The sequence below is a fragment of the Streptomyces sp. NPDC107454 genome, assembly GCF_055582885.1.
This window is the reverse complement of record NZ_JBVJPA010000007.1, coordinates 402,024-515,378: the sequence shown is the minus strand read 5'-3', so window position 1 is coordinate 515,378 and position 113,355 is coordinate 402,024. Positions and strand designations below refer to the sequence as shown.

Genomic DNA, 113,355 nt, shown 5'->3' with positions numbered 1-113,355 from the left:
TCATCGGCGCCCCGATCCTTCAATTCCATTGATCGGCTCGGGCTTCTGTTTTATGCCACTTTTGAATTCGTTCACCGAATCCTGGGGTGAAATTCTCCAGCCGCTCACCGAGCGTCAGCGGGTGGATCATGGCGGACCGGAGCCGTTCAGCCAGAACGCTCCGTAGAGCGCGGAGACCAGCGCCACGCCACCGAGAATCAGCGCTGACCTGGACGTACGCAGTCGGGCGAGGGCCAGCGCGAGGGGGAGCAAGAGGGGGAAAGCGGGCAGCAGGAGGCGCGGTTTCGAGCCGAAGTAACTCGACGCGCACAGGGCGAGCGCGAGAACGATCCCCGCGTACACCAGCAGCGCCGCCGGCTGGCCCTGTCGTACACACGTCACGTACAGCCAGACGATCAGGGCGACTCCGACGATCAGTCCGACGCCGGCCAGAGCGGACGGGAATGACGTGAACTTGTCGCCCACGAAGCGGGCGAACGCGTACCCGCCGTCGAATCCGTTGCGCCACCCCGCCTGGACGTCGAGATAGCCGAGCGGCCCCTTGCCCGTGCGGTGGCCGACCCAGAGCACATATCCGGCGGCGCCGAGCGGCGCGAGGAGCATGCCGAGGGCGCGTCGGAGCACGGGCGCGCCGTGCGCGGGGTGCGCGCTCCGATCCCGCACGAACGAGGTGATGGCCGCCACCCACAGGGCCGCGACCACCGCGGCCCCCACCGGGCGGGTCAGGCCGGCGAAGGCGGCGAGCAGACCGGCCGTCACCCAGCGGCCGGTCAGTACCGCGTAGAGCGACCAGGCGGCGAGCGCCGTGAACAGGGACTCGCTGTACGCCATCGACTGCACGATGCCGACCGGCAGCACCGCCCAGACCAGCACCGCGCAGACGCCCACGCGGGGGCCGTACACGTGGTCCGCGACGGCGAAGATCCCCCAGGCCGCGGCGAGCGAGGCCAGCGTGCTGACCAGCAGCCCGGCATCCGCGTACGACAGAGGGGTGAGCGCCGAGACGAGCCGCTCCAGCCAGGGCAGCAGCGGGAAGAACGCGAGGTTCGAGTGCACGTCACCGTCTGGCAGCCGCACCTCGTAGCCGTAGCCGAGATCGGCGACGCGGGTGTACCAGAGCGAATCCCAGCGGGCCGTCAGCAGTTTGTGGGCGCTCTTGCCGTTCGCCGCGCTCCACAGGGCGAGCGTGAGGACGCCCAGGGCCCGTACCGCGGCGTACCCGAGGAGGGCGGGCGCGGCCCGGCGTGGCGCGCTCGCGCCGGGCGGCGTCGCGAGGGGCGTCTCAAGATCGGTCACGGGCTCGATTATCGACGGCGGGCGGAACCGGGCGGCCGCCCGGGGCGTGGTGCCCCAGGGGGAGCGTGGCGTACGCCACATGCTCGGCAAGGAGAACGTGAGAGGTCCGCCACGTGTATGAGACGGGAACTCGCGTACGCTGGCCGCTCACTCGCCTTTGATGCGTGCGTCCGGAACCCCGCTCCTCCTGGACCGCAGCCGCAGGGAGTCCCCACCCAGCGGATCGCCGAACGCGAGGGAACATCTGGGAGGTACGTACATGTCCGGGACGACCACGGCCACCGCGCGTCGTCGTCGGGAGGCCGGGGCCGGTGCCAACCGCTGGGTCGTCCTCGTGGTGCTGTGCGTCAGCCTGCTCCTCGTGGCCCTCGATGCCACCGTGCTGCACGTCGCGGTGCCCGCCGTCACCGAGGACCTCAAGCCCGGCGCGATAGAACTGCTCTGGATCGTCGACATCTACCCGCTCGTCTGCGCCGCGCTGCTGATCCTCTTCGGCACGCTGGGTGACCGGGTGGGCCGCAGACGTGTGCTCCTCCTCGGATACGGACTCTTCGGCATCGCCTCCGGGATCGCCGCGCTCGCCGACAGCGCCCAGGTCCTCATCGGCGCGCGCGCCCTGCTCGGCGTCGGCGGCGCGATGATCATGCCCGCGACCCTGTCGATCCTGCGCCAGGTCTTTCCCGACCGACGGGAGCGGGCGCTCGCGATCGGCATCTGGAGCGCGGTCGCCGCGGTGGGCGCGGCGGTCGGGCCGCTGCTCGGCGGGTTCCTTCTCGAACACTTCTGGTGGGGATCGGTCTTCCTCGTCAACATCCCGCTGATGCTGATCAGCCTGCCGATCGGACGGCTGCTGCTGCCCGAGTCCTACGGCGACCGCGACGGTCCCTGGGACGTGGTGGGGGCCCTGATGGCCGCCGCCGGGCTCTTCGGGCTCGTGCTCGGAGTCAAGCGGCTCGGCGGCGGTGAAGCGCCGTTCGGTCCGTTCACGCTGGCGCCGCTGCTCGTGGGCGGCGCGCTGATGTTCGCCTTCGTACGGCGTCAACGACGCCGTACGCATCCGCTGGTGGACCTGCGGATGTTCTCGCGGCCCGCGTTCAGTACGTCCGTGTGCTGCATCGTCCTCGCCATGCTCGCGCTGGTCGGGCTTGAGCTGATCGCCGCGCAGTACCTGCAACTGGTCCTCGGGCTCTCGCCCCTGCAGACCGGGCTGCGCCTGCTGCCGCTCACCTTCGCGGCGATGGCCGCGGGGCTCGCGGGGGCGCGGCTGCTGCGGCGGTTCGGGCCACGCGTGATGGTCTGTTTCGGGTTCTGTGTCACGGCGGTGGCCGTGGTCACGCTCACCGCGATGGGCGGGAACGACAACACCGGGCTGCTGCTGTTCGGGTTCGTGCTGCTCGGGTTCGGGCTGGAGACGACGCTCTTCGGGGCGTACGAGTCGATGCTGAGCGAGGCGCCGCCGGCACAGGCGGGTGGAGCGGCGGCGATCGGCGAGACCTCGTACCAGCTGGGGGCGGGGATCGGGATCGCGCTTCTGGGGAGTGTGATGAACGCGTCGTACGCGCCCGGACTGTCGTCCGTACCGGGGGTCTCACCGGGGGACTCCGCTGCGGCGGGGCACTCGTTGGGAGAGGCGTACGACGTCGCCGCGCGGCTGGGCGGGGTGCGGGGGGCGGCCCTGCGTCATGCGGCTCGGGACTCCTTCGTGCACGGGCTGCATGTGACGTTGCTCGTCAGCGCGGGGTTGTTGTTGCTGGGGGCGGGGATGGCGTTGCGGCTGCCTCGGGTCATGGAGTGCGGGGTGCCTGCGGCGGGCTCGGCGGAGATTCCGGCGCCTCGGGGGGTTGCGGAGTCGCGCGTCTCGGCGTAGCCCGGGTTTTCTCCCACCCACGCACCACCCGTTTCCAGCACGTCGACACGTGGGGGTTGCCCGTCCGTCGGCGGCTGCGCCTTCCCGACGGCCACCGAGCGTCCCGGTCGAACGGGAAGTCACCGATGGCGCTTCACCCCCGTGGGGGACCCGTACTTGTCAGCGTGGTGGAAACGGGTGGTGCGCGGGTGGGAGAGGTACTGGACGTGCGGGACGCTGGGTCGTACCGTCGGGGCGAGACCGTAACTAGCGGTGCTAGTTTTAGCGTGCCGGAGGCTGCCCCCATGTCCGCGTCCCCGAAGCTCCCGCCCTTCGACCCCACCGACCCCCTCGGCCTCGACGACCTTCTGGACCCGGAGGACCTGGCGATCCGGGACACCGTACGGACCTGGGCCGCGGACCGCGTGCTGCCGTACGTCGCCGAGTGGTACGAGAAGGGCGAGCTGCCCGGGATCCGGGAGCTGGCGCGCGAGCTGGGCGGGATCGGGGCGCTCGGGATGTCGTTGGAGGGGTACGGATGCGCGGGCGCGACCGCCGTGCAGTACGGGCTCGCCTGTCTGGAGCTGGAGGCCGCCGACTCGGGCATCCGGTCCCTCGTCTCCGTACAGGGCTCCCTCGCCATGTACGCCATTCATCGGTTCGGGAGCGAGGAGCAGAAGCAGCGGTGGCTGCCGGGCATGGCCGCCGGTGAGGTCATCGGGTGCTTCGGGCTGACCGAGCCCGACCACGGGTCCGACCCGGGCGCCATGCGGACGTACGCGAAGCGCGACGGCGGCGACTGGGTGCTCAACGGGCGCAAGATGTGGATCACGAACGGGTCCGTGGCCGGGGTCGCGGTCGTCTGGGCGCAGAGCGAGGACGGGATCCGGGGGTTCGTCGTGCCCACCGACGTCCCCGGATTCTCCGCTCCCGAGATCAAGCACAAGTGGTCCCTGCGGGCGAGCGTGACCAGTGAGCTCGTACTCGACGACGTACGGCTGCCCGCCGACGCCGTACTGCCGGACGTGACCGGCCTCAAGGGGCCGCTCAGCTGTCTGTCGCACGCGCGGTACGGGATCGTGTGGGGCTCGATGGGCGCCGCGCGGGCCAGCTTCGAGGCCGCCGTCGAGTACGCGAAGACGCGCGAGCAGTTCGGACGGCCCATCGGCGGTTTCCAGCTCACCCAGGCCAAGCTCGCCGACATGGCGGTGGAACTGCACAAGGGGATTCTGCTCGCCCACCATCTGGGGCGGCGCATGGACGCGGGACGGCTCCGTCCCGAGCAGATCAGCTTCGGCAAGCTCAACAACGTACGGGAGGCGATCGAGATCTGCCGGACCGCCCGCACCATCCTCGGCGCCAACGGGATCTCGCTCGAATACCCCGTGATGCGGCACGCGACCAACCTCGAATCGGTGCTCACCTACGAGGGCACCGTCGAGATGCATCAACTCGTGCTGGGCAAGGCGCTCACCGGACTCGACGCCTTTCGGTGAGTCGAGCACCGGAGAGCAGGGCCGGTGAGCGGCCCTGCCTCAGCTCTGGTTGAAGAAGCCGTCCGTCGGGCGTCCCGGGGCCTCGCCGCTGACGATCTCGGTGTTGGCAGGGGTCAGCAGGAAGACCCGGGTGGCGACCCGCTCGATGGTGCCGCGCAGGCCGAAGGTCAGGCCGGCCGCGAAGTCCACCACGCGCTTGGCGTCGGCGGGCTCCATGGCCGTGAGGTTGATGATGACCGGGACGCCGTCCCGGAAGAGTTCGCCGATGCCGCGTGCGTCCCGGAAGCTGTCCGGGGTGACCGTGCCGATCCGGCGGCCTGTCTCTTCCGCCGTCTCGGACGCGACCTTCACGCGCGGGTCCGTGACCCAGGCATCGCCGGAGTCCTGTCCTTCGGCGTAGTTGTCGTCGTCGTAGTAACGCTCGTCATCGTTGTCGTCGACGAGGCCAAGCCAGGCACTCGCCTTGCGCACCGATCCCATGGACGCCTCCTCTCACAGCGGTCTTTCTTGCTTTCCGCATCCCCATGGTCGTCCATGATGCGGATGTCGCGCCAAGTGGATAGACGCCGCGCGGGGGTTTCGTGACGGTACTGGTGCACAGCGAATTCGTCGAGAGCCCGCGTGCCCCAAGGGTCCTGGCGTGTACGGCTGCTGACTGTGAGTGAAATATGATTCTCGACGGCGTTCGGGTGATGAGTAGGGCGTACGGGTGAACGAAGGGGTCGATACGATGCCGCAGCTCAACGTCGTACGAGGCACGGGGGAGTGTCATGTTCGGAATCGTGAGGCCCTGCAGCCACCGCCTCGGTGAGGGGCTCAAAGCACAGTGGATGGCGCACCTGTGCGGACTCTGTCTCGCGTTGCGCGGCGACCACGGACAGCTCGCTCGGGTTGTCACCAATTACGACGGGCTGCTGATATCGGTTTTGACGGAGGCTCAGGCCGAGCGCACCACCGGGTGGCGGCGTACGGCGGGGCCGTGCCCGTTGCGCGGGATGCGGACCGCGTCCGTCGCTCAGGGTGAGGGAGCCCGCCTCGCCGCCGCCGTCTCGCTGGTGCTGGCCTCGGCCAAGGTGCGCGACCACGTGGCGGACGGGGACGGGCTGTTGGCGCGCAGGCCGGTGGCGCTCGCCGCCCGCCGGGTCGCCGCGAGCTGGGGGCGCGCCGGGGCCCGCACCGGATCCGACGTGGGCTTCGACACCGCCGTACTCGTCGACGCCGTCGACCGGCAGGTCGGCATCGAGGCGCTGGCCGGCCTCGGGACGCCGTTGCTGACCGTAACCGAGCCCACCGAGACCGCGACCGCCGCCGCCTTCGCGCACACGGCCGTCCTGGCCGGGCGGCCGGGCAACGCCGGGCCGCTCGCCGAGGCCGGCCGGCTCTTCGGGCGGCTCGCGCATCTGCTGGACGCCGTGGAGGACCGGGAGTCTGACGCCGCGTCGGGAGCGTGGAACCCGCTCACGGCCACCGGCACCTCGCTCGTGGAGGCGCGTCGGCTCGCCGATGACGCACTGCACGGGATACGGCTCGCGCTGCGCGAGGTGGCCTGGGGGGCCGGGGTCGCCCCGGGAAAGCACGGTACGGACGGCAAGCTGGCGCATCTGCTGCTCGTGCACGAGCTGGGGCGGTCGGTGGACCGCGCGTTCGGGACCTCGGGGTGCGGGCATCAGGACCACGCGGACGGTGCGCGGGGGGCTTTCGGGCCGCCGCAGCACGGTGGGCCGTACAACCCGCAGAGCCCCCAGAGCCCGTACGACGGGCAGAATCCCTACGGCGGTGGCGGCAACCCCTTCGGTGGCGCTCCCTCCTTCCCGCCGCCCGGGCCCGGCAGGCGAGGCTTCTGGGCCGGGTGCGCGGCCGCGATCGGGGTGTGCTGCACCTGCAAGGTGTGCTGTGCCGACGAGTTCGAGGGGCCGTGGTCGCGAAGGAGGCGCGAGGGCTGCCTCGGCAACTGCGACTGCAGCTGCTGCGAGGCCTGTGAGATCTGCGAGTGCTGTGAATGCTGTTCGTGCTGTGACTGCGGACTGTGACAAAACCCGTATACGGCGGCGCGCGGCACCGGGCATGTGCCCGGCGGCCGCGTCCGTGGCGGGAAAGGCTTTAGTTCTTCAGTTCCGGCGGCGAGATCTGCGACTTCTCTATCGCGGAACCCGTCGTCCCCCACTTCTTGAGGATCCTGTCGTATGTGCCGTCCGCGATCAGCTTGTTCACCGCTGCCTGGAAGGCCGGTGCCAGCTTCGTTTCCTTCTTGAAAGCGAAGCCGACGTCAAGGCGGTGGTACTCGTTGAGGAACTTGACGCCCTGTTGGTGGGCGACGGCGTAGCGCAGGCCGTTGATGGTGCTCATCACGAGGTCGCTGCGGCCCTGTTGGAGTGAGGACCAGATCGCGCCCTGTTCGCTGTAGGTCTGCACCTTGTACGCCTTCTTTCCGGCGTCGGTGCAGACCTTCTTGTTCTCCTCCAGCGTCGCCTCGAAGGTGGTGCCCGCTCCGGTCGCGACGTTCAGGCCGCACAGCTGCCCGAGGTCGGTGATCTTGGCCAGCTTGCTGTCGGAGCGCGTGGCGAAGCCCTGGCCGTCGTTGATGTAGGTGACGAAGTCGATCGTCTTGCGCCGCTCGTCGGTGACGCCGAAGTTGCTGGCCCCGAAGTCGTACTTGCCGCTGTCCAGGGCCGGCAGGATCGCCTCGAAGCCGGCCTGCTCCGTCTTGAGTTCGATGCCGAGCACTTTGGCCACGGCGTCCGCGAAGTCGACGTCCTGGCCCGTCAGCGTCTTGCCGTCGTCCAGATACGTCGTGCCGGGTGGCGTACCGCCGACGGCGACCGCCACGGTGAGACGGGTGACGCCGGACGGGAGCAGCTTGGCGGCGGCCTCGTCCTTCGGGATGTCCGAGACGACGTCCGTGGTGGGGATCTTGTCGGCCTTGGCCGCCGCGTTCGCCGCGGTGCCGGTCGTGTCGTCCGAGCCGGAGCCGCATGCCGTGAGGAGCAGGGCCGCCGAGGTGATGATGACAAAGGGCGCAAAATGCCGATAGCGGGTACGCGTGGACGTACGCATGGTGTGCGGTCTCCTGAGAGCAAGAGTGAGCAGAACCCGAGGGGAGGGTGCGCGTGTGAAGGCGAAAGGGAGGGAGAACGCGAAGGGCGCCCGGTCGGCCGAGGGATCAGGCGATCGGATTGATCGAGGGATCAAGCGATCGGGGCGCGCAGTGGGTCAGCTCAACAGGAAGAGGACCACACGCGACCGAAGTCGATGTGGGAGCGCTTGACCAGCCACTGCTGTGGATGCATGGGCCAAGTGGAACAGGCATTCGGTGGTGCGTCAACCGACTTGAGACGTACGGCTCACAGTATGGACAGCCTTGACAGCGGGGGGAAACGGGCCCGTACTCTCGGTGGACGGCCCTGCTGAGGGGCTCGGCCGTACTGCGCCGCGAGGCGCTTCGTGTGAAGGCATCCACCCGTGTTCGACTACGTCACGGAGTCTTCGCATGTCTTCCGGCACCCTCGCCACAACATCCGCCGCACCGGACATACCGGAGCAGGCCGACTCCCTGCGGATCGTTCCGCAGCGCCGCCTGGGCCAGTGGACGGCCGCCGTCGCCGTACTCGTCCTGCTCGGGCTCGCCGTCACCTCCGTCGTCCGCAACAAGGCGTTCCAATGGGGGGTGGTCGGTGACTACTTCACCTCGGACTCCGTGCTGCGCGGCCTGTGGCTCACCCTGTGGCTGACGGCGGTGGTGATGGTGCTCGGCTTCGCGCTGGGGACACTGCTCGCGGCGGCCCGGTTGTCCGCCAATCCCGTGCTGCGCAGCGTCAGTTGGGGCTATGTGTGGCTGTTCCGGTCGATTCCGATCCTGGTGCAGTTGCTGCTGTGGTTCAACATCGGGGCGCTGTATCCAGAGCTCCTCGGCGTGAAGACGGTCAATCTGTTCACCCCGATCGCGGTCGCGATCATCGGGCTCACCCTGCACGAGGCCGCGTACGCCGCCGAGGTGGTGCGCGGCGGCATCCTCTCCGTCGACCGCGGGCAGATCGAGGCCGCGCAGGCGCTCGGTCTGAGCCGGTGGCGCCGCTGGTGGCGGATCGTGCTGCCGCAAGCGATGCGCTCCATCGTGCCGCCCGCCGGGAACATGCTGATCGGCACCCTCAAGGGCACCTCGATCATCAGCGTCATCGCCGTGCAGGACCTGCTCTTCTCGGTACAGCTGGTCTATCACCGCACCTACCAGGTCATCCCACTGCTGATGGTCGCCACCCTCTGGTACACCGTCGTCACCTCGGTCCTCGGCCTCGGCCAGTACTACGTCGAGAAGCACTACGCGCGCGGCTCGGAGCGCACCCGGTGAAGCCCACTCTCGTGATCGTCGGGGCCGGGCCGCGGGGGACCGGTCTCATCGAGCGCATCGCCGCCAACGCGCCCGAGCTGTACACCGGTTCGGGACTCGACATCCATCTCGTCGACCCCCATCCGCCGGGCGCCGGACGCATCTGGCGCGAGGCGCAGTCGCCGCTGCTGTGGATGAACTCGCACGCCGAGGACGTCACCATGTTCACCGACGAGACGGTGGTCATGGACGGGCCCGTGCGTCCCGGTCCCACGCTGCACGAATGGGCGGCCGTCGACGGCCGTACCTTCGCCGACCGACAGCTGCAAGGGGCTTACCTGAGCTGGGTGCACGAGCAGGCCGTGGCCGCCCTGCCGCCGGACGTCACCGTCCACCATCACCCGTGCAGGGCCCTGCGTGTCAGCGGCCCGCGCGAGGGGCGCCAGCAGGTGTGGCTGGAGGGCCGTCCGCGTCCCCTCCTCGCCGACCTCGTCGTTCTCGCGCTCGGCCATCTCGACGCCGAACTGGACCAGGAGCAGCGCGAGTTGGCGACGTACGCCCAGGCACACGACCTGGTCCATCTGCCGCCCGACTTCACCGCCGACAGTGACCTGTCCTCGCTCGCGCCCGGCGAACCCGTCCTCGTGCGGGGCTTCGGGCTCGCCTTCGTCGACCTGATGGTGCTGCTCACGGAAGGGCGGGGCGGACGGTACGACGGTGACACCTACCTTCCGTCGGGGCGGGAACCGGTGCTGCATGTCGGGTCGCGGCGCGGAGTGCCGTACCACTCGAAGATCGGTTACGACTGGACCGGTGAACGGCCGCCGCTGCCACGGTTCTTCGGACCCGCCGAGGTCGACGCGCTGCTGGCGCGGCCGGAGGGCTTCGACTTCCGGCGGGACGTGTGGCCGTCGATCGAGAAGGAGCTGGGGTTCGCGCACTACCACCGGCTGTTCACCGTCCACCCCGAGCGGACGGTGATCACCTGGAGCGACTTCGAGGAGAAGTACGCGGCCGGGGAGGCGGCGGAGCGCGAGTCCCTCGTGGCATCCGCCGTGCCCGACCCCGCCGACCGGCTCGACCTCGCGGCGCTCGACCGTCCGCTGGACGGGGTGCGATACGCGTCGCACGAGGAGTTCCAGGAGGGTCTCCGAGCGTACGTCGAGGAAGATCTGAATCGCCGTCATGATCCCGGAAACAGCCCTGACCTCGCCGTCTTTCTCGGACTCCTCTCTGTCTACGGGCAGTTGATCCGGCTCGGAGACGTCGGAGCCTGGTGGCACGGCTTCTTCAGCTACCTCGCCTCAGGGCCGCCCGGACCCCGGCTGCGACAGCTGCTCGCACTGTCCCGGGCCGGTGTCGTGAAGTTCATGGGCGCGGACATGGCCGTGGTCGCCGAGGACGGGGTGTTCCGGGCGTCGAGCGCGACCGTGCCGGGCGAGACGGTCGAGGCGCGGGCGCTCGTCGAGGCGCGGCTGCCCGAGCCCACCGTCGGGCGCGCCCTCGACCCGCTGCTGCGTGAACTGCACGCCGACGGGGCCGTCGAGACCCCGGAGGGGCTGCTGCGGGTGGACCGCTCCGACGGGCGGATCCTCGACCGGGCAGGCCGGCCGCATCCGCGGCGCTTCGCGCTGGGGCCCTACACCGACGTACGTACCCCGGGCGCCTTCACCAGGCCGCGCACCGGCGGGCCCGCGTTCCGGCAGAACGACGCCACCGCGCGAGCCGCGCTGGCGTTCCTGCGCGATCTTGCGTATCGGGCCGCCGCGTAACCCCCGACCGTCAACTCCACTGCCAGTACAAGGGATTCACACGATGAGCTTCATGGTCGACATCAGGTCCGTCCACAAGAGCTTCGGCCCACTGGAAGTGCTCAAGGGCATCGACCTCGCGGTGCGCACCGGCGAGGTCACCGTGATCCTCGGCCCGTCCGGCTCCGGCAAGTCCACGCTGCTGCGCACCATCAACCACCTGGAGAAGGCGGACCGGGGCCGCGTCAGCGTCGACGGCTCGCTGGTCGGCTACCGGCGCTCCGGCGACAAGCTGTACGAGCTGCGCGAGCGCGAGATCCTGAGGCAGCGCACCCGCATCGGGTTCGTCTTCCAGAACTTCAACCTCTTCCCGCACCTCACCGTGCTGGACAACATCGTCGAGGCCCCGGTCTCCGCGCTGAAGCGCCCGCGCAAGGACGCCGTCGAGGCGGCGCGGGCGCTGCTCGACCGGGTGGGGCTCGCGGACAAGGCCGACTCCTACCCGAAACAGCTCTCCGGCGGCCAGCAGCAACGCGTCGCCATCGCCCGCGCGCTCGCCCTGGAGCCGAAGCTGCTGCTCTTCGACGAGCCGACCTCGGCGCTCGACCCCGAGCTGGTCGGCGAAGTCCTCGACGTCATCAAGGACCTGGCCCACCAGGGCACCACGATGATCGTCGTCACGCACGAGATGGGGTTCGCCCGGGAGGTCGCCGACACCGTCGTCTTCATGGACGACGGGCGGATCGTCGAACAGGGCGCCCCCGGCGACGTACTCGACCGGCCGCGGCACGAACGGACGCGGTCGTTCCTGTCCAAGGTTCTTTGATCCCTCTCCAGGGGGCTCTGGCCGGATGACCGAAGAAAGGTTTCACCCGATATGACCGCACCGCACGGCCGGGGGCTGCTGCACCTGGCCGCCGCCCTCGATCAACAGGCGGCCTTCGACGCCGCCTCGTACGTCGGGCCGGCGCAGCTCGCGGAGCGTGGCGGGCTCGACTTCGTGACGCTCGGCGACACCTTCGCGCGCCCAGGGCCCGACGCGCTCGCCGTACTCTCCCGTGTCGCGCCCGCCACCCGCCGGATCGGCCTGGTGCCGACCGTGACCACCACCCACACCGAGCCCTTCCACGTCCAGGCGGCGGTGGCGACCCTCGACTGGGTCAGCCGCGGCCGGGCCGGCTGGCGGCTCGAGGTGTCGACGACCGAGGGCGAGGCCCGCCTCTTCGGCCGCAGACACGCGGCACCCGCCGACGCGTTGTGGCGGGAGGCCGGCGAGGTCGCCGAGGTGGCCGCGCGGCTCTGGGACAGCTGGGAGGACGACGCCGAGATACGCGACGAGGCCACCGGCCGTTTCGTCGACCGGGACAAACTGCACCACGTCGACTTCCGGGGTGCCACCTTCTTCGTGAAGGGCCCCTCGATCGTGCCGCGGCCCCCGCAGGGCCACCCCGTCCGGGTCGTCGACGCCACCGAGGGGCCCGCCCGACGGGTCGCCGCCCGGTACGCCGACGTGGCGCTCGTCCGGGTCGTGGGACCCGCGCAGGCCCGGGCCGTACGGGCCGAACTCCGGTACGCGGCGGCGGAGTTCGGCCGCGACCCCGACACCCTGCGGGTCCTCGGCTCACTCGTCGTCGACCTCGGCGACGGGGAGCACGCGGCGGAGCGGGGCCATGGGGGTGGCGGTCCCCGGCAGACCGTGCAGGGGCCGCTGTACCGGGGCGGCCCGGTCGACCTGGCCGAGCTGATCGCCGCCTGGCACGCGTCCGAGGCCGTCGACGGCTTCCACCTCACCCCGGTCGAGCCGCGCCGTGACCTGGAGCGGCTCGTGAACGGAACGGTGGCGCTGCTCCAGCACCGCGGTCTGTTCCGCACCTTCTATCCGGGCAGCACGCTCAGGGAGCACCTGGGGCTGGCCAGGCCCGCCAACCAGTACGCCGTGACAGGGGGAGCGTCATGACTGTACGCAAACGCATGCATCTGGCGGCGCACTTCCCGGGCGTCAACAGCACCACCGTCTGGACCGACCCGCGCTCGAAGTCCCAGATCGACTTCGCCTCCTTCGAACATCTCGCGCGCACCGCCGAACGCGGCCTGTTCGACTTCTTCTTCCTCGCCGAGGGGCTGCGGCTGCGCGAGCACAAGGGACGCGTCCACGACCTGGACGTCGTGGGGCGACCGGAGTCGATCACCGTCCTGGGCGCGCTCGCCGCCGTCACCGCACGGCTCGGGCTCGCCGCCACGGTCAACGCCACCTTCAACGAGCCCTACGAACTCGCCCGCGGACTGGCCACGCTGGACCACCTCAGCGGGGGCCGGGCCGCCTGGAACGTGGTCACCTCCTCCGACGCCTTCACCGGGGAGAACTTCCGCCGCGGCGGCTTCCTCGACCGCGCCGACCGGTATGCGCGCGCCGCCGAATTCGTCGCCACCGCACGAGAGCTGTGGGACTCCTGGACCCCGGAAGGCGTGGCGCGCCCCTTCGCCCACCAGGGGCAGCACTTCGACATCGCGGGGGAGTTCGGGCTGCCGCGCTCACCGCAGGGGCAGCCCGTCGTCATCCAGGCCGGGGACTCCGGCGAGGGCCGGGAGTTCGCCGCGGCCACCGCGGACGTGGTCTTCACCCGGCACGGGACCCTGGAGGCCGGCCGGGAGTTCTACGCCGATGTGAAGGGGCGGCTCGCGGCGTACGGGCGGTCGCCCGAGGACCTGAAGATCATGCCCGGTGTCACCGTCGTGCTCGGTGACACCGCCGCCGACGCGCGGGAGCGGGCCGCCGAGATCCGCCGCCGGCAGGTCTCCCCGCAGAACGCGCTCCTCGCGCTGGAGCGGATCTGGGGCGTCGACCTCTCCTCGTACGACCCCGACGGGCCCCTGCCCGACATCGATCCGGAGCCGGAGCCGGCCCTCGCGCAGGGGCGGGTGCGTGTCGCCGACCCCCTCGCGGTGGCGGAGAAGTGGCGGGCCCTGTCGCGGGCGAAGGGGCTGTCCATCCGGCAGACCGTGATCGAGGCGTCCGGGCGGCAGTCCTTCGTCGGCACGCCGGAGACGGTCGCCGCCGAACTCGACGAGTTCGTGACGGCCGGCGCCGCCGACGGCTTCATCCTCGTCCCCCATCTGACCCCGGGCGGACTCGACGAGTTCGTGGACCGGGTGGTCCCGCTGCTCCAGGAGCGGGGCGCCTTCCGCACGGAATACACGGGCACGACGCTGCGCTCACACCTCGGGTTGCCGGAACCCATATGGAAGGGTTGATCACATGACGAAAGACGCATCCGAGGAATGGGAGCGGTGGCACGAGCGCCGCGTCGAGACGGTGTCCGCCCCCTACGGCCCGTTGGCGCTCACCGGCACGCACTGGCTGGAGGACTATCCGGACGGACGACTTCCGGACATCCCCGGGCTGTGGACCGACCAGGAGGACGGGGTCCTGCTGACGGCCGCCGCCGAGGACGGTCTGAGCCTGGACGGGAAGCCCTTCACCGGTGAGGTCCGGCTCGACGCCGACCCCGGGCCCGCGGCCGAGTCCCGGGTCGGGCTCGGCGAGCGCCGGTTCGTCGTCCTGGTGCGCGAAGGGATCTGGGGCGTACGCGACTTCGACCCCGCCTCCGAGGCGCGCGCGGCCTTCAAGGGCGTCGAGGCGACACCGTACGACCCGCGCTGGTCGGCGGCGGGGCACTTCACGCCGTACGGCGAGAGCCGGACCGTCCATGTGGAGAACGCGGACGGAGTCGCCCGCGGTCTGGGGCTCGGCGGCATCCTCGCCTTCACCCTGGACGGCGAGGACCTCACGCTCCAGGTGTCGGTGGAGAGCGACGGCTCGCTGTGGGCCGTGTTCGCCGACACCACCAGCGGGGACAGCAGCTACCGCTTCCGGTTCCTGCGCCCCGCGGCACCCGACGCCGAGGGGCGTACGACGGTGGACTTCAACCGGGCCGTGCTTCCGCCGTGCGCGTTCGCCGACCACTTCATCTGCCCCTTCCCGCCGCCCGGGAACACCCTGGTCGTGGCCGTCCCGGCGGGGGAGCGCACGCTGCTCTGACGGTTCACTCCTCCGCGCCCTCCACGCCCTCCGCGCACTCCTCCGAGCTGTCCTGGCGCTTCGAGTGCCCCGACGATCCACACGCAATCCGCACACCCGAGTCTGGGAAGATCAACTACCGCTGGTGGTACGTCAGTTGAACGCTGCACGGCCGAAAGGCGCCCTTGCGCCCGTCGGCCGTGCGGCCGAATACTCCCCCACAGCGCTTGTCAGGAGCACGGCTTGTCCGGAATCCGGTCGGGCGGCTCCCGGCTGCGCCTCACGGGCCCCGACCCCACGCGGGCCCCCTACTTCCCTCGGGAGGAACGACAAGTGAGGATCAAGCGCACCACCCCCCGCAGCGGTATAGCGAGACGGACCCGGCTGATCGCCGTGACCACCGGACTCCTGGCCGCCGCAGCGTTCTCCGTCCCCACCGCGAACGCATCCGACGTCCATACGTTCAGCGCCACCCAGCTGAGCACGGTGAACAAGTCGGTACTCAAGTCCGACATCGCGGGAACCGCCTGGGCGGTCGACGCCAAGACGAACCGCGTCGTCGTCACCGTCGACAGCACGGTCTCCAAGGCCGAGATCGCGAAGATCAAGAAGGACGCGGGCGGCAACGCCGCGGCCCTGACGATCAAGCACACCCCGGGCAAGTTCAAGAAGCTGATCACCGGCGGCGACGCCATCTACGGCGGTGCCTACCGCTGCTCGCTCGGCTTCAACGTGCACAGCGGGAGCACCTACTACTTCCTGACCGCCGGTCACTGCGGTCAGGTCGCCTCCACCTGGTACTCCAACTCGGGTCACACCACCACGCTGGGCACGAACGTCAGCTACAGCTTCCCGACGAACGACTTCGCGCTGGTGCGCTACACCAACAGCTCGATCGCGCACCCGAGCGCGGTCGGCAGCCAGACCATCAGCAGCGCCGCCACGCCCAGCGTGGGCACGACCGTCTACCGTCGCGGCTCGACCACCGGCACGCACAGCGGCCGGGTCACCGCGCTGAACGCCACGGTCAACTACGGCAGCGGCGACGTGGTCTACCAGATGATCCAGACCACGGTCTGCGCCGAGGGCGGCGACAGCGGCGGTCCGCTCTACGGGGGTTCCGTCGCCTACGGTCTGACCTCCGGCGGCAGTGGTGACTGCACCTCCGGCGGTACGACCTTCTTCCAGCCGGTCACCGAGGCGCTGAGCTACTACGGCGTGAGCGTCGGCTGACCGACGGTACCCCGTAACACCCGCACGACCGGACCTGCAGCCAGCAGCAGGCGAGCCCCCGTACGCAACTGTCGTGCGGGGGCTCGCCCTTGCTCGGGTGACGGAGTTACCGTCGAAGTACACGCCGGGTACGCGCCTGATGCGGTACTTGCCCGATGCGCCCACTTCGGACCCTGGGGGGCCGTGATGGTCGAGGAACTGGTGGCGGCGGGAGTCTCCGTCGCATCCGTGGGGATCGTCTACGCGATGGCCGGGGCCCGTGTCGTCAAACAGTACGAACGCGGTGTGGTGTTGCGCCTGGGCCGGTTGCGCTCGGACGTGCGCGGGCCCGGGTTCACCATGGTGGTGCCCTTCGTCGACAAGCTGCGCAAGGTCAACATGCAGATCGTGACGATGCCCGTCCCGGCGCAGGAGGGCATCACGCGGGACAACGTCACGGTCCGGGTCGACGCGGTCGTCTACTTCAAGGTGGTCGACGCGGCCGACGCGGTCATCCAGGTCGAGGACTACCAGTTCGCGGTCTCGCAGATGGCGCAGACCTCGCTGCGCTCGATCATCGGCAAGAGCGACCTGGACGATCTGCTGTCCAACCGGGAGAAGCTCAACCAGGGTCTGGAGCTGATGATCGACAGTCCGGCCATGGGCTGGGGTGTGCAGATCGACCGGGTCGAGATCAAGGACGTGTCGCTGCCGGAGACGATGAAACGGTCGATGGCCCGGCAGGCCGAGGCCGACCGTGAGCGGCGCGCGCGGGTCATCAACGCGGACGCCGAGCTCCAGGCGTCGAAGAAGCTGGCGGAGGCCGCCGGGGTGATGTCCGAACAGCCCGCCGCGCTCCAACTGCGGCTGCTGCAGACCGTGGTGGCGGTCGCCGCCGAGAAGAACTCCACCCTCGTGCTCCCCTTCCCGGTGGAACTGCTGCGGTTCCTGGAACGGGCACAGCAGCCGGCCGCCCCGGCGCCCGAGCAGGCGGGGCCGTCGACCGCGCAGCCGGTGCGGGAACCGGTGGAGCCGCCGGTGCGGGAATCGGTGGAGCAACCGGTGCAGGAGCAACCGTCTTCCCTCGCACCCCCGTTGGGATCGGACCCTGAAGGATCGAAAACCAGACAGGACTAGACCTCACGGGCTGCACATGGGTCACTCGCACGCGGTGTTTGCACTGCGAACGCACGGGGTGCGATCACACAGGGTCAAGGCGCCGGGGGCGTACACCCGTTGCTGCATGTGCGTCCTGAAGTCGACCTTGTGAGCCACCTGTGGGTCTCGGAATAGTGGGCGCCCGTACGCCTTTCGATTCCGCACGCCTTCCGGCCCCGGAGGTCCCCACGACCTCCCGGGCCGCCCCCCACAGGAGGACGCGAAGTGAAGCACCGACGTATATCCGGGCGGCGCGCAGCCGTGGCAGGCGCGAGTGTCGCCGCCCTGATCGCCGCGGGAGTCACCTTCCAGACTGCGAACGCGAGCGAGACGCAGAAGAGCGCGGCGCCCCGGCCGCTCTCGATCACGGCGGCCGGAAAGCTCGCCTCGACGCTCGGCAAGGACCTGGGTCCCGATGCGGCGGGAACGTATTACGACGCGAAGGCCGGGCACCTCGTCGTCAACGTGCTCGACCGGGCCGCGGCGAGTGTCGTCGAGGCGGCCGGCGCCCAGGCCAGAATCGTCGAGAACTCCCTCGCCGAGCTGACGAGCGCCCGTACCACCCTCAAGAAGGACGCGACCATCCCCGGCACGTCCTGGGCGACCGACCCGGGGACCAACAAGGTCGTCGTCACCGCCGACCGCACGGTCGGGGGCGCGGCCCTCGCCCGACTGACCAAGGTCGTCGACGGTCTCGGCGCCAAGGCCGAACTCCAGCGTACGAAGGGGGAGTTCAAGCCCTTCATCGCGGGCGGCGACGCGATCACCGGCTCCGGCGGGCGCTGCTCGCTCGGCTTCAACGTGGTCAAGGGCGGCCAGCCGTACTTCATCACCGCCGGGCACTGCACCCGGGCGATCTCCACCTGGTCGGACTCCAGCGGCAAGGAGATCGGCACGAACGAGCAGTCCAGCTTCCCCGGCAACGACTTCGGTCTGGTCAAGTACACCTCGACGGTCGACCACCCGAGCGAGGTCGATCTCTACAACGGCTCCGCGCAGCCCATCACCCAGGCGGGTGCGGCGACCGTCGGGCAGTCGGTGACGCGCAGCGGTTCGACGACCCAGGTGCACAGCGGCACGGTCACCGGCCTGGACGCCACCGTGAACTACGGCAACGGCGACATCGTCGACGGACTCATCCAGACCGATGTCTGCGCCGAGCCCGGTGACAGCGGCGGCTCGCTCTTCTCGGGCTCCACGGCCATCGGCCTCACCTCGGGCGGCAGTGGCAACTGCACCTCGGGCGGCGAGACCTTCTTCCAGCCGGTCACCGAGGCGCTCTCGGCCTTCGGCGCCCAGATCGGCTGACGTGCTCCCGTCCTGCCTGGTCAGGGCCGGGTGGACCGGTGTTTGCGCAGGTGGGACGGGCCCGAACGGATGTCGCACACATGTTCGGAAATTGGTCTATGGTGGGGGTGAGGTCATTGGGAACGAATGTTCGAGAGCCGGGTGAGAGGGCCCTCGGACACGAACGGATACGGACGGGTACGGGAGGTGCGTGTGCCGGGGTTCACGCATCTGCACACCGTCTCCGGGTTCTCCCTGCGCTACGGCGCCTCGCACCCGGAGCGGCTGGCTGAGCGTGCCTCGGAGCGGGGCATGGACGCCCTCGCGCTCACCGACCGGGACAGCCTCGCGGGCGCGGTCCGGTTCGCCAAGGCCTGTGCGAAGGCGGGTGTCCGTCCGCTGTTCGGGGCGGAGCTCGCGGTCGAGGCTCCCGCCCGGGAGACGAGGGCTTCCGCCCGGACGGCGGGGTCCTTCGCCCGGCCGTCCGGGGCCTCCGCGCCGACGGGCCCGGCTTCCGCCCGAGCGGCCGGGGAGCCCGCGCGAGGAACCGGGGAGCAGCCCGTACGAGGGGAGCGGCGCCGCGCCCCGGTCCGTGGCGGTGCCTTCATCGACGAGTCGACTCCCCGGGTGACCTTCCTCGCCCGGGACGGCGCGGCCGGCTGGGCCGACCTCTGCAGAATCGTCACGGCGGCACATGCGGGCGGCGGTCCCGACAGCGGCCCGGGGCGGCAGCCCCTGCTGCTCCGGCCGGACAACCACGCCGAAGGGCTGACCGTACTGCTCGGCCCCGCCTCCGACGTCGGCCGCGCACTCGCCGCGGGGCGCCCCGACCGCGCCGCGAAGCTGCTCGCGCCCTGGCGGGAGATCTACGGCGACGCCCTGCGCCTCGAAGCCGTCTGGCACGGCCGCGAGGGCACCGGGCCCGGGTCTCTGCGGCTCGCCGCCCGCACCGTCGGCTTCGCCGCCGAACAGCGGGTGCGCCCGGTGCTCAGCAACGCGGTCCGGTACGCCGACCCGGGCCTCGGTCCGGTCGCCGACGTCCTGGACGCCGCCCGCCGCCTCGTCCCCGTCGACCCCCGGCGCGAGCTGGACTCCGGCGAGGCCTGGCTCAAGGGTGAGGCCGCCATGCTGGGCGCCGCCGAACGGATCGTCGAGGCCGCGGGCTACCGCCGTGACACCGCGTACCGTCTGCTCGAACAGACCCAGGCCACCGCCGCCGAGTGCCTCGTCGATCCCGAGGACGACCTCGGCATCGGCACCGTCCACTTCCCCGAACCGCATCTCGTCGGCGCGGGCCGGCGCACCGCCCAGCGCGTCCTGGCCTCCCGGGCGGCAGCGGGCATGGTGCTGCGCGGCTACGACCGCAGGCGGGACTACTGGGAACGCATGCACCGCGAGCTGGACATCATCGCCCACCACGACTTCGCCTCCTACTTCCTGACGGTCGCCCAGGTCGTGGACGACGTACGGCGGATGGGCATCCGGGTCGCCGCGCGCGGCTCCGGCGCGGGCTCCCTCGTCAACCATCTCCTCGGCATCGCGCACGCCGACCCGGTCGAGCACGGGCTGCTGATGGAGCGCTTCCTGTCCAAGCGCCGCTCGGTGCTGCCCGACATCGACATCGACGTGGAGTCCGCGCGCCGGCTGGAGGTCTACCGCGCGATCATCGACCGGTTCGGCACCGAGCGGGTCGCGACCGTCTCGATGCCCGAGACCTACCGGGTCCGGCACGCCGTCCGCGATGTGGGCGCCGCCCTCTCCATGGACCCGGCCGACATCGACCGGATCGCCAAGTCCTTCCCGCACATCCGCGCCCGCGACGCCCGCGCGGCGATGGACGAGCTGCCCGAACTGCGGGAGCTGGCACGGGAGTTCGAGCGGAAAGGGGAGAAGTACGGACGGCTGTGGGAGCTGGTCGAGTCCCTCGACGCCCTCCCGCGCGGCATCGCCATGCACCCGTGCGGGGTGCTCCTCTCCGACGCCTCCCTGCTCGCCCGTACGCCGGTCGTGCCGACCAGCGGTGAGGGCTTCCCCATGTCGCAGTTCGACAAGGAGGACGTCGAGGACCTCGGGCTGCTCAAGCTCGATGTGCTGGGCGTGCGGATGCAGTCCGCGATGGCGCACGCGGTGGCCGAGGTGCAGCGGGCCACGGGGGACCGGCCGGACATCGACGCGGTGGCGCCGGGCGACCCGGCGACCTATCGGCTCATCCAGTCCGCCGAGACGCTGGGCTGCTTCCAGATCGAGTCGCCCGGACAGCGCGACCTGGTCGGACGGCTGCAGCCCGAGACCTTCCACGACCTCGTCGTCGACATCTCGCTCTTCCGGCCGGGACCGGTGGCCGCCGACATGGTGCGGCCGTTCATCGAGGCGCGGCACGGGCGGGCGCCGATCCGCTATCCGCACCCGGACCTGGAGGGACCGCTGAAGGAGACATACGGTGTCGTGGTCTTCCACGAGCAGATCATCGACATCGTCGACATCATGACCGGCTGCGGACGCGACGAGGCGGACCGGGTGCGGCGCGGGCTGTCCGACCCTGAGGCGCAGGGGCGGATCCGGTTCTGGTTCGCACAGAACGCGGCGGCCAGGGGGTACGACGCCGAGACCATCGCGCGGACCTGGGAGATCGTCGAGGCCTTCGGATCGTACGGCTTCTGCAAGGCGCACGCGGTCGCCTTCGCCGTACCGACGTACCAGTCGGCGTGGCTGAAGGCCCATCACCCGGCCGCTTTCTACGCCGGGTTGCTCACGCACGACCCCGGGATGTATCCGAAGCGGCTGCTGCTGGCGGACGCGCGGCGGCGGGGAGTGCCGATCCTGGCGTTGGACGTGAACCGGTCGGCGGTCGCCCACCGTATCGAACTGGTGTCCGAATCTGCTGGCTCGGTCGGCCGCTGGGGTGTCCGCCTCGCCCTCCGCGACGTGCACGGCATCAGTGAGGCCGAGGCGGCGCGGATCGCGGACGGACAGCCGTACGCCTCCCTGCTCGACTTCTGGGAGCGGGCCCGGCCGAGCAGGCCGCTCGCACAGCGGCTCGCGCAGGTCGGCGCGCTGGACGCGTTCGGCGCCAACCGGCGTGACCTGCAACTGCACCTGACCGAACTGCACCGGGGCTCCCGGGGTGCGGGCGGCGGCCAACTCCCGCTTTCCGGCGGGCGGCAGACCGCCTCCGCCGGGCTGCCCGACCTCTCCTCGGCGGAGCGGCTCAGCGCCGAACTGGGCGTGTTGTCGATGGACGCCTCGCGCAATCTGATGGACGACCACCGGGATTTCCTGGGGGAGCTCGGCGTGGTGACGGCACGTCGGCTGCGGGAGGCGCGGCACGGAGAGACGGTCCTGGTCGCGGGCGCCAAGGCGGCCACCCAGACCCCGCCGATCCGCTCCGGCAAACGCGTCATCTTCACCACCCTGGACGACGGCACCGGCCTGGTCGACCTCGCCTTCTTCGACGACTCGCACGATGCCTGCGCCCACACCGTCTTCCACTCCTGGCTGCTGCTGGTGCGCGGAGTGGTGCAGCGCCGGGGCCCGCGCAGCCTCAGCGTGGTGGGCGCGGCGGCCTGGAACCTCGCCGAACTGGTCGAGCTGCGCGCCGAGGGCGGCCTCGACGTGGTGGCGGCGCGGCTGGCGGAGCCCGCGGCGGAGCCCCTGCCGGAGGGGGAGGGCGCGAAGGAGAGCCGGAAGATCCGGATGCCCACGGGGTACGAGATGCACCCCTGGGCCGACCTGCGTCCCGCGGGCGAAGGGCCCGCGGGAGGAAAGAAGTTGTGGCACCAGAGTCCGGGGAGTGCGGGATGACCATCCTCTGCGTACGTTTCCAGCTGCCTCCGATGTACGAGGCCGCCCTGCCGGGGCTCCTCGGGCTGTTGGAGGAGTTCACCCCCGTCATCGAGGCGCTGCCGCCCGACCGCGTGCTGGTCGATCTGCGGGGCGCCGAACGGTACTTCGGACGGACCGCCGTGGAGTTCGCCTCGCTGATCCGGGTGCGGGCACTCGCCCGGTACGGGATCGACTGCGCGATCGGCGCCGGGCCCGGGCCGATGCTCGCGCGGATGGCACTGCGGGAGGCCGTGCCCGGAGTGACCCGGGTGGTGCCCGGGGAGCCGGACGCCGTCGCGGAGTTCCTCGCCGAGCGGCCCGTCGGCGCGCTGCCCGGGGTCGGCGGCGCCACCGCCCGCACCCTGTGCGAGTACGGCCTCGACACCATCGGCAAGGTCGCCGCCGCGCCCCTGTCCACACTCCAGCGCCTGACCAGTGTCCGGACCGGCCGCGAACTGCACGAGAAGGCGTCCGGCATCGACCGCGGCCGGGTCGTCCCGAACGCCACCTCGCGCTCTCTCGCCACCGAACGCCCCTTCTCCCGCGACGAGCTGGACCCGGCCCTGCACCGGCGCGCGCTGCTCTCCGGCACCGAGGAACTGGGCACCCGGCTCCGCGCCCTGGAGAAGGTCTGCCGCACCCTGACCCTCACCGTCCGCTACGCCGACCGCTCCTCGACCACCCGCAGCCGCACCCTCAAGGAGCCGACCGCCCACTCCTCGGCGCTCACCGCCACCGCGTACGCCCTGTACGAGGCGCTCGGCCTCCAGCGCGCCCGGGTCCGCGCGATCGGCCTGCGCGCCGAGGGCCTCACCCCCGCCGAACAGTCCTCCCACCAGCTGACCTTCGACCCCGTGGACGAGAAGGTCCGCCGCATCGAGGAGGTCGCGGACCGCGCGCGAGCGAAGTTCGGCCCGCATGCGGTGATGCCGGGCACGCTGGCGGCGTAGATCCGGTACGGGGGATCAGTTCGCCCACGGAGGAGTGAGGACCGAGCCGTCGGCCAGTTCCGCCCGGAGGCCGATGGACGTGGTGACCCAGGCGGTGGCGGTCTCCTGGGTCGGGTTCTCGATGTCCAGGGTCGCGCCGGGGTTGATGATCACCGTGTCGCCCGCGGTGATCCGCTCGGTGCGGCCGTCGAGGGTGATCAGCAGTTCGCCGGTGAGGAGGTGGAAGATCTCCTCGCGGTTGACGGTGTGCACGGGGGCCTTGTGCCCCGCGGGTATCTCGCCGCGCCAGGCGCACAGCTCCTTGCTCCCGCTGAGGGGAGTGGCGTACGAGACGAAACGGGCGCCGTGGATCTCGTGGACGACGGCTTCGGACAGGCGGACGACGGGCATGGGTGCCTCCGGAGCAGATGGTCAAGTTGCTTGACTAAGCGGCTGGGTCTCATGGTCAAGCCGCTTGACCGATTCGTCAAGGGTGTTTCAATGCGTGCGTGCACAACTCCGAGGCCATAGCCCTGTCCGCCGCCCTGCTCGCCGCCGCCGGTGAGCTGACGCAACGTATTCACGAGGGCGTCGTCGCCCGGGGGTTCGAGGGGGTGCGGCCCGCCCACGGTTTCGCGTTCGCACGGCTTGCCCCGGGTGGCGCGACGGTCACCGACCTCGCCGCGCATCTGGGGGTCACCAAGCAGGCCGCGAGCCAGCTTGTCGACGAGCTGGTGCGCAAGGGGTACGTGGAGCGGCGGCCGCATCCCGTCGACGCGCGCGCTCGGCTGATCGTGCTGACCGAACTCGGCTGGGCCTGTACGCGCGCGGCGGAGGAGGCGGCCGCCGACGCGGTGCGGGCCTGGGGTGAGCTGCTCGGTGAGAGTGAAATGCGCGCGTTGCGCGACCGTTTGCTGCGCATCGCGCCCTATGGTCCCATCAGGCCCACCTGGTGAGGGTTCGTCAAGTGTTGGGTGGCGGCCGAGACCGCCGCTGTTTTCCGCCGGAAGTTTTTTACTGACGCGTAACTTCACACTTGAGCTACTCACCCGTAACTTGACGAGTGAACAGCATCCTCGTGATCCGGATCACAGGGCGTACGTCGTCGCAACTCCCTTGAGCCGCAAGGAGATCACCCGATGCTGCCCTGGAAGCGCCTGCTCAGACCCCTCACCGCACTGCTGTTGACCGCGGTGGTCGCCGTGGTCCCCGCCGCCACCGCCCACGCCGCCGCGCCGAGCTGGGGGTCCCCCCTGCTCGAGCGAAGCCGAGAGCTTGGGGGAGGCTGGAACGACTACTCCTGCAAGCCCTCCGCCACCCATCCCCACCCCGTCGTCCTCGTCCACGGCACCTTCGCGAACTCGACCGACAACTGGCTGGCCTTCGCGCCCTACCTGGTGGACCGCGGGTACTGCGTCTTCTCCCTCGACTACGGGCAACTGCCCGGCGTCCCCCTCTTCAACGCCCTCGGCCCCATCGACAAGTCGGCCGAACAGCTTCAGGCGTTCGTCGACAAGGTGCTCGCCGCGACCGGCGCGGCCAAGGCCGACCTCGTCGGCCACTCGCAGGGCGGCCTGATGCCCCGCTACTACCTCAAGTTCCTCGGCGGAGCCGCCAAGGTGAACACCTTCGTCGGCATCGCGCCCGACAACCACGGCACCACCCTCGACGGCCTCACCAACCTGCTGCCGTACTTCCCGGGCGCCGAGGACCTGCTGTCGGCGGCCACCCCCGCGCTCGCCGACCAGATCGTCGGTTCCGCCTTCCTGACCAAGCTCAACGCCGGCGGCGACACCGTCCCGGGCGTGCACTACACGGTGATCGCCACCAAGTACGACGAGGTGGTCACGCCGTACCGCTCACAGTTCCTCACCGGATCCGACGTCCACAACGTGCTGCTGCAGGACCTGTGCTCGGTCGACCTCTCCGAGCACGCCGCGATCGGCCTCCTCGACCGGATCGCCTTCCACGAGGCGGCCAACGCCCTCGACCCGGCACACGCCACCCCCACGAACTGCGCCTCCGTGTTCAGCTGACCGCCCCGGCCGGGGCCTGTCCGACCTGAGCCGCCGGACAGGCCCCGGAGTGCACCGGGAACTAGCGGCCGCGCCGGCCGTCGCTCTTCGCGCGGCGGCGCACCGAGGAGAACAGCGCCGCAGCGCCCAGCGCCAGGGCGCTCGCCCCGCCGATCGCGAGAGAGGAGCTCGAGGAGTCACCGCCGGTCTCGGCGAGGTGCCGCTCCGGGACACCCGCGGCCTCGGACCGGTCGGCGGAGCCGCCGGGAGTGGCGTCGGAGGTGTTCGTGTCGCCTGCCGCAGTGGCCGTGCCGTCGTGGTGGTCGTGCCGCACCGTCGACTTGTCGGCACCGTCGGCTATCTGCTGCTCGGAGGGCGCGGAGGCGGTGGGTGCCGGGGTCGTCGGCGCGGGGGTGGTACCGCTTCCGCTGCTGCCCGTACTGCCGCCACCGGCACCGGCGTTGCCTGAACCCCCGCCCCCGAAGGTCACGTCCGAGCAGGAGTAGAACGCCTCCGGACTGTCCGAACGCTGCCAGATCGCGTAGAGGAGCTGTCTGCCCGAGCGCTGCGGCAGGGTGCCGGAGAAGGTGTAGTAGCCGTTCGTCGCGGTCGGGTCGGTCTTCGTGGCGACCGGGTGAGCCAGGTCCAGGTCGGCCCAGGCCAACGGCTTGGACGGGTCGTAGCCCGCCTTGGTGAGGTAGACGTCGAAGGTGCCCTTGTGCGGGGCCGTCACCCGGTACCTGAAGGTGTACGAGCCGCCGCTCACGTGCGTCGTCGGCCAGTCGGTGCGGGCCAGGTCCAGGCCCTTGAACTCGTCGTTGCCCGCGCTGCACAGCTTCCCGTCGGGGATGAGCCGCTGGTGTCCGCCGTTCGCGTCGCCGATCCGGATGCCGTTCCAGTCGTACAGCGCCTGGGTGCCGCCGGCCGCGACGGCCGCCTCGCAGGCGCCGGACTTCGGGCTCTCGGGATTCTCCGCGTAGCACTGGAAGACCCGGCTGACCGGGTCGCCCATCGTGCCGTGCGCGACGGCGGGCCCCGCGGCGAGCGCGGTCAGGGCCACCGGGGCGACACCGACGGCGACTGCGACGGCCTTGCGGCGAGCGGGCATGGGGGAACTCCTTGAGGCGGACCTTCGGGCGTACGGCGGACCCCGTGGGGGGTGATCAGCAAGCTAGCCCGAAGAAACCGTGAAATCGCCTGTCGGAGTCGGGTGAGGGAGATCCTTATGGTCGGCTTAAGGGAGTGCTGAGCCTGCGCTCAGGTAGGTACCGTTCCGGCCATGACAGATGCCCCGGACGAACCGGAGATCCGCCCGGCCGTCGCCGCCGACGTGGCCGCCGTGAAGACGGTGACCGACGCCGCCTACCACCACTACATCGAGCGCATCGGAGTGGTGCCGGGGCCCATGGAGGCGGATCACGCGGCGAACGTGGCCGCGGGGCGGGTGTTCGTCACGGGAGAGCCCGTGACGGGCCTCGTGGTCATCGAGGCGTACGAGGACCATCTCTTTCTCGACAGCATCGCCGTCCACCCCGACGCCCATGGCGAGGGCGTGGGGCGAGGGCTGCTGGCGTTCGTGGACGCACACGCGCGTGTGCTCGGGCTGTCCGAGGTCAGGCTCTACACGAACGCGATGATGTGGGAGAACCAGAAGATCTACCCGAAGTACGGGTACGAGGTCGTGGAACGCCGCGTGGACGGCCGGTACGACCGGATCCACTACCGCAAGCGGCTCGACTGACGGTTTCCGCGCCGGGGCGTGTCCCAGGGCCGGGGCGCGCGGCCCGGGCCGCTCACTCGTCCGGCCACCACGTGCGGTGGATGTCCTTGCGGACCTCCGGACGCTCGGCCGGGCGCTCGTCGGCCTTGTCCCGCACTCGGCGGGACTCCGACTTCCTCAGGGGCTTCTGCACGGTCACACGGCGCATGGCTGCCTCCTTGTGCCTACCGGGATCCGCGGTTGTACGGAGGTAGACCCTTTCCGGGAGAGTTGCTCATCAGTCGGGATCTGTCTGTGGCGGCTGTCACGATTCGACTGTCAGTGGCGGGTGTCACCCTGGGGCACATGACGGGTTACAACGAAATGAATCCAGGTCAGAACCGTGTCAAACCTTGTCCGAGCGAGGTGAGGCCGGAGCCCGGCGGCGCGGGCGGGGGCGCGGAGGCGGTGGCCGACGCGGACCGGGTGGACTGGGACGCCGAGGCCGACACCTTCGACGACGAGCCGGACCACGGGCTGCGCGACGCCGTCGTGCGGGAGGCCTGGGCGGAGCGGCTGCGCGCCTGGCTGCCCGAGACCCCGTCCGACGTGCTCGACCTCGGCTGCGGCACCGGCAGCCTGGCGCTCCTCACGGCCGAGCGGGGCCACCACGTCACCGGGATCGACCGCGCGCCGCGCATGGTCGAGCTGGCCCGCGCCAAGCTCGCCGGACGTGACGCGGTGTTCCTCCACGGTGACGCGACGGCACCGCCCGTCGGTGAGCAGCGGTTCGACGTCGTGCTCGTGCGGCACGTCCTGTGGGCGCTGCCCGACCCCGGGCGCGTCCTGCGGCACTGGCGCGGGCTGCTGCGCCCCGGAGGGCGGCTCGTCCTGGTCGAGGGGGTGTGGGGAACGCTGAGCCCCGCCGGCATTCCCGCGGACCGGCTGGCCGCCCTGCTGGAACCCCTGACCTCGGACCTCCGGGTGGAGCGGCTGTCCGACGACGCGCGGCTGTGGGGACGCGAGGTGGCGGACGAGCGGTACGCGGTGGTGGCCCACATCTGACCACCGGACACGCGACGGTCGCCGAGCGGGCATCCGCCAGGTACCGGCCCTAGCCGAGCAGCGCCTCGAAGTCGTCCTCGCGGGCCAGGAGTTCGAGTGTGTCGAGGGCGTTCCGCGCGGCGGTCGCGGCCCGCGGATCGGTTGTCGCGAGGCCGCTCGCGGCGAACTCGTCCTCGTCCAGGCGCCGTACGTCCGTGCCGTCCGCGGAGCGCCACAGGTCCAGGTCGAGGTCCTCGACGACCAGTTCGCCGCCGGAGAGGGCGGCCGGGCGGGTGATGTCGCAGTACCAGCCCTTCCGTACGCCCTCGGCGTCCCGGACCTCCTTGACCGCGTACCAGCGGTTCCGCCAGTAGTACTCGGTGAAGACATCACCCGGCTCGAACCGTACGAAGCCGAAGTCGCGGACGCCCTCGCCCGCCCACGGCGCGCGCACGGTGACGCGGGTGCCGTCGTCGGCGAGGAGTTCGGCGGGGTAACGGATCTTCGTGCGGCCGGACTTGACGAGGACGACCTCCACGGTGCGAGGTGCGTCAGGAGAGTTCGCGGACATACCGCACCTCCGTCCCGCAGATCTCGTAGCCGAACCACTTGTTGATCGCGATCATCGGTTCGTTGCCGGCGTCGTTGCCCGTGAACGCCTCCGTGTACCCGGCGGCGCGGGCACGGTGCAGCGAGTCGTTCTTGGCGAGCTTGGCGAGGCCGCGACCGCGGAACGCGGCGGCGGTGCCCGTCATCACGGTGCCGTAGCGGGTGCCGCCGTCCGTGCGGGCCGCGCTGAAAGCCGCCGGGCGGCCGTCGACGAGCGCGACCGTGGTCAGCTCGGCGCTGAACAGGGGGTGGTGCCAGGTCTCCTGGAGCCAGGCCTGGTAGTCCGTGAACTCGTGGGGGATGTCGCTGGGTTCGTCCGCCATCGTCTCCGCGTCCAGGGTGAACAGGGGGCGCGGGTCGTCGGCGAAGTCCGAGCCCTTGCGCAGTTCGACGCCCGGCGGCGGGCCCTGGAGCGGCGGCAGGGTGCCGCCCGCCAGGTCGAGGCGGAGGAAGTGGGCGGAGCGGCTCGCGCGGTAGCCGTGCTTCTCGGCGAACGCGCGGTTGCCCGGCTCGTCCAGGACCCAGGCGAAGAGCTTGGTCGCGCCCAGGGCCGCCAGGTGCTCCTCGGCGGCGCGCACCAGGAGCGAACCCGCGCCCCGGCGCGCGCGGCCGGGGTCGACGTACACGTTGAGATAGCCCTGATTCGGCTCCGCGCTGTCGTGTGCGATGCCGACCTGGGCCGTGCCGATCGGTTCGCCGTCCTGCTCCGCGAGCAGCGGGCGGTAGTGGGCGTCGGGGTGCGCGTGCGTGACGTCGTACGCGATGGATTCGGGGGTGTACAGCACGAAGGGGAGGGCGCGGTTGCGGATGTGGGCGAAGCCCTCGGTGTGCCGCCGGTCGTCCGGGCGGACATCGCTGATGATCACAGTCATGGAGTCGAAAGCTACGCGCGAGGTGCGTCCGAGTGCCTCTCATTTTCCGTTCCGTACGGGACAATCGCTGCGTGACGTTGAAGATCCACATCGATGAGGGGGCCGCGCCCTACGAACAGGTGCGCGCCCAGATCTCCGAGCAGGCGCGGTCCGGCGCGCTGCCGGTCGGCTACAAGCTGCCCACCGTGCGGGGGCTGGCCGAGGAGCTCGGCCTCGCCGCCAACACGGTCGCCAAGGCCTACCGGGCGCTGGAGTCGGACGGGGTGATCGAGACACGCGGCCGCAACGGGACGTTCGTCGCCGCCGCGGGCTCGGCGGCGGAGCGTGAAGCGGCGGCGGCCGCACAGGCGTACGCCGAGCGCGTGCACCGCCTCGGCCTCTCCGAGTCCGCCGCGCTGGACGCCGTACGGGATGCCCTGCGGGCGGCCTACGGGGACTGAGGGCTGTCCGGCGTGCGGGTCACCGTCAGGCCCGTCGTCCTTGCCGCGTGGGCGAAGGTCACCGAGTCGTGGATCGCCGCCGCGTTCGGGTCGTTGTTGAAGTATGCGTACACGTCGTGGTCGTCGGACCAGGTGTCCGTGACGCGCCGTACCCAGGTCGTCAGGGACTGCCGGCCGTAGCGCGGCCATGGCTGGGCGCGGCCCTCGTGGAAGCGGACGTAGCCCCAGTCGGCGGTCCGCCACAGAGGTGTCACGGGGCGGGCCAGCACATCGGCCCAGCACAGGGCGGCGCCCCGTGACTCGAGCACCTTGCGCACCTCCGGTGTCCACCAGGAGTCGTGGCGCGGTTCGACCGCGACCCGGACGTCGGCGGGGAAGCGGCCCAGGCACTCGTCGAGAAGGGCGGGGTCGGCGTGCAGCGTGGGCGGGAGCTGGAGCAGGACCGGGCCCAGGCGGTCGCCGAGCCCGGCGGCGTGGCCCAGCAGCCGGTCGACCGGCTCCGCCGGGTCACGCAGCCGTTTGATGTGTGTCAGATAGCGGCTCGCCTTGAGGGCGACGACGAAGTCGGGCGGGGTGCGCTCCCGCCAGCTATCGAAGGTCTCCCGCGACGGCAGCCGGTAGAACGCGTTGTTGATCTCGACCGTGGCGAACCGTGCCGCGTACTCCTCCAGCCACAGCCGCATCGGCACCCCGTCCGGGTACAGGACGCCGCGCCAGTCCTTGTACTGCCACCCCGACGTGCCGACGAACAGGGTCATACGACCATCAAAGCACCGCACGCGGTGCCGGGCAGCTACAGATACAGCCCCGCGTCCGCGCCCTCCCGCTGGTCCGGCACCGACGTCGGCGTCGTGCCCCGGCGCAGCGCGTACAGCTCGGCCAGGGTCGCGCCGTCGCGGCCGACACCCTCCTCCGTGCCCAGCCAGCTCACCGCCTCCGGGCGGGTCAGCGCGCCGACCTCGATCCGGGCGAGGCAGCGGCCGGGACGGACCACGGCGGGGTGGAGGCGCTCGAGGTCCTCGTTGGTCGTGACGCCCACGAGTACGTTGCGGCCCTGCCCGAGGAGGCCGTCGGTGAGGTTGAGCAGCCGCGAGAGCGCCTGGCCCGCGGTGTGCTTGGCCTCGCCGCGGATCAGCTCGTCGCAGTCCTCCAGCAGGAGCAGCCGCCAGCGGCCCTTGCCCGTGCCGTCCTCCTCGCCGATCGCGATGTCCATCAGATAGCCGACGTCGGAGAAGAGCCGCTCCGGGTCGAGGACGCAGTCCACCTGGCACCAGTCGCGCCAGGAACGGGCCAGGGTGCGCAGGGCCGAGGTCTTGCCCGTGCCGGGCGGGCCGTGCAGCAGCAACAGCCGGCCCGCGATGTCCTCGGGCGTCGTCTTCATCAGCCGGTCCATGGCGTCCGCCACCGGCCCGGTGTAGTTCGACCGCACCTCCTCCCACGTGCCCGCGGAGATCTGCCGGGTGGTGCGGTGCGGGCCGCGGCGCGGGGAGACGTACCAGAACCCCATCGTCACGTTCTCCGGCTGGGGTTCGGGTTCGTCCGCCGCGCCGTCCGTGGCCTGGTCGAGGATCTTGGCGGCCAGTTCGGTGCTGGTCGCGGTGACCGTGACATCGGCGCCGCGGTTCCAGCGGGACACCAGCAGTGTCCAGCCGTCGCCCTCGGCGAGCGTGGCGCTGCGGTCGTCGTCGCGGGCCGAGCGCAGCACGCGGGCGCCCGGCGGGAGGAGCGTCGCCCCGGACCGTACGCGGTCGATGTTCGCCGCGTGCGAGTGCGGCTGCTCGCCCGTCGCGAAGCGGCCGAGGAACAGCGCGTCGACGACGTCCGACGGCGAGTCGCTGTCGTCGACGTTGAGCCGGATCGGCAGTGCGTCGTGTGGGTTGGCAGACATGCCGCCATGATCCGTCACGCGGGCGCCCCGTGCACCCGGTTTCCGCGGTGCGTCCTGTGTGTCGGCTGTGTCTGCCCGTATCCCCTCCGTCCTGTTACACGGCTGTGGTCTTACAAGCCCTGTCCCACGGCCGATCCCCGCCGTTACTGTTGCCCTTGATGGGACGTCATGGGTGGAATTCGGGGGCACGGCGGTGGCGGCTCACCGCGCTGCTCGGCGTGGGAGTGGCCGCTCTGGCCCTGGTGGTGACCTTGCTCAACACCCTGCCCGGAGGCGGCGCGAGCACCGCGGGCACCACCCGCGACGGGGACAAGGTGCACGGCACCCCCGTCACCCCGCCCGAAACGCCGCAACCCGAGGTGGGCTGGGGCTTCACCCACACCCAGTACAGCGCCGACCAGAGCAGTGACACGGCCACCCGGCGCGTCGAGGGGCTGCTGCAGAAACAGTCGCTGCCGCAGATCCAGCACATCATGGGCTGGGGGGCGGGCAACCCCGAACCCTCCAAGGGGCGCTACGACTTCTCCGAGATGGACCGCCGTATCGACTTCATGCGGAAGTCCGGCGGGACCCCGGTCGTCACCCTGTGCTGCTCCCCGGACTGGATGAAGGGCGGCAAGGCCGGGGCCGACAACACGAACTGGAGCCAGGCCGCCCTGGAGACCGCCCCGGACCGCGCCCACTACGCGGACTTCGCCGCGCTCGCCGCGACCGTCGCCAAGCGCTATCCCGACGTCCGTCACTTCATCGTCTGGAACGAGTTCAAGGGCTTCTGGAACGACGGCAAGGCCCGCTGGGACTACGAGGGCTACACCGAGCTCTACAACCTCGTCTACAAGGCGCTGAAGAAGGTCAACAAGGACATCCTGGTCGGCGGGCCCTACCTCGTCATGGACAGCGTCGACCCGCGCCAGACGGAGAACGCGTCGACGACCCTGAAGGGCACCTGGGGCACCATGGACCAGCGGGTCCTCGACGCCTTCGACTACTGGAACAAGAACAAGGTGGGCGCCGACTTCGTCGTCGTCGACGGCTCCAGCTACACCAAGGACGACGACCTGCTCCCGAACGAGTTCGCGGCCACCGACAAGTTCACCGCCGTCAGCCGGTGGGTGCGCGAGCAGACCCACGGACTGCCTCTGTGGTGGGCCGAGTACTACGTCGAGCCCGCCGACGGCAACGACGAGCGCACGGGCTGGTCCGAGGCCCACCGCGTCGCCGTCCAGGCCGCCGGCCTGATCGCGATGGCCCGCGGCGGCGCCACCTCCGGCTTCTACTGGAACCCGGAGACGGAGAAGGGCACCGACTGCGCGGGCTGCCTGTGGACGCCGACCGACCGTGCCGGCGGGGGCTCCGCCCTGCCCATGCTCGACCTCGTCTCCCGCTTCAGCCGGGCGTTCGCCCCCGGCTCCACGTACGCGACGGTGTCCGTGGCCCCCGACGACGTGCCTAACGTCCGCGTCCTCGCCACCGACAAGGCCGTCCTGGTCGTGAACACCCTGAACCGGTCCATCAACGCGCAGGTGGACGGCAAGCGGTTCGACATGAAGGCCTACGAAGTGAAGTGGCTCACCCGCTGAACCCGTGATCCCGGGTCGGGGTGAGCCACTCCGCCCGGCTGGGCGTCGTCCTGCCGTCCTACTTCATGGTCAGGAACCGCTGTACGAGCGAGGCCAGCAGCACCGCCAGCAGTGGCAGCGAGAACCAGAAGCTGCTCTGCAGCCACCGCAGCTGCCGCACACTCGGCCGCACCGCGACCCGTACGACCTCCCGCGCCGCCAGCATGATGATGAGCGCCACCGCCGCCAGCGCGCCGATGACCGACCACGGTGTCCAGGTGACCAGGGGACCGATCGGCCCCGGACTGGGCTCGAGCACCTTGCCCGCGGGCTGCCCCCGCAGCGCGTACATCGTCACGTCGTCGTTGACGAGGACCTTCTTCAGGTCCTGCCGGTCGTCGAGGTTGCGGATGAGCCGCGACTCCCAGGTCGCCGAGTAGCCCACGTCCATCTGGAGGTAGACCACCTGGCTGCGGTTGATCATGAGGTACGAGTTCGGGCCGGCGTCCCTGAGCGACTTGACCAGCCCGGACACCAGGACCGGGTCGCTCGGCGCCAGCGTCGGCACGTACTGCACCTTCTCCATGTCCCGGGTGCCCCACGGCATCGCGGGCGTCACGTTGTTGACCGTGTCGTTGCTCAGCCACAGCAGCCGTACCGTCGGCTTGTCGTGGGCGTACACGTAGTTCATGGCCGTGACCTCGCCCGGCCGGATCCGCTCGAAGGACTCGTTGCCCCAACGGGCGACCAGGAAGCCGCCCATGAGCAGCAGACCCGCCATGAGCGCGGCCAGCGGGGCGAGGCTCACCCGGTCCTTCTCCCGTTCCTTCGCGGTGACGCCGGTGCGCGGGAAGAGGGCGAGGCCGGCCAGCAGCGCCGCCCCCGGCAGGGCGAACATGAAGACCCGCAGGGCCATCTCGCCGCCGTACGACTGCATGCCGAAGCCCAGGAACGGGACGAAGGTCAGGACGAGCAGCGACCGCTCGCGGTACTTGTGGTCGCGCCGCCGCCACCAGCCCCAGCAGGCGAAGGCCATCACACCGCCGGCGAGCAGCACGCGCGCGTAGAGAACGAGTTTGTGCGTCGAACTGCCGCCCTGGATACGGCCGGAGACGGAGGTCGACACATTGCTGCCGACGCCGCCGACCCCGCCGAACAGGTCGTTGAAGTGCCCCGACCAGTACGGCTCGGCCATGAAGCCGATCCAGACGGAGACCAGCACGGCGAACAGGACCGGCAGCCCGCGCAGTTCGCAGCGGCCCACGAGGACGAGGACCGCGAGCACCCCGAGCATCACGAACGGGGTGAGCTGGTGTGCCGGGACGCTCGCCGCGAACAGGCCGATCAGCACCATGAGGAGCACGGCCCGCTGGCGCCGGTCCGTCGGCTCGACCTCCGCCTCGCCCGGGCGCACCTTCGCCCACAGCACACGCGGCGCCCGGAACCACACCAGGAGGATCGCCACGAAGACGAGGTAGAGGAGGTAGGTGAAGCCCTGTGGGGAGAAGTAGTCCTGGCCCACCCAGCCGCTCAGCACGAAGATCCAGATGCCGGTCCACTTGGCGCGCCAGCTCGCCCGCATCGACCGCACGAGCAGGAACATCGGCGCCAGGTAGAGCAGCTGCATGGTCAGCGGCCACCAGCGGATCACCTCGGTGAGGTCGCTGACACCGCAGGCCCTGGCGACGAACGCGGCGCCCGCGAAGAAGCCCGGCCAGCTCCAGCGGGCGTCCAGGTCGGGTACCGCGGATCCGGTGCGGTCGATGTAGTCGATGAAGCCGAGGTGCTGCCAGGCGGTGGCGAACCGTGGCTCGGTCTCGATGACCGCGGGGAGCGCGTGCAGGGAGATCACGGTGGCGAGCAGGGTGATGAGCAGCAGGCCCCTGTGCTCGCGGTTCATCCAGAGCAGCGAGGCGAAGACCGTGATCAGGAGGGCCGCGCCGATCAGGGTGGGCAGCGGCAGGACGGAGATGAGGCCGAGGCCGCCCATCTTGTCGAGGGAGGCGTCGTCGAGGCCCAGTGCCGGGACCCAGTAGAGAAGCAGTGCGGAGATCAGCAGGAAGCCGAGGAGCACGCCGGGTTTGGAAGGGTGTCGTAGGCGTTCGCGAAGGGGTGGCGTGGTGTTGTCCGGCGGCTGCGGGTCGTCCGTGGCCGGACGCGCAGGTCCCCGCGCCTCCGCCGGGGCGCTGTCCGTGCCCTCTGACGCGAAGGAGGCCGTTTCGAAGGGGGCGTCCACTTCCGGGGCCTCCGCCGGACCCAGGGAAGCCTCCGAGCCCGGCTCGCGCGCCTCCACCGGCAGCCCCACTGAGGGCAGTTGCGGCTTGAGCGCCCAGGTCGGGCGGTGGTCAGGGCGTGCCTTGGGTGTGCCCGTGGGCGGGGTGCCGGGGCCCGGGCGGACGTCCGGGCGGCGTTCCTGGTGGTCGAAGTCGACGTGCACGCCGAGGGCGAGGGTGTCGGAGTCGAGGGCCCAGGCGGGCCCCCGCTTCGCCTCGCGCGGCCCCGCCGCGGCCACGTCGCGCGCGCCCAGGTCGGCGAGGTCACCGTCCGGCGCCGCGCCCGCCGGGAGTTCGGCGGGCGGCGCGGTCCGTACGATCTTGAACAGCTTGGGCGCGGCGATGGACACGATCACCGCGAGGCTGGAGATCTCCGCGACGCCCGCCCCGGTCAGGCCCATCCGGGGCAGCAGGAGCACCGTCAGGCCGAGGACCAGGACGCACAGCAGGCCCTGCAGATAGGCGAGTCCGGAGGTGCGGCTCTGGGCGCGCAGCACCGCGAAGTACGTCTCCATGACGACCCGCAACAGCGCGCCGACCGCGAACCAGCGCAGCAGCGGGGTCGCCGCGTGCGCGTAGCCGTCGCCGAAGACGTGCAGGATGAACGGAGCTCCGACGAACAGCAGTCCGCACACGGGCAGCATGATCCGGGCCATGCGCTTGATCGCGGCCCGGGTGTTCGCGGCGAGCCGCGCGGGGTCGTGCGAGCCCTCGACGGTCAGCGAGGCGCCCATGTTGATGGCGAGCAGGTTGACCGTGCCGCCGATCGTCGTGGTGATGTAGAAGTACGCGTTGTCGGAGGAGCTGACCTGCGAGGCGACGATCACCGGGACGAGATAGACCACGGCGAGCGAGAAGAGCGAGCCGGTGTAGTCGCCGGCGAGGAAGCGTCCGACCTCCTTGAGCGTGGGCGGGTTCGCGCGCTCCTCGGTCGCCTTGATGTGCCGGGGGACCAGCCGCCGGAAGACCAGCAGGCCGAGCGGTACCACCGACAGGGCGATCGCGGCGACCCAGGAGACGAAGACACCCGTCGTCGGGATCGCGGCGGCGAGCCCGACCAGCAGTGCCAGCTTCACCGCGGAGAACACGGTGTTGCCCACCGGTACCCAGAGCGCGCTGCGCAGTCCGGTCAGCACACCGTCCTGAAGGGTCAGCAGCGACCAGGCGACGACCGCCAGGATGAAGCCGAGGCCGTTGAGCGGGCCGTGCAGGAAGCGGTACGAGGGTCCCCATGCGTTCAGCGTCAGCAGGAAGACCACGGCGGCCAGCGCCACGACCACCGAACTTCCCGCGTACGTACGGAAGATGAGCCGTCCGGTGGCGCGGCCCGCGACGGGGATGAAGCGGGCAAGGGCGCCGGTCAGGGTCACCGCGGTCAGACCCGCGAGGAGCTTCATCGCGGCGATCGCGGCGGAGCCCTGGCCGACCGCGGCGTCGGAGTAGTAGCGGGCGGCGACCAGCCAGTAGCCGAGCCCGAGCACCGCGGAGATCCCGGTGTTGAGCATCAGGGCGTAGGCGTTGCGGAAGAGTTGGTTGCCTCCGCCGCCGCCGTCCTTGCGGCCCCGGCCGGGCAGGCGGAGGCGGCGCCCGGGCCGTTGCTCGGGCGCCTCGGCGGTGGGCGATGAAGCCTGGGCTGTGGTCGTCGTGTCAGACACGGGAACGGCTGGCCTTCCGGCGGACCTGTCGTGCTCTTCGGACCATGGCGTACCCCTTGGTGAGTGCGCGGTCCCGGACGAAATTGCGCGCGATCGCGCGGCCCTCCACGAGCCGCTCGAACTCCTCGATACCGGTGCTGCGGCGCACGGTCACGCGTTGCAGGGCGTACGGCCCCTGGCGGCGGAGCGCCAGGCCGTTGCCGACGGCGAGCGACTGGGCGAAGCCCGTCTCCCGCACCACCTGGCGCACCCGGCGGCTGGAGTAGCCGTAGGGGTACGCGAACGAGGCCGGGCGGCTGCCCAGCTCGTCGGCGATGATCTCCTTGCAGCGCAGCACCTCGAACCGCAGCGCGTCGTCGGAGAGCTGGTCCAGCTGCGGGTGTGTGTGGCTGTGCCCGCCGATCTCGACCTGCTCGGCGGCGAGTTCGCGCACCTGAGCCCAGTTCAGCATGGCGTCGAGGCCGCCTCCGGTGTCGTACGCGCCCTTGATCCACCCCGTCGAGACGAACAGCGTGGCGGCGAAGCCGTGCTTGGCCAGCACGGGCAGCCCGTGCCGGTGCACGCCCTCGTAACCGTCGTCGAAGGTGATCAGCACGGGTCGCTCCGGCAGCGGTCCGCCGGACCGCCAACGCGCCGCCAGCGCCGCCGTGTCGACGGGGGTGAACCCCTGGTCCCCGAGCAGCGCCATCTGCTCGGCGAACGCCTCGGGCCCCACGGACAGCTCACGCGTCGCGTCATTGGGCGCGGCGGCGATGGAGTGGTACATGAGGATGGGTACGGGAGTGTCCTTCACCGGCCCGCACCTCCCTCGCGCACCCGGCCCGCGGCCCCTTCGCGTCCCGGACCGCTCCCGGTCCCGTTCCCGATCTCGGCCACGGTGAACGTGGCGCCGCCCCTGCGGGCCCGGACGCTGCCGAGTGCGTACCCGCCGGCCGCCGTCAGGACACCGGCCACGATGGCGCCCGCCCGGCCGGCGCCGCCCGGGCGGGCGAGCAGGGCGTCGCGCAGCCCACGGGCCACCCCGGCGGGCAGGACGCGGGTCGTGTAGCGGCGCTCCGACTCGAGGCCCTTGTCGGCGCCGACGCTCCGGGCGACCAGGGCCTTGGAGAGGCCCTCGGCGTAGGCGCGGGTGCGGAAGTACGCGAAGTGCTCGCGTGGTTCCGGTACCCGGTGGTGGATGACCGCGCGGTCGTCGATCAGCAGGATCGCGTCCGGGCGGGCGCGGGTGAGGCGGATGCACAGCTCCGTCTCCTCGCAGCCCAGCGGACGCTTGTCGCCGTCGCGGCCGATGCCGGTCGCGAAGCCGCCCGCCGCGTCGAACGCCGTACGACGGAAAGAAGCGTTTCCGCCCAGGACGTTGCGGACCTGGACCCGGCCCGGTGGCAGCCCCTTGTACGTGCAGCCCACCACCCAGTCGAACTCCTCGGGGAACCAGGCGGGCCGGCGACCCGACGCCCAGATCGGCATCGTACGGCCGCCGACGGCCATGACCCGTGGGTCGGCGTATCCCGAGGCGAAGTGGCGCAGCCAGTCGCGCTCGGCCACGGCGTCGTCGTCGAGGAACGCGATGATCTCGCCGTGCGCGACGGCGATCCCGGTGTTGCGGCCCGCGGACAGGCCGCGCGGGCCCGCGTTGGCGAGCACCCGTACCGCGTCGGTCTCCTTGTACTCCCTGCTCAGCCGGTCGAGCAGGGTGGCGTTGTGGTCCACGACGAGGAGCGTCTCCAGGGCGGGCAGCGACTGCGCCCGCACCGAGGAGACCGCCGCGAGGATGTCCTCCCAGCGGTCCTCGGTGTAGACGCAGATCACCACAGAGATGTCGGGACTGCTCAAGACACCTCTCCCTGGCCCGAGTCGAGCTGGGCGGCGTGCGGCCTGCGGCGCAGAGCACGCCGGTTGGAACGCTCACCCATGATCACCTTGAGCACCCTGAACCCGTCCCGCACGGCCCGCAGATTGCTCGTGCCGTGGATGCGGAGGTACTCGTGGCTGGGTATCTCCTGCACCTTGAGCCCGGCCTTGACCACCCGGATGTTCATCAGGGTCTCGACCTCGAAGCCGGTGCAGTCGAGTTCGATCTGGTCCAGGCAGTGTCGCCAGAACGCGTTGTAGCCGTAGCAGAGGTCGGTGTAGCGGGCGCCGAACTTGGCGTTGACGGCCGCGCACAGCACCCGGTTGCCCAGCTTGCGGATCGGTGTCATGTCAGAGGTGCCGCCGCCGTTGGCGAACCGCGACCCCTTGGCGAAGTCCGCCCCGGACACCAGCGCGGACACATACGACACGATCTCGTGGCCGTCGGCAGAGCCGTCCGCGTCGACCATCACGATGATGTCGCCGGTGCACGCCTCGAATCCGGTGATCAGGGCGTCGCCCTTGCCCTTTCCCTGCTGCTCGACGACCTTGACGTCGGGCCACAGTTCACGGGCCACCTCGACGGTGTTGTCCGTGGAATTGCCGTCGACAAGAACCACTTCGTGTATCCAGGCGGGAAGGGTCTTGAAGACGTACGGGAGATTCTCCGCCTCATTCATGGCGGGGATCACGACACTCACCGGCGGCGCTATGGCCAGGTGAGAGGAGATCGGCCGGTATTTGCCGGCCATTAACGGATCTTCGCCCGATACGGCTGGGCGCAGGACTGAGCTCATGAGTCTGGTCCCTCTCGTCCGGTGGACCGCCCGCCCCTGGGCGGTCCGGCTTTTAGTCCGGTTCGAAAGGGGGGTTCTCACCTACGGCATGACGAAATGGATCTCCGTGCATGCCGGGTGAGCTGGCAAAGCTGGCCGATTCCGAAGGCGGAAGTCCGAAGACGGAACCCCGAGGACGGAATTCCGGATGCGGAAACCGGTCGCGCGGCACGACTCGGCACAAGTGTGGTCACCGAGCACGGCACCCCCCTACCGCGCCCCGCCCCGGACCCTCTTCGCGATCTTGAGCCCTCCCCTAGATCGCATGTGCGTGATGGTCCGATGCGGGTGAGATGTATGACGGTATTGACGATTGCGTCCATATGGCAAGGCCTGGAACGACGTCTCACGTTTTTGTTGGTTTGGCCGTTACCTAACGACTCGAACTGATTTTCCCCGTCCGCTTGCGCACTCGTCGTGCCACCACGAGGAGGAGAACGAGAGAGCTGATCGCCGTCACGGCCACGATTCCGCCATGGACCGACCACCGGTGCACCGCCAGCATGCCCTGGGCGACAAGGAGGTCGACGGCGATCGCTCCCGCGACGGACGTCACCGTGCGGGCGAAGGGATCCAGCCCGCGCAGCGCGGCCCCGATGGCGGCTCCTGGCGCGGCGAGCAGGAAGAAGAGCGTGAACGGGCCGCGCAGGGAAGAGTCCACGTCGGCGAGCGCGAGTACCGCGCCGACCCCCGCGACGGCCACCGCCATGCCCGTGAGCAGCGGGACCAGGTCCCTCCCCGGATCCTGTCCCGACCGCTTGTCACTGTCTGATGAAGGTGACTTGATGCCTATGGTCTGCATGGGCGACTTTGCCCCCTGAAGCGCCGGATGCCGGGCTTCAATGTCGCGCAGCGGGCTGGGGGCCGTCAAGACGCGGTGGGCACTCATGGGGCCTTCTTGGTCGACTTCAAACATGGGGCGCGAGTGTTCACCGCGTGTTCCCCGGAGGCGCCGGCCGTCTCCGGGGAACCGCCTTGTGGAGCAGGCGGGTTGAGGCGTCGCGCGGGGTGATCTTCGACGCGACCCGTATCGGTGCACGGCACGGGGCGGTCATTCAGGCTTCGACCAGGCTTCGGCGTAAGGGAGTTGACGCCCCGTCATCGCAGCGGACGACGGTCGTGGGGGTCGAAAAGTCTTGGCATGGACACTTCCTGTCAACACGCGTAGCTGCTACGACAGTTGTGGCAGAGATCCTGCTAAAGGGAGGTTCCATGAGACGTTCCCGAATTACGGCATACGTGACCTCACTCCTCCTCGCCGTCGGCGTCACCCTCACCGGGGCCGCGACGGCGCAGGCGTCCGGAACCGTCGCGGCCACCGGCTACGTGGCCCTCGGTGACTCCTACTCGTCCGGTGTCGGCGCGGGCAGCTACATCAGCTCCAGCGGCGACTGCTTGCGCAGCACGAAGGCGTACCCCTACCTCTGGGCCGCCGCCCACTCACCGTCGTCGTTCGACTTCACGGCCTGCTCGGGTGCCCGTACGGGTGATGTCCTGGCGAACCAGCTGGGCCCGCTCAGCTCCTCCACCGGCCTCGTCTCTCTCAGCATCGGCGGCAACGACGCGGGCTTCGCGGACGTCATGACGACGTGCGTGCTCCAGTCCGACAGCGGCTGTCTGTCCCGCATCGCCACCGCCAAGGCCTACGTCGACTCCACGCTCCCCGGCCAACTCGACTCCCTCTACTCCGCGATCAGCTCGAAGGCGCCCGCCGCCCATGTGGTCGTCCTCGGCTACCCCAGGTTCTACAAACTGGGCGCGACCTGCCTCGGCCTCTCCGACACCAAGCGCGCCGCGATCAACGGCGCCGCCGACTACCTGGACAGCGCCATCGCCAAGCGCGCCGCCGACCACGGCTTCACCTTCGGCGACGTCAGGAGCACCTTCACCGGCCACGAGCTCTGCTCCGGCAGTGCCTGGCTGCACAGCCTGAACCTGCTGAACATCACCGAGTCGTACCACCCCACCGCGGCCGGCCACTCCGGCGGCTATCTGCCGGTCTTCACCTCGGCCGCCTGACCGCCCCTCACGGAGACGTGGAAGCGGAGGCCTCGTCCGACGGGGTCTCCGTCACACACGTCACCGAGAACGGCACCGAGTTGGACGTCGTCCGGACGGGGCTGCGCACCTCCACGCTGATCTCGTTCTGGAAGGTCCCGCTCGCGTTGTACGTCGTCAAGAAGATCGACTTCTGTTTGGTTTTGCCGCCGTCCGACGAGAACGACAGGGTCTTCCAGCCCGGGTCGGACACCTCGCCCGTCTTCAACACCCAGCGGTACTGGACGTCCACCGGTACACGGCCCACCGTGAAGGTCGCCGTGAAGGTCGGCGCCTGCGCCTGGGGCGGCGGGCAGGAACCGGAGTAGTCGGTGTGCGCACCCGCCACCGTCACCTGCACGGACTGGGCCGGCGGCGAGCTCGTACGAGCGCTGCTCGACGGACTGTCCGAGGGCGTGGAGCCGCCCGGGGCGGCCGTGTCGCTCTTGCTGCCGCTCGCGGACGGCGAACTCCCGCCGCCGGAACCGCTCTTGGTGCCACTCCCGCTGCTGCTGTCGTTGCTGCTCCCGCCGCCGTTGTCACGGTTGATCAAGGCGTACGTCAGTCCGCCCAGGGCGAGCGCGAGCGCGATCACGCCCCCGATCACGGCGGCGGCCGCGCGCCGGCTGCGTACGGGCTCCGTGGAGGTGGGGGTGTCGGTGTACGGCGGATACGGCGTGTAACCCGGCTGCGGTCCCTGCGGAGAGGTCCGGGACGGCTGCGTGGGAGGTCCGAATCCCGGCGGCGGCTGCGCGGGCTGGGAGAACGAGGAGATCGTCGGCGACTGGGTGGTCGGCGACGGCGGTCCCGCGGCCGGGAAGCCGCCCGCGGCGACCAGCCGCAGATCGCTCTCCGCCTGCGCGGCGCTCAGCCGCTCGGCCGGGTCCTTCCTCAGCAGACCCTCGATCACGGGCGCGAGCGGCCCCGCGCGGCGCGGCGGCGGCAGCGGCTCGTCGACGATGGCCCGCAGAGTGCTCAGCGGGGTGTTGTGACGGAAGGGCGAGTTGCCCTCGACTGTCGCGTACAACAGGACGCCGAGCGACCACAGGTCGGACTCGGGCCCGGGCGTACGACCGAGCGCCCGCTCGGGGGCGAGGAACTCGGGCGAACCGATGACCTCGCCCGTCATCGTCAGCGCCGAACTGCCCTCGACCGTCGCGATACCGAAGTCCGTGAGGACGACCCGGCCCTCGTTCGACAGCAGCACGTTCGCCGGCTTCACATCGCGGTGCAGCACCCCCGCCTCGTGTGCGGCCCGCAGGGCGGAGAGCACCTCGGCGCCGATGTCGGCGGCGCGCTGCGGCGACTGCGGCCCCTCGGAGTCCAGCAGGTCGGACAGGGCGACGCCACGGACGAGTTCCATGACGATCCAGGGGCGGCCGTCCTGCGTCGCCACGTCGTACACCGTCACCACATTGCGGTTCGCGACCCGGGCCGCGGCCCACGCCTCGCGCTCCAGCCGGGCGTACATCCGCTCCACGTCGTGCGCCGGGATCCCGGCGGGCGCACGGACCTCCTTGACGGCGACCTCGCGGTGCAGCACCTCGTCACGGGCGCGCCACACGGTCCCCATACCGCCCTCGCCCAAGGGGGAGAGCAGGCGGTAGCGGCCCGCGATCACACGTTCACTGCCCGGCTCTTCGGACACGGGTCCCCCATTCGCAGCCAACTCGTATACTGCCCAGGTCGCGGCGGGACACGCCGGAGGGGTAACACTGCGCCAGCGGTCGAATGCCCGTGAACCTCAGCCCGAAGGGCTGGAATCCCTCGTCTCCAGGGTGAGGGAGGATGTCAGAAAAGTAGCTCAGCCGAGTACGGATGTCGCCCCCTTGAGTACCAATCCGGCACCAAGGGCCACGACGACGAACGCCGAGCCCAGCGGTGCGCTCCGGCGCATCAGCGCCGCGACCGGTCCGCCGGCCCACCGGGGACGCTTCGCCAGCGCCCGGTTCATCCCGTCGCCCAGCTTGACGACGGCGAACCCGGCCGCCGTGAGCGTCAGGGCGAGACCGACGCCGTACGCCAGGACGAGAAGTAGGCCGAACCACGCCTGTCCCAGCGCCGCCGCGCCCACCAGGACGACCACGGCGGAGGGGCTGGGCACGAGTCCGCCGGCGAATCCGAGCAGGATCGTCCCGCGGAGGGTGGGGGCCACCTCGTGGGTGTGGGTGAAGCCGCCGTGGGTGTGTTCGAGGGCGGGGGAGACGGCGGGGTCGTGCGAGTGGGAGTGGGAGTGGGGGTGAGGGTGCGCGTGGTCGTGGTGGTGGCCATGCGCATGGTCGTGGCCATGGTCGTGGGAATGTCCGCGCTCGTGCCCGTGTGTGTGCGGCTTGCTGTCCGTCGCCGTCGCCGTTGCCGTCGCGGCGGACGCGTGGGCGTGGGCGAGGACCAGGGGGCGTTCGCGCTCTTCGGCGTGCTCGTGGCCGTGCTCGTGCTCGTGGTCGTCGGCGTGGCTGTGCGCGTGGTGGTCATGGGCGTGGTCGTGCGCGTGGCCGTGCGCGTGGTCGTGGGCGTGCTCAAGTCCGGGTCGCCGCGGCCGGTTGCGCCAGGCCCGGCGTACGAGCGTGGCGCCCGCGTAGGTCACCAGGACGCCGCTGGCGATGCCGAGCCACGCGATCACGGAGGGCGCCGCGGCCGAGCCGGCCGTCACCAGGAGGCCGAGGGCGACCACACCCAGGGTGTGGGTGACCGTGACGGAGGCGGCCAGCGGCATCACGTCCCGCAGCCCCGCCTTGCCGCCGCGCGCCGCGGCCGTCGCGGCCATCAGGGTCTTGCCGTGACCGGGCGCGAGCGCGTGCATCGCGCCCAGGAACACGGAGATGAGCAGGGCCAGCGCGGCGAAGCCGACGGTGAGGTGATGGCGGGCCACCAGGTTGTTCAGCGCCTCGGTCCAGCGGTCGGCGCCCCGGGGCAGTATGGAGGCGCCGGGGGCCTGCGGCCGCTCCTCGACGAGGGCGGGGCCGCCGGGGCGGATCCGCAGGGACGCGGTCGCGGTGTCGGCGGGGGAGGAGAGCAGTGCCTTGGGGTAGCTGGTCAGTTCGTGCGACACCGACTTGGTCGGTACGTCCGAGGCGGTCAGCGTCATCCGGTCGCCGCGCGCGGTGATCTCGCGCCAGCCGGGTCCCCGGTCGGCACCGGCGCTGTGGAAGCCGAGCGAGACCGTGCCCTGCTCGGGCAGCGCGGCCGTCAACCGGCACTCCACGCGCAGGGTGTTGAGTCCGGCCTGTCCGGGGCGCAGCTTCGCCCGGCTCGTGGCGACGGAGAGCGCGGCCGGATGTCCGTCGACGGTGACCTTGCTGCCGTTCGCGGCCGTCTCGCAGCGCTGCCGGGCCCAGTCCGTCATACCGAGCTTCTCGAGGTCGGGCTTGGCCTGGGTGGCCGGGATCTCGGCGAGGTCCTCGACGTGGTCGACGCGCAGCTGCCCGGGGGCGGCGACGAGTCCGTCGTACCGGTTGACGGTGAAGTTGCCGAGCGGATGCGCGCTCGCGGCCGCGGTGGGGACGAGGACGAGGGCGCAGGCGGCGGTGAGGACGGCCGCGCAGGAGGCGAGCAGCCGACGCGACCTCACCCGCGGGGACTTCGCCCGCCGGCCGCGCGTGCGAAGGGGCTTCACTTGGCCTCCCCCAGAGCCTTGCGGGCCGCACGGGCGCCCAGGGGTGAGAAGCCCGCGTTCAGGTCGAGGGCCGACTTCAGCGAGGCGCGGGCCTCCTTCTCGTGACCGGTGGCGCGCTCGATCATGCCGCGGTGGTAGAGGAAGGACGCGTTGCGGTAGCCGGTGGCCGTGGCCTGGCGGGCGTACGGCAGAGCTTCCTTGTCGCGGCCGTTGACGTGCAGCGCCCAGGCGAGCGCGTCCGCCGTGTGCACGGTGTGGCGGCGGGCCCACTCGGCGCGGGCAGCCTTGAGCGCGTCCCCCCGGTTGCCGTGGTCGGCGGCGGCGAGCGCGGTGTCCAGGTCGGCGTTGACACCGTAGGAGTGGGCCAGCGAGACCCAGGCGGTCACCAGGGCGTACTGGTCGCCGGCCTTCTGCGCGTCGCCGGCCCGGCCGCGCGCCTCGTACAACTCACCCAGTTCGACGAGTGGTTGGGGGAGCGGATAGCGCTCCACGACCTGTTCCATGCCCTTGATCGCCGCCGCCTGGTCGCCCAGCGCGGCCTGGGCGCGGGCGCGGCCCTCGAGGGCGGGGAGGTAGCTGTCATCGGCGGCGAGGGCTCGGGCGTAGTACTTCAGCGCGGAGTCGTAGTCGCCCTGGTTCCAGGCGAGTTGGCCGAGCGCCGCCGCCACGTACGAGACGTCGCCCCGGCTCGTCGCCGTGTCGAGCGCCTGCTGAAGGACGCGGCGGGCGGTCTTCACATCGCCGCGCAGCTCGTGGACGTAGGCGTACCGGGTGAAGACGGGGACGCCCGGTCGGCGCGAGTCGGCCAGGTCGGCGGCCTTCGAGGCGTCGGCGTAGCGGCCGAGTTCGACGAGCGCGTCGATACGGGAGGAGAGGGCGCGCTCGCTGTACGGGTTCTCCTTCAGCACCTTGTCCGCGTAGGTCAGGGCGCCGGTGAAGTCGTGCCGGGCGGCGGCGAGGGCGGCGCGGCCGGCGAGCGCCGACTCGTTGCCGGGACGCAGCTTCAGGGAGCGGTCCAGTGCCTGCTGCGCCTGGGGGTAGCGGGAGGGGTCGCCCTTGGTGCGGGCCTGCTCGACGTAGGCGAGTCCGAGGGTGGCCCAGCTGTCGAAGTCCGCGGGCTGGGTGCGGAGATGGGACTGCAGCGAGGTGATGCTGGCGTCGAGGTTCCCGCCGGCCAGCAACTCCGGTGACACGGCACCGGTCGTGGCGGCGACCGCGGTGCCCGAGCCGTCCCGCAGAGCCCCGACGATCACGGCCCCGGCGGTGAGAGCGAGGGCCAACGAGGCTGCGCAGAGCCCGAGTTGAGCCGCCCGCCAGCGACGTGTCGAGGCGGACACCCGCCGGACGGCGGCGACGCGTTCATCGGTCACGGGCGGCTGGTCTTCGACCACGGACAAGTGGTCTTTGGGCACGGGCGACTCGGCTTCGGGCTCGGGCAAGTGATCCTCGGCCACCGGCAGCTCGGCTTCGGGCTCGGGTTCGGGCTCGGAAGCGTCGTGCGGAGGCTGTGGGTCGGCCGTCGTCACCTCGTCGGGCTCGCCCTCCGGCGCGCTCTCGTTCGTACGCGGGGACATGCCCTCTCCTCAAAGTCCTTGGGGTGAACGGTCGTCGTGGGGGTGGGGCGGCGCGGCCCGCGGTGTGGGGGGTGGCGGGGTGCGGGCCGCGCCAGTCGGTGGACCGGGCCCGGTCAACGGGCCCGGTCGTCAGGGCCGGTCAGTAGGCCCGGTTGTACATGCGACGGCGCCACCACATGACGCCGGCGCCGATCAGCAGGACCCCGGCCACACCCGCCGCCGCGGAGCCCGCGATCAGCATGATGTTCGTGCTGCCGGAGCCCGTCTGCAGGGCGTCACCCAGCTGGTTCTTGACGTTGCTTCCAGCGCCCTTCGCCAGCGGTCCGCGCGAACCCGAGGTGGGCTCGGCCACGTAGGGGAACGACTTCTCGAAGCTCTTGTCGTTCTTGTCGACCGAGTCCGACAGACCGGTCTTCTGGCCGAGGAGCTCGCCCTCGACGACCCGCAGCGAGGCGTCGATCACGTCGTCGGTGAGCCGACGCCCGTTCGGGAAGCCCGCGTTGTCGCCGTCGAGCACACCGAGCCGCTTGGGGTGCATGCTGGGCTTGATCGAGGTGTTGAGTCGCAGCTCCTCCGCCGGGCGCACCTTGGGCGGCTGGTTGAGGCCCTTTACGCCCTTCAGGAACACGTCGACCAGGTCGTTGCGCGGCTCGGCGGGCGCCTTGATCTTGTAGATCGCCTCGATGAGCTTGGGCAGCTCCGGGTTGGTCACGTTCTTCAGGAACTGCGCGTCCTCCCAGGGCGAGGACGCGTTGAACTTGTCCTTGTCCTTCTGCGGGTTGACGACCTCGTTGACCAGCGGGCTGCCCAGACGCGAGACCTGGGTGTAGTAACCGCGGGCGTCCTTGCGCTGGACGGTGGACCAGATGCCGACGATCGGCTGGTGCGACGACTCCTGGATCATGTAGTTGGGCACCTGCAGGGCCAGCGTGTTGACGTTGTAGCCCTTGAGCGTGTCACGCCCGACCTCGGACAGGTTGCCGCCGTACAGCAGGTCGAAGACCCGCAGATCGGCGAAGAACGGGTCGTCCGCCTGGCCGGCGAAGGTCGTCGAGTCGCCCGCGAGCTTGTACACGGCCTGGTTGCGCAGCTTCGTGTAGTCCGGCATCGACGCCTTGCCGACGTTCGACGGCGCGACCGGGATGTCGTCCGCGACCTTCGTCTTGGAGATCAGCTTCTGGTTGTGCATCCGCAGCAGATCGATGTCGTAGGTCTGCGTGATGTTCAGGTCCGGGTCGTCGAGGCTGTTGACCGGGCCCGTGTTGTAGAGGAACGTGTCGCCGTTCTTGCGGTGCGTCTTGAAGGTGTACCGGTACACCAGCTCGCTCTGCGCGTCACCGTTGTTGTCGATGTGGATGTCGTACTGGGCGTCGTCGGCGAACGTGTAGAAGTTCGGCCCGCCGGCCGGCTCCTCGAAGGGTATGAAGTTCGCGATGACCGTCGTTGTGTCCGGCTTGTCCGGGCTGACGAAGGCGTACAGGTCGGTGTTGTCGTACTGGGGAGTGCCCGAGATGAGCGGGGCCTCCCGGTGACTGGAGGCGGAGGCCGCCCCGGGGTCCAGCGCGGCCACGCCGGCGGCTACGAGCCCCCCGGCAGCCAGCGCACCGCAGACGAGGGTCGCGAGACTCCTGCGTCCCAAGCCACTCCTGGAGATAGGTGTCATGCCGTCCGTCCTCAGTTCCCAATTGCCTGACGCACGCCATTCGGAGCGGTCGCCGGGGTGGATTGGTCGAATCCCAAACGTTCTTACGGCGGGTTTCGCGGCTCGTTTCACCGACGGGCCGGTTTCTTTCACGGCGTTCTCAGCGGCCCCTCATCACTCTTTGGCAACCGACCCGCGTTTTGACTGTCGTGATCCGTAACCCATCCGGAGGCGCTCGCGCTGCGAACATGTAGGTGCAGGGACAGGCCGCGCGCGGCCGGAGAGGGGGGAACGAGTGGAGGCGGACGAACTTCTGGTGCTCGTGGCCGGAGGCGACCAGAAGGCATTCGAGGAGCTGTACGGGCAGGTGTCCGGGCCCGTGTTCGGACTCGTACGCCGTGTGGTGCGGGACACGGCCCAGTCGGAGGAGGTGGCCCAGGAGGTGTTGCTCGAACTCTGGCGCTCCGCCGCGCGGTTCGACCCCGGCCGGGGCAGCGCCCTGTCCTGGATCCTCACCCTCGCGCACCGCCGGGCCGTCGACCGGGTCCGCAGCGCCCGCGCGGCCACCGAACGCGAGCAGCGCGAGGGGCAGCGCGCCCATCATCCCGCCTTCGACCAGGTCGCCGAGGAGGTGGAGGCCGGGCTCGAACGCGAGTGGGTGCGCCGCTGCCTGGAGCGGCTGACCACGTTGCAACGTCAGTCCGTCACCCTCGCCTACTACGACGGCTACACCTATCGCGAAGTCGCCGAGCGCCTCTCCCTGCCGCTCGGCACGGTCAAGACACGTATGCGCGACGGACTGACACGGTTGCGCCACTGCCTGGGAGGTGTGGCATGAGCGCGCGTCGGGCACCGCGCCACGGGGACGGCGTGCCGGCCCGTCAGCCTGCGGCGCCGGATCTGGAGTTCGCGCATCAGTCCGCGGCGCCGGATCTGGAGTTCGCGCATCAGTCCGCGGCGCCGGATCTGGAGTTCGCGCATCAGTCCGCGGCGCTGGATCAGGAGTTCGCCCGTCAGTCTGCCGCGCTGGATCAAGAGTTCATCTCCCGGCCTGCCGCGCCGGACCCCGAGTTCGCCCGCCAGGGCCGTGCTTCACACCCGCAGCGCATGCACCCCGGCTCCCGACACCCCCGTATCCGCGCCCTGGAACTGCCCAGCCGCGCCCCGCACCCCCAGGGAGGCGTCGTATGAGCGTCCTCGACCGTCTGCTGCGCCGCGATCTGCACTCGCTCGCCGCCCCCTACGCCCTCGACGCGCTGGAACCCGACGAACGCCGCCGGTTCGAGCGTCATCTGCAGGGCTGCCCCCGGTGCGCGGCCGAGGTGCGGGAGCTGGGCGAGGACGCGGTGCGGCTCGCCTGGTCCACCACGGCACCCGCCCCGGCCGCCCTGCGCGACCGGGTCCTGACCGCCGTACGCACGATTCCTCAAGAGGCGCCGGACCCGTCGCACCCCGCCCACCCGTCGCAGGCGTTGCCGAACGGAGTGCCCCGTGGGCGCGCAGCGCACGGGCCCGCGGCGCGCGGCCGGACCCCGCGCTTCCGGTCGCTGCTCGCCCCGCTCTCCACCGCCACCGCCGCCGCGGCGCTCGTCGTGGCGTCCCTCTTCGCGGTGCAGGCGACACAGACCCAGGACAAGCTGGACCAAGAGCGGGCCCAGGCACGTGAGATCGCCCACGTTCTGGCGGCCCCCGACGCCCGGGCGACGAGCGACCGGGATGCACAGGGCCGCGGAATCGGAGTGGTCGCCTCCGCATCGGAGCGGCGCGCCGTCGTGACCTTGAGCGGACTTGCCACTCCGTCAGGGGGGCGCGTGCACCAGTTGTGGCTCATGCGCCCCAACGTGCAACCGCGCTCCCTCGGGCTCTTCGAGGGCGACACGCCCTTGATCGCCGACGGACTGAACACCAACGCCACGTCACTCGCTGTCACCGTCGAGCCGCAGGGGGGCTCGGCACAGCCCACCACCACGCCAGTTGCGCAACTCGCCCTGAAATCGGTTGGATTCGGAGAGTAACCGTCAACACCCTTACGGGGAAGGTGAATCCTGCCACCGTGATACACGAGTGCCACGCGGGAGCGATAGGGTTAGCCTGCCCGGGCCGGGTGGACTCGTACGGGTGGGGAGAGACATGGAACAGATAACAGTGCGCAGCAGGGCACGTGTCCCTGCGATCACCTGTGGGAGCAGCGCGACCAGTTCGCGCCTCGACCGCCATCTGGCGGTGCTGGGCGGCCCTGCCGTCCCGCAGCGCGAGACGGCCGAGGCGACTTCGCTGATGCGTGAGCTCACCGCGCGTGACACCGCGCACGACAGCAGCGGGAGGAGCGCGCGCGTACGGCGGGTCTCGCTCTTCGCCCCTCTGAAGCGCCTGCGTCGTTCGCTGTTCGGCGGCCACTAGTACGGTCGCGCGGTACTCGAACCCGCGCTCGGGCGACCACACCGCCCCGGCGTAAGCGCTGCGTTCTCGCCGCCCGTCGTCCCCACGGCACGCAGCGCCGCCCCGGTGTGTTCCCGGAGCGCGGGTGCACCCCCGTTCGTCCTTTCGTGCGCCTCGTTCCCACCCGGCGGCGCGCGGCGGTTTCCGTCTCCCCACTCCGCGAGGCCCTCGGCCGTCGTCAACCCCGGATGTCCGAGCCCCCGTTGGGGTTCATCGTTCCCCGGTCGCGTACCGGCGTACGGCGAGCGGCACGAACACCGCGAGAATGACGGCGCACCAGGTCAGCGCCCCGGCCACCGGATGCGTCACCGGCCAGGCGCCCTCGTCCGGCACCGGTGCGTTCCCGAAGAGGTCCCGCAGTGCCGTGGTCACCGCGCTGATCGGATTCCACTCGGCCACCGTGCGCAGCCAGCCGGGCAGGTTGTCGGTGGGGATGTATGCGTTCGACAGCAGTGGCAGGATGAACGTCGCGCCGCCCAGTTGCCCGGCCGCCTCCTCGCTCTGTGAGGCGAGCCCCAGCACGATGCCGATCCATGTCGTCGCGAACCGGAAGAGCAGCAGGAGTCCGACGCCGGCCACCGCCCGGAGCGCCGACCCCTCGATCCGCCAGCCCACGGCCAGCCCGACCAGCATCAGCGGCACCGTGCCCACGGCGGTGACCACGAGGTCCGCGAGCGCCTGTCCGAGCGGCACGGCGGCCCGGCTCATCGGCAGGGTGCGGAAGCGGTCCATCACGCCCCGGTGCGCGTCCTGGGCGGCCTGGAACATGCCGGTCATGATTCCGTTGGCGGCGGTCGCCACCAGCAGTCCCGGCAGCAGGAAGGCGCGGTACTCCTGTCCGGGTGTCGCGAGGGCGCTGCCGAAGACATAGCCGAAGAACAGCAGCATTGTGACCGGCATGGACTGGGTGAGGATCAGCAGCCCGGGATTGTGCCGGATCCGCCGCAGGTGCCGCCCCAGCATCGCGGTCCCGTCGTACGCCAACGTGCTCATGTCACAAGCTCCTTGCGGTCGGTGCGGCCTCCGGTGAGGCGCAGGAAGACGTCGTCGAGCGTCGGCGGGCGCAGGCTCGCGTCGAGCAGTGGCACCCCCGCGGCGTCGAGTTCACGGACGAGCCGGGGCAGAGTCAGGGTCGGATCGGTGGTCACCGCGCCGACCGCGTGCCGCTCCGGGGCGAACGCCGGTTCGGAGCCGGTGAGCCGGTCGAGGACGGCCGCCGCGCCGGGCATCGCGTCGGCGTGGGCGACGACGACCTCCGCGTACGAGCCGATGAGCGCCTTGAGTTCGGCGGGTGATCCGGTGTGGGCGACCCGGCCGTGGTCCACGAGCGCGATGTCGTCGGCGAGCCGGTCGGCCTCCTCCAGGTACTGCGTGGTCAGCACCACGGTCGTGCCCTCGCCCCGCAGGGCGCGCACGGCCTCCCAGATCTGGTTGCGGCTGGCCGGGTCGAGCCCGGTGGTGGGTTCGTCGAGGAAGAGCACCTCGGGGCGGCGGATCAGGCTCGCCGCGAGGTCGAGGCGGCGCCGCATGCCGCCCGAGTAGGTGGACGCGGGCCGGTCGGCGGCCTCGGCGAGCCCGAAGCGTTCGAGGAGTTCACGCGCGCGCGTGGGAGCGTCCCGCATCCGGTGCAGCCGCGCGAACAGCCGCAGGTTCTCCCGGCCGGTGAGGTCACCGTCGACGGAGGCGTACTGCCCGGTGACTCCGATGGCGCCGCGCACCGCGGCCGCCTCGCGTACGAGGTCGTGCCCGGCGACCCGGGCGGACCCCGCGTCGGGCCGCAGCAGCGTGGTGAGCAGGCGCACCGCCGTGGTCTTGCCCGCGCCGTTCGGTCCGAGCACCCCGCAGACGGTGCCCTCGGCCACCGCGAGATCGAGCCCGCGCACCGCGTGGACGACCTCCCTCTTGGTTGCGAAGCTCTTCTCCAGACCTTCACTAAGTACGGCGTACGTAGTTGTCATGGGGCGACCATAGCGCACTACGTACGCTGTACGTAACTAGGATGGTGGCGAGGTGATCGACGACATGACAGGGCGCAGTGCCGTACCCGAAGTGATCTGGGCCCGCCCCGAGCGCGCGGGCCGTGGTCCGCGGGCGGCCTACAGCCGGGCGGACATCGCGGCCGCCGCGGTGCGGATCGCGGACGCGGACGGGCTCGACGCGGTCTCGATGCGGCATGTGGCCACCGAGCTGGGCTGCGGCACGATGTCGCTGTACAACTACGTCCCGCGCAAGGAGGACCTGTACGAGCTGATGGTTGACGCCATCAGCGGTGAGCACGACTCCTGGGAGCCGACGGGCGACTGGCGCGCCGACATGCTCCGGGTCGCCCATCAGACCCGTGCCCTCATGCACCACCACCCGTGGCTGCCGCGCCTGATGTCCCCGGTCTACGGCTTCAGCCCCAACGCCCTGCGCTACCTGGAGCACTGTCTCGTCTGCCTCGACCCGCTGGACGCGTCGTACGGCACGAAGATGGAGCTGATCGCGATGCTCAACGGCGTGGTGACGACGTACGTCGGCAACGAACTGGCCACCGCCGAGCGCACCCGCTCGCTGCCCTGGTCCGCGCAGCAGGAGCAGGCGATGCGGAGCGCCTACCTCGGCAGCCGGATCGCGACCGGCGCGTATCCGCGGATGGCGGCCGCCTTCACGCAGGACGCGGGCCCGATCGACCTGGAGGCGGTGTTCGAGCGGGCGCTGGGGCGGGTGCTGGACGCGTTCGAACCGAAGGGGTAGATCCACGGGGCTGTCGGACCTATGGGGTCAGATGAGCGCGAACTGTCCTTCCGGGCCCTCTTCGTGATGATCGAGGACGGACGCGGGCCGGTGCGCCGCCTCCGGAACCGGCAGCACACCCGCCTCGCACAGCTCGGTCCGCGTGATCGGCGCGCCGATCGTCAACTCGGCAAACTGGGGGCGGAGTTCCGCGAGCAGTGTCAGCACCGTGACGATTTCCAGCAGCTCGGACGTCCAGGCCTGCTGCCAGCCGACGGTCCGGATCGCCTCCAGCGTGCCCGGCTCGGCCGGTTCCGCCGGTTCGGTCCTGGCCGCGAACCACTGCTCCAGGACACGCACTCCGCCCACCTCGAAGTCCCAGGCCTCCGGCGGCACCGGTGAGATACGGCCCTCGTCGAGGAGGAGGGCCTCCTCGTCGCGGTCGTAGCGCACGTCGACGGGGCGCGACGGGAGCGGGGCGCGGACATAGGGGCGGCGGCCCCCGGGGAGCTTGGGGCGCTCGCCGTCGCGGCGCATCAGCCACAGCATCCGGCGCCCCAGCCCGACGCCGCGCGCCCACGCCTGCGGGTCCCCGGTCAGCGGGACGGCACACCCGTCACGGCCCGACCGCGCGACCGCGACCGTCCAGGCGAGGACGTCGACGGGGTCGGGGGAGTGGCCGAGGCGGGTGCCGAGGTGCTCCAGCAGGCCCGGCGCCAGATTCGGTTCGCGGCCCCCGGGGCGCCGGTGGAGGGGGCGGACACGGCCGCCGCGACCGGCGCTCAGCGGCAGCACGGACGCGACCAGCAGCACCGGCCCCGACGTGTCCGGCACCGCCGTCTGCTCCACCACGAACACCTGCCGCTCGTCGGCCACCCGCCACAACTCGGGGCGCGCCGCGTCGATCAGCCGGTGGTCCGGGATCAGCCACTGCTCGTCGAAGGGGCTGTGCAGGACGCGGACCGGCTCCGGACAGGGCCCCGACTCCCGTTCCAGCCGGGCCGTCCCGCTCGACTGCCCCGGCAGCTGTCCGACGGCCGAGTGCGTGGTGCGCGAGCGCGTCGGGCCGAACAAGGCCTCGCGGCCCGGCCCCTCGGCCTTCATCAACGTGTCCCAGCGCGCCTTCAGGGACGCCGCGTCGGGCGCCGTCGGCCACCCCCGGCCCAGCCTCGGCGGTGCGACGGACCACGGCATGAGGTCCGCGAGCAGCGGAGCGTCGTCGTGCGTCACGCCCGGCATCGTACGACGTGGGCGCCGCGCGCCGGTCTCGTACGCCATCGTCAGTGGGCGTCGAGGGTGACCGTGAAGGAGAAGCGGTCACCGCGGTAGTGGATACGGGCCACGTCCAGGGCGCGGCCGTCCTCGCCGTGCACGATGCCCGTGTAGTGCAGGATCGGGCTGAGCAGCGGCACCTGGAGCAGCCGGGCCGTCTCCGGATCCGCGAGCCGCGCCTCCACCGTGTCGGTGATCCGGCTGATGCGCACACCCACCACGTCCCGCAGCACCTTGGTCATGGGCCAGCGCACCAGGTCCTGCGGGTCGATCCGCGCGGCCAGTTCGGGACGGACGTAGTTGCGCGCGTGGTTCGTCGGCTCACCGGTCTTCTCGTCGCCGCGCAGCCGGTGGTACGTCCCCACCTCGGCCAGATCCGGGAAGTACTCGGCGAGTTCGGCCGGCACCGGCACGCTCCCGTGGTCCAGCAGCTCGGTCGTCATGCCCGACTGCTGTGCGACGATCGTGTCCACCGAGCCCAGCAACCGCACCGGAGCGCCCCGTTGCGCGCTCGGCTCGATGAACGTGCCCCGCCGCCGGTGGCGGGTGATCAGTCCCTCGTCCTCCAGCTCCTTGAGCGCCTGTCGCATGGTGAGCACACTCACCCCGTAGTGGCCCGCCAACCGCTCCTCGGTCGGCAGGCGCAGCGGTTCCTGGGGCGAGCGCCCGAGTATCGAGGCGCGCAGGGACTGCGACACCTGGTACCAGAGCGGGAGTTTGCGGTTCAGGACGATCGAGTCCGGGGCGAAGGAGGTCACGAGGGATATCCGTACCGGTCGCCGACGCTCAGTGCAACGGGCCGAAGTGCCGCTGGAGGCCCCGCCACACGTCGTCGTACCCGCGCTGCAGATGCTCCGCGTGCGCCGCCTGCGCCGTGGCGGTCACCGGCCACCGCGTCTCGAACATGAACGCCAGCCCGTCGTCGATCTTCTGCGGCCGCAGCTCGGCGGCGCTGGCCCGGTCGAAGGTCTCCCGGTCCGGCCCGTGCGCCGACATCATGTTGTGCAGCGAACCGCCCCCCGGGACGAAGCCTTCCGCCTTCGCGTCGTACGCCCCCTCGATAAGCCCCATGTACTCGCTCATCACGTTCCGGTGGAAGTACGGCGGCCGGAAGGTGTCCTCGCCCACCAGCCAGCGCGGCGCGAACACCACGAAGTCGACCCCGGCGAGACCCGGGGTGTCGCTCGGCGAGGTCAGCACCGTGAAGATCGACGGATCCGGGTGGTCGTAGCTGATCGTGCCGATCACATTGAAACGGCGCAGGTCGTAGACGTACGGCACATGGTTGCCGTGCCAGGCGACGACATCCAGCGGCGAGTGGTCGTACGTCGCCGTCCAGAGGTTGCCGCAGAACTTGTTGACCACCTCCACCGGGCCCTCGACATCCTCGTACGCGGCGACCGGGGCGAGGAAGTCCCGCGCGTTGGCGAGTCCGTTGGCGCCGATCGGGCCGAGGTCGGGCAGCTGGAAGGGCGCCCCGTAGTTCTCGCACACATAGCCGCGGGCCGTCGTGCTCCGCCCGCCGCCGGACGCGGCGTCCAGCAGCTCCACCCGGAAGCGGACCCCACGGGGAATCAGCGCCACCCCGCCCGGCTCCACGTGCAGCAGCCCGAACTCGGTCCGCAACAGCAGCCCGCCCCGCTCCGGCACGATCAGCAGCTCCCCGTCGGCGTCACTGAAGACGCGGTCCATCGAGGAATCGGCGTGATACAGGTGCACGGCCATGCCGGTGCGCTGGGTCGCGTCGCCGTTGCCGCCCAGCGTCCACAGGCCCGCGAGGAAGTCGGTGCCCCGCGCCGGCTCCGGCAGCGGGTTCCAGCGCAGCCGGTTCGGGTCGGGCTCGGTCTCCGTGAAGGGCGCCGAGCGCAGCGCCCCGTTGTCCGTGCGCGTGAACGCCGGGTGCGCGGCCGACGGGCGGATCCGATACAGCCACGAACGCCGGTTGTGCGCCCTCGGCTCCGTGAACGCCGTACCGCTCAGCTGCTCCGCGTACAGCCCGAGAGGGGCGCGCTGGGGCGCGTTGCGGCCGTGCGGCAGCGCCCCGGGGAGCGCCTCCGAGCTGTGTTCGTTGCCGAATCCGGTGAGGTAGGTCAGCCCCTCGGCCGTCTTCCTCGCGTCCCCGCTCATGATCGCTCCCTCGCGCCTGATTCCTATGCTTCACCGTAGGATTCAGTTTTTTCGCGCGCAAGAGGTACACCGAGGCGCGTGGCCGGCGAACGCGCGGCGCCCGAACCTCCGTGCGGAGTACACCCCAGGGTTGGCGGTACGTCCCAAGAACCCGACTCCAGGGGGATCCGCCTGTCAGAGCGTTGTTCTAATGTCCCCGGCATGTCGTGGAAGCGTGGAGTGCTCGCCGCGCTCGCGGTCTGCGCCCTGCTCGGCGGATCGGCGGGCTGCGGCACCGGCGCCGCACACGAGCGGAGGGACGCGGTGTCGCCCTCACCCGTGGGCAAAATCCTGGATGATACGGACAAAGAGGGGCGGCATTACCGTGAGGTCGACAAGAAGAGCGCACCCGAGGTCGCCATCGAGGTCCAACCGGCCTCCGGCGACGGCTGGGACGTCCGCCTGACCGTCCACCGCTTCCGCTTCTCGCCCGCCGCCGCCAAGGCGGAGGCCGTGGCCGGCCGCGGCGTCGCGCTGCTCTCCCTGGACGGCCGCAACCTCGCCACCCTGCGCACCGCCGAGTACCACCTCGCCGACGACCTGGTCCCACGCGGCACCCACCACGTCACCGCGCGCCTGTACGCCGACGACCGCACGGCGTGGGCCGTCCACGGCAAGCCCGTCGAGAGCACGGCGGACATCACCGCCTCCGGGGCCGCCGCATCGACCCGGCCGCCGACGACCACCTCGCCGCCCCCGTCGAGCCCGTCGACCCCCGCCTCCACACCGCCATCGACACCGATCGGAAACGGCGTCGCGGGCCGTACCGACACCGGAGGTTCACCGGATCCCGGCGGAAAGGCATCATGAAGCCTGTGCCCCAAGCGACCTCGCTGCGCCGCGCGCCCGTTCAGCGGCGCAGCGCCGAACGACTGACCAGGATCCTCGACGCCTGTGCCGACCTCCTCGACGAGGTCGGCTACGACGCCCTGAGCACCCGGGCCGTGGCCCAGCGCGCGGGCGTCCCCATCGGCTCCGTCTACCGCTTCTTCGGCAACAAGCGCGCCATGGCCGACGCACTCGCCCAGCGCAACCTCGAGCGCTACACCGAACGCGTCACCGAACGCCTCCGCGCGACCGGCGCACAGGGCTGGCGCGCCGCCATGGACGCCGTACTCGACGAGTACCTCGCCATGAAGCGCACCGCCCCCGGCTTCTCCCTCGTCGACTTCGGCAACCAGATACCCGTCGGCACCCGCGACGCCGAGCCCAACACCCGCGTCGCCGACCGCCTCACCGACCTCCTCTCCGACTACCTCGACCGCACCCCCGACGAGGACCTCCGGCGTACCTTCCTGGTCGCCGTGGAGGCCGCCGACAGCCTGGTCCACCTGGCCTTCCGGATCGCCCCTGAGGGGGACGAGCGGATCATCGGGGAGGCGCGGGAGCTGCTGCGCGCGTATCTGGCCAGGGTTCTGGACTGAAACCGCTCCACCGCTCTCATGCTCCACCGCTCTGATGCTCCATCGCTCCACCGCTGAAGCGCGCGGACCCGGGGGAGAGGCGCGCGATTTCCCGACCTCACCCCCGCAAAGCCCTCCCTCCCATCCGTACCGGTCGGTATGCTCGGCCCGGTCCGTGTGCCACCGCCGCCACCGTCCTCCGGGAGGACCCGTGTCCCGCACCTCCGGCGCCACCCCCGACTCCCGCACCGCCCTGCGCGTCTGCCCCCTCTGCGAGGCCACCTGCGGGCTGACCCTCACCATCGAGGGCACCCGGGTCACCGGCGCCCGCGGCGACCGCGACGACGTCTTCAGCAAGGGGTTCATCTGCCCCAAGGGCGCCTCCTTCGGCGCCGCCGACGGCGACCCCGACCGGCTGCGCACCCCCCTCGTCCGCACGGACGGCGAACTGCGCGAGGCCACCTGGCAAGAGGCCTTCGACGCGATCGCGGCGGGCCTCGGCCCGATCGTCGAGCAGTACGGCCCGCACGCCCTCGGCATCGTCCTCGGCAACCCGAACGTGCACACCATGGCCGGCGCCCTCTACCCGCCCGTCCTGCTCACCGCACTGCGCACCCACAACGTCTTCACCGCCTCCACGCTCGACCAGATGCCCAAACACGTCTCCAGCGGCCTGCTCTACGGCGACGCCAACGCGATCCCGGTCCCGGACCTCGACCACACCGACCACCTCCTTCTCATCGGCGCCAACCCCCTGGAATCCAACGGAAGTCTGTGCACCGCCCCCGACTTCCCCGGCAAGCTCAAGGCGCTGCGCGCCCGCGGCGGCACCCTGACGGTCATCGACCCGCGCACCACCCGTACCGCCAAACTCGCCGACCGCCACGTGACCATCCGCCCCGGCACCGACGCCCTGCTGCTCGCCGCGATGACGTACGTCCTCTTCGAGGAGAAACTCGTCGACCTGCGCGACCTCGCCCCGCACGTCCAGGACGTCGAAGAACTCGCCACCGCCGTACAGGACTTCACCCCCGAGGCCGCGAGCGAGGCCTGCGACGTGGACGCCGACACCATCCGCGCGCTCGCCCGCGAACTCGCCGCCGCCCCCACCGCCGCCGTCTACGGCCGCATCGGCAGCTGCACCGTCCCGCACGGCACCCTCGCCAGCTGGCTCGTCGACGTCCTCAACATCCTCACCGGCAACCTCGACCGCCCCGGCGGCGCCCTCTTCCCACAGGCCGCCACCGACAAGACCCCCCGCCCCGCAGGACCTGGCCGCGGCTTCGCGCTCGGCCGCTGGCACAGCCGGGTCAGCCGCCACCCCGAAGCCAAGGGCGAACTCCCGCTCGCCGCACTCGCCGAGGAGATCGACACCGCCACCCCCGAGGGCAGCCCCGTCCGCGCCCTCATCGCCATCGCCGCCAACCCCGTACTGTCGGCACCCGACGGCAACCGCCTCGACAAGGCCCTCGACTCCCTCGACTTCATGGTCAGCGTCGACCCGTACCTGAACGAGACCGCACGCCACGCCGACGTCGTGCTGCCGCCGCCCCCGCCCTCCCAGAGCGCCCACCACGACTTCGCCTTCAACACCCTCGCCGTACGCAACCAGGTCCGCTACAACCGCCCCGCCGTCCCCCTCGAACCGGGCCGCATGGCCGAGACCGAGATCCTCGCCCGGCTGGTGCTCGCCGCCACCGGCATGCACGGCGCCGACCCGTCCGCCGTGGACACCATGGTCATCGACTCCACCCTCGGCAAGGCCGTCCAGGACCCGCACGGACCCGTCCACGCACGCGACCCGAAAGAACTCGCCACGCGGCTCACCGGCGAGAGCGGACCCGAACGCAGGCTCGACATGATGCTGCGCCTCGGCCCCTACGGCGAGGGCTTCGGCGCCCGGCCCGACGGCCTGAGCCTGGAGAAACTGCTCGCCCACCCGCACGGCATCGACCTCGGACCGCTGCGCCCACGTCTGCCGCAGCCACTGAAGACGCGCAGCGGAAAGATCGAGCTGCTGCCTGCACCGATCGTCGACGATCTTCCCCGGCTGCGCGCCGCCCTGCGCGAGCGCCCGGCGGCGATCGTCCTCGTCGGCCGCCGCCATCTGCGCTCCAACAACAGCTGGATGCACAACGTCCCCGCCCTCACCGGCGGCACCAACCGCTGCACCCTGCACATCCACCCCGAGGACGCGGCACGCCTCGGCCTCACCGACGGGGCGGTGGTGCGCGTCAAGGGCGCCGGGGGAGAAGTGGTCGCCCCGGCCGAGGTCACGGACACCGTACGACGCGGGGTGGTGAGCCTGCCGCACGGCTGGGGACACGACCGCCCCGGCACCCGGATGAGCCACGCTGCCCTCGACCCGGGCGTCAACGTCAACCAGCTCCTCGACGGCTCGCTCCTCGACCCGCTGTCGGGTACGGCGGTGCTCAACGGAGTGCCGGTGGAGCTCGCGGCGTGCCCGTAGGGGGCCTCTGCTCACCGAGACAAGCCTGTGACCTGGAGTTTTGCGCTTATTGCTCGCGTGTCAACATCTTGTTAACGCAATCTTGCGCGACCTAACGTCATCGCACCGCCGTCCCTGGTGGGAGTTCAAGGGCGAACGTTAGGTAATCCAACTCATGCTGACCATCCTCGGCTTCACCATGATCGCGACCTTCCTGGTCCTGATCATGCTGAAGAAGATGTCGCCGATCGCGGCGCTCGTGCTGATCCCGGCACTCTTCTGTGTCTTCGTCGGAAAGGGCGCCAAGCTCGGTGACTACGTCATCGACGGCGTCACCAGCCTCGCCCCCACGGCGGCGATGCTGATGTTCGCGATCGTCTACTTCGGTGTGATGATCGACGTCGGTCTCTTCGACCCGATCGTCCGGGGGATCCTCAAGTTCTGCAAGGCCGACCCGCTGCGGATCGTGGTCGGCACGGCGGTCCTCGCCGCGATCGTCTCCCTCGACGGCGACGGCTCGACCACCTTCATGATCACGGTCTCGGCGATGTACCCGCTGTACAAGCGCCTCAAGATGAGCCTGGTCGTGATGACCGGCGTCGCCGCCATGGCCAACGGCGTCATGAACACGCTTCCCTGGGGCGGCCCCACGGCCCGCGCCGCGACCGCGCTGAAGCTCGACGCCAGCGACATCTTCGTCCCGATGATCCCGGCCCTCGCCGTCGGCCTGCTCGGCGTCCTCGCCCTCTCGTACGTCCTCGGACGCCGCGAGCGCAAGCGGCTCGGCGTGCTGACGCTGGACGAGGTCCTGGAGCCGGAGACCGAGACGGTGCTCGTCGGCGCGGGCGCGGGCGCCTCCGGCGACGGCGCCGCCAACCTCACGAAGAAGGCGGCGCGCACGGGTGGTTCGGGCACCGGCTCCGGCTCCGCCGCCGGTTCCGGCGCCGATCTGCCCGAAGAGGACGACGACTTCCAGGGTCTCGACCCCCACCGCGCCACCCTGCGCCCCAAGCTCTACTGGTTCAACGCGCTCCTCACGGTCACGCTGCTCACCGCCATGATCATGGAGTGGCTGCCGATCCCGGTCCTCTTCCTGCTCGGCGCCGCACTCGCGCTCACCGTCAACTTCCCCCACATGCCCGACCAGAAGGCCCGCCTCGGCGCCCACGCCGAGAACGTCCTCAACGTCTCCGGCATGGTCTTCGCCGCCGCCGTCTTCACCGGCGTCCTCCAGGGCACCGGCATGGTCGACCACATGTCCAAGTGGCTGGTCTCCAACATCCCCGACGGGATGGGCCCGCACATGGCCCTCGTCACCGGCGTCCTCAGCATCCCGCTCACCTACTTCATGTCGAACGACGGTTTCTACTTCGGCGTCCTCCCGGTCCTCGCCGAAGCGGGCCAAGCCCACGGGGTCTCGTCCCTGGAGATCGCCCGCGCCTCGCTCGTCGGCCAGCCGCTGCACATGTCCAGCCCGCTGGTGCCCGCCGTATACGTCCTTGTCGGCATGGCGAAGGTCGAATTCGGAGACCACACGAGGTTCGTGGTGAAGTGGGCGGCGCTGACTTCGCTGGTGGTGTTGGGGGCGGGGATCCTGTTCGGCATCATCTGACGGACGGGTGACGACTGACAGTTTCTGTCATCTGTAATCCGTCATCGGATGGAGGGGTGTCCCCGTGGGGCCCGGTCGGAACCGCGGCTGGCTGCTGCGCCTCGTCATCGCCTTCGGCTTCGCGCAGGGGGCGGTGTCGATGGCCCGGCCCGCCGTCTCCTACCGGGCCCTCGCCCTGGGCGCCGACGAACGCGCCATCGGTGTGATCGCCGGTGTGTACGCCCTGTTGCCGCTCTTCGCCGCCGTACCGCTGGGCCGCCGTACCGACCACGGACGGTGTGCGCCGCTGCTGCCCGTCGGGGTCGTCCTCATCGCGGGCGGTTGCGCGCTCAGCGGTACGGCGGACTCGCTGGGGGCGATGGCTGCCTGGAGCGGGGTGATGGGCCTGGGTCACCTCTGCTTCGTCATCGGTGCCCAGTCGATCGTGGCCCGGCAGTCCGCGCCGCACGAACAGGACCGCAACTTCGGTCATTTCACCATCGGCGCTTCCTTGGGCCAACTGGTCGGGCCGATCGTCGCGGGCCTTCTGATCGGGGGCCCGGACAGGGCGGGCAGCAGCGCGCAGGCCCTGCTCGTGGCGGGTGCGCTCGCCGCCGTGTCGTTCACCTCGCTCTGGCGCATCGAGCACCGTACGCCCGCCGAGTCCCGTACGGCTCAGGGCGACCGTGTGCCCGTGCACCGCATTCTGCGTGCCCGGGGCGTACCCGCCGGAATCCTCATCAGCCTCGCCGTGCTGTCCGCGACGGACATCCTGACCGCGTATCTGCCCGTGGTCGGCGAGCACCGGGGCATCGCGCCGTCGGTGATCGGTCTGCTGTTCAGTCTGCGCGCGGCGGCGACCATCGCCTGCCGACTGGTCATGACGCCGATGCTGCGACTGCTCGGCCGGGCGGCGCTGCTCACGGTGACCTGTCTGGTGGCGGGTGTGCTGTGCGCGGGTCTCGCGCTGCCCGTGCCGGTGTGGGCGCTGGCCGCGATGTTGCTGGTCCTCGGCTTCTGTCTGGGTGTCGGCCAGCCGCTGTCCATGACGACGGTCGTGCAGGCCGCCCCGGACGAGGCCCGTTCCACGGCCCTGGCCCTGCGGCTGACCGGCAACCGTCTGGGGCAGGTGGCCGCCCCGGCCGCGGCCGGGCTGGTCGCCGGGGTCGCCGGTGTGGCCGCGCCGTTCGTGATGCTGGGCGCGCTGCTGGTGCTGTCCTCGGGGGTCGCGCTGCGCTCGCCGAGGAAGGCGCCCGCAGGCCGTGCCGAGCCCGTACGGGCCGGGGTGCTCCTGCGTCGCAAGAGCGACATCTGACCTTCCCGGCCGGCCCGGCGAGGGTGCGGCGAAGTGTCTGTCGGGCCGGTAGGCGATCGTCCGTTTCCGCCGCGCCCGAACAGGGGCGGGAACCGACACGCAGGATCCCGCCGGGTGTCTTCCCCCGGGTGGTCGCGGTCCGTTAACTTCCGTGACTCATACGTCCCTTGCGGCCCGCTCGGGACGTCTCGACCGCGGAGCGACAGCGCCCTTTGAGCCCCCGGGGGCACCCTTCATGACACGCGCCATCTCCCTGCACCAGGTCAGCAAGTCGTATACGCGCGGGGTCCGCGTGGTGGAGCGGCTGTCGCTGGACATCCGGCCGGGCGAGTTCCTCGTCCTGCTCGGTCCCTCCGGCTGCGGCAAGTCGACCGTGCTCAGGATGATCGCCGGCCTGGAGAACGCCACCGAGGGCGAGGTGCGTCTCGACGGTGAGGACGCGGGCGATCTGCCGCCGTCCGAGCGGGACATGGCGATGGTCTTCCAGAACTTCGCCCTCTACCCGAGCATGACGGGCCGCGACAACATCGGCTTCCCGTTGCGTATCGAGGCCCCCGGCGAGGACCCGCGTCCGCGTGTCGACGCCACGGCCCGGATGCTCGGCATCGAGGACCTCCTCGAACGTTTCCCCCACCAGCTGTCGGGCGGCGAGCGCCAGCGCGTGGCGATGGGCCGTGCGATCGCCCGCCACCCTTCCGCCTTCCTGATGGACGAGCCGCTCTCCAACCTCGACGCCAAGCTCCGCAACCATCTGCGCGCCGAGATCGCCTCGCTCACCAGGAAGTTGGGTGTCACCACGGTGTACGTCACCCACGACCAGGCCGAGGCGCTGTCGCTCGGCGACCGGGTCGCCATCCTGCGGGGCGGCGTCCTCCAGCAGGTGGGCACACCCCGTACGGTCTACGCGCTGCCCGCGAACGTCTTCGTCGCCGCCTTCATCGGCACCCCGCGCATCAATCTGCTGCGCGGCCTGGTCCGGGCCCCGCTCGACGGGGCCATGACGATCAGCCTGGGCAAGCAGTATCTGCCGCTGCGTGAGCCCTGGTCGGTGGATCAGCGGTTGCTGCGGGTACAGCAGGGCCGCGAGGTCATCGTCGGGCTGCGTTCCGAGGCCGTCCGCCTGGCCAAGCCGTCGGAGGCCCGGCCCGGGGAGGTGGCGATCAGCGGTCTCGTCGAACATGTGGAGTTCCAGGGGCACGAGGTGCTCGTCCACTTCGACACCGGCTCGCGGCCCGCGTTCGTCCCGGATCTGGAGGCGCCGCGCCCGGTCCGCCCGGTCAGGCGCCGCCGTCGCGAGGGCTCGCTCCTCGACCGTCTCCGGGACCGCCGTGCCGGTCAGCGGGCCGGCCCGGTGGTCGACCTCGACGACCCCGCCGACGTGGGTCCCGCGCGCGACGACGAGATACCGCCGGAGGGCCGGCTCCCCGGCGACCTGGTGGTCCGTACCACCCCCGACTTCGATCTCCGTCACGGGATGCAGGTGCCCCTCCTCGTCGACCTCGCCCATCTGTTCGTCTTCGACCGGCACGGCGAACGCATCTGCCCCGCTCCGGCGCGGCTGCCGGACCTGGACGAGTGAGGTGAGCAGGGTGAGTCGCGGGAAGACGTCTGGCGCCTGAAAACTAACACCGCTAGTTTGTGGGTCGGACGACGCCGCGAGGCGGACGGCACGCCCCGCCCGGGAGGAACACGATGAAGGCACATGACGGCATGTACATCGACGGTGCCTGGCGCCCCGCCGCCGGGACGGACACGATCGAGGTCGTGAACCCGGTGGACGAACAGGTTCTCGGCCGGGTTCCCGCGGGCACGGCCGAGGACGTCGACACCGCCGTACGGGCCGCCCGCGCCGCCTTCCCCGCCTGGGCCGCGACCCCGCCCGCCGAGCGGGCCGCGCGGCTCGGTGCCCTGCGTGACGTCCTCACCGCACGCAAGGACGAGATCGCCGAGACGGTCACGGCGGAGCTCGGCGCCCCGCTGTCCTTCTCGCAGGCGGTCCACGCGGGCGTACCGATCATGGTCGCGGGCTCGTACGCCGAACTGGCGGCCACCTTCGTCTTCGAGGAGAAGGTCGGCAACTCGACCGTCTACCAGGAACCGATCGGTGTGGTCGGCGCGATCACGCCCTGGAACTACCCGCTGCACCAGATCGTCGCCAAGGTCGCCCCCGCGCTCGCGGCGGGCTGCACGGTCGTCCTGAAGCCCGCCGAGGACACCCCGCTCACCGCCCAGCTGTTCGCCGAGGCGGTCGCGGAGGCGGGCGTCCCGGCCGGCGTCTTCAACCTCGTCACCGGCCTCGGCGCGGTCGCGGGCCAGGCCCTCGCCGAACACCCGGACGTGGACCTGGTCTCCTTCACGGGCTCCACGGCGGTGGGGCGGCGGATCGGAGCGACGGCCGGTGCGGCCGTCAAGCGGGTCGCCCTCGAACTCGGCGGCAAGTCCGCCAACGTCATCCTGCCGAGCGCCGACCTCGCCAAGGCCGTCAACGTCGGCGTCGCCAACGTGATGTCCAACTCCGGCCAGACGTGCAGCGCCTGGACCCGCATGCTCGTGCACGCCGCGCAGTACGAGGAGGCGGTCGCACTCGCCGCGACCGCCGCGGCGAAGTACGCCGACCGCATCGGCCCGGTCGTCAACGCCAAGCAGCAGGCGCGGGTGCGCGGTTACATCGACAAGGGCGTCGCCGAGGGCGCCCGGCTCGTCGCGGGCGGCCCCGAATCCCCTCGCGAGCAGGGGTATTTCGTCCAGCCGACCGTCTTCGCGGACGTCACCCCGGAGATGACGATCGCGCAGGAGGAGATCTTCGGCCCGGTGCTGTCGGTGATCCCGTACGAGGACGAGGAGGACGCCGTCCGGATCGCCAACGGGACGGTGTACGGGCTCGCGGGCGCGGTGTGGGCGGGTGACGAGGCCGAGGCGGTCGCCTTCGCGCGACGGCTCGACACCGGGCAGGTCGACATCAACGGCGGCCGGTTCAACCCCAGCGCCCCGTTCGGCGGTTACAAGCAGTCGGGGGTCGGACGGGAACTGGGCGCGCACGGCCTGTCCGAGTACCTCCAGACGAAGTCCCTCCAGTTCTAGCCCGTTCCACTCCACTCCACACCGTTCCGTTCCACTCCATTCCAGTCAGTTCCAGAGTTCTGGACCGAGGAGCTTTTACGTGGTTCGCGCTGCCGTACTTCACGCCGTGGGCGCCCCCCTGGAGATCGCCGAGATCGACCTCCCGGCGCCCGGTCCCGGTCAGGTCCGTGTCCGGCTGGCCGCCGCCGGGGTCTGTCACTCCGACCTCTCGCTGTCCGACGGCACCATGCGGGTGCCCGTCCCCGCCGTCCTCGGGCACGAGGGTGCCGGAACCGTCGTCTCCGTCGGGGAGGGCGTGACAGGTGTCGCGCCCGGCGACGGAGTCGTCCTCAACTGGGCGCCCTCCTGCGGAAGTTGCCACGCCTGCTCGCTGGGGGAGGTGTGGCTGTGCGCCAACGCGCTGACCGGCGCGGGCGACGTGTACGCGCGGCGCGCCTCCGACGGGAGCGACCTCCATCCCGGCCTGAACGTCGCCGCGTTCGCCGAGGAGACCGTCGTGGCCGCCGGCTGCGTCCTGCCCGTCCCGGACGGCGTCCCCCTCACCGACGCCGCCCTCCTCGGCTGCGCCGTCCTCACCGGGTACGGCGCCGTCCACCACTCGGCGCGGGTCCGTGCCGGTGAGACCGTCGCCGTGTTCGGGGTGGGCGGGGTCGGGCTCGCGGCGCTCCAGGCGGCGCGGATCGCGGGCGCGTCGCAGGTCATCGCGGTGGACATCTCTCCGGAGAAGGAGTCACTGGCACGCGAGGCCGGTGCCACGCACTACGTCGTCGCCTCCGACACCACCGCCCGCGAGATCCGCTCCCTCACCGGCAAGCAGGGTGTCGACGTCGCCGTCGAGTGTGTGGGCCGTGCCGTGACCATTCGCGCGGCCTGGGACGCCACCCGCCGCGGCGGCCGTACGACGGTCGTCGGCATCGGTGGCAAGGATCAGCAGGTCACCTTCAACGCGTTGGAGATCTTCCACTGGGGCCGTACGCTCTCCGGCTGCGTGTACGGCAACACCGACCCTGCGCGGGATCTGCCGGTGCTGGCGGAGCATGTGCGCGCGGGGCGTCTGGATCTGGGGATGCTGGTGACCGAGCGGATCGGTCTTGACGGGATCGCGGGGGCGTTCGAGAACATGGTGGCGGGGAAGGGCGGACGAGCGCTGGTGGTGTTCTAGCCCCGGGTGGCTTGGTTGTCGGCGGGTGCGTGGGGGGTGGTCGCGGGGTTCCCCGTGTCCCTGAAGGCCTTGGACCGGGGGCGGGAGCGGGACACCGCGACGCCGGCCAGGCACAGTGCGCCGCCCGCGAGCGTGAGCAGCGCCGGTACCTCGTCGAGGAACAGCCAGGACATCGCGACGACGAGCGCGGGCACCGCGTAGGTCGTCGCGCCCATCCGGCTCGCGGTGGTCCGGGCCAGCGCGTACGCCCAGGTCGTGAACGCCAGCGCGGTCGGGAAGACGCCCAGGTAGAGCACGTTGAGGGTGGCGGTGGCGGGCGCGTTCGCCACATCGTGGACGAGTTGCCCCGCGAACGGCAGGCACGCCACCGTCCCGACCAGGCATCCGAACGTGGTCACCTGGAGAGCGCTCGCCCGCCCGAGCGCCGGCTTCTGCGCGACGACCCCCGCCGCGTAGCCGACGGCGGCGAGCAGACACAGGACCACTCCCAGCACCGAGGACCCGCCCTCGCCGGACATCGACAGCCCGACCGCGACCGCCCCCGCGAACGACACCGCCATGCCCGCGAGCAGCCGCGGGGGCATCGCGTCGCCGAGGAGCCGGGAGCCGAGGAGTGCGATGAGGATCGGGCCGATGTTCACGACCAGCGCCGCCGTGCCGGCGTCCACCTGCTGCTCACCCCAGTTGAGCACCACCATGTAGAAGCCGAACCAGAGCAGGCCGGATATCGCGATCCCGCGCCAGGCGGCGCGCGGCGGCCACCCCTCGCCGCGTACGAGACAGAAGGTGCCCAGCGCGACGGATCCCGCCAGCAGCCGCCCGAGTGCCAGCGCGCCCGGCGAGTACGCCGCGCCGGCGCTGCGGATCGACACGAAGGCGGAGGCCCACAGCACGACGGTGACGGTCGCGGCGCCCGCGGCGAGCAGGTCCGCGCGGCGGGCGGGGGAGGTGGCGTTCATCATGGTCCCGAGGCTAGGTGGGGTACGGGGCAGGGTGCTCGCGGCTTTCGGACACCGCGGTGGGGCATGGCCGGTCAGCGGAGTGCCGTCGTCTCGATGCCCAGGAGTTCCGCGAAGGCCCGCTCGCCGTCGGGCGTGACCTTGACCGCGCGCTCCGAGCCGATACGTACGCACCAGTGGGCGTCCAGGGCGTGGCGACACAAGGCCGCGCCGGCGGTACCCGCGAGGTGGGGGCGGCGTTCGGTCCAGTCGAGGCAGCCGCGGGTGAGGGGGCGGCGGCCGGTGCGGTTCAGGTCGATGCCTGCCTCGTCGAACCATCGCAGGCCCGCGTCCGTGAGCGCGAACCCGGTGTCCTGGCGGAGCAGGCCGCGGTGGGTGAGGGCGTCGGTGAGGGTGATGCCGAGGCGGCCCGCGAGGTGGTCGTAGCACGTGCGAGCGCGGGCCATCGCGGAGCCCGTGCCGGCTTCCCGCAGGGTGCGGGGGCGTCGGGTGGTGTCGGGTGCGACCTGGGAGGCGAGGTCCTCGACGAGTTGGGCGACCTGGGGGTCCGCGAGCCGTACGTAGCGGTGTCGGCCCTGTCGTTCCTCGGTGAGCAGGCCGCCGGCGACGAGCTTGTCCAGGTGTTCGCTGGCCGTCGAGGGGGTGATGTGGGCGTGCCTGGCCAGTTCCCCCGCGGTCCAGGCGCGGCCGTCGAGCAGGGTGAGCAGGAAGGTGGCGCGGGTCTCGTCCGCGAACATCGCCGCCAGCGCGGCGAGTCCCGGTGCGACCGGGTCCGTCGACCTCGTCATGCCTCTCATCATCCGCCCTCGACATTTCGGCCCCGGCCGAACGGTCTCCGGGCCGAGGGGGATCTTGGGCTGCGGGTGGGTGGGGGCTTGGCGCGCGGTTCCCCGCGCCCCGGCGTCCCATCGCTTCGGCCCCATGGGCCTCGTCCTTCGAACGCCGGACGTGGTGGAGGCTTTTAGGGGCGCGGGGAACTGCGCGACCAGCCCCCACCCACCCGCAGCCAACGAACCCGCAGCCAACGAACCCGCAGCCAACGAACCCGCCCGGGGGCTCATCGCCCCGGCGGCCGTCAGTCCTCGCCCGTCGTCCTCCCGAACTGCTCCGTCAGCCCGTCCAGCAACGCTCCGAGTCCCACCTCGAAGGCCCGCTCGTCCACCTTCTCCTGCTGCTCGGCGAGCAGGTGGGCCTGCCCGAGGTGGGGATAGTCGGCGGGATCGTACGCGCTCTCGTCGTCGACGAAGCCCCCGGCGAAGGACCCGAGGGCGGAGCCCATGATGAAGTAGCGCATCAGGGCACCGATCGACGTGGCCTGGGCCGGGGGCCAGCCGGCGTCGACCATCGCGCCGAAGACGGCGTCCGCGAGGCGCAGCCCGGCGGGTCGGCGCCCGGGACCGCGGGCGAGGACCGGGACGATGTTCGGGTGGTCGCGCAGCGCCGCCCGGTAGGACACGGCCCAGTCGTGCAGGGCGGTACGCCACTCCCGCCCGTCCTCGAACATCGACAGGTCGACCTGCCCGCTCACGGAGTCCGCGACCGCTTCCAGGATCTGGTCCTTGGTGCGGAAGTGGTTGTAGAGAGAGGGCCCGCTCACACCCAGTTCGGCGGCGAGCCGCCGTGTGGACACGGCGGCCAGACCCTCCGCGTCCACCAGGGCCCGTGCCGTGTCGACGATCCGGTCGGTGCTCAGGAGGGGCTTGCGCGGTCGGGCCATGGCGCACATAGTAGGGCTGCGGACTTAAACTAGCAGTGCTAATTTAGCCTTTCGAACGTACGGCTTTCACATGGGGTGACCGTCATGAACCTGGAGCTCAGCGAGGAGCAGACCGCCGTCCGGCAACTCGCCAAGGACTTCGTGGACCGCGAGATCGCCCCACATGTCGTCGAGTGGGACCGGGCGGAGGAGGTCGACCGCTCGCTCGTGAAGAAGCTCGGCGACGTCGGCTTCCTCGGGCTCACCGTCGACGAGGAGTACGGCGGCAGCGGCGGCGACCACCTCGCGTACTGCCTCGTGACGGAGGAACTGGGCCGCGGTGACTCCTCCGTACGCGGCATCGTCTCCGTCTCGCTCGGTCTCGTGGCCAAGACGATCGCGTCCTGGGGGAGCGAGGAGCAGAAGCGGCAGTGGCTGCCGGGGCTGACCTCCGGCGCCTACGTGGGGTGCTTCGGCCTCACCGAGCCCGGCACCGGCTCGGACGCGGGCAACCTGACGGCGAAGGCCGTCCGTGACGGCGACGACTACGTCATCAACGGCACCAAGATGTTCATCACCAACGGGACCTGGGCCGACGTCGTCCTGCTCTTCGCCCGCTCCACCGACGCGCCCGGCCACAAGGGCGTCTCCGCCTTCCTCGTGCCGACCGACACCCCCGGCCTGACCCGCCGCACCATCCACGGCAAGCTCGGCCTGCGCGGCCAGGCCACCGCCGAACTCGTTCTGGAAGACGTACGCGTACCCGCGAGCGCCATGCTGGCGCCCGAGGGCAAGGGGTTCTCCGTGGCCATGTCCGCCCTGGCCAAGGGGCGGATGTCGGTCGCCGCCGGGTGTGTCGGTATCGCCCAGGCGGCCCTGGACGTCGCCGTGCGGTACGCGACCGAGCGGGAGCAGTTCGGCAAGAGCATCGCGCACCACCAGCTCGTCCAGGAACTGATCAGCGACATCGCCGTCGACGTGGACGCGGCACGGCTGCTGACCTGGCGGGTCGCCGATCTCGTCGACCGCGGACTGCCCTTCGCCACGGAGTCGTCGAAGGCCAAGCTCTTCGCCTCCGAGGCCGCCGTACGCGCCGCGAACAACGCGCTCCAGGTCTTCGGCGGCTACGGCTACATCGACGAGTACCCGGCGGGCAAGCTGCTGCGCGACGCCCGGGTGATGACCCTCTACGAAGGCACCAGTCAGATACAGAAGCTGGTCATCGGGCGGGCGCTGACGGGGGTTTCCGCCTTCTGAGTACGCCGGCACGCGGACGTGAGTACGGGGGCGGATGCGGCAGCGGTCGTGTCCGCCGACCCTTGTCCCCATGAGTGAGACACCCGTCAAGCATCAGAACACGGCGGCCTTCTACGGGCAGGCCGTGGCCTCCTTTTCCGTCGCCATGGTGGCGACCGCCGTCGGTATCTACAAGCTGCACGCCGACGCCTGGGTGCGAGCCTTTCTGGCCATCGCCGTCCTCTATCTGGTGACGTCGTCCTTCACGCTGGCCAAGGTGATCCGGGACCGTCAGGACGCGGGCGCTGAGCGGGCACGCTAAGCGCCCGCTCAGCTTCGGCGGTATGGTGTACCTCCTGTCAGCGAGAGGGGCGAACCAGCGATGAGTACGGCGGAGGAGACGGCCGGCGGCGAGATGCAGCCGTGGGCCGAGGTCACCCCGGACGCGGCCCGGCGGCTGCTCGTCGCCGCCGTGGAGGCCTTCGCCGAGCGCGGGTACCACGCGACGACGACCCGGGACATCGCGGGCCGCGCGGGCATGAGCCCCGCGGCGCTCTACATCCACTACAAGACCAAGGAAGAGCTGCTCCACCGCATCAGCCGGATCGGGCACGACAAGGCGCTCGACATCGTGCGCAGCGCGGCTCAGGGCGGCGGCAGCGCCGCCGAGCGGCTCACCGACGCCGTGCGGTCCTTCGTGCGGTGGCACGCCGGGCAGCACACCACCGCGCGGGTCGTGCAGTACGAACTGGAAGCCCTCGGGCCCGAGGCGCGGGCGGAGATCGTCGCGCTGCGACGGCAGACCGACGCGGCCGTGCGCGGCATCATCGCGGACGGCGTGGCGGCGGGCGACTTCGACGTGCCGGACGTGCCGGGCACCACGCTCGCCGTGCTCTCCCTCTGCATCGACGTGGCCCGCTGGTTCAACGTCGACGGGCCCCGTACGCCCGACGAGGTCGGCGCGCTCTACGCCGACCTCGTGCTGCGCATGGTCGGAGCCAAGGAGTAGCGGCCCCGGAGTGCGTGCGGGGTGCTCAGACGTAGTAGCGCGACACCGACTCGGCGACGCACACCGGCTTGTCGCCGCCCTCGCGCTCCACGGTGAAGGCCACGGACACCTGGACACCGCCGGGTACGTCCTCGACGCCGGTGATCTTCGCGGTGGCGCGCAGCCGTGAGCCGACCGGTACGGGGGCGGGGAAACGGACCTTGTTCGTCCCGTAGTTGACGCCCATCTTCACGCCTTCGACCTTGATCAGCTGCGGGCCGAAGAGCGGGAGCAGCGACAGGGTGAGGTAACCGTGCGCGATCGTCGTGCCGAAGGGGCCGGTCGCGGCCTTCTCGGGGTCGACGTGGATCCACTGGTGGTCGCCGGTCGCCTCCGCGAAGAGGTCGATCCGCTTCTGCTCGATCTCGACCCAGTCGCTGTACCCCAGCTGCTCGCCCACCGCGGCCCGCAGTTCGTCGACCGTCGCGAACGTCCTCGGCTCTGCCATCTTCCCGACCTCCCACGTTTCTATGTCTAAGCAACTGCTTAGCATGGTCGGGCGCGGGGCGCATGTCAACGGACCGGACGTGTGACGAAGGCGGTAGGGCGGATGACGAAGTAGGTAGGGTTGGAGGGGTGCCCCAGATCCCTGAGAAGATCCACGAGCTGACCGTCGGCCAGCTGTCGGCCCGCAGTGGCGCCGCCGTCTCCGCCCTGCACTTCTACGAGTCCAAGGGCCTGATCAGCAGCCGTCGCACCACCGGCAACCAGCGCCGCTACCACCGTGACGCGCTGCGTCGTGTCGCCTTCGTCCGGGCCGCCCAGCGCGTCGGCATCCCCCTCGCCACCATCCGCGAGGCGCTCGCCGAACTCCCCGAGGAGCGCACCCCGACGCGCGAGGACTGGGCCCGGTTGTCGGAGGCCTGGCGCTCCGAACTCGATGAGCGGATCAATCAGTTGAGCCGACTCCGGGATCACCTGACCGACTGCATCGGGTGCGGTTGTCTGTCCCTGGAGAACTGCGTGCTGTCCAACCCGGACGACGTCTTCGGTGAGCGACAGGCGGGCTCCCGGCTCATGGTGGAGCGCGTCACCGCGCGGCCGGAGCCGCGGCGGTCACAGGGGGCGCAGGAGTCGCAGGGGGCCCAGGAGTCGCAGCGCGCGGCCGAAGAGTGCTGCTGAGGGCACCCCTCGGCCCGCTCCGCGACCGCACGCACCGTCACTCGTACTCCGTGCCGCCCTTGCGCGTCAGATACGCCGGGCTGACCGCCTTCGCGATGGCCCGGCCGCCGGTCACCGGGCTGTAGCGCTCGACGGCAGGGCGTATCACGACGCCCTCCCGCAGATGCAGTGCGCGCCCGGACACGGTCTCCCGGCCCGAGGCGACCTCCAGGACGCGGTCGATGTCGTACGGGCCCTCGTACAGCCGTGGCACCAGTGGCAGTTCGCCGTCGAGGAGTGCGGCAGCGTCCAGCCAGCGGACCTCGCCGGCGATCTCCGCGGACACGTCGAACACGGCGTAGCCGAGGGACTCGCGGCGGCCGTCGGCGCCGTACGACAGGTCCTGCACGCCCGCCCCGTACACCTCGCCGAAGATGCCGACCCGGCGGGCGCCGAGCCGTTCGGCGAGCCGGGCCGCGGCCGCCGCGACGCCGTGGGCGTGGACGGCACGCCAGTACAGATTGCGGGAATCCTCCTTGAGGGCGAGGGACTTGGCGCCGAAGCCCTTGGAGGAGACGTACACGCGGTCCTGGCCGGCGAGGTGGGTCAGCAGGCAGGCCGAGCCGTGCAGCTTCTCCGTCAGGACGACGTTCTCGCCCGGCGCGAAGATGTCCGGGTACCGCTGGATGTTCTCGATGTCGACCCAGGGCAGCAGATCGGGCGCGGACTCGACGTCGCCGTTCATGGTGGGCGGGATCGGCGGCACCCACTTGACGATGCCGAGCGCCTCGGCGAAGTCGGTGCCGTCCGCGGCGGCCCGCGCCAGGTCGACGCCGGCCAGCGCCTTCGGGCGGCAGACGATGCCCTGCGACAGCTCACCGCGCAGGCGTACGGCCCTGACGCGGTCCGAACCGGGGCCCGCGAGGCGTCCGGTCAGGCCCAGCTCCTCGATGAGCGTGGTGGGGAGCACGGACTGCTCGGGGATGTAGACGGCACTCTCGCCGGTGCGGTAGGCGCCCTTGGCGACGACGGCTCGGTACAGGCCCACCTGGGCCAGTTCGAGCGCGTCGGCGTTCGGATGCTCGTGGACGGTCAGCACTTCGGCGGTGACGCGCAGCGTCGACATCGGGACTCCTCGGGTTCCGCGGGTGCCGCGGGTACCTCATCGGGGATTCATCGAGCCCAACTGTCCCGAGGAGAAAGCGGTGGAGCGAGCGGATTCGCGCCTGCTAGCGTCGGCCCACGGGGTGTCTTCAGTTGCGCTCCCGCCGAGGTCGGCGCCCCGAAGGGGCGCGGGGAACTGCGCGTCCAGCCACGGACAATCCCGCGGCCGACGACTCACCCGCAGTCCCCGTGGCCCGGTCGCCCCCGAGCATCACCCCGGCCCCCGGCCCCCGTTCAACCCGGCGGAGCGCTCACGCGGAGACGAGCAACCGCCCGCGCCTGGCCTCCACCAGTGCCTCGGGCGTGAGGACGGGCCGCGGTACGACGATTCCGCAATCCGTGCAGACGGGGCCCGACGACGGTTCGTGGGCCAGGTCGTACTTCCAGGTGAGGCGCTCACCGGTGCAGACCGGGCAGACCGTGCCCGGCTCGCGCTCCAGCGCGGCGATCAGCCGGCGCAGCACCTCGGCCAGTGATTCGTGGGGGTGGATCCGCGGGTCGTCGCACCACGCGACGCCGAATCCGCCCCAGGTCAGCCGATGCCAGTCGTCCACGCTGCCCGGCCGGCGCAGCCCGTCGTGCTTCTCCTTCTTGCGGCGCTCGGCGAACTCGACCTCGTAGGCGAGCCAGACGGAGCGGGCCTCCTCCAACTCGTCCAGTGCGGCCACGAGCCGCGCTGGATCGGGGGACCGGTCCTCGGGGCCGAACCCGGCCCGGGAGCAGAGATGGTCCCAGGTTGCCCGATGCCCGTAAGGGGCGAACCTCTCCAGGCACTTGCGCAGTGAATAGCGTCGCAGTGCCAGATCATTCCTCGGATCTCGCACCTGTCTCGCCAGACTCCGAAAACCCGCCATCGCCCTGCACCTCCGTCACACCTGCACCTGTACTTCGGTCACTTCGGCGTTGCCGTCCCAGGGACGTCGCCGAGTAGACGTATCGACACGCGATTCGGCTCCATCCAATTTCCGATGAGCGCCATAAGTCACCGGCCGAACTCCCTCCGGCCTACCTCCCCTCGCTGTCAGTCACCTGTCGAAAAGCCCGTGGGCCGGGATGAGCGGGGTATCACCGGATCCGCATGGCCCGTCGATCTCTAAACGGCTCGTGACGTCCGAACTGCTCAGTGATCGTTGAAAAGTTGACGCATGTTCATCTTCCAACTCGGGGATACCGGCGGTAACGTCCGGCCCACCCCCGTCGGTAGGAGCAGCCATGCCACGGCGCACCCCACGCACCGCGCTCGACAGACAGAGAACTCCCCGCAGATTCCCCAAGTTCCTGGGGGCGGCATCCATCTGTGCTCTCATAGCCGCCCTGCTGTCCCCGCTGACCCAGGCGGCGGCCGCCGACAGCACGACCGCGCTCGCCGCCAACGACTACTGCGGCGGCCAGTGTTCCGACATCCTTCCGCCCGGTCAGAACGGCAACGCCACCCTCGCCCAGATCCTGCTCAACCAGGCCTTCGGCGTCCAGCCCGACCACGCCGAGGACCAGCTCGGCCCCTACAGCAACCTGGCCTCGGGTGCCGCCACGCTCACCGACGCCAAGATCAACGACTTCTTCAACGACGCGTCCTTCGGGGTCGCCTCCGACCAGGTCGCCTCCACCACCGCGCCCGGCGGACGCACCGACGTGACGATCGTCCGCGACAAGAAGACCGGTGTGCCGCACATCACCGGCACCACCCGCTACGGCACCGAGTACGGCGCCGGGTACGCCGCCGCCCAGGACCGGCTGTGGCTGATGGACGTCTTCCGGCACGTCGGCCGCGGCCAGCTGACCTCCTTCGCCGGCGGGGCCTCCTCCAACCAGGGCCTGGAGCAGGAGTTCTGGCGCAACGCGCCCTACACCGAGGCCGATCTGCAGACCCAGATCGACAACGCCATCGCGAACAACGGCGCCCGTGGCCAGCAGGCCCTCGCCGACGCCAACGCCTACATCGACGGCATCAACGCCTACATCGACGCCTCCGACAGCGGCCGCTACTTCCCCGGTGAGTACGTCCTGACCGGCCACAAGGACTCCATCACCAACGCCGGCACGATCGACCACTTCAAGATCACCGACCTGGTCGCGCTGGCCTCCGTCATCGGCTCGCTCTTCGGCTCCGGAGGCGGCGGCGAGGTCAACAACGCCCTCTCGCTGCTGGCCGCCCAGTCCAAGTACGGCGTGACCGAGGGCACCAAGGTCTGGGAGTCCTTCCGCGAGCGCAACGACCCCGAGTCGGTGCTCACCGTCCACAACGGCGAGAGCTTCCCGTACGCCTCGAAGCCCGACACCGCACAGGGCGAGGCCCTGCCCGACGCCGGTTCGGTGACCCAGGAGCCCCTGGTCTACGACCGCACCGGCAGCGCGGCCACCGCGACCGCCACCAGCGCCTCGGCGACGGCGGCCGCCACCACCCTCACCTCCGCGAAGCGCGGGATGTCCAACGCCCTCGTGGTGAGCGGCAAGTACACCGCCAGCGGCCACCCCATCGCCGTCTTCGGGCCGCAGACCGGCTACTTCGCGCCACAGCTCCTCATGCTCCAGGAGATCCAGGGGCCGGGCCTCAGCGCGCGCGGCGCCTCCTTCGCGGGCCTGAGCATGTACGTCGAACTCGGGCGCGGCCAGGACTACTCCTGGAGCGCGACGACCTCCGGCCAGGACATCATCGACACCTACGCCGTCGAGTTGTGCCAGGACGACTACCACTACCTGTACCACGGCACCTGCACCGCCATGGACAAGGTCGAGCGGACCAACTCCTGGAAGCCCACCACGGCCGACGGCACCGCGGCGGGCTCGTACCGCATGCAGGTCTACCGGACCAAGTACGGTCCCGTGGAGTACCGCGCCACGGTCGGCGGCAAGAAGGTCGCGTACACGACCCTGCGCTCCTCCTACATGCACGAGGCCGACTCGATCATCGGCTTCCAGATGCTCAACGATCCGGACTACGTGAAGAGCCCGCAGACGTTCCAGAGCGCGGTGCAGCACATCAACTACACCTTCAACTGGTTCTACGCCGACTCCTCGCACACCGCGTACTACAACAGCGGTGACAACCCGGTGCGGGCGGACGGCGTCGACGCCGAGTTCCCGGTCTGGGCGCAGGCCGCGTACGAGTGGCGGAACTGGGACCCGACGACGAACACCGCCTCGTACACCCCGCCGTCCGCGCACCCCAACTCCATCGACCAGGACTACTACATCTCCTGGAACAACAAGCAGGCCAAGGACTACACCACGGCCCCCTGGGGAGACGGCTCCGTGCACCGCGGGAACCTGCTGGAGGACCGGGTGAAGAAGCTCGTCGCCGCGGGCGGCGTGACCAGGTCCTCGCTCACCAAGGCGATGGCCGACGCCGCACTGGCCGATCTGCGGGCCGAGGACGTGCTGCCGAAGCTGCTGAAGGTCATCAACAGTTCGACGGTCACGGACACCACGGCCGCGGCGGCGGTGGCCAAGCTGTCCGACTGGGTGACGGCCGGCGCCAAGCGCAAGGAGACCTCGGCCGGTTCGAAGGCCTACGCCAACGCCGACGCGATCCGCATCCTGGACGCCTGGTGGCCGCTGCTGGTGAAGGCCGAGTTCGAACCAGGCCTCGGCACCGACCTGTACACGGCCTTCTCCAACAACCTGCCCATCGACGAGTCCCCGTCGGCCGCGCACGGTCCGACCGGCGCGCACGCCGGAAGCTCCTTCCAGTACGGCTGGTGGAGCTATGTCGACAAGGACATCCGGGCGGTCCTCGGTGAGTCGGTGCAGGGCGGACTGTCGCAGAAGTACTGCGGCGGCGGCACCCTCAGCGCCTGCCGGGACGCCCTGATCAGCACACTCAAGACGGCGGCCGGCCTGACCGCAGCCCAGGTCTACCCGGGCGACGACCAGTGCTCGGCGGGCGACCAGTGGTGTGCCGACTCGATCGTCCAGCGGACGCTCGGCGGTATCAAGCACGGCAAGATCACCTGGCAGAACCGGCCGACCTACCAGCAGGTGGTGGAGTACACGTCGCACCGGTGACCCCGGAGCGCGTCGCGGACTCCCGGCGGCGGGTCATCGAACACGGCCCGCCGCCAGCACCACTTGGGCCAGCTCCCGGTGGCAGATGTCGCTGTGGGCCCCGCTCGGGGGCCCGCCGCGGTTCACCACCGCGCACGCGTCGACGTTCACGCACCCCGACACCGGCAGCTGCGCGCGCAGCGCGTCGGCGAGCGTGAACGTCTGCGTGCCCTCCACCGCCTGCACCCCGTCGTGCCCCATCGCGCCCCAGCGGGCGCCCAGGAGGTGCCCGGGGTCGAGGTCGACACCCAGCACCGAACGGTCGTCGTCCGCCATCCGGGAGGCCAGCGGATAGATCGTGCCGAGCGCCATGTCGAAGTGGGAGTAGCAGCACACCACAGGGCCGTCGACGCGGCTCTGCAGACCGCGCAGCGCGCCGCTCGCCCGCGGGTCGCCGGGCAGCGACGCGGCGAACGCGTAGTGCGAGAACGCCCCTTGGAGCAGCGTCACGGACTTCACCGTGCGCACGCCCTCGGACAGTCCGCGCAGCGCGAAGGAGACCAGCCGTCCGCCGAAGCTGTGTCCGACCAGATGCACCCGCACCCCGGGCGCGGCGGTCGCGAGCTGCCCGAGCGCGCGTCCGAGCCCGCGCTCACCCACCGTGCCGGCGCGCCGCTTCATGGCGTAGTAGGTGGCCTGGCGCAGCAGTTCACGCGCCCCGTCCCAGGGCCGCGGCAGGGAGAAGGTCTCGCCGCCGGGTGCCGTCATCCCGGCCAGCGCCTCGGCGAACTCGCCGCACACGGTGGCCGTGTCCCCGAAGAGCATCGCGGGGTCGCCCTGCGGGCCACCCTCCGCGAGCGTGTCCGCGGCGAAGGCGGCCTGCGGTCCCTGGGGTGATACCTCCACCAGCAGCCGCACCAGGCGCCCGAACTCCTCCAACGAGGCTCCGTCGTCGGGCTGTTGGTCCAGCAGGCGCGCGATCTGCTCGACGACCGTCGCCCGGCCCGGGAACACCTCCAGGAGCGCGTGCCGGGTGTCCTTGTCGAGCGCGGTGCGGGCGGCTGCGGGCACGTCGGCGGCCACCGACCGGGGAAAGTCGGGGATCGGCTCGTCCGAGAACCGCATCGAGGGCCACACCACACCGACGTAGCCCAGACGCGCGTGCGGCGCGAGATCCGGCACCGGCGCGAAGAACTGGCTGTAGAGGCGCGTCGCGCCGGAGCGGTCGTTGTTCCAGCCGTGCGCGAAGACGATCAGGTCACGCACTCCGCGCCGGGGCACCTCCGCGAGCAGCCGGTCCCTTTCCCGGCCGTCCACGTCCCCGTCCGCGTCGAAGGTCAGCTCCCAGTAGGGAGAAACACTGACTGCCGGATCCGCCATGGCAAGCCCCCTCGTCCCCCGAAGGCGGTGCGATGTGGGCGCATCGTCCTACCGGGGGCGAAGATTGGCCATACGTCACGACTCAACCGTGGAAAAGAAGTTCTTTCCGCTCATCCGTAGAGAAGATATTCCTTCCGGATCTTTTGGAAGGCCTTCAGCTCGTCCTGCCAGGCGGCCACGACCTCGTCGGCCGTCGCCCCCGCGTCGATCATCGTGCGCACCCTGGTGGAGCCGGTCAGCTTGTCGATCCAGTTGTCCGAGCGCCAGGCGAAGCCGCTCCAGACCTTCTTGGCGGTCACCAGGAGGGCGATTCCGGTGCGGACGGGGTCGTACGCGGCCTGGTCGTGCACATGGATCTGCACGCCGCCGATCGTCTTTCCCTGGAACTTGGAGAAGGTCGGAGCGAAGTACGCCTCCCTGAAGCGCACGCCCGGGACCTTGAGCCGGTTCGCCTCCAGAGCCCATCGGCCGTCGATGCCCTCCGCGCCCAGCAGCTCGAACGGACGGGTCGTGCCGCGCCCCTCCGACAGGTTCGTCCCCTCGAAGAGACACGTTCCGGAGTACACCAGGGCGGTGTCGGCCGTCGGCATGTTCGGGCTCGGCGGCACCCAGGGCAGGCCGGAGGCGTCGTAGAAGTCCGACCGCTTCCAGCCCGACATCAGTACGGTGGTCAGCTCCACCGGCGCCGCCAGGAACTCCCCGTTGAACAGCCGCGCGAGCTCCGCCACCGTCATCCCGTGCGCCTGCGCGATGGGCTGCCGCCCGACGAACGTCGCGAACTCCCTGTGCAGCACCGGGCCCTGGGCGGCCCGTCCGGTCACCGGGTTCGGCCGGTCCAGCACCACGAAGCGCTTGCCCGCGAGCCGGGCCGCCTCCATGCAGTCGTACAGCGTCCAGATGTACGTGTAGAAACGCGCGCCCACGTCCTGGATGTCGAAGACGACGGTGTCCACGCCGGAGGCGGTGAAGACGTCGGCGAGAGGCTTGCCGCTCTTGAGGTACGTGTCGTAGACCGGGAGCCCGGTCGCCGGGTCGTCGTAGCGGCCCTCGGAGCCGCCGGCCTGCGCGGTGCCGCGGAAACCGTGTTCCGGGCCGAAGACGGCGGTCAGCTCGACGCGGGGGTCGGCGTGCATCACGTCGACGATGTGGCGAACGTCTCTGGTGACACCGGTGGGGTTCGTGACGACGCCGACACGCCTGCCGTGGAGGGCGGCGTAGCCGGACGCCTGGAGCTGCTCGAAGCCGGTGCGGAGGGGGTCGGCATGGGATGTCGTCCGGGTGGGGGTGGCGCGGGTGGTGGGGGTCGCCGCGAAGGCGGCGGTGGCGGTGGCCGTGGCGGTGGCTGTGAGGAGGGCTCGGCGGGAAGGGCGCATGGGGGGACCTCCGTGATCGCGGAAGGCTGGCACCGGCACGTTAGGCGCTCCCGCGGAGAGTTCGTAAGCGGCGGGCCGTATGGGGCTGGTCGCGACCACGCGGCGGAGCCGCATACACGGCACGGCCCCGCGCCCCGCTGAGGGCGCCCCTTCCCTCACTACATACCGACTGGTTAGTCTGGGGTCGCAGCTGAGCCGTGTTGCGTCGCGTCGTGTCGAAGGAGACCGATGGTGGAAGCCGTGCAGGATGCGGGAGTGGTCGTCACCGGGGCCGGAGGCGGTATCGGAGCCGCGCTGGCCCGTCGTTTCGCCGCCGAGGGGGCCCGGGTCGTCGTCAACGACCTGGACGCCGCCAAGGCGAAGGCCGTGGCCGAGGAGATCGGGGCGATCGCGGTTCCCGGCGACGCGTCCGCGATCGTGGCCGAGGCCCGGGACGCCCTCGGGGGCACCATCGACGTCTACTGCGCCAACGCGGGCCTCCCCTCGGCCGGCACTGAGTCGGCCGACGAGAAGGTCTGGGCGCTCGCCTGGGACGTCAACGTGATGGCGCACGTCCGGGCGGCCCAGGAGCTGCTCCCGGCCTGGCTGGAGCGCGGCAGCGGCCGGTTCGTCTCCACCGTCTCCGCCGCCGGACTGCTCACCATGATCGGCGCCGCGCCCTACAGCGTCACCAAGCACGGCGCGTACGCCTTCGCCGAGTGGCTGTCGCTGACGTACCGCCACCGCGGTGTGAAGGTGCACGCGATCTGTCCGCAGGGTGTGCGCACCGACATGCTCGACGCCACCGGCAGCGCGGGCGACCTGGTCCTGCAGCCCACCGCCATCGAGCCGCAGGCCGTCGCCGACGCGCTGTTCGCGGGGATCGAGGAGGACCGCTTCCTGATCCTGCCGCACCCCGAGGTCGCCGGGTACTACCAGGTGCGGGCCGCCGAACCGGACCGCTGGCTGACGAACATGAACCACATCCAGCAGAAGTGGGAGGCGACCCGGTGACCACCTACGCCGACCGGCCCTGGGTGGCCCTCCTCAATGACGCCCAGAGCGGCCCGGTGAGCCCGGCCGACTCCCTGGTGCACGCCCTGCGCGGCGCCGTGGCGGACGCTCCGGACCGCGCCGCGCTCGCCTACTTCGACGGGCGGCTGAGCTACCGCGAGGTGGACGAGCTGAGCGACTCCGTCGCCGGGCACCTCGCCGCCCGCGGTCTGGAGCGCGGCGACCGCGTCGCGATCCTGCTCCAGAACTCCCCGCACTTCGTGCTCGCGCTGCTCGGCGCCTGGAAGGCGGGCGCGACCGTCGTGCCGGTCAACCCGATGTACAAGTCCGGGGAGGTCCGCCACGTCCTGCACGACGCGGACGTACGCGCCCTGGTGTGCTCCGACCGCGCGTGGGAGTCGTATCTGCGCGAGACGGCCGCCGACTCGGCCGTGAGCGTCGTCCTCACAGCATGCGAGTTGGATTTCCAGACTCGGGGCGACGCGCGGGTGCTGACCTTCGAGCGGCTGCCGCAGGCCGCGGACGCCGACGATCTGGTGGCGGTCGCCCGGGCGGGCCACAAGGCCCCCGCGGGGCGTGACGCGGAGCCCTCCGACATCGCGCTGATCAGCTACACCTCGGGGACGAGCGGCACCCCCAAGGGGGCCACCAACACGCACGGCAACATCATGTACAACGCCGAGCGGCAGCGTACGGGCCTCGGGCTGCCGGAGGCGCCCGTCTACTTCGCGATGGCGCCCCTGTTCCACATCACCGGGATGGTCTGCCAGCTCGCCGCCTGCCTCGACAGCGTGGGCACGCTCGTCCTCGCCTACCGCTTCGAGGCGGGGGTCGTCCTCGACGCGTTCGCCGAGCACAGGCCGCTGTACACGGTCGGCCCGTCGACCGCCTTCATGGCACTCGCGGCGCATCCGGCGGTCACGCCGGACCACTTCGCCTCCTTCGTGAACATCTCCTCGGGCGGCGCGCCACTGCCGCCGGCCCTGGTGGAGAAGTTCCGGGCAGGCTTCGGGCCCTACATCCGCAACGGCTACGGACTCACCGAGTGCACCGCGCCCTGCGCCTCCGTACCGCCGGGCCGGGAGGCTCCCGTCGACCCGGTCTCGGGCACGCTGGCCGTCGGTGTGCCGGGCCCCGACACGGTCGTACGCATCGTCGACGACCAGGGCCAGGAGGTGCCCTTCGGCGAACAGGGCGAGATCCTCGTACGAGGCCCCCAGGTCGTGCCCGGCTACTGGCGCCGCCCCGAAGCCACCGCCGAGACCTTCCCGGACGGTGAGCTGCGCACCGGCGACATCGGATTCATGGACCCCGAAGGCTGGCTCTACGTAGTCGACCGCAAGAAGGACATGATCAACGCGTCCGGCTTCAAGGTGTGGCCCCGCGAGGTCGAGGACGTGCTCTACACGCACCCCTCGGTCCGGGAGGCGGCCGTCGTCGGCATCCCCGACGGCTACCGCGGCGAGACCGTGAAGGCCTACATCAGCCTGCGGCCCGGCACGCAGGAGGACCCCGACGCGCTCGCCGCGTACTGCAAGGAGAGACTGGCCGCCTACAAATATCCGCGGCATGTGGAGATCCTGCCCGAGCTGCCGAAGACGGCGAGTGGCAAGATCCTCCGTCGGGAACTGCGTTCCCGTCCTCAGGACTCCCAGTAGACGACGTAGACGACGCGTTTCACCGGACAACGCTCGAAAGGCAGGTGGCGGCAGTGCCCAGGACGACGGACGGAGACGGTACGCCCGTCCCGCAGCGGCTCTTGGCCGCCGCCACCAGGCTCTTCGCCGAGCAGGGCTACGACCGCACATCCGTGCAGGAGATCGTGGAGGCGGCGGGCGTCACCAAGGGCGCGCTGTACCACTACTTCGGCTCCAAGGACGACCTCCTGCACGAGGTGTACGCGCGCGTGCTGCGGCTTCAGCAGGAGCGGCTGGACGCGTTCGCCGATGCCGACGCGCCGGTCGAGGAGCGGTTGCGGGGTGCCGCCGCCGACGTCGTCGTCACCACGATCGACAACCTCGACGACGCGGCGATCTTCTTCCGCTCCATGCACCACCTCAGCCCCGAGAAGGACAAGCAGGTGCGCGCCGAGCGCCGCCGCTACCACGAACGCTTCCGCGCGCTCGTGGAGGAGGGCCAGAAGAAGGGCGTCTTCTCCACAGCCACCCCGGCCGACCTGGTCGTCGACTACCACTTCGGCTCGGTGCACCACCTGTCGACCTGGTACCGCCCCGACGGCCCCCTCACCCCCCAGGAGGTCGCCGACCACCTGGCCGACCTGCTGCTGCGCGCGCTGCGGCCGTAGTCCCCTTCAAGGGCGCGGGGAACTGCGCGATCTTCTGCGGGCCTCTGGGGGCGCAGCCCCCTGGGGACGGGAACGGGTAGGGGCGGTGGGGGCGAAAGAGCCCGTCACCGCCCCACCGGACCGGACGGTCACACGTACTTCTTGATCTCCCGTCGCGCCAGCGACCGCTGGTGCACCTCGTCCGGGCCGTCCGCGAGCTTCAGCGTCCGCGCGCTCGCCCACAGCTCGGCCAGCGGGAAGTCCTGGCTGACACCGCCCGCGCCGTGCAGCTGGACCGCCTTGTCGAGGATGTCCACGACCGTGCGCGGAGTGGCGATCTTGATGGCCTGGATCTCGGTGTGGGCGCCCCTGTTGCCGACGGTGTCCATCATCCAGGCGGTCTTCAGGACCAGCAGACGCAGCTGTTCGACGGCGACGCGCGCGTCCGCGATCCAGTTCTGGACCACGCCCTGCTGGGCGAGCGGCTTGCCGAAGGCCGTACGGGACACGGCCCGGCGGCACATCAGCTCGATCGCCCGCTCGGCCATGCCGATCAGCCGCATGCAGTGGTGGATGCGGCCCGGGCCGAGCCGCGCCTGGGCGATGGCGAAACCGCCGCCCTCCTCGCCGACGAGGTTGCTCACCGGGACGCGGACATGGTCGAAGACGACCTCCGCGTGCCCGCCGTGGGAGTGGTCCTCGTAGCCGTACACCTGCATGGCGCGCCGGACTTCGAGCCCCGGGGTGTCGCGCGGGACCAGGACCATGGACTGCTGGCGGCGGATGTCCGGCCCGTCCGGGTCCGTCTTGCCCATCACGATGAAGACCTTGCAGTCGGGGTTCATCGCCCCGGAGATGTACCACTTGCGGCCGGTGATGACGTACTCGTCACCGTCGCGTTCGATGAGCGTGGTGATGTTCGTGGCGTCGGAGGAGGCCACCTCCGGCTCGGTCATCGCGAACGCCGAGCGGATCTCACCGGCGAGCAGCGGCTCCAGCCACTGCTTCTTCTGCTGCTCGTCGCCGAACTGCGTGAGCACCTCCATGTTGCCGGTGTCCGGCGCGGCGCAGTTCAGCGCGGTGGGCGCCAAGTGCGGGCTGCGGCCGGTGATCTCGGCGAGCGGCGCGTACTGGAGGTTGGTCAGCCCGGCGCCGTACTGCGCGTCGGGCAGGAAGAGGTTCCACAGGCCCTGCCTGCGGGCCTCCGCCTTCAACTCCCCGACCACGGCGGGCGTGTCCCACGGAGAGGCCAGCGCGGCGCGCTGCTCCTCCGCCACGGCCTCCGCCGGGTAGACGTACTCGTCCATGAAGGCGAGCAGCTTCCCGCGCAGTTCCTCGGTACGCGCGTCGAATGCGAAGTCCATCTCGGATCAGCCTTCCTGAAGAGTGGTCAGACCGTGCTCGATGAAGAACGGGACCAGTTCACCGATGCGGTCGAAGCCGGCGCCGACCGTCTGGCCGAGCGTGTAGCGGTAGTGGATGCCCTCCAGGATCACGGCGAGCTTGAACCAGGCGAACGCCGTGTACCAGGCGACGTCGGACACGTCGCGCCCCGAGCGCGCGGCGTACCGTTCGATGATCTCGGCCGGGTCCGGGTGACCGTCGGCCGAGGCGGTCGTGCTGATGGGGGAGTCGGGCAGTTCCAGCGGCGCGCTGTACATCACCAGCAGGCCCAGGTCGGTGAGCGGATCGCCGAGCGTGGACATCTCCCAGTCCAGAATCGCCTTGATCCGGTCGTCCTCGCCGATCAGCACGTTGTCGAGCCGGTAGTCACCGTGCACGACGGAGGGCGCGGGGGAGTGCGGCAGCTCACGGCCGAGGGCGGCGTGCAGTTCGTCGATCCCGGCGAGCTCACGGTTCCTGGAGGCGTCCAGCTGCTTGCCCCAGCGGCGCAGTTGCCGGTCGAGGAAGCCCTCGGGGCGCCCGAAGTCGGCGAGGCCCACGGCGGCGGCGTCGACGGCGTGCAGTTCGACGAGCGTGTCGACGAGCCCGAGCACCGCGTTCCGGGTGCGCTCCGGGCCGAGCGGGGCGAGCTGCTCGGCGGTGCGGTACGGGGTGCCGGCCACGAACTCCATGACGTAGAAGGGCGCGCCCAGCACCTCCTCGTCCTCGCACAGCAGCACCGGACGCGGTACGGGGACGGCGGTCGGGTGCAGCGCGCTGATGACGCGGTGCTCGCGCTTCATGTCGTGCGCGGTGGCCAGTACGTGCCCGAGCGGGGGCCGTCGGACGACCCAGCTCGTGGTGCCGTCCGTGACCGCGTACGTGAGGTTCGACCGTCCGCCCTCGATCAGCCGGCCGGTCAGCGGGCCGTGCACCAGACCGGGCCGCTCGCCGTCGAGCAGGCCGCGCAGTCGGTCGAGGTCGAGACCTGGCGGGTGGTCGGGACTCATCACTTCTCCTGCACGCCGGGAAATCGGGACGTGACCATGATGCCGACCAGTCGGTATGTCGTCCAGCGCCCGGACGAAACGTGATCGGCGTCTCCCTCCGGGAGCCGGGGGAGACGCCGGGGCGCGCTTGCGTCCAGTGGTTGTCCCGGGCAGGTCCTAGTGGTCGTCCCAGTGGCCGTCGTGCTCGGCGTGGCGGTGGCCGTCGTGCAGGTAGTCGACGTGGTCGCCGTGCGCGACCGCCGGGTGCCCGCAGCCCTCGCCGTGCCGGTGGCCGTGCTCGCCGTGCGCCGTGTGACCGCTCGGCTCGCACTCGTCCCAGTGACCGGAGTGCTCCCGGTGCAGATGTCCGTCGTGCGCGTAGTCGACATGGTCCCCGTGCGGCACGGCGGTGTGCCCGCAGTCCGGGCCGTGCGTGTGCGTGTGGGTCGGATGCTCCACGTGAAGGGTGGTCATGGTGCTCACCTTCGTGAGTGGCGTGAAATGACGGCTCAGGCTAGCGCCAGAAAGAACCGCATTCATCGCCATTTGAGCCGTTACGCCCCATTTGATCCCGATCAGAACACCAGTGCTACCGCGCACACGGCCAGGGCGACCGTGCACAGGGTCGCCGCCGTCGCGTGCCGCGGTGCGAGCGCGGGCGGACCGCCGGTGCCGGGCGTCGCGAGCACCCGGATGCGCCGGTGGGCGAGCGCCAGGAAGCCCAGCCACAGCGCGCAGCACAGGGCGCAGGCCGTCACATTGACCGCCGACGGGCCGCCGTGCAGCGCCGCCTTCGCCGCGAGGACCGCCGCGACGGTGCTCGACAGGGTCGTACGCCGCCACGCGAGCCGCGTACGCTCCGGCTGCAGCCCCGGGTCCCGCTCAGGGCGGTGCCGGGGGCCGGGCACGGTCACCCTTCCCAGCCGACGAGGACGACGACGACCATCGCGACGGCCACGATCGCGACGGCGATGCTCAGCAGTGCCGGGAAGCGCGACACGGGAAGGTCCTCCCCGCGGCGCATCGCGCGCTCGCAGCGCACCCAGTGATTGACGGCGCGCAGCGAGCAGAGCACGCCCGCCGCCAGCAGGGCCAGCGCGAGGCCGACCCGCCAGCCCCAGCGCAGGTCCGGCAGGAACTGATCCACGGCGAAGCCGCCGCCGATCAGCGCCAGCGCGGTGCGCAGCCAGGCGAGGAAGGTCCGCTCGTTCGCCAGCGAGAACCGGTAGTCGGGCGTGACGCCCTCCTGCCGGACCTCCTCGGGCGCGAACCACAGCCGGACGTTCCGCACGAATTCGATCACGCCATCGACCCTACCGGGGCCCGGCGGGGGCTCAGCCGCCGCCCGCCGCCCGGTGGTCCTTCAGGCGCTCGTACGCCGCCAGGCCGTCCGGCACCCACGTCCAGTCCGTCAGGTGCCGCTCCACCTCCTCCTCGGTGAGGAAGTCGTGCCAGGCGACCTCCTCCGTCTGGGGGTTCACCGGGAGCTCGCAGCGGACCTCGTAGACGGCCGACCACCAGGTCCGGCCGGAGCTGTCGGCGTAGAGGAACTTGAAGAGGGGGACGGGCTGAGGGAGCCCGGAGACCCCGAGTTCCTCCTCGGCCTCGCGCAGGGCCGCGCGGTCGTAGGACTCGCCCGCGCCCACGACCCCGCCGACGAACATGTCGTACAGGGAGGGGAAGACGAGCTTGGTGGGCGTGCGGCGGTGGACGAAGAGGCGGCCCCGGGCGTCCCGGGCCTGGATGAACACGCAGCGGTGGCGCAGACCGCGCGCGTAGGCCTCGCCGCGCGGGGACTGCCCGATGACCACGTCGTTCTCGTCCACGATGTCGAGGATCTCGTCAGCGGCGCTCATGGCCCCATCCAAGCAGCCGTCGGCACCGGGCGCGGTGCGCGCCGTCCGTGCGGCCCGCAGCGGCGCCGGCCTACGCCCTCAATGCGGCTGGAGGTCCCGTACCGACTCCGTCCTGGGGGTGCCCGTCGGCATCGCGGGGTGCATGCCCAGCAGGACGATTCCCGCCACGATCGCCGCGAGCCCCGCCGCTTCCCAGGTGAGTGCCCCCACGTCCGTGTGCAGCTTGTCCCCGAGGAAGCCCACGCCGCACACGATTCCGGCGAGCGGCTGGGCGGCGGTGAGCGCGGGCAGCGACATCCGCAGCTCCGCCGTCTCGAAGGCGCTCTGCACCAGCACGAGGCCCGTCACCCCGAGCGCGAGCACCCCGTACGGCTGCCAGCCGGTCAGCAGCTCACTCCAGCCGCCGGCTCCGAACCGCTCCCCGCTGACCCGGGTGAGGGCGTCCTGCACGCCGTACAGCAGCCCCGCGGCCAGCGCGAGCAGGACGGGCGCCGCGGTCATCCGGGAACGCTTGGCGTAGGTGGTGAGCAGCAGTGCGAGCCCGATCATGATCCCGATGATCAGCCAGTGCCGCAGCGGATCGGTCACCGAGTCGCCGCCCTTGGGCTTGCCCGCCACGATGAACGCCGTGACCCCGCCCGCGAGCAGGACGAGGCCCGCCCAGCCCTGGCGGCCCAGGGGGTGCTTGGTCTGGTGGCGCGTGAGCGCGAGCGCGAAGAGCAGGTTGGTCGCGAGGAGGGGTTCCACCTGGGAGATCTCGCCCTTGCCGAGGGCGACCGCGCCGAGGATCATGCCGCACACCATGAGTCCGATGCCGCCCAGCCAGCGGGGCACCCGGATGAGGTCGAGCAGCAGGCGCGGGGAGAGGAAGTCGCTCAGCGGGGCGTGCGAGGCGGCGTTCTGCTGGAGCACGAAACCGAAGCCCAGACAGCAGGCCGCGCTCACCGAGAGGATCAGAACGAGAACCGACACGCTGGGTACCTCGATACGTTCGGGTGAGCACGGGTCACGGGCGCGTATTGCCGCCGACTGTAGTGCCATCGACCGTGCCCTGCCCACGGGAGTACCCGGAACCGGGCAGTTGACTCGGTCACTCTTCTTGCCGAAGGATCTGACCGATCAGTAACAACGGCTGGTCGAGCGGCGTCCCTGCCAGTTCGACCGGTACCGGTGCCTGATGTCTTCCGTACCACTGTCTCATCAACCAACGACGATGCCGCCGGCTCGTGACGAAGCCGACAGAAGCCGACCGGAAACGTCGGCAGGCCGAGAGGACGGGCCCATGGCCTACGACGCAGATGTGATCGTGATCGGAGCGGGCCTCGCTGGGCTCGCCGCGACCGCGGAGCTCGTCGACGCGGGCCGCAAGGTGATTCTCCTCGACCAGGAGCCGGAACAGTCGATCGGCGGCCAGGCCCACTGGTCCTTCGGCGGACTCTTCTTCGTGAACTCGCCCGAGCAGCGCCGGATGCGGATCAAGGACAGTCACGCGCTCGCCCTCCAGGACTGGATGGGCACGGCCGGCTTCGACCGGGCCGAGGACCACTGGCCGCGCCGCTGGGCCGAGGCGTACGTGGACTTCGCGGCCGGTGAGAAGCGGTCCTGGCTGCACCAGCAGGGGGTCCGCTTCTTCCCGGTGGTCGGCTGGGCGGAGCGCGGCGGCTACGACGCAGGCGGCCCCGGGAACTCCGTGCCGCGCTTCCACATCACATGGGGGACCGGGCCCGGAGTGGTCGAGCCCTTCGAGCGGCGGGTACGCGCCGGGGTCGCCCGGGGGCTCGTCCAGCTCAAGTTCCGCCACCGGGTGACCGGGCTGTCCCGCAGCGCGGGGACCGTCGACACGGTCACCGGGGAGATCCTGGAGCCGTCCGGCATCGCTCGCGGGCAGGCCAGCAGCCGTACGGTCGCCGGGGCGTTCGAGCTCAAGGCGCAGGCGGTGATCGTCACCTCGGGCGGCATCGGCGGCAACCACGACCTGGTCCGCGCGAACTGGCCCGAGCGGCTCGGTACGCCGCCCGAGAAGATGGTCGCGGGCGTCCCCGCGCACGTCGACGGCAAGATGCTCGCGATAGCCGAGGAGACCGGCGCGCACCTCATCAACCGCGACCGCATGTGGCACTACACCGAGGGCATCCAGAACTGGAACCCCATCTGGGAGAACCACGGCATCCGCATCCTGCCGGGCCCGTCCTCCCTCTGGCTGGACGCCCGCGGGAACCGGCTCCCGGTACCGCTCTTCCCGGGCTTCGACACCCTCGGCACGCTCGAACACATCATGAAGACCGGATACGAGTACACGTGGTTCGTGCTCGACCAGAAGATCATCGGCAAGGAGTTCGCGCTCTCCGGCTCGGAACAGAACCCGGACCTGACCGGCAAGTCGATCAGGGACGTGATCGGCCGGGCACGCGCCGACGTACCGGGCCCCGTCAAGGCGTTCATGGACAACGGCGCGGACTTCGTCGTCGAGAAGGATCTGGGCGCCCTGGTGCGCGGCATGAACGCCCTCACCAAGGAGCCGCTGATCGACGAGGCCGCGCTGCGCCGCGAGATCGTCGCCCGCGACCGGGAGATCGCGAACCCCTTCACCAAGGACCTCCAGGTGACATCGATCCGCGGCGCCCGCAACTACCTCGGGGACAAGCTGATCCGTACGGCCACCCCGCACCGCATCCTGGACCCCAAGGCGGGTCCGCTCATCGCCGTCCGCCTCCACATCCTCACCCGCAAGAGCCTGGGCGGCCTGGAGACCGACCTGTCCTCGCGCGTACTGACGGAGGGCGGCGACCCGCTCTCCGGCGTGTACGCGGCAGGCGAGGCGGCCGGCTTCGGCGGCGGCGGGGTCCACGGCTACCGCTCCCTGGAGGGCACCTTCCTCGGGGGCTGTCTCTTCTCCGGCCGTACGGCGGGACGGGCGGCCGCCAAGGCGGTGAGCTGACTCTCGGAAGAGGCCCCGCGTCTCGCCTCGGCGGGCCCGGCTCCGCAGGGGAGCCTCCCATGGTCGGGTTTCAGCCGTGCCCCGGATTGCGGGGAGCCGGGGCACGGGCGCGGCCCGGCCCCCGCGGGGAGTCGGGCTCGCCCCCGCAGAGAGCCGTCCCACCAGCCCGTTCCCGTTCCGGAGTGCAGGCGAGAGAACATCAACTCTGCGCCATTCAAGGGTAGTTGCAGCGTGCAGCGGATTGATCGGGCCTTGACGTAAACCCTCAGCCAAGGGTTTGCTGTGCGTGATCTCCCCTTGACTAGCCGCGTCTGTGAGGAAGCCCCGCGGTGTCGCCACCCCCGCCACCCCCTCCTCCCCTCGGCCGTGGCCGCAAACGCGCGGCCCACGCCTTCGACGCCGCGCTTGACGACTCCGAACTCGTCGCCGCGCGCGCCTCGTTGGCCCAGGGACGATGGACCGCGGTCCGCGCACTGCTCGCCGCCACCGGCGACGACTGGGACCGCCGCGGACACCGCGTCACCGTCCTCGCCCAGGAGCCCGCCGCCCTCGCCTGGGCCCGTGACTGGCAGCTCGCGGAACCCGAGTCCGCCGACGCCGCCGTACTCCTCGCCTGCGCCACCGTCCAGCGCGTCCTGCACGGCAAGGACCGCCCGGAGCGGGCCCGCGAGGCCTGCGACACCGCCGCCGCGCTCGCGCCCGCCGACCCGACCCCCTGGCTGGGCCTGCTGATACTGGAGCGTGCGCGCGGCAGCGAGGGCGACGTGGTCCGGCTCTTCGACGAGGTGCGCCACCGCTACCCCGAGCACCACCACGCCCACCACCTGATGGTCGCCCGGCTCGCCGAGCGCCGCGCCGAGGCCGGCCAGGACCCCCTCCACGAGGTCTACGACTTCGCGAACTGGGCGGCCGAACAGGCGCCCGCCGACTCTCCGCTCGCGATGCTGCCCGTCGTCGCGCACGCCGAGCGCTATCGCGTGCTGGCCGGCGCCGGCAGCGAGTCCACCGACCCGGCCGCCTCCGGGCACTGGGTCGGACGCCGGGCCCGCCAGGTGATGAAGGCCGCCTTCGACTGGTGGCTGGAGTGGGAGCGCGAGGACCATCCCCGCCGCCACATCGACCTCAACTTCCTCGCCCACGCCAAGTTCTGCGAGGGCCGGGGCGCCGAGGCCGCCGCCCTGTTCCACCGCATCGGCCCGCACGCCACCCCGGAGCCGTGGTCGTACCCGGACCGCGACCCGTACCAAGCCTTCCGTGCCGCCCGCGACAGCGCCCTCGGCACGGTGTGACCCCACCCACAAGAAGTCGAGAAACCCGAAAGGACGGCCCCGCGATGACGACGGGCAGTTCGAGCACCTCGAGCAGTTCGAACACGGGTAGACCCGCCACGGCCGGTGGCGCCATCAGCACCTTCAAGGGCCAGGACCGCGCCCTGCACGCGGGCCGGCTCGGCACGGGAGGCCTGCTGCTCTCCGTCCTCGCGGCGACCGCCCCCCTCATGGTGGTCGCGGGTGTCATGCCCACCACATTCGCGGTGATGGGCATCGTCGGACAGCCGCTGCTCTTCGTCATCCTCGGCGTGGTGCTGGTGCTCTTCAGCGTCGGGTACGCCGAGATGAGCCGCCACGTCCACAACGCGGGCGCCTTCTACGCCTACGTCGCCCGCGGTCTCGGCGGCACCGCGGGCGCCGGCGCCGCCGCGGTCGCGCTCGTCGCCTACAGCGCCCTGCAGTTCGGCATCTACGGCATCTTCGGCTTCGAGGTCTCCGGGCTGTTCGCCACCTACGCCCACACCGAAGTCGCCTGGTGGATACCGGCGCTGATCGCCGTCCTCGCCGTCGGCGCGCTCTCCTGGCTGAAGATCGACGTCAACGCGCTTGTACTCGGCGTCCTCCTGGTCATCGAAGTGGCGCTCGTCGTCATCTTCGACGTCGCCGCCGTCGCCGACCCCGCCAAGGAGGGCCTCTCCCTGCATGCCTTCAACCCGGACACGCTCACCGGGGCGGGCGTCGCCACCGCGCTGTGCTTCTGCATCGCGGCCTTCACCGGCTTCGAACAGGCACCGGTGTACGCCGAGGAGACCAGCCGCCCGCACATCCTCGTGCCGCGCGTGATGTTCCTGGCGATCGGCTTCGTCGCCGTCTTCTTCGCGCTCAGCTCCTGGGCGCTGACCGTCGCCGCGGGCCCCTCCGGGATCGTCGGGGCGGCGCAGAAGCAGAGCGCCGGACTGCTGTTCTTCCTCACCGAGTCGCGGCTCGGGGGCGCCTTCACCGACGTCCTGCACGTCCTCTTCGTGACCGGCATGTTCGCGGCGCTGCTCAGCTTCCACAACGTCGTCGCGCGGTACGCCTTCGCCATGGGCCGGGAAGGACTGCTGCCCTCCGCCTTCGGCCGGACCACCGGCACCAGCGGAGCGCCCGGCACCGGCTCGCTGCTGCAGACCGGCGTCTCCGCGATCGTGCTGATCGCGTTCGCCGTGACCGACGACAAGCCCACCGGCGACCCGACCGCGCCCGTGCTGCACCTGTTCACCTGGGCCGGCAACGTCGGCGCGCTCGGCGTCATCCTGCTGATGGCGGCGGCCTCGCTCTCCGTGATCGTCTTCTTCGCCCGCCGCGGCGCCGCCCGCGCCCAGGCCTGGCGCCTGGCCACCTCGGCGATCGCGGCCGTCGCCCTCCTCGTGATCGCGGGCTACACGGTCAAGGACTTCGACGTCCTGGTCGGGGCCGGTCCGGACTCCACGCTCAGCTGGCTGCTGCCCGCCCTGATCGCGGCCGCCCTGGTCGTCGGCCTGGTGCAGGGCCTGGTGCTGCGCTCCCGCAAACCCGAGGCGCACGCCCGTATCGGCCTGGGCAACGAGGCGTTCCAGCTGGACAAGGCGGCGGAGTCCACCGCCTGATCCGCAGCCCCGATCCGGGACTTCTGCTCTGAGAAGTGTGTGAGAAGTGGTTACGGAAGTCTGACGAGCACCCGCTGCCGCTGGCCTCAAGGGGGTCGCGGGTGCTCGTATGGGTGTGTGAACCCTGAACAGCCCCCACGGCGGGGACCGGACCGGCCCCGGGAACGCCCGGCGGAGGACCCGGAAGCCTCCGGCGCGCCCATCGGCCGCCGGCTCCTGCTCGGCACGCTCGGACTCGGCGCCTTCGGCGTCCTGGCCGCGCCCACCCTGCAGCGCGGCCTGGAGTCCCTCTTCGCCGACGACCCCACGGGGCTGACCGGCCTGCTCCCCAACGGCGGCGGTTTCCGCTACTACTCGGTGACCTCCTCCGTCCCGCACAAGGACGCGTCGAACTACCGCCTCACCATCGACGGCCTGGTCGACCGCCCCCGCAGCTACACCCTGGCCGACCTCAAGGCCCTGCCGCAGACCCGGATCGTGCACGACGTCCAGTGCGTCACGGGCTGGCGGGTGCCCGGCACCCCCTTCGAAGGCGTACGGCTGTCCCATCTCCTGGACGCCGCCGGGGTCCAGACCAAGGGCCGCGCGATCCGCTTCACCTGCTTCGACGGGGCGTACACCGAGAGCCTCACGCTCCAGCAGGCCCGGCGCCCCGACATCCTGGTGGCCCACCGCATGCAGGACAAACCCCTCGGCCACAACCACGGCGGCCCGGTCCGCCTCTACGTCGCCCCCATGTACTTCTACAAGTCCGCCAAGTGGCTCTCCGGCATCACCGTCACCGAGGACGTCCGTCCCGGGTACTGGGAGGACCGTGGCTACGACGTGGACGCGTGGGTCGGCCGCTCGAACGGACGCGACGATGCACCCACGAGTTGACGACACCCAGACCCTCGCCGCGCCCGCGCCGCGGGTACGGCGCTTCAGCCACGCCGAGCGCTGGGTGCACCGCGTGACCGCGCTGCTGATGGGGATCTGCGTGGCGACGGCGGCGTGCCTGTACCTGCCGATGTTCGCCGAGCTCGTGGGCCGCCGTGAGCTGGTGGTCAGGATCCACGAGTGGGCGGGCCTGATGCTCCCGGTACCGGTCCTGGCGGGCCTGGTCTCCCGTGCCTTCCGCGCGGACCTGGGCCGCCTCAACCGCTGGGGCCCGCACGACCGTACCTGGCTGCGCGCGGCGCTACGACGGGACCGGCGCCCTTCGTCCCGACCCGCGGCCAAGTTCAACGCGGGCCAGAAGACCTACGCCGCCTGGATCGCCGGCGCGACGCTGGTCATGCTCGCCACGGGGCTGCTGATGTGGTTCACCCACCTCACCCCCCTGATGTGGCGCACCTCGGCGACGTTCGTCCACGACTGGCTGGCGCTCACGATCGGTGTCGTCCTCGCGGGCCACATCGGCATGGCCCTCGGCGACCCGGAGGCCCGCCGCGGCCTGCGCACGGGCTCGGTGAGCCGGGAGTGGGCGGAACGCGAGCATCCCCTCTGGCGGCCCTAGCCCTAGGCCCTGTCGGGTGGGCCGGGGGACTGCTGCGGCCCCGGCCCACCGCCTAGTCCTGCTGGACCTCGAAGTCCAGCAGCACCTTGCACGAGCGGCTGCGGTCCGCGGCCAGAGTGAACGCCGACTCCGCCGCGGCGAGCGGGACCACCGCGCTGACCAGGGAGTCGAAGCGCGGCTCGGCCGCGAGCAGGACCAGCGCGTCGTCGAACTCCTCGTCGAAGCGGAACGCGCCCCGCAGCTGGATCTCCCGGCTCACCACCAGGTTCCCCGCGAACGGGCTCTGGCCGGGCGGCAGCATGCCGAGCTGGACGACGACCCCGCCGCGCCGCACCAGGCGCAGACAGGTGTCGAGTCCCGCGGCCACCCCGGACGCCTCGACGGCCACGTCGACCTCCGTCGGCCACCCGGGACCGGCGGGATCGTCGGCCCGTACCACCGCGTCCGCGCCCGCCGCGACGGCGTACGACAACGCCTGCGGCAGCAGGTCCGTCACGGTCACCCGGGCCGCGCCCGCGGCCTTCGCGGCGGCCACCACGAGACAGCCGATGGGCCCGGCCCCCGTCACCAGGACATGCCGGTCCTTCACCGCACCGGCCCGTCGGACGGCGTGCAGCGCCACCGACAGCGGCTCGGCGAGCGCCGCCCGCCGCAGCGGGAGCCCCGCGGGCAGCTCCCTCAACTGCCGGGCGGGCACCACCACTCGGGCGGCGAACCCGCCCTGCACATGCGGGGTGCGCGCCGCGCTGCCCAGGTAGCGGGTGTCCCGGCAGACGTTCGCCCGCCCGTCGGCGCACTCCGGGCACACCCCGCACGGGGTCGCCGGGTGCACCGCCACGGCCGTACCCGGAGCGGGACCGGTGGCCCCGTCGCCGTACGACAGCACCGTTCCCACGACCTCGTGGCCCAGCACCATCGGCTCGCGCAGCCGGAAGTCCCCGACACCGCCGTGCCGCCAGTAGTGGAGGTCCGACCCGCACACCCCGCCGTACCGGACGGCGACGAGTGCCTCGCCCGGCCCGGCGGAGGGGACCGGCAGTTCGTCGACCCGCAGGTCACCCTGCCCGTGAATCACACAGCCGAGCATCGTCAGGCCCCTTTCACCGCGTTCACCGGGCGGTCCGCTTCACAGCACACTCGTCATACCGCCGTCGACGTACAGCACCTGCCCGCTCACGAAGTCCGCCGCGGGCGAGGCGAGGAAGAGCACCCCGCCGACCAGGTCCTCCGTACGGCCCCACCGGCCGGCCGGGGTGCGCCGCCGCACCCAGGCGCTGAACTCCTCGTCCTCGACGAGGGGCTGGGTCAGCTCCGTCTCGATGTAACCGGGGCCGAGCCCGTTCACCTGCACCCCGTACTGCCCCCAGTCCGCGCACATGCCCTTGGTGAGCATCTTCAGCGCGCCCTTGGTGGCCGCGTACGGGGCGATGCCCGGACGGACGACCTCGCTCTGCAACGAGCAGATGTTGACGATCTTGCCGTGGCCGCGTTCCGTCATCCGCCGCGCCGCTTCGCGGCCGACCAGGAACGCGCTGGTCAGGTTGGTGTTCAGGATCCGGTGCCAGTCGGTGTCCGTGAACTCCAGGAGCGGCGCCCGCAGTTGCATGCCCGCGTTGTTGACGAGGATGTCGAGCGGGCCCACCCGGTCCTCGACGTCGGCTATTCCGGCGGCCACCGAGGGGCCGTCCGTGACGTCGAAGACCGCGGTGTGGACGTCGCCTGGCAGCTCCGACGCGGCCCTGGTGAGCCGGTCGGCGTCCCGCCCGTTGAGGACGACCGTGCAGCCCGCCTCCAGGAGCCCGCGGGCGAGCGCGAACCCGATGCCCCGGCTGGAGCCGGTGACCAGGGCCCTGCGCCCACTGATGTCGAACAGAGGGTGGCTCATCCCCGTACTCCCGTCTCTCATAGTCGTACCCCCTGGATGGACCCCTAGATGACCAGCGACAGCAGCAGGACCAGCCCGCCCGCCACCACCGAGATGATCGTCTCCATGACGGACCAGGTCTTGACGGTCTGGCCGACGCTGAGGCCGAAGTACTCCTTGACCAGCCAGAACCCGGCGTCGTTGACATGGCTGAAGAAGAGCGAGCCGGCGCCGATCGCGAGGACCAGGAGCGAGGTGTGGGTGGTGGACATGTCGGCCGCGAGGGGCGCGACCAGACCGGCGGCCGAGATGGTGGCGACGGTCGCGGAGCCGGTCGCGAGGCGGATGGCCACCGCGATCAGCCAGGCGAGCAGCAGCGCGGGGATCGACCAGTCCTTGGAGATGTCCAGGATCATCTGGCCCACGCCGGAGTCGATCAGGGTCTGCTTGAAGCCGCCGCCCGCGCCCACGATCAGCAGGATGCCCGCGATGGGGGCGAGGGACTTCTCGACGGTCGTCGAGATGCGGTCCTTGGTGAAGCCGGCCGCACGGCCCAGCGTGAACATGCCCACTATCACGGCGGCGAGCAGGGCGATCAGCGGGGAGCCGACGATGTCGAAGACGCGCTGCACCATGTGGGTGGGGTCGTCCACGATGATGTCGACCAGCGCCTTGGACAGCATGAGGACGACCGGCAGCAGCATGGTGGCGAGGGTGGCGCCGAAGCCGGGGCGCTTGTCCAGTTCTTCGGAGGCGCGGGTGGGGATCATGCGGTCGGGGGCCGGTACGTCGACCCAGCGGGCCGCGTAGCGGGAGAAGACCGGGCCCGCGATGATCACCGTCGGGATGGCGACCAGGACACCCAGCGCGAGCGTGATGCCGAGGTTGGCCTTGACCGCGTCGATGGCGACCAGCGGGCCGGGGTGCGGCGGGATCAGGCCGTGCATCACGGACAGACCGGCCAGCGCCGGGATGCCGATGCGCATCAGGGAGTAGTTGCCGCGCTTGGCGACCATCAGCACGACCGGGATCAGCAGCACGATGCCGACCTCGAAGAACAGCGGCAGACCGATCACCGAGGCGATCAGCACCATCGCCCAGGGCATGGCGCGCCCGCCGGCCTTGGCGAGGATGGTGTCGACGATCTGGTCGGCGCCGCCGGAGTCGGCGAGCAGTTTGCCGAGGATCGCGCCGAGCGCGATCAGGACGCCCACACCGGCGACGGTGGAGCCGAGGCCGGTGGTGAAACTGGCGATGGTCTTGTCCAGCGGGGCCCCGGCGAAGGCGCCGAGGGCGAGCGAGCCGATGGTCAGGGCCAGGAATGCGTGCAGCTTGAACTGGGTGATGAGCAGGACGATGACGGCGATGCCCGCCAGCACGGCGATGCCCAGCTGAGCATGGCCCGCTGAGGTGATCGGCTCGACGGCGTCCGCTGCCAGCATCTCGACGCTGAGTCTGGTCACGGTGGTCCCTTGCTTGAGAAACGTACGTGGGGAAGGTGTTAGAGCGAGGGCTGGGCAAGCCCCTGGAGTGCGGCCACGGCCCGTTCGGTGATCTCCCCGGGGTCGCCGGAGACGTCCACGGAGACACCCGCCTCGTCCGCTTCCAGCGGCTGGAGGGTGGCGAACTGCGAGTCCAGCAGCGCCGTCGGCATGAAGTGCCCCTGGCGGTGCGACATCCGGTCCTCGATGAGCGCGCGGTCACCGGTCAGATGGACGAAGACGACCCCGGGCGCCTCGGCCCGCAGCCGGTCGCGATAGCTGCGCTTGAGCGCCGAACTGCTGACCACTCCGCCGAGCCCGTGCCGGTCGTGCGCCCAACGGCCGATGGCGTCCAGCCACGGCCAGCGGTCGTCGTCCGTCAGCGGGGTCCCGGCCGACATCTTGGCGATGTTGGCCTGCGGGTGGAAGTCGTCGCCCTCGGCGTACGGAACGCCGAGCCGGGCCGCAAGCAGGGGACCGATGGTGGTCTTGCCGGTGCCTGCGACGCCCATGACCACGACGACATGGGGGGTGCTCATCGCTGCCTCACTGTCTACGTCACTGTCACGTGACTGTCTTCGTCGACATCTGATGTCGACGACACTGAAACTCATTAGGTACGACGAATTCAAGAGTCTGTGACATATAAGTCTGACTTTTTGTTCCAGGGTTCCGCCTCGTACGCTGACCCCATGACCACACGGGGCCGGGGGCTGCACGGACATGTACTGGAATCCCTCGGGCCGGCGATCACGGCGGGCGAGTACCCGCCGGGGAGCGTGCTGCGCACCGACGAACTCGCGCAGCGCTTCGAGGTGTCACGCTCCGTGATGCGTGAGGCGGTCAGGGTGCTGGAGTCCATGTACCTGGTCGAGTCCCGCCGCCGCGTCGGCGTCACGGTCCGCCCCAAGGCGGAGTGGAACGTGTTCGACCCTCAGGTCATCCGCTGGCGGCTGGCCGGCGCCGACCGCCCCCACCAGCTGCGCTCGCTCACCGTGCTGCGCTCCGCCGTCGAGCCGATCGCCGCGGGCCTGTCCGCCCGGCACGCCACCGCGGCGCAGTGCGCGGAGCTCACCGAGTGCGCCCTCGGCATGGTGGCCAACTCACGCGGCCACAAGCTGGAGGAGTATCTCGTCCACGACATGGCCTTCCACCGGGTGATCCTCAACGCCTCCGGGAACGAGATGTTCGCCCGTCTCGGTGACGTGGTCGCCGAGGTCCTCGCGGGCCGCACCCACCACGAGGTGATGTTCGAGGACCCCGACCCGGCCGCCGTCACCCTGCACGTCCAGGTCGCGGAGGCGGTCCGCGGGGGCGACGCGTCCCGCGCCGAGGAACTCACCCGCCAGATCACGGTCGGCGCGCTCCAGGAACTGGACATCCTCGCGCCGTAGGCGTCCTACTCCAGGAAGTCGCCGTCGACGTACACCCAGGCCCCGTCGACCCGCTCGAACCGGCTCCGCTCGTGCAGCGAACCGCCCCGGTAGGAGGCCCGGAAGGTCACGGTCCCCACGGAGTGGAAGGCCGAGCCCTGCCCCGTGTCGAGGATCTCCAGACCCGTCCACCGCATCCCCGGATCGAAGTCGACCCGCGCCGGGCGGGTCCGCGGATGCCAGGTCCGCAGCAGGTACGCCTCGTCCTCCTTGACGAAGGCGCAGTACCGCGACCGCATCAGACGCTCCGGGGTCGGCGCGAGCGCCTCACCGCGGTGGAAACGCCCACAGCACCGCGCGTACGGCTCGGGCAGCCCGCACGGGCAGCTACGACTGGTCATGACCGCCATTCTCTCCCGGCCCGGAGGGGCCTCTCTCCCCGCCCGCAGGGCCCTACGCCGAGTCGGCGTTGGTCGGCGGGTACGTCGGCCGGGCAGGCATCGGCGCGACCGGTGCGGCCAGGGTGGGCAGCGGCGGCAGCTTCGCCGTACGCAGCCAGGCCCCGAACAGGTCGTCCAGCGGCTCGGCCGAGTACCGGGCGGCATGCGCGGTGAACGCCGCCGTGGTGACCGCGCCGCCCCGGTGCAGGGCGGCCCAGCCGCGCACCATACGGAAGAAGGCGTCATCCCCCATCGCGCAGCGCAGCGCGTGCAGGGTGAGCCCGCCGCGCTCGTAGAGCCGGTCGTCGAACATCAGCTTGCGGCCCGGGTCGGACAGCACCAGGTCCTTCGGCTGCCCGGACAGCTTGCGGTGCGCGAGAGCGGCCAACTGCTGGGCCGTACGGCCCCCCGACCGCTCCGACCACAGCCACTCGGCGTACTTCGCGAAGCCCTCGTTCAGCCAGATGTGCCGCCAGTCCGCGATGGACACGCTGTTGCCGAACCACTGGTGCGCCAGCTCGTGCGCGACCAGCCGCTCCGAACCCCGCGCCCCGTCCACGTGGTTGGCGCCGAACAGCGACAACCCCTGTGCCTCGACGGGGACATCGAGCTCCTCCTCGGTCACCACGACGGCGTACTCGCCGAACGGATACGGCCCGAAGATCTGCTCGAACAGCTCCATCATCGCGGGCTGCCGCGCGAAGTCCCGGGAGAAAGCGGCGAGCAGGTGCGCGGGCAGATGCCCCGTCTGCGGTACGCCGCCGAGCCCGGGGTCGCCGAGCAGTACCGTCTGGTACTTCCCGATCGACAGCCCGACCAGATAGCTGGAGGTCGGCGCCGCCTGCTCGTACACCCAGGTCGTCGTCGACGCCTTCGTCGTGCGGGTGAGCAGCCGGCCGCCCGCCACCACCGAGTACGCCGACGGCGTCGTGATCGAGATCTGGTACGAGGCCTTGTCGGCGGGGCGGTCGTTGCACGGGTACCAGGAGGGCGCGCCGATCGGCTGGCTCGCCACCAACGCCCCGTCCTCCAGCTCCTCCCAGCCGAGCTCGCCCCAGGGGCTGGGGACCGGCTTGGGGTTGCCCGACCAGTGCACCTCCACCGTGAACGCGGCCCCGGCCCGTATCGGCTTCGGCGGGCGGATGCGCAACCGGCCGCCCCGGTGCGTGTAGTGCGGTGCCTTGCCGTCGACCCGGACCCGGCCGATCCGGAAGTCGGCCAGGTTCAGCTGGAACTCGGCGAGTGGAGCCCGGCCCGCTATGGCGTTGAGCCGCGCGGTGCCGGACAGCCGGTTGGGACCGGGGCGGTAGTCCAGCGCGAGCTCATACCGGTGCACCCGGTAACGGGGATCACCGTTGGCCGGGAAGTACGGGTCCGAACCCACTGTCTGCTGAACGCTCACGCTTGCGTCTGCTCCCTGCGCTGTGCTCGTACGACGTGCCGGTGCACCGTCCCCGGACGCCGTACGGGCCGCGCCTAGGAACGCCATGCCTCGATCGGGTTGCCCAGCCAGCGGGTGTCGTCGGGGACGGACTCCGCCGCCATGACGAGCGACGCGGGTCCCAGCGTGCTGCGCGCCCCGACTGTGCTGCCGGGAAGGACGATTCCGCCCGGGCCCAGAGTGGCGCCCTCACGGAGGACAACAGTATCCGTCCGCAAGATCCGGTCGTGGAAGAGGTGGGTCTGCAGGACGCAGCCCCGGTTGACCGTGGTCGCGTCCTCCAGGGTCACCAGGTCCGTCTCGGGCAGCCAGTAACTCTCGATCCATGCGCCCTTGCCGATATGGGCGCCGAGGCCGCGCAGCCACGCCGTCATCAGCGGCGTACCGGGCACGGAGCCGGCCAGCCACGGCACGGCGACGACCTCGACGAAGGTGTCCGCCAGTTCGTTTCGCCACACGAAACCGCTCCACAGCGGGTGCTCGCCCGCCCGGTGCCGGCCCACCAGCAGCCACTTCGCCACGATGGACGTCACGCAGGCCAGCGCACCGACACCCAGGAACACGACTCCGGCCAGCAGCGGCGCCCAGACGCCCAGTGCGCTCAGCGCGGCGACGGTCAGCACCGCCAGCGCCGCCGAGCAGAACACCGGCACGATCCGGCACAGCTCCACGAGCGCCCGCGCCCACAGCAGCCGCGCGGGCGGGTCGTAGGTACGGCTCTGATCGCCGTCCTGCGTCGAGCGCGGCAGCTTCACCGGCGGCAGACCCAGGTACGAGCTGCCCTTCTTCGCCTTCTTCGGCGTCGCCGACAACACCCCGACCAGCCCGCCGTCCGGCACGCTGCGGCCCGGCGCGGTCATCCCGGAGTTACCGAGGAAGGCCCGGCGGCCGATCTCGGCACGCCCGATCCGCATCCAGCCGCCGCCCAGTTCGTACGGCGCGGTCAGGGTGTCGTCGGCGAGGAAGGCGCCCTCGCCCACGGTGGTGAGACTGGGCAGCGCGAGGACGGTGGAGACCTCGGCACCCCGGCCGATCTTCATACCGAGCAGCCGCAGCCACACCGGCGTGATCAGCCCGGCGTACAGCGGGAACAGCGTGTCGCGCGAGCGGTCCATCAGCTGCGTGACGGTCCAGGCCTGCCAGCCGATCCGGCTGTGCGTCGGGTAGGTGCCTTCGCGCAGGCCCAGGCTGAGCAGACGCACGCCGACCAGGAGCAGCAGCGCGTACGCGAGCCCGAAGGCGAGCGTGGCCGGGACCAGTGCGAGCGCCGCGCCGCGCAGGGCCGCACCGAGCCCGGCGTCCGCGCTCACGAACAGATGAGCCACCAGGAGCGCGGCCACGGCGGAAAGAACGGGCAGTGCGGTCAGCGCGAAACCGGTCGCGCCGTACATCGCCCGCCAGTACGTACCCCGGCGCGGACGCTCCTTGGGCCAGGCACGCTTCGCCTTGCCGAGCTTGCCGGCGGGCGCTCCGGCCCAGCGCTGCCCGGTGGGAATCTGCCCGGCGACCGCCGAACCCGGCGCCACCTCCGCCCGCTTGCCGACGCGCGCGCCCGGGAAGAGGATGCTGCGCGTCCCGACCACCGCACCGGCGCCGACCTTGACCTGCCCGATCTCCAGCCGGTCACCGTCCAGCCAGTACCCCGACAGGTCCACCTCGGACTCGACGGCGGCACCCCGGCCCAGCTTGAGCATGCCGGTCACCGGCGGCAGCGAGTGCAGATCGACGTCCGCGCCGACCTTGGCGCCCAGGGCACGCGCGTACCGCTCCAGCCAGGACCCGGTCAGCGAGGCCGCGCCACTGAACTCGGCCAGCCGCTCGGCGGTCCACAGCCGCAGATGCACGCTTCCGCCGCGCGGGTAGCGCCCGGGCTTCACGCGGCGCAGCAGCAGCCGCGCCCCGCCCGCCGCGATCGCGAGCCGTCCCGGCGGGCTGTAGAGCACGACCGCCCCGGCGCCGACGAGCCACCACGATGCGCTCGGTGCCCAGGGGTAGGGACCGAACCAGTGCAGTACGTTCCCGAGCGCGGCCAGCGCCACGGTCCAGCGCAGCCCCATCAGCGTGAACAGGGGTATCAGCAGGAACAGCTGGGCCACCTTGGCGCGCAGCGGCACCGGGGCGATCACCCGGTCGCCGCCGTCGTCCTGCGCGGACTTCTCCAGATGCCGGGCCAGCTTGCGCAGGACGGGCTGCTGGTAGATGTCGAGCACGGCGGCGCTGGGGTAGCGGGTGCGCAGCCGGGTGGTGAGCTGGGCGGCGGCGAGGCTGCCACCGCCGATCGCGAAGAAGTCGTCGGACCCGCTGCCGACCGGGATGCCGAGGACCTCGCTCCACTGCTCGGCGAGCCAGGCCTCGGTGCCGTAGAGCTGTTCCTTCGCACCGCCGGTCTCCAGGCCCTCCAGGGGCCAGGGAAGCGCGCCCCGGTCGACCTTGCCCGAGGTACGGGTCGGCAGGTCCGCGACCGGGGCGAGCAGCGGGACGAGGGCCGCGGGCAGTTCGGCGCGCAGCTTCTCGACGGCGGCGGCCTGGTCCCAGCCCTCCTGGGTGACGACATAGCCGACGAGCAGCTGGTTGCCGCTGCGGGCGGTCCGGACGGCGGCGGCGGCGCCCGCCACACCGGGGAGCGCCTGGAGCGCGGTGTCGACCTCGCCGAGCTCGATGCGGCGCCCGCCGAGCTTGATCTGCTCGTCGGCCCGCCCGAGGAAGATCAGCCCCTCCGGCTCGGCCTTGACGAGGTCACCACTGCGGTATGCCCGCTCCCAGCCGAGCGCCTGCAGCGGCGCGTACTTCTCCGCGTCCTTCTCGGCGTCGAGATACCGGGCGAGCCCGACCCCGCCGATCACCAGCTGGCCGCTGTCGCCCATGGCCACGGGCTCGCCGGCCTCGTCGACCACGGCCAACTCCCAGCCGTTCAGGGGCAGGCCGATCCGGATCGGCTCCTCGCCGGTCATCAGCGAGGCACAGGCGACGACGGTCGCCTCGGTGGGCCCGTAGGTGTTCCACACCTCGCGGCCCTCGGTCACCAGTCGCTGGACCAGCTCGGGCGGGCAGGCCTCACCGCCGAAGATCAGCAGCCGTACGTCGGCCAGGGCCTCCGGCTCCCAGAGCGCGGCGAGCGTCGGCACGGTCGAGACGACGCTGATCTCCTGCTCGACCAGCCAGGGCCCCAGATCGGCGCCGCTGCGCACCTGGGAGCGCGGCACGGGCACCAGACAGGCGCCGTAGCGCCAGGCCAGCCACATCTCCTCGCAGGAGGCGTCGAAGGCGACGGACAGGCCCGCCATGACCCGGTCACCGGGCCCGATCGGGTCCTCGGTGAGGAACAGCTCCGCCTCGGCGTCGACGAACGCGGCGGCGCTGCGGTGACTGACGGCCACGCCCTTGGGCTTGCCCGTGGACCCGGAGGTGAAGATGATCCAGGCGTCGTGCTCGGCACCGGGCCGCGCGGCGGGCACCTCGGAGGTGCCGTTGACGGTCAGCCGGTGCCCGGCCCCGATGACGGCCCGCACCTCCGCCTCGCCGAAGACCAGCTCGGCCCGCTCGTCGGGGTCCTCGGCGTCCACCGGCACATAGGCCGCGCCCGCGGCCAGTACGGCGAGGATGGCGACGTACAGCTCGTTGGTGCCGGAGGGGACGCGGACGCCGACCCGGTCGCCGAGGCCCACCCCGGCGGCGCTCAGCCGCCGCCGCAGGGCCTCGACCTCGACGGCCAGGGCGCGGTAGGTGAGGGCCCGGTGGCCGTCGTCGAGGGCGGGCTCGTCGGGGTGGGCCCGGACGGTGGCGTCGAGGATGTCGACCAGCGTGCGCGGCGAGGCGGCGACGGAGGCGGAGAAGCGCGCCGGGTCGCCGAACTCCGCGCGCACCTCCTCGTCGAACAGCGCGAGTGCGGGGCCTTGCTCGAGGGCTGCCATCGGATCCTCACGTGTTGTTCCCGGAGCGTCCGGGGAGCTGGTGGGCCCACAGGTATGCCTGGGGATATTCCGGTCCAGCTCCGAACAAGCCTTGAATTTTAGTACGACGCTAGTCGCGTACCTGGTCATCAGCCATGCGGGGAGGCCGTACGAGGGCACCGGAACCACTGATTCCGGTGTCGTGACGGTGCTCTGACATGGGGGTATGTCATCCTGACGAGATCTGCCCCACATCTGTCCGTAACGCGGTGAACACGACGAGTTGAGGCCTGCGGTCCGCATACAAGGGGCCTGCGATGCGTACAACGAGTGAGGGCCGCGACCTGATGGTCGCGGCCCTCACTCCTCTGTGTGTCCGAGGGGGGACTTGAACCCCCACGCCCGATAAAGGGCACTAGCACCTCAAGCTAGCGCGTCTGCCATTCCGCCACCCGGACAAGGTGTCTGTCGCGCGGGGTTTCCCTCGCGGCGACAGAGGAAACATTACCAGGCTTTCGAGGGCCTCCGGTCACACCCCGTCGCCGCGTGAACGGCGTGTGACGGGCCGGGTCCGGCCTTGGGGCGAGGAGGGGGTGGGGGAGAGGATGAGGGGGGACCACCAGCAGTGACAGTGGGAGGAAGCAGCGTGAGCGAATCGAACACGGCCAGGAGCGTCTCTGGCGAGGACGAGGTCGTGGACCTCTGTCGCGAGCTGATCCAGATCGACACCAGCAACTACGGGGACCACTCCGGACCCGGTGAGCGCAAAGCCGCGGAGTACGTGGCCGAGAAGCTCGCCGAGGTCGGGCTCGAGCCGCAGATCTTCGAGTCGCACAAGGGGCGCGCGTCGACCGTGGCCCGTATCGAGGGCGAGGACCGCTCGCGCCCCGCGCTGCTCATCCACGGCCACACCGACGTCGTACCGGCCAACGCGGCGGACTGGACCCATCACCCCTTCTCCGGCGAGATCGCGGACGGGATGGTGTGGGGCCGCGGCGCGGTCGACATGAAGGACATGGACGCCATGACGCTGGCGGTCGTCCGGGACCGGCTGCGCAGCGGGCGCAAGCCGCCGCGTGACATCGTCCTCGCGTTCCTCGCCGACGAGGAGGCCGGCGGTACGTGGGGCGCGCGGCACCTCGTCGACAAGCACCCCGACCTCTTCGAGGGCGTGACCGAGGCGATCGGCGAGGTCGGCGGGTTCTCCTTCACGGTCAACGAGAAGCTGCGGCTGTACCTCGTCGAGACCGCCCAGAAGGGCATGCACTGGATGAAGCTCACCGTGGACGGCACCGCCGGGCACGGTTCGATGATCCACAAGGACAACGCGATCACCGAGCTGTCCGAGGCCGTCGGACGGCTCGGGCGGCACAAGTTCCCGGTCCGGGTGACGAAGACGCTGCGGCACTTCCTCGACGAGCTCGGTGACGCGCTCGGCACCGAGCTCGACCCGGAGAACATGGACGAGACGCTCGCCAAGCTCGGCGGCATCGCCAAGCTCATCGGCGCCTCCCTGCAGAACACCGCCAACCCGACCCAGCTCGGTGCCGGATACAAGGTCAACGTGATTCCGGGGCAGGCGACCGCGCACGTCGACGCGCGGTACCTGCCGGGGTACGAGGAGGAGTTCCTCACCGACCTGGACCGGATTCTCGGACCGAGGGTCAAGCGTGAGGACGTGCACGCGGACAAGGCGCTGGAGACCACCTTCGACGGGGCGCTGGTCGACGCCATGCAGACCGCGCTGTCCGCCGAGGACCCGATCGCGCGGGCCGTGCCCTACATGCTCTCGGCCGGCACCGACGCCAAGTCCTTCGCCGACCTCGGCATCCGCTGCTTCGGCTTCGCCCCGCTCAAGCTGCCGCCGGAGCTGGACTTCGCGGGCATGTTCCACGGGGTCGACGAGCGGGTGCCGGTGGATGCCCTGAAGTTCGGCGTCCGTGTGCTCGACCGCTTCATCGAGGCGTCATGACACGTTGACGCCCGCATTCGCCCGTACGTACGGAGATCGCCCGGGACGGGTGAATGCGACCATAAGCTCGTAGCTCTAGTAGTTCCTCCTCGTTACAGCTGATGTGATCCGCTGCTTGGGATCGCATTGCCAACAAGGAGGAATAATGATCAAGAAGGTCGTCGCTGCTGCGGCTGCCACTGGTGGTCTGGTTCTCGCGGGTGCGGGCCTGGCCGTCGCCGACTCGGGTGCCCAGGGTGCCGCTGTGCACTCCCCGGGTGTCATCTCCGGCAACGTCATCCAGGTGCCCGTTCACGTCCCGGTGAACGTTTGCGGCAACACGGTCTCCGTGATCGGGCTGCTGAACCCCGCCTTCGGCAACACCTGCATCAACAACTGACGTTGTGCCACACCCCACGAGGGTCTGAGCCCGTCGGCCCCGGAGCGCGCCATGCGCTCCGGGGCCGCCCGGCTTTCGGCGCACGCCAGGACGGACGCGTGCGCGTTCCGGAGGGTCCAAGCCAAGGACTAAGGCAGGGAATACAGCTATGCGACAGGTCACCCGCAAGGGCCTGATGACCGTGGCGGCCGCGACCGGCGTGCTCGCCGCGACCGGAGGCTACGCACACGCCGACTCGGGTGCGAGCGGCGCCAGTTCGGACTCGCCCGGCGTGCTGTCGGGCAACACGGTGCAGGCACCGGTGCACGTGCCGGTCAACGTCTGCGGAAACACCGTGAACGTCGTCGGGTTGCTCAACCCGGCGATGGGCAACAAGTGCGTCAACCACGGCGGCGGTGGGTCGTCCGCCGGGGGGCACGGGGGCGGTTATGGAGGCGGCTACGGGAGTGGCGGCCATGACGGTGGCGGCTACGGAGTTGGTGGCTACGGGGGTGGTGGTTCGCACTCGGGTGGCTCCCACGCCGGTGGGCACGCGAGTGGCTCGCCGGGCGTCGGCTCCGGCAACCACGTCCAGGTACCGATCGACGTGCCGGTCAACGTGTGCGGCAACAGCGTGAACGTCGTCGGAGTCGGCAACCCGGCGATGGGCAACGACTGCGCGAACGGACACGGCGGCCACACCCACTACCCGCCCGGCGGTGGCCACCCCGGTCAGCCTGGCCACCCCGGTCACCCTGGCCACCCCGGTCACCCTGGTTACCCGGGACAGCCCGGGCACCCGGGACAGCCGGGGCACCCCGGTCAGCCGGGGAACCCGGGACAGCCCGGTCACCCCGGTTACCCGGGACAGCCGGGGAACCCGGGACAGCCCGGACACCCCGGTCAGCCCGGGAACCCGGGCCAGCCCGGCAATCCCGGAACCCCGGGTACGCCCGGGCACCCCGGAACCCCGGGTACGCCGCCCAGCTCGTACCCCAACCACCCGGGGACGCAGCACGTCTCCCAGCCGCACAGCGCCGCGGCGCAGCTCGCCCACACCGGCAGTGACCTGCCGATCGGCGCGGTGATCCCGGCGGCCGCGGGCGCGCTGCTGGCGGGCGCCGTGCTCTACCGCCGGGCGCGCTCGGGCGCGTAATCGGCAGGACGGGGAGAAGTGTCCGGGCCCGGAACGGGGGCCGGGGCAGGCCTGATCGCTTCGCCACAGGCATCTCCTGTGGCGAAGCGACCGGCGCGGGCCCGCACGGGCGGGGCCCGCTCCGTTTCAGCCGCTTTCGCTCACCACGTGGCACGCACCTGGCGGATGATCCGCCGGCGCAGCCGCACCTTGCGACTGCCGTCGGGGTGCAGGCTGAGGCGGTCCAACTCCCAGTGTCCGTACTCCGCATGGTCCGTCAGCAGGCGTGTCGTCTCCTTGCGGGACACCCCGCGCGGCACGTACACGTCGACAAATTCGTATTCCGGCATCGCATCTATTGTGCGGGCAGAGGCCCGGTACGGATAGCGTCTGCACTATGTCTGATGCTGTGCAGCCCACCGCTGCCGAGGTACGCGCCGCCGCCGAGGCTGTCAAGACCGCTCTCGACCGCCACCTGGCCGCGGTCGAGCGCAGGTCGGGCGATGACGACCCGGCCGTATACGAGGCGTTCAACGAGCTGGCCGCCGCGGCCGAGGAGTACGACGAGCTGCTCTACGACCGCTATGACGAGGTCACTCCCTTCGAGATTCCCGGCAGCGACGACACGCTGCCGCCGTACACGGGCCCCGAGGAGCCGAACGCGCTGAGCGTGCTGATCCGCCGGGACTACGCGGTGGTGGAGCCTCAGCGACTGCTGGCACAGGCCCAGCGGGTGGAGGCCGTGGAGGAGAACGGGGCCACCGCGGCCGCGGGCTTCGACGCGGCGTCCGGCACGGTGCACGGGGCGCTGGGCGTCCTGTTCGGCGAGTTCGAGCCGGACGAGATCGCCTCCCGGCACAAGGAGTTCGGCCTGGAGGAAGGCGACTCCACACTCTGGGTCACGGCCGCCGACGAACCGGCCGACCCCGGCGAGTGGCTGGAGACCCCCTTCGAGGCGATCGACCCGCAGCGCGTGGTCTGCCGCTTCGACGTCAGCGCGGTCTTCGACGACGAGTCGGACGACGACGAGCTGGAGGACGACCTCGCCCCGGACTCCGAACTGGACGAGGACGGGGATCTGGAGCCGCTGGACGCCGATCGCTGAGCACCGCGTCACAGGGATCCTGAGCATGCCGTCGCGGGAGCGCTGAGCACCGCCTCACAGGAAGGTGGCGGTCACCGGAAGCCCGGTGGCCGCCACCTTCCCGCGTACGGGGGCCGTGTCCCCGGTCGGCGGCTCAGCCCGCCGCCGGGACCTGTGCCTTGAGCAGGGCGGGCAGGCGCGTGGTGCGCGGCTTCTGCGGGACCTCGGCCACCGCCCGCTGCAGGGCCTGCTCCACCCCGTGGACCACGGACAGATGGCGCTCGGCCCGGCCGAAGGCCGTGTAGACCCAAGGCCTGGTCAGGGTCGCCGCGGCGTCACCGGGGAGCACCACGACCGCGGCGGGCCAGCGCAGACCGACCGCCTGGTGCGCGGTGAGCGCCCAGCCGTGCCGCACGGACTGCTCCACCCGCTCCTTCGGTACGACGACGGGCAGACCCGAGCACTCCAGGTGCAGCCCGTCGGCATCGGCCTTCACCACGTGCCCCATCGCCGTACGACCCGGAGCGGGGGAGTGGGCGACGCGGTCCCCGGGGTCGAAGCCCCCGAAGCGGCCGGGGCCCGGGTTCAGCCGCTCCTTGAGCGCGCTGTTGAGCGCGCGGGTGCCGACGGCACCGCCGTGCCCCGGGGTGATCACCTGCGTCTGCTCGGCCGGGATGCCGATGGCGCGCGGCACCGAGTCCGCGACCAGCTGCACGGTCCGGTGCACCGCCTCGCCGGCGTCCCGCACGGGGACGATCACGACTTCCTTGCCGGGCGCCTCGACCTGGTTCAGCTCGCCGATGCCGACCCCGGAGACCAGCTCCCCGACGGGGCCGGGGTCCGGCGTCCGCGAGGCCACCTGCGGGCACACCCGGGCGGCGAGCAGATCGGCGAACACCCGCCCGGGACCCGCCGACCACAGCACTCCCGGGTCCCCGCTCAGCACCAGCCGTGCGCCGTCCGGCAGCGATTCGGCGAGCATCGCCGCTGTCTCGACGTCCAGCTGCGGCGCGTCCAGGACGATCAGGAGGTCCAGGTCGAAGGCGCCGTCCGCGTCCCGGCCCGGGCCTTCGGCGCCCGCGAGGAGTCCCGCGACGGTGGCGACCCCGGTGACCGGCCCGTCCCCGGCGTCGCCCGAGGGGCCGTCCGGCAGGTCGTACTCCGCCGTCCGGGCCGTGCAGTCGTCACGGCCGCTCG

Annotated in this window: 100 protein-coding genes and 1 tRNA gene (1 of these 101 cut by a window edge); 52 read left to right on the top strand and 49 right to left on the bottom strand. The window is 71.2% G+C overall.

Features of this window, described 5'->3' with window-relative positions; translation table 11 throughout:
• Positions 1-126 precede the first annotated feature (126 nt).
• Entirely contained in the window at positions 127-1,296 is a 1,170-nt protein-coding gene (locus tag ACZ69M_RS20565; protein ID WP_470051610.1) for a glycosyltransferase family 39 protein, read from the bottom strand.
• A gap of 259 nt (positions 1,297-1,555) precedes the next feature.
• Here ACZ69M_RS20565 and ACZ69M_RS20560 point away from each other — a divergent pair, with 259 nt between their 5' ends.
• Positions 1,556-3,163, top strand: coding sequence for an MFS transporter (locus ACZ69M_RS20560; RefSeq protein ID WP_470051608.1), 1,608 nt, complete (start codon positions 1,556-1,558; stop codon positions 3,161-3,163).
• 284 nt (positions 3,164-3,447) lie between these two features.
• Complete coding sequence (locus ACZ69M_RS20555; RefSeq protein ID WP_470051606.1) at positions 3,448-4,638, top strand: acyl-CoA dehydrogenase family protein; 1,191 nt, start codon at positions 3,448-3,450, stop codon at positions 4,636-4,638.
• A 39-nt stretch (positions 4,639-4,677) separates the two neighbouring features.
• Here the strand turns inward: ACZ69M_RS20555 and ACZ69M_RS20550 are convergent, their stop codons facing one another.
• The gene (locus ACZ69M_RS20550) at positions 4,678-5,118 is read right to left on the bottom strand and encodes a cell division protein SepF (RefSeq protein WP_352051383.1); all 441 of its coding nucleotides are present in this window, start codon (positions 5,116-5,118) and stop codon (positions 4,678-4,680) included.
• A gap of 290 nt (positions 5,119-5,408) precedes the next feature.
• On the opposite strand from ACZ69M_RS20550, the gene ACZ69M_RS20545 reads away from it, so the two are divergent.
• Positions 5,409-6,668, top strand: a complete 1,260-nt coding sequence (locus tag ACZ69M_RS20545; RefSeq protein WP_470051604.1) for a DUF5685 family protein — start codon at positions 5,409-5,411, stop codon at positions 6,666-6,668.
• Positions 6,669-6,738: 70 nt separating this feature from the next.
• Here ACZ69M_RS20545 and ACZ69M_RS20540 read toward each other — a convergent pair whose 3' ends face one another.
• The gene (locus ACZ69M_RS20540; RefSeq protein ID WP_470051602.1) at positions 6,739-7,692 is read right to left on the bottom strand and encodes an ABC transporter substrate-binding protein; all 954 of its coding nucleotides are present in this window, start codon (positions 7,690-7,692) and stop codon (positions 6,739-6,741) included.
• A 433-nt stretch (positions 7,693-8,125) separates the two neighbouring features.
• Here ACZ69M_RS20540 and ACZ69M_RS20535 point away from each other — a divergent pair, with 433 nt between their 5' ends.
• The 11 genes from ACZ69M_RS20535 (at position 8,126) to ACZ69M_RS20485 (ending at position 23,160) form a co-directional block, all read left to right on the top strand.
• Positions 8,126-8,983, top strand: a complete 858-nt coding sequence (locus tag ACZ69M_RS20535; protein ID WP_470051600.1) for an amino acid ABC transporter permease — start codon at positions 8,126-8,128, stop codon at positions 8,981-8,983.
• On the top strand, positions 8,980-10,734 hold the full coding sequence (locus tag ACZ69M_RS20530; RefSeq protein ID WP_470051598.1) for an FAD/NAD(P)-binding protein: 1,755 nt from the start codon (positions 8,980-8,982) through the stop codon (positions 10,732-10,734). The genes ACZ69M_RS20535 and ACZ69M_RS20530 overlap by 4 nt, the downstream gene beginning before the upstream one ends.
• 43 nt (positions 10,735-10,777) lie before the next feature.
• Positions 10,778-11,539 carry an amino acid ABC transporter ATP-binding protein gene (locus ACZ69M_RS20525; protein ID WP_470051596.1) on the top strand — a complete coding sequence of 254 codons (762 nt, stop codon included), beginning with the start codon at positions 10,778-10,780 and terminating at the stop codon, positions 11,537-11,539.
• 51 nt (positions 11,540-11,590) lie between these two features.
• The gene (locus tag ACZ69M_RS20520) at positions 11,591-12,670 is read left to right on the top strand and encodes an LLM class flavin-dependent oxidoreductase (RefSeq protein WP_470051594.1); all 1,080 of its coding nucleotides are present in this window, start codon (positions 11,591-11,593) and stop codon (positions 12,668-12,670) included.
• Positions 12,667-13,965: an NtaA/DmoA family FMN-dependent monooxygenase gene (locus ACZ69M_RS20515; protein ID WP_470051593.1), complete on the top strand. Its 1,299-nt coding sequence runs from the start codon at positions 12,667-12,669 to the stop codon at positions 13,963-13,965. The genes ACZ69M_RS20520 and ACZ69M_RS20515 overlap by 4 nt, the downstream gene beginning before the upstream one ends.
• A 4-nt stretch (positions 13,966-13,969) precedes the next feature.
• On the top strand, positions 13,970-14,752 hold the full coding sequence (locus tag ACZ69M_RS20510) for a DUF1684 domain-containing protein (protein ID WP_470051591.1): 783 nt from the start codon (positions 13,970-13,972) through the stop codon (positions 14,750-14,752).
• A 312-nt stretch (positions 14,753-15,064) separates the two neighbouring features.
• Positions 15,065-15,964 (top strand): S1 family peptidase, encoded by a 900-nt coding sequence (locus tag ACZ69M_RS20505; RefSeq protein ID WP_470051723.1) that lies wholly within the window; start codon positions 15,065-15,067, stop codon positions 15,962-15,964.
• A 186-nt stretch (positions 15,965-16,150) separates the two neighbouring features.
• A complete protein-coding gene (locus ACZ69M_RS20500; protein WP_470051721.1) occupies positions 16,151-17,080 on the top strand; it encodes a slipin family protein in 930 nt (309 codons plus the stop codon).
• A 246-nt stretch (positions 17,081-17,326) separates the two neighbouring features.
• A complete protein-coding gene (locus ACZ69M_RS20495; RefSeq protein ID WP_470051589.1) occupies positions 17,327-18,409 on the top strand; it encodes a S1 family peptidase in 1,083 nt (360 codons plus the stop codon).
• A gap of 192 nt (positions 18,410-18,601) precedes the next feature.
• Positions 18,602-22,189 carry a DNA polymerase III subunit alpha gene (locus ACZ69M_RS20490; protein ID WP_470051587.1) on the top strand — a complete coding sequence of 1,196 codons (3,588 nt, stop codon included), beginning with the start codon at positions 18,602-18,604 and terminating at the stop codon, positions 22,187-22,189.
• Positions 22,186-23,160, top strand: a complete 975-nt coding sequence (locus ACZ69M_RS20485) for a DNA polymerase Y family protein (protein ID WP_470051586.1) — start codon at positions 22,186-22,188, stop codon at positions 23,158-23,160. The genes ACZ69M_RS20490 and ACZ69M_RS20485 overlap by 4 nt, the downstream gene beginning before the upstream one ends.
• 15 nt (positions 23,161-23,175) lie before the next feature.
• Here the strand turns inward: ACZ69M_RS20485 and ACZ69M_RS20480 are convergent, their stop codons facing one another.
• Positions 23,176-23,550, bottom strand: coding sequence for a cupin domain-containing protein (locus ACZ69M_RS20480; protein ID WP_470051584.1), 375 nt, complete (start codon positions 23,548-23,550; stop codon positions 23,176-23,178).
• A 98-nt stretch (positions 23,551-23,648) separates the two neighbouring features.
• Between ACZ69M_RS20480 and ACZ69M_RS20475 the strand changes: the two genes are divergently transcribed.
• On the top strand, positions 23,649-24,095 hold the full coding sequence (locus ACZ69M_RS20475) for a MarR family winged helix-turn-helix transcriptional regulator (protein ID WP_381940403.1): 447 nt from the start codon (positions 23,649-23,651) through the stop codon (positions 24,093-24,095).
• 183 nt (positions 24,096-24,278) lie between these two features.
• Positions 24,279-25,175, top strand: a complete 897-nt coding sequence (locus ACZ69M_RS20470; protein ID WP_470051582.1) for an esterase/lipase family protein — start codon at positions 24,279-24,281, stop codon at positions 25,173-25,175.
• A 61-nt stretch (positions 25,176-25,236) separates the two neighbouring features.
• On the opposite strand, the gene ACZ69M_RS20465 is transcribed toward ACZ69M_RS20470, so the two are convergent.
• Positions 25,237-26,262, bottom strand: coding sequence for a lytic polysaccharide monooxygenase auxiliary activity family 9 protein (locus ACZ69M_RS20465; protein ID WP_470051580.1), 1,026 nt, complete (start codon positions 26,260-26,262; stop codon positions 25,237-25,239).
• A gap of 171 nt (positions 26,263-26,433) precedes the next feature.
• Between ACZ69M_RS20465 and ACZ69M_RS20460 the strand changes: the two genes are divergently transcribed.
• Positions 26,434-26,895: a GNAT family N-acetyltransferase gene (locus tag ACZ69M_RS20460; protein WP_470051578.1), complete on the top strand. Its 462-nt coding sequence runs from the start codon at positions 26,434-26,436 to the stop codon at positions 26,893-26,895.
• A gap of 52 nt (positions 26,896-26,947) precedes the next feature.
• Here ACZ69M_RS20460 and ACZ69M_RS20455 read toward each other — a convergent pair whose 3' ends face one another.
• Positions 26,948-27,082, bottom strand: coding sequence for a hypothetical protein (locus tag ACZ69M_RS20455; protein WP_096240005.1), 135 nt, complete (start codon positions 27,080-27,082; stop codon positions 26,948-26,950).
• A gap of 197 nt (positions 27,083-27,279) precedes the next feature.
• Here ACZ69M_RS20455 and ACZ69M_RS20450 point away from each other — a divergent pair, with 197 nt between their 5' ends.
• Positions 27,280-27,918 (top strand): class I SAM-dependent methyltransferase, encoded by a 639-nt coding sequence (locus tag ACZ69M_RS20450; protein ID WP_470051576.1) that lies wholly within the window; start codon positions 27,280-27,282, stop codon positions 27,916-27,918.
• 49 nt (positions 27,919-27,967) lie between these two features.
• Here ACZ69M_RS20450 and ACZ69M_RS20445 read toward each other — a convergent pair whose 3' ends face one another.
• Together ACZ69M_RS20445 and ACZ69M_RS20440 are read right to left on the bottom strand one after the other, a co-directional pair.
• Positions 27,968-28,468: a ribonuclease FAU-1 family protein gene (locus ACZ69M_RS20445; protein ID WP_470051574.1), complete on the bottom strand. Its 501-nt coding sequence runs from the start codon at positions 28,466-28,468 to the stop codon at positions 27,968-27,970.
• Positions 28,449-29,378, bottom strand: coding sequence for a GNAT family N-acetyltransferase (locus ACZ69M_RS20440; RefSeq protein WP_470051573.1), 930 nt, complete (start codon positions 29,376-29,378; stop codon positions 28,449-28,451). Before ACZ69M_RS20440 ends, ACZ69M_RS20445 begins: the two co-directional genes overlap by 20 nt.
• Before the next feature lie 71 nt (positions 29,379-29,449).
• Between ACZ69M_RS20440 and ACZ69M_RS20435 the strand changes: the two genes are divergently transcribed.
• Positions 29,450-29,818, top strand: coding sequence for a GntR family transcriptional regulator (locus ACZ69M_RS20435; RefSeq protein ID WP_470051571.1), 369 nt, complete (start codon positions 29,450-29,452; stop codon positions 29,816-29,818).
• Here ACZ69M_RS20435 and ACZ69M_RS20430 read toward each other — a convergent pair.
• Positions 29,806-30,576, bottom strand: coding sequence for a DUF72 domain-containing protein (locus ACZ69M_RS20430; protein WP_470051569.1), 771 nt, complete (start codon positions 30,574-30,576; stop codon positions 29,806-29,808). The two genes, ACZ69M_RS20435 and ACZ69M_RS20430, sit on opposite strands and share 13 nt — an antisense overlap.
• A gap of 35 nt (positions 30,577-30,611) precedes the next feature.
• Positions 30,612-31,706, bottom strand: coding sequence for a DUF5925 domain-containing protein (locus ACZ69M_RS20425; protein ID WP_054231066.1), 1,095 nt, complete (start codon positions 31,704-31,706; stop codon positions 30,612-30,614).
• Positions 31,707-31,864: 158 nt separating this feature from the next.
• Between ACZ69M_RS20425 and ACZ69M_RS20420 the strand changes: the two genes are divergently transcribed.
• Complete coding sequence (locus ACZ69M_RS20420) at positions 31,865-33,286, top strand: GH39 family glycosyl hydrolase (protein WP_470051567.1); 1,422 nt, start codon at positions 31,865-31,867, stop codon at positions 33,284-33,286.
• Between the two features lie 58 nt (positions 33,287-33,344).
• Here ACZ69M_RS20420 and ACZ69M_RS20415 read toward each other — a convergent pair whose 3' ends face one another.
• The 5 genes from ACZ69M_RS20415 to ACZ69M_RS20395 all read right to left on the bottom strand — a co-directional run bounded on the left by ACZ69M_RS20415 (position 33,345) and on the right by ACZ69M_RS20395 (position 40,682).
• A complete protein-coding gene (locus tag ACZ69M_RS20415) occupies positions 33,345-37,193 on the bottom strand; it encodes a lipopolysaccharide biosynthesis protein (RefSeq protein WP_470051565.1) in 3,849 nt (1,282 codons plus the stop codon).
• Positions 37,186-37,986 (bottom strand): polysaccharide deacetylase family protein, encoded by an 801-nt coding sequence (locus ACZ69M_RS20410; RefSeq protein ID WP_470051564.1) that lies wholly within the window; start codon positions 37,984-37,986, stop codon positions 37,186-37,188. The genes ACZ69M_RS20415 and ACZ69M_RS20410 overlap by 8 nt, the downstream gene beginning before the upstream one ends.
• Entirely contained in the window at positions 37,983-39,026 is a 1,044-nt protein-coding gene (locus tag ACZ69M_RS20405) for a glycosyltransferase family 2 protein (RefSeq protein ID WP_470051562.1), read from the bottom strand. The genes ACZ69M_RS20410 and ACZ69M_RS20405 overlap by 4 nt, the downstream gene beginning before the upstream one ends.
• Positions 39,023-39,841 (bottom strand): glycosyltransferase family 2 protein, encoded by an 819-nt coding sequence (locus ACZ69M_RS20400; protein ID WP_054231071.1) that lies wholly within the window; start codon positions 39,839-39,841, stop codon positions 39,023-39,025. Before ACZ69M_RS20400 ends, ACZ69M_RS20405 begins: the two co-directional genes overlap by 4 nt.
• Positions 39,842-40,253: 412 nt before the next feature.
• A complete protein-coding gene (locus ACZ69M_RS20395; RefSeq protein WP_470051560.1) occupies positions 40,254-40,682 on the bottom strand; it encodes a hypothetical protein in 429 nt (142 codons plus the stop codon).
• Positions 40,683-41,092: 410 nt separating this feature from the next.
• Here ACZ69M_RS20395 and ACZ69M_RS20390 point away from each other — a divergent pair, with 410 nt between their 5' ends.
• On the top strand, positions 41,093-41,899 hold the full coding sequence (locus tag ACZ69M_RS20390; protein ID WP_470051558.1) for an SGNH/GDSL hydrolase family protein: 807 nt from the start codon (positions 41,093-41,095) through the stop codon (positions 41,897-41,899).
• A 7-nt stretch (positions 41,900-41,906) separates the two neighbouring features.
• Here ACZ69M_RS20390 and ACZ69M_RS20385 read toward each other — a convergent pair whose 3' ends face one another.
• From ACZ69M_RS20385 to ACZ69M_RS20370, 4 genes are all read right to left on the bottom strand, one after another.
• Entirely contained in the window at positions 41,907-43,565 is a 1,659-nt protein-coding gene (locus ACZ69M_RS20385) for a serine/threonine-protein kinase (RefSeq protein WP_470051556.1), read from the bottom strand.
• A gap of 156 nt (positions 43,566-43,721) precedes the next feature.
• Positions 43,722-45,485 carry an urease accessory protein UreH domain-containing protein gene (locus ACZ69M_RS20380; RefSeq protein ID WP_470051719.1) on the bottom strand — a complete coding sequence of 588 codons (1,764 nt, stop codon included), beginning with the start codon at positions 45,483-45,485 and terminating at the stop codon, positions 43,722-43,724.
• Between the two features lie 41 nt (positions 45,486-45,526).
• On the bottom strand, positions 45,527-47,104 hold the full coding sequence (locus ACZ69M_RS20375; RefSeq protein WP_470051554.1) for a tetratricopeptide repeat protein: 1,578 nt from the start codon (positions 47,102-47,104) through the stop codon (positions 45,527-45,529).
• Positions 47,105-47,243: 139 nt separating this feature from the next.
• Positions 47,244-48,767, bottom strand: a complete 1,524-nt coding sequence (locus tag ACZ69M_RS20370) for a DUF4331 domain-containing protein (RefSeq protein WP_470051552.1) — start codon at positions 48,765-48,767, stop codon at positions 47,244-47,246.
• Positions 48,768-49,041: 274 nt separating this feature from the next.
• Here ACZ69M_RS20370 and ACZ69M_RS20365 point away from each other — a divergent pair, with 274 nt between their 5' ends.
• The 4 genes from ACZ69M_RS20365 (at position 49,042) to ACZ69M_RS20350 (ending at position 51,146) form a co-directional block, all read left to right on the top strand.
• Positions 49,042-49,584, top strand: a complete 543-nt coding sequence (locus ACZ69M_RS20365) for a sigma-70 family RNA polymerase sigma factor (RefSeq protein WP_470051550.1) — start codon at positions 49,042-49,044, stop codon at positions 49,582-49,584.
• Complete coding sequence (locus ACZ69M_RS20360) at positions 49,581-49,937, top strand: hypothetical protein (RefSeq protein WP_470051548.1); 357 nt, start codon at positions 49,581-49,583, stop codon at positions 49,935-49,937. Before ACZ69M_RS20365 ends, ACZ69M_RS20360 begins: the two co-directional genes overlap by 4 nt.
• Complete coding sequence (locus ACZ69M_RS20355; protein WP_470051546.1) at positions 49,934-50,761, top strand: anti-sigma factor; 828 nt, start codon at positions 49,934-49,936, stop codon at positions 50,759-50,761. Before ACZ69M_RS20360 ends, ACZ69M_RS20355 begins: the two co-directional genes overlap by 4 nt.
• Positions 50,762-50,876: 115 nt before the next feature.
• Positions 50,877-51,146: a hypothetical protein gene (locus ACZ69M_RS20350; RefSeq protein ID WP_067365075.1), complete on the top strand. Its 270-nt coding sequence runs from the start codon at positions 50,877-50,879 to the stop codon at positions 51,144-51,146.
• A gap of 249 nt (positions 51,147-51,395) precedes the next feature.
• On the opposite strand, the gene ACZ69M_RS20345 is transcribed toward ACZ69M_RS20350, so the two are convergent.
• Positions 51,396-52,178, bottom strand: a complete 783-nt coding sequence (locus tag ACZ69M_RS20345) for an ABC transporter permease (RefSeq protein ID WP_470051544.1) — start codon at positions 52,176-52,178, stop codon at positions 51,396-51,398.
• A complete protein-coding gene (locus ACZ69M_RS20340; protein ID WP_470051542.1) occupies positions 52,175-53,143 on the bottom strand; it encodes an ATP-binding cassette domain-containing protein in 969 nt (322 codons plus the stop codon). The genes ACZ69M_RS20345 and ACZ69M_RS20340 overlap by 4 nt, the downstream gene beginning before the upstream one ends.
• Before the next feature lie 64 nt (positions 53,144-53,207).
• On the opposite strand from ACZ69M_RS20340, the gene ACZ69M_RS20335 reads away from it, so the two are divergent.
• Positions 53,208-53,921, top strand: coding sequence for a TetR/AcrR family transcriptional regulator (locus tag ACZ69M_RS20335; protein ID WP_470051540.1), 714 nt, complete (start codon positions 53,208-53,210; stop codon positions 53,919-53,921).
• A 27-nt stretch (positions 53,922-53,948) separates the two neighbouring features.
• Here ACZ69M_RS20335 and ACZ69M_RS20330 read toward each other — a convergent pair whose 3' ends face one another.
• The 3 genes from ACZ69M_RS20330 to hmgA are packed head-to-tail and all read right to left on the bottom strand — an operon-like array spanning position 53,949 to position 57,299.
• Positions 53,949-55,139 carry a type ISP restriction/modification enzyme gene (locus ACZ69M_RS20330; protein ID WP_470051538.1) on the bottom strand — a complete coding sequence of 397 codons (1,191 nt, stop codon included), beginning with the start codon at positions 55,137-55,139 and terminating at the stop codon, positions 53,949-53,951.
• A 41-nt stretch (positions 55,140-55,180) separates the two neighbouring features.
• Complete coding sequence (locus tag ACZ69M_RS20325) at positions 55,181-55,930, bottom strand: GntR family transcriptional regulator (protein WP_054231081.1); 750 nt, start codon at positions 55,928-55,930, stop codon at positions 55,181-55,183.
• A gap of 28 nt (positions 55,931-55,958) precedes the next feature.
• Positions 55,959-57,299 (bottom strand): homogentisate 1,2-dioxygenase, encoded by a 1,341-nt coding sequence (hmgA, locus tag ACZ69M_RS20320; protein WP_470051535.1) that lies wholly within the window; start codon positions 57,297-57,299, stop codon positions 55,959-55,961.
• A 201-nt stretch (positions 57,300-57,500) separates the two neighbouring features.
• On the opposite strand from hmgA, the gene ACZ69M_RS20315 reads away from it, so the two are divergent.
• From ACZ69M_RS20315 to ACZ69M_RS20280, 8 genes are all read left to right on the top strand, one after another.
• The gene (locus tag ACZ69M_RS20315) at positions 57,501-58,148 is read left to right on the top strand and encodes a nuclear transport factor 2 family protein (protein ID WP_470051533.1); all 648 of its coding nucleotides are present in this window, start codon (positions 57,501-57,503) and stop codon (positions 58,146-58,148) included.
• Positions 58,145-58,762 carry a TetR/AcrR family transcriptional regulator gene (locus tag ACZ69M_RS20310; protein ID WP_470051531.1) on the top strand — a complete coding sequence of 206 codons (618 nt, stop codon included), beginning with the start codon at positions 58,145-58,147 and terminating at the stop codon, positions 58,760-58,762. The genes ACZ69M_RS20315 and ACZ69M_RS20310 overlap by 4 nt, the downstream gene beginning before the upstream one ends.
• A gap of 190 nt (positions 58,763-58,952) precedes the next feature.
• Complete coding sequence (locus ACZ69M_RS20305; protein ID WP_470051529.1) at positions 58,953-61,211, top strand: molybdopterin oxidoreductase family protein; 2,259 nt, start codon at positions 58,953-58,955, stop codon at positions 61,209-61,211.
• 154 nt (positions 61,212-61,365) lie between these two features.
• Positions 61,366-62,802 carry a CitMHS family transporter gene (locus tag ACZ69M_RS20300; RefSeq protein ID WP_470051527.1) on the top strand — a complete coding sequence of 479 codons (1,437 nt, stop codon included), beginning with the start codon at positions 61,366-61,368 and terminating at the stop codon, positions 62,800-62,802.
• A 64-nt stretch (positions 62,803-62,866) separates the two neighbouring features.
• Positions 62,867-64,096 carry an MFS transporter gene (locus tag ACZ69M_RS20295; protein WP_470051526.1) on the top strand — a complete coding sequence of 410 codons (1,230 nt, stop codon included), beginning with the start codon at positions 62,867-62,869 and terminating at the stop codon, positions 64,094-64,096.
• A 235-nt stretch (positions 64,097-64,331) separates the two neighbouring features.
• Positions 64,332-65,675 (top strand): ABC transporter ATP-binding protein, encoded by a 1,344-nt coding sequence (locus ACZ69M_RS20290; RefSeq protein WP_470051524.1) that lies wholly within the window; start codon positions 64,332-64,334, stop codon positions 65,673-65,675.
• 113 nt (positions 65,676-65,788) lie between these two features.
• On the top strand, positions 65,789-67,177 hold the full coding sequence (locus ACZ69M_RS20285; protein WP_470051523.1) for an aldehyde dehydrogenase family protein: 1,389 nt from the start codon (positions 65,789-65,791) through the stop codon (positions 67,175-67,177).
• 79 nt (positions 67,178-67,256) lie between these two features.
• Positions 67,257-68,339 (top strand): Zn-dependent alcohol dehydrogenase, encoded by a 1,083-nt coding sequence (locus ACZ69M_RS20280; protein ID WP_470051521.1) that lies wholly within the window; start codon positions 67,257-67,259, stop codon positions 68,337-68,339.
• Here ACZ69M_RS20280 and ACZ69M_RS20275 read toward each other — a convergent pair.
• The 3 genes from ACZ69M_RS20275 to ACZ69M_RS20265 all read right to left on the bottom strand — a co-directional run bounded on the left by ACZ69M_RS20275 (position 68,336) and on the right by ACZ69M_RS20265 (position 71,015).
• Positions 68,336-69,298, bottom strand: coding sequence for a DMT family transporter (locus tag ACZ69M_RS20275; RefSeq protein WP_470051717.1), 963 nt, complete (start codon positions 69,296-69,298; stop codon positions 68,336-68,338). The two genes, ACZ69M_RS20280 and ACZ69M_RS20275, sit on opposite strands and share 4 nt — an antisense overlap.
• Positions 69,299-69,372: 74 nt before the next feature.
• Positions 69,373-70,086, bottom strand: coding sequence for a metalloregulator ArsR/SmtB family transcription factor (locus ACZ69M_RS20270; RefSeq protein ID WP_470051519.1), 714 nt, complete (start codon positions 70,084-70,086; stop codon positions 69,373-69,375).
• Positions 70,087-70,373: 287 nt separating this feature from the next.
• Positions 70,374-71,015 carry a TetR/AcrR family transcriptional regulator gene (locus ACZ69M_RS20265; protein ID WP_470051517.1) on the bottom strand — a complete coding sequence of 214 codons (642 nt, stop codon included), beginning with the start codon at positions 71,013-71,015 and terminating at the stop codon, positions 70,374-70,376.
• 84 nt (positions 71,016-71,099) lie between these two features.
• On the opposite strand from ACZ69M_RS20265, the gene ACZ69M_RS20260 reads away from it, so the two are divergent.
• The 3 genes from ACZ69M_RS20260 to ACZ69M_RS20250 all read left to right on the top strand — a co-directional run bounded on the left by ACZ69M_RS20260 (position 71,100) and on the right by ACZ69M_RS20250 (position 73,239).
• Positions 71,100-72,251 carry an acyl-CoA dehydrogenase family protein gene (locus ACZ69M_RS20260; protein WP_470051516.1) on the top strand — a complete coding sequence of 384 codons (1,152 nt, stop codon included), beginning with the start codon at positions 71,100-71,102 and terminating at the stop codon, positions 72,249-72,251.
• 70 nt (positions 72,252-72,321) lie between these two features.
• Positions 72,322-72,552: a YiaA/YiaB family inner membrane protein gene (locus tag ACZ69M_RS20255; protein ID WP_067365118.1), complete on the top strand. Its 231-nt coding sequence runs from the start codon at positions 72,322-72,324 to the stop codon at positions 72,550-72,552.
• Positions 72,553-72,612: 60 nt separating this feature from the next.
• Entirely contained in the window at positions 72,613-73,239 is a 627-nt protein-coding gene (locus tag ACZ69M_RS20250; RefSeq protein ID WP_067365121.1) for a TetR/AcrR family transcriptional regulator, read from the top strand.
• A 25-nt stretch (positions 73,240-73,264) separates the two neighbouring features.
• Here ACZ69M_RS20250 and ACZ69M_RS20245 read toward each other — a convergent pair whose 3' ends face one another.
• Positions 73,265-73,726, bottom strand: coding sequence for a MaoC family dehydratase (locus ACZ69M_RS20245; RefSeq protein ID WP_101408248.1), 462 nt, complete (start codon positions 73,724-73,726; stop codon positions 73,265-73,267).
• A gap of 128 nt (positions 73,727-73,854) precedes the next feature.
• Between ACZ69M_RS20245 and soxR the strand changes: the two genes are divergently transcribed.
• A complete protein-coding gene (gene soxR, locus ACZ69M_RS20240) occupies positions 73,855-74,400 on the top strand; it encodes a redox-sensitive transcriptional activator SoxR (protein WP_470051513.1) in 546 nt (181 codons plus the stop codon).
• A gap of 37 nt (positions 74,401-74,437) precedes the next feature.
• Here soxR and ACZ69M_RS20235 read toward each other — a convergent pair whose 3' ends face one another.
• Together ACZ69M_RS20235 and ACZ69M_RS20230 are read right to left on the bottom strand one after the other, a co-directional pair.
• Entirely contained in the window at positions 74,438-75,505 is a 1,068-nt protein-coding gene (locus ACZ69M_RS20235; protein ID WP_470051512.1) for an RNA ligase (ATP), read from the bottom strand.
• 289 nt (positions 75,506-75,794) lie between these two features.
• Complete coding sequence (locus ACZ69M_RS20230) at positions 75,795-76,397, bottom strand: hypothetical protein (RefSeq protein WP_403701790.1); 603 nt, start codon at positions 76,395-76,397, stop codon at positions 75,795-75,797.
• Between the two features lie 358 nt (positions 76,398-76,755).
• Here ACZ69M_RS20230 and ACZ69M_RS20225 point away from each other — a divergent pair, with 358 nt between their 5' ends.
• The gene (locus ACZ69M_RS20225; RefSeq protein WP_470051510.1) at positions 76,756-79,548 is read left to right on the top strand and encodes a penicillin acylase family protein; all 2,793 of its coding nucleotides are present in this window, start codon (positions 76,756-76,758) and stop codon (positions 79,546-79,548) included.
• A 33-nt stretch (positions 79,549-79,581) separates the two neighbouring features.
• On the opposite strand, the gene ACZ69M_RS20220 is transcribed toward ACZ69M_RS20225, so the two are convergent.
• Together ACZ69M_RS20220 and ACZ69M_RS20215 are read right to left on the bottom strand one after the other, a co-directional pair.
• Complete coding sequence (locus ACZ69M_RS20220) at positions 79,582-80,907, bottom strand: serine-threonine protein kinase (protein WP_470051508.1); 1,326 nt, start codon at positions 80,905-80,907, stop codon at positions 79,582-79,584.
• Positions 80,908-81,017: 110 nt separating this feature from the next.
• On the bottom strand, positions 81,018-82,280 hold the full coding sequence (locus tag ACZ69M_RS20215) for an exo-beta-N-acetylmuramidase NamZ family protein (protein ID WP_470051506.1): 1,263 nt from the start codon (positions 82,278-82,280) through the stop codon (positions 81,018-81,020).
• Positions 82,281-82,508: 228 nt separating this feature from the next.
• Here ACZ69M_RS20215 and ACZ69M_RS20210 point away from each other — a divergent pair, with 228 nt between their 5' ends.
• Genes ACZ69M_RS20210 through ACZ69M_RS20200 form a run of 3 tightly spaced genes read left to right on the top strand, consistent with a single transcriptional unit; the run spans position 82,509 to position 85,578 of the window.
• Entirely contained in the window at positions 82,509-83,273 is a 765-nt protein-coding gene (locus ACZ69M_RS20210) for an SDR family oxidoreductase (RefSeq protein ID WP_470051505.1), read from the top strand.
• The gene (locus ACZ69M_RS20205) at positions 83,270-84,931 is read left to right on the top strand and encodes a class I adenylate-forming enzyme family protein (RefSeq protein WP_470051503.1); all 1,662 of its coding nucleotides are present in this window, start codon (positions 83,270-83,272) and stop codon (positions 84,929-84,931) included. Before ACZ69M_RS20210 ends, ACZ69M_RS20205 begins: the two co-directional genes overlap by 4 nt.
• A gap of 53 nt (positions 84,932-84,984) precedes the next feature.
• Positions 84,985-85,578 carry a TetR/AcrR family transcriptional regulator gene (locus tag ACZ69M_RS20200; protein ID WP_054231210.1) on the top strand — a complete coding sequence of 198 codons (594 nt, stop codon included), beginning with the start codon at positions 84,985-84,987 and terminating at the stop codon, positions 85,576-85,578.
• A gap of 128 nt (positions 85,579-85,706) precedes the next feature.
• On the opposite strand, the gene ACZ69M_RS20195 is transcribed toward ACZ69M_RS20200, so the two are convergent.
• The 7 genes from ACZ69M_RS20195 to ACZ69M_RS20165 all read right to left on the bottom strand — a co-directional run bounded on the left by ACZ69M_RS20195 (position 85,707) and on the right by ACZ69M_RS20165 (position 90,757).
• Positions 85,707-86,921, bottom strand: a complete 1,215-nt coding sequence (locus tag ACZ69M_RS20195; RefSeq protein ID WP_470051501.1) for an acyl-CoA dehydrogenase family protein — start codon at positions 86,919-86,921, stop codon at positions 85,707-85,709.
• Positions 86,922-86,927: 6 nt separating this feature from the next.
• Positions 86,928-87,950 carry a phosphotransferase family protein gene (locus ACZ69M_RS20190; protein ID WP_470051499.1) on the bottom strand — a complete coding sequence of 341 codons (1,023 nt, stop codon included), beginning with the start codon at positions 87,948-87,950 and terminating at the stop codon, positions 86,928-86,930.
• 156 nt (positions 87,951-88,106) lie between these two features.
• Positions 88,107-88,403, bottom strand: coding sequence for a hypothetical protein (locus tag ACZ69M_RS20185; RefSeq protein WP_470051497.1), 297 nt, complete (start codon positions 88,401-88,403; stop codon positions 88,107-88,109).
• A gap of 101 nt (positions 88,404-88,504) precedes the next feature.
• On the bottom strand, positions 88,505-88,843 hold the full coding sequence (locus tag ACZ69M_RS20180) for a DUF202 domain-containing protein (protein ID WP_470051495.1): 339 nt from the start codon (positions 88,841-88,843) through the stop codon (positions 88,505-88,507).
• On the bottom strand, positions 88,840-89,232 hold the full coding sequence (locus ACZ69M_RS20175) for a YidH family protein (RefSeq protein WP_054231108.1): 393 nt from the start codon (positions 89,230-89,232) through the stop codon (positions 88,840-88,842). The genes ACZ69M_RS20180 and ACZ69M_RS20175 overlap by 4 nt, the downstream gene beginning before the upstream one ends.
• Before the next feature lie 31 nt (positions 89,233-89,263).
• Positions 89,264-89,785 carry an NUDIX hydrolase gene (locus tag ACZ69M_RS20170; RefSeq protein WP_470051492.1) on the bottom strand — a complete coding sequence of 174 codons (522 nt, stop codon included), beginning with the start codon at positions 89,783-89,785 and terminating at the stop codon, positions 89,264-89,266.
• Positions 89,786-89,863: 78 nt separating this feature from the next.
• Positions 89,864-90,757 (bottom strand): DMT family transporter, encoded by an 894-nt coding sequence (locus ACZ69M_RS20165; protein WP_470051490.1) that lies wholly within the window; start codon positions 90,755-90,757, stop codon positions 89,864-89,866.
• Positions 90,758-91,067: 310 nt separating this feature from the next.
• On the opposite strand from ACZ69M_RS20165, the gene ACZ69M_RS20160 reads away from it, so the two are divergent.
• The 5 genes from ACZ69M_RS20160 (at position 91,068) to ACZ69M_RS20140 (ending at position 97,120) form a co-directional block, all read left to right on the top strand.
• On the top strand, positions 91,068-92,723 hold the full coding sequence (locus ACZ69M_RS20160; RefSeq protein WP_403701760.1) for an FAD-binding dehydrogenase: 1,656 nt from the start codon (positions 91,068-91,070) through the stop codon (positions 92,721-92,723).
• Positions 92,724-93,052: 329 nt separating this feature from the next.
• Positions 93,053-94,012, top strand: coding sequence for a hypothetical protein (locus ACZ69M_RS20155; protein ID WP_470051488.1), 960 nt, complete (start codon positions 93,053-93,055; stop codon positions 94,010-94,012).
• A gap of 44 nt (positions 94,013-94,056) precedes the next feature.
• Positions 94,057-95,622: an APC family permease gene (locus ACZ69M_RS20150; RefSeq protein WP_470051486.1), complete on the top strand. Its 1,566-nt coding sequence runs from the start codon at positions 94,057-94,059 to the stop codon at positions 95,620-95,622.
• Positions 95,623-95,739: 117 nt separating this feature from the next.
• The gene (locus ACZ69M_RS20145) at positions 95,740-96,501 is read left to right on the top strand and encodes a molybdopterin-dependent oxidoreductase (RefSeq protein WP_470051484.1); all 762 of its coding nucleotides are present in this window, start codon (positions 95,740-95,742) and stop codon (positions 96,499-96,501) included.
• Complete coding sequence (locus ACZ69M_RS20140; RefSeq protein WP_470051482.1) at positions 96,485-97,120, top strand: cytochrome b/b6 domain-containing protein; 636 nt, start codon at positions 96,485-96,487, stop codon at positions 97,118-97,120. Before ACZ69M_RS20145 ends, ACZ69M_RS20140 begins: the two co-directional genes overlap by 17 nt.
• A gap of 52 nt (positions 97,121-97,172) precedes the next feature.
• On the opposite strand, the gene ACZ69M_RS20135 is transcribed toward ACZ69M_RS20140, so the two are convergent.
• From ACZ69M_RS20135 to ACZ69M_RS20120, 4 genes are read right to left on the bottom strand one after another with little or no spacing between them, the layout of a single operon-like run.
• Positions 97,173-98,207, bottom strand: coding sequence for an L-idonate 5-dehydrogenase (locus ACZ69M_RS20135; protein ID WP_470051480.1), 1,035 nt, complete (start codon positions 98,205-98,207; stop codon positions 97,173-97,175).
• Positions 98,208-98,246: 39 nt separating this feature from the next.
• The gene (locus ACZ69M_RS20130) at positions 98,247-99,005 is read right to left on the bottom strand and encodes an SDR family oxidoreductase (protein ID WP_470051478.1); all 759 of its coding nucleotides are present in this window, start codon (positions 99,003-99,005) and stop codon (positions 98,247-98,249) included.
• 44 nt (positions 99,006-99,049) lie between these two features.
• Positions 99,050-100,447 (bottom strand): GntT/GntP/DsdX family permease, encoded by a 1,398-nt coding sequence (locus ACZ69M_RS20125; protein WP_470051476.1) that lies wholly within the window; start codon positions 100,445-100,447, stop codon positions 99,050-99,052.
• A 38-nt stretch (positions 100,448-100,485) separates the two neighbouring features.
• On the bottom strand, positions 100,486-101,004 hold the full coding sequence (locus tag ACZ69M_RS20120) for a gluconokinase (protein WP_388206047.1): 519 nt from the start codon (positions 101,002-101,004) through the stop codon (positions 100,486-100,488).
• A gap of 153 nt (positions 101,005-101,157) precedes the next feature.
• On the opposite strand from ACZ69M_RS20120, the gene ACZ69M_RS20115 reads away from it, so the two are divergent.
• Positions 101,158-101,859, top strand: a complete 702-nt coding sequence (locus ACZ69M_RS20115) for a FadR/GntR family transcriptional regulator (RefSeq protein WP_470051474.1) — start codon at positions 101,158-101,160, stop codon at positions 101,857-101,859.
• Positions 101,860-101,864: 5 nt separating this feature from the next.
• Here the strand turns inward: ACZ69M_RS20115 and ACZ69M_RS20110 are convergent, their stop codons facing one another.
• From ACZ69M_RS20110 to ACZ69M_RS20095, 4 genes are all read right to left on the bottom strand, one after another.
• Positions 101,865-102,239: a YchJ family protein gene (locus ACZ69M_RS20110; protein WP_470051472.1), complete on the bottom strand. Its 375-nt coding sequence runs from the start codon at positions 102,237-102,239 to the stop codon at positions 101,865-101,867.
• A 52-nt stretch (positions 102,240-102,291) separates the two neighbouring features.
• Positions 102,292-103,680 carry a M1 family metallopeptidase gene (locus tag ACZ69M_RS20105; RefSeq protein WP_470051471.1) on the bottom strand — a complete coding sequence of 463 codons (1,389 nt, stop codon included), beginning with the start codon at positions 103,678-103,680 and terminating at the stop codon, positions 102,292-102,294.
• Positions 103,681-103,754: 74 nt separating this feature from the next.
• Complete coding sequence (locus ACZ69M_RS20100) at positions 103,755-107,630, bottom strand: Pls/PosA family non-ribosomal peptide synthetase (RefSeq protein ID WP_470051469.1); 3,876 nt, start codon at positions 107,628-107,630, stop codon at positions 103,755-103,757.
• Between the two features lie 352 nt (positions 107,631-107,982).
• Positions 107,983-108,067, bottom strand: a tRNA-Leu gene (locus ACZ69M_RS20095).
• Positions 108,068-108,255: 188 nt separating this feature from the next.
• Here ACZ69M_RS20095 and ACZ69M_RS20090 point away from each other — a divergent pair.
• The 3 genes from ACZ69M_RS20090 to ACZ69M_RS20080 all read left to right on the top strand — a co-directional run bounded on the left by ACZ69M_RS20090 (position 108,256) and on the right by ACZ69M_RS20080 (position 111,095).
• Complete coding sequence (locus ACZ69M_RS20090; protein ID WP_470051467.1) at positions 108,256-109,581, top strand: M20/M25/M40 family metallo-hydrolase; 1,326 nt, start codon at positions 108,256-108,258, stop codon at positions 109,579-109,581.
• A gap of 145 nt (positions 109,582-109,726) precedes the next feature.
• Entirely contained in the window at positions 109,727-109,960 is a 234-nt protein-coding gene (gene chpH, locus ACZ69M_RS20085; protein WP_099940520.1) for a chaplin ChpH, read from the top strand.
• 148 nt (positions 109,961-110,108) lie between these two features.
• A complete protein-coding gene (locus ACZ69M_RS20080; protein WP_470051464.1) occupies positions 110,109-111,095 on the top strand; it encodes a chaplin family protein in 987 nt (328 codons plus the stop codon).
• A 140-nt stretch (positions 111,096-111,235) separates the two neighbouring features.
• Here the strand turns inward: ACZ69M_RS20080 and ACZ69M_RS20075 are convergent, their stop codons facing one another.
• Positions 111,236-111,424, bottom strand: a complete 189-nt coding sequence (locus tag ACZ69M_RS20075) for a DUF5703 family protein (protein ID WP_054231126.1) — start codon at positions 111,422-111,424, stop codon at positions 111,236-111,238.
• Positions 111,425-111,471: 47 nt separating this feature from the next.
• Here ACZ69M_RS20075 and ACZ69M_RS20070 point away from each other — a divergent pair, with 47 nt between their 5' ends.
• Positions 111,472-112,179: a hypothetical protein gene (locus tag ACZ69M_RS20070; protein WP_075027721.1), complete on the top strand. Its 708-nt coding sequence runs from the start codon at positions 111,472-111,474 to the stop codon at positions 112,177-112,179.
• Positions 112,180-112,312: 133 nt separating this feature from the next.
• On the opposite strand, the gene ACZ69M_RS20065 is transcribed toward ACZ69M_RS20070, so the two are convergent.
• Positions 112,313-113,355: the 3' portion of a helix-hairpin-helix domain-containing protein gene (locus ACZ69M_RS20065; protein WP_470051462.1), read on the bottom strand. 1,186 nt of this gene lie beyond the right edge of the window; 1,043 of the gene's 2,229 nt are visible here — the last part of the coding sequence; the start codon falls outside the window, past its right edge; it ends in the stop codon at positions 112,313-112,315.

Excerpts from the sequence above, each read along its gene's own strand:
- ACZ69M_RS20290 (WP_470051524.1), top strand. The coding sequence starts at position 64,332 with ATGACACGCGCCATCTCCCTGCACCAGGTCAGCAAGTCGTATACGCGC.
- ACZ69M_RS20375 (WP_470051554.1), bottom strand. The coding sequence starts at position 47,104 with ATGTCCCCGCGTACGAACGAGAGCGCGCCGGAGGGCGAGCCCGACGAG.
- ACZ69M_RS20225 (WP_470051510.1), top strand. The coding sequence starts at position 76,756 with ATGCCACGGCGCACCCCACGCACCGCGCTCGACAGACAGAGAACTCCC.
- ACZ69M_RS20465 (WP_470051580.1), bottom strand. The coding sequence starts at position 26,262 with ATGCCCGCTCGCCGCAAGGCCGTCGCAGTCGCCGTCGGTGTCGCCCCG.
- ACZ69M_RS20310 (WP_470051531.1), top strand. The coding sequence starts at position 58,145 with ATGAAGCCTGTGCCCCAAGCGACCTCGCTGCGCCGCGCGCCCGTTCAG.
- ACZ69M_RS20185 (WP_470051497.1), bottom strand. The coding sequence starts at position 88,403 with ATGACCACCCTTCACGTGGAGCATCCGACCCACACGCACACGCACGGC.
- ACZ69M_RS20245 (WP_101408248.1), bottom strand. The coding sequence starts at position 73,726 with ATGGCAGAGCCGAGGACGTTCGCGACGGTCGACGAACTGCGGGCCGCG.
- ACZ69M_RS20330 (WP_470051538.1), bottom strand. The coding sequence starts at position 55,139 with ATGCCGGGCGTGACGCACGACGACGCTCCGCTGCTCGCGGACCTCATG.
- ACZ69M_RS20315 (WP_470051533.1), top strand. The coding sequence starts at position 57,501 with ATGTCGTGGAAGCGTGGAGTGCTCGCCGCGCTCGCGGTCTGCGCCCTG.
- ACZ69M_RS20100 (WP_470051469.1), bottom strand. The coding sequence starts at position 107,630 with ATGGCAGCCCTCGAGCAAGGCCCCGCACTCGCGCTGTTCGACGAGGAG.
- hmgA (WP_470051535.1), bottom strand. The coding sequence starts at position 57,299 with ATGAGCGGGGACGCGAGGAAGACGGCCGAGGGGCTGACCTACCTCACC.
- ACZ69M_RS20420 (WP_470051567.1), top strand. The coding sequence starts at position 31,865 with ATGGGACGTCATGGGTGGAATTCGGGGGCACGGCGGTGGCGGCTCACC.
- ACZ69M_RS20115 (WP_470051474.1), top strand. The coding sequence starts at position 101,158 with ATGACCACACGGGGCCGGGGGCTGCACGGACATGTACTGGAATCCCTC.
- ACZ69M_RS20430 (WP_470051569.1), bottom strand. The coding sequence starts at position 30,576 with ATGACCCTGTTCGTCGGCACGTCGGGGTGGCAGTACAAGGACTGGCGC.
- ACZ69M_RS20075 (WP_054231126.1), bottom strand. The coding sequence starts at position 111,424 with ATGCCGGAATACGAATTTGTCGACGTGTACGTGCCGCGCGGGGTGTCC.
- ACZ69M_RS20515 (WP_470051593.1), top strand. The coding sequence starts at position 12,667 with ATGACTGTACGCAAACGCATGCATCTGGCGGCGCACTTCCCGGGCGTC.
- ACZ69M_RS20195 (WP_470051501.1), bottom strand. The coding sequence starts at position 86,921 with ATGGACTTCGCATTCGACGCGCGTACCGAGGAACTGCGCGGGAAGCTG.
- ACZ69M_RS20470 (WP_470051582.1), top strand. The coding sequence starts at position 24,279 with ATGCTGCCCTGGAAGCGCCTGCTCAGACCCCTCACCGCACTGCTGTTG.
- chpH (WP_099940520.1), top strand. The coding sequence starts at position 109,727 with ATGATCAAGAAGGTCGTCGCTGCTGCGGCTGCCACTGGTGGTCTGGTT.
- ACZ69M_RS20110 (WP_470051472.1), bottom strand. The coding sequence starts at position 102,239 with ATGACCAGTCGTAGCTGCCCGTGCGGGCTGCCCGAGCCGTACGCGCGG.
- ACZ69M_RS20170 (WP_470051492.1), bottom strand. The coding sequence starts at position 89,785 with ATGAGCGCCGCTGACGAGATCCTCGACATCGTGGACGAGAACGACGTG.
- ACZ69M_RS20440 (WP_470051573.1), bottom strand. The coding sequence starts at position 29,378 with ATGACTGTGATCATCAGCGATGTCCGCCCGGACGACCGGCGGCACACC.
- ACZ69M_RS20235 (WP_470051512.1), bottom strand. The coding sequence starts at position 75,505 with ATGTCGACGCTGCGCGTCACCGCCGAAGTGCTGACCGTCCACGAGCAT.
- ACZ69M_RS20520 (WP_470051594.1), top strand. The coding sequence starts at position 11,591 with ATGACCGCACCGCACGGCCGGGGGCTGCTGCACCTGGCCGCCGCCCTC.
- ACZ69M_RS20525 (WP_470051596.1), top strand. The coding sequence starts at position 10,778 with ATGAGCTTCATGGTCGACATCAGGTCCGTCCACAAGAGCTTCGGCCCA.
- ACZ69M_RS20545 (WP_470051604.1), top strand. The coding sequence starts at position 5,409 with ATGTTCGGAATCGTGAGGCCCTGCAGCCACCGCCTCGGTGAGGGGCTC.
- ACZ69M_RS20080 (WP_470051464.1), top strand. The coding sequence starts at position 110,109 with ATGCGACAGGTCACCCGCAAGGGCCTGATGACCGTGGCGGCCGCGACC.
- ACZ69M_RS20265 (WP_470051517.1), bottom strand. The coding sequence starts at position 71,015 with ATGGCCCGACCGCGCAAGCCCCTCCTGAGCACCGACCGGATCGTCGAC.
- ACZ69M_RS20395 (WP_470051560.1), bottom strand. The coding sequence starts at position 40,682 with ATGCAGACCATAGGCATCAAGTCACCTTCATCAGACAGTGACAAGCGG.
- ACZ69M_RS20135 (WP_470051480.1), bottom strand. The coding sequence starts at position 98,207 with ATGCTCGGCTGTGTGATTCACGGGCAGGGTGACCTGCGGGTCGACGAA.
- ACZ69M_RS20455 (WP_096240005.1), bottom strand. The coding sequence starts at position 27,082 with ATGCGCCGTGTGACCGTGCAGAAGCCCCTGAGGAAGTCGGAGTCCCGC.
- ACZ69M_RS20215 (WP_470051506.1), bottom strand. The coding sequence starts at position 82,280 with ATGCGCCCTTCCCGCCGAGCCCTCCTCACAGCCACCGCCACGGCCACC.
- ACZ69M_RS20070 (WP_075027721.1), top strand. The coding sequence starts at position 111,472 with ATGTCTGATGCTGTGCAGCCCACCGCTGCCGAGGTACGCGCCGCCGCC.
- ACZ69M_RS20130 (WP_470051478.1), bottom strand. The coding sequence starts at position 99,005 with ATGAGCCACCCTCTGTTCGACATCAGTGGGCGCAGGGCCCTGGTCACC.
- ACZ69M_RS20360 (WP_470051548.1), top strand. The coding sequence starts at position 49,581 with ATGAGCGCGCGTCGGGCACCGCGCCACGGGGACGGCGTGCCGGCCCGT.
- ACZ69M_RS20390 (WP_470051558.1), top strand. The coding sequence starts at position 41,093 with ATGAGACGTTCCCGAATTACGGCATACGTGACCTCACTCCTCCTCGCC.
- ACZ69M_RS20150 (WP_470051486.1), top strand. The coding sequence starts at position 94,057 with ATGACGACGGGCAGTTCGAGCACCTCGAGCAGTTCGAACACGGGTAGA.
- ACZ69M_RS20285 (WP_470051523.1), top strand. The coding sequence starts at position 65,789 with ATGAAGGCACATGACGGCATGTACATCGACGGTGCCTGGCGCCCCGCC.
- ACZ69M_RS20230 (WP_403701790.1), bottom strand. The coding sequence starts at position 76,397 with ATGGCGGGTTTTCGGAGTCTGGCGAGACAGGTGCGAGATCCGAGGAAT.
- ACZ69M_RS20270 (WP_470051519.1), bottom strand. The coding sequence starts at position 70,086 with ATGACGAGGTCGACGGACCCGGTCGCACCGGGACTCGCCGCGCTGGCG.
- ACZ69M_RS20250 (WP_067365121.1), top strand. The coding sequence starts at position 72,613 with ATGAGTACGGCGGAGGAGACGGCCGGCGGCGAGATGCAGCCGTGGGCC.
- ACZ69M_RS20255 (WP_067365118.1), top strand. The coding sequence starts at position 72,322 with ATGAGTGAGACACCCGTCAAGCATCAGAACACGGCGGCCTTCTACGGG.
- ACZ69M_RS20210 (WP_470051505.1), top strand. The coding sequence starts at position 82,509 with ATGGTGGAAGCCGTGCAGGATGCGGGAGTGGTCGTCACCGGGGCCGGA.
- ACZ69M_RS20485 (WP_470051586.1), top strand. The coding sequence starts at position 22,186 with ATGACCATCCTCTGCGTACGTTTCCAGCTGCCTCCGATGTACGAGGCC.
- ACZ69M_RS20335 (WP_470051540.1), top strand. The coding sequence starts at position 53,208 with ATGACAGGGCGCAGTGCCGTACCCGAAGTGATCTGGGCCCGCCCCGAG.
- ACZ69M_RS20500 (WP_470051721.1), top strand. The coding sequence starts at position 16,151 with ATGGTCGAGGAACTGGTGGCGGCGGGAGTCTCCGTCGCATCCGTGGGG.
- ACZ69M_RS20160 (WP_403701760.1), top strand. The coding sequence starts at position 91,068 with ATGGCCTACGACGCAGATGTGATCGTGATCGGAGCGGGCCTCGCTGGG.
- ACZ69M_RS20300 (WP_470051527.1), top strand. The coding sequence starts at position 61,366 with ATGCTGACCATCCTCGGCTTCACCATGATCGCGACCTTCCTGGTCCTG.
- ACZ69M_RS20275 (WP_470051717.1), bottom strand. The coding sequence starts at position 69,298 with ATGAACGCCACCTCCCCCGCCCGCCGCGCGGACCTGCTCGCCGCGGGC.
- ACZ69M_RS20535 (WP_470051600.1), top strand. The coding sequence starts at position 8,126 with ATGTCTTCCGGCACCCTCGCCACAACATCCGCCGCACCGGACATACCG.
- ACZ69M_RS20190 (WP_470051499.1), bottom strand. The coding sequence starts at position 87,950 with ATGAGTCCCGACCACCCGCCAGGTCTCGACCTCGACCGACTGCGCGGC.
- ACZ69M_RS20555 (WP_470051606.1), top strand. The coding sequence starts at position 3,448 with ATGTCCGCGTCCCCGAAGCTCCCGCCCTTCGACCCCACCGACCCCCTC.
- ACZ69M_RS20560 (WP_470051608.1), top strand. The coding sequence starts at position 1,556 with ATGTCCGGGACGACCACGGCCACCGCGCGTCGTCGTCGGGAGGCCGGG.
- ACZ69M_RS20120 (WP_388206047.1), bottom strand. The coding sequence starts at position 101,004 with ATGAGCACCCCCCATGTCGTCGTGGTCATGGGCGTCGCAGGCACCGGC.
- ACZ69M_RS20445 (WP_470051574.1), bottom strand. The coding sequence starts at position 28,468 with ATGTCCGCGAACTCTCCTGACGCACCTCGCACCGTGGAGGTCGTCCTC.
- ACZ69M_RS20350 (WP_067365075.1), top strand. The coding sequence starts at position 50,877 with ATGGAACAGATAACAGTGCGCAGCAGGGCACGTGTCCCTGCGATCACC.
- ACZ69M_RS20340 (WP_470051542.1), bottom strand. The coding sequence starts at position 53,143 with ATGACAACTACGTACGCCGTACTTAGTGAAGGTCTGGAGAAGAGCTTC.
- ACZ69M_RS20220 (WP_470051508.1), bottom strand. The coding sequence starts at position 80,907 with ATGGCGGATCCGGCAGTCAGTGTTTCTCCCTACTGGGAGCTGACCTTC.
- ACZ69M_RS20540 (WP_470051602.1), bottom strand. The coding sequence starts at position 7,692 with ATGCGTACGTCCACGCGTACCCGCTATCGGCATTTTGCGCCCTTTGTC.
- ACZ69M_RS20510 (WP_470051591.1), top strand. The coding sequence starts at position 13,970 with ATGACGAAAGACGCATCCGAGGAATGGGAGCGGTGGCACGAGCGCCGC.
- ACZ69M_RS20355 (WP_470051546.1), top strand. The coding sequence starts at position 49,934 with ATGAGCGTCCTCGACCGTCTGCTGCGCCGCGATCTGCACTCGCTCGCC.
- ACZ69M_RS20370 (WP_470051552.1), bottom strand. The coding sequence starts at position 48,767 with ATGACACCTATCTCCAGGAGTGGCTTGGGACGCAGGAGTCTCGCGACC.
- ACZ69M_RS20260 (WP_470051516.1), top strand. The coding sequence starts at position 71,100 with ATGAACCTGGAGCTCAGCGAGGAGCAGACCGCCGTCCGGCAACTCGCC.
- ACZ69M_RS20460 (WP_470051578.1), top strand. The coding sequence starts at position 26,434 with ATGACAGATGCCCCGGACGAACCGGAGATCCGCCCGGCCGTCGCCGCC.
- ACZ69M_RS20550 (WP_352051383.1), bottom strand. The coding sequence starts at position 5,118 with ATGGGATCGGTGCGCAAGGCGAGTGCCTGGCTTGGCCTCGTCGACGAC.
- ACZ69M_RS20140 (WP_470051482.1), top strand. The coding sequence starts at position 96,485 with ATGCACCCACGAGTTGACGACACCCAGACCCTCGCCGCGCCCGCGCCG.
- ACZ69M_RS20425 (WP_054231066.1), bottom strand. The coding sequence starts at position 31,706 with ATGTCTGCCAACCCACACGACGCACTGCCGATCCGGCTCAACGTCGAC.
- ACZ69M_RS20400 (WP_054231071.1), bottom strand. The coding sequence starts at position 39,841 with ATGAGCTCAGTCCTGCGCCCAGCCGTATCGGGCGAAGATCCGTTAATG.
- ACZ69M_RS20345 (WP_470051544.1), bottom strand. The coding sequence starts at position 52,178 with ATGAGCACGTTGGCGTACGACGGGACCGCGATGCTGGGGCGGCACCTG.
- ACZ69M_RS20480 (WP_470051584.1), bottom strand. The coding sequence starts at position 23,550 with ATGCCCGTCGTCCGCCTGTCCGAAGCCGTCGTCCACGAGATCCACGGC.